General features: G+C 66.2%; 97 protein-coding genes, 4 tRNA genes and 3 pseudogenes (1 of these 104 running past the window's edge). 48 read left to right on the top strand and 56 right to left on the bottom strand.

All coding sequences use genetic code 11. The annotated features are described in order from the left end of the window. Positions 1-121, top strand: the 3' end of a protein-coding gene (locus WFQ67_RS08500; RefSeq protein ID WP_337056589.1) for an HPr family phosphocarrier protein. Its footprint begins 152 nt before the window's first position; only the last 121 of its 273 coding nucleotides appear in the window; its start codon lies beyond the left edge, outside the window; the stop codon is at positions 119-121. A gap of 95 nt (positions 122-216) precedes the next feature. Here WFQ67_RS08500 and WFQ67_RS08495 read toward each other — a convergent pair whose 3' ends face one another. The 6 genes from WFQ67_RS08495 to pmbA form a co-directional block, all read right to left on the bottom strand. After that, positions 217-1104: a ZIP family metal transporter gene (locus WFQ67_RS08495; RefSeq protein WP_213630427.1), complete on the bottom strand. Its 888-nt coding sequence runs from the start codon at positions 1102-1104 to the stop codon at positions 217-219. 65 nt (positions 1105-1169) lie between these two features. Next, positions 1170-1781, bottom strand: coding sequence for a superoxide dismutase (locus WFQ67_RS08490; RefSeq protein WP_213628557.1), 612 nt, complete (start codon positions 1779-1781; stop codon positions 1170-1172). 14 nt (positions 1782-1795) lie between these two features. Further along, positions 1796-2242, bottom strand: a complete 447-nt coding sequence (locus WFQ67_RS08485; protein WP_213628556.1) for a tetratricopeptide repeat protein — start codon at positions 2240-2242, stop codon at positions 1796-1798. Between the two features lie 53 nt (positions 2243-2295). Further along, on the bottom strand, positions 2296-3672 hold the full coding sequence (fumC, locus tag WFQ67_RS08480) for a class II fumarate hydratase FumC (protein ID WP_213628555.1): 1377 nt from the start codon (positions 3670-3672) through the stop codon (positions 2296-2298). After that, on the bottom strand, positions 3669-4061 hold the full coding sequence (locus WFQ67_RS08475; RefSeq protein WP_213628554.1) for a FagA protein: 393 nt from the start codon (positions 4059-4061) through the stop codon (positions 3669-3671). Before WFQ67_RS08475 ends, fumC begins: the two co-directional genes overlap by 4 nt. Positions 4062-4337: 276 nt before the next feature. Then, positions 4338-5684 (bottom strand): metalloprotease PmbA, encoded by a 1347-nt coding sequence (gene pmbA / locus WFQ67_RS08470; protein ID WP_263152898.1) that lies wholly within the window; start codon positions 5682-5684, stop codon positions 4338-4340. A 144-nt stretch (positions 5685-5828) separates the two neighbouring features. Here pmbA and yjgA point away from each other — a divergent pair, with 144 nt between their 5' ends. Beyond that, positions 5829-6350 (top strand): ribosome biogenesis factor YjgA, encoded by a 522-nt coding sequence (yjgA, locus tag WFQ67_RS08465; RefSeq protein ID WP_173173224.1) that lies wholly within the window; start codon positions 5829-5831, stop codon positions 6348-6350. Between the two features lie 58 nt (positions 6351-6408). Here the strand turns inward: yjgA and tldD are convergent, their stop codons facing one another. Genes tldD through mreB form a run of 8 tightly spaced genes read right to left on the bottom strand, consistent with a single transcriptional unit; the run spans position 6409 to position 17294 of the window. Next, the gene (gene tldD / locus WFQ67_RS08460) at positions 6409-7851 is read right to left on the bottom strand and encodes a metalloprotease TldD (RefSeq protein WP_111263652.1); all 1443 of its coding nucleotides are present in this window, start codon (positions 7849-7851) and stop codon (positions 6409-6411) included. Beyond that, positions 7848-8702 carry a carbon-nitrogen hydrolase family protein gene (locus WFQ67_RS08455; RefSeq protein ID WP_213628551.1) on the bottom strand — a complete coding sequence of 285 codons (855 nt, stop codon included), beginning with the start codon at positions 8700-8702 and terminating at the stop codon, positions 7848-7850. Before WFQ67_RS08455 ends, tldD begins: the two co-directional genes overlap by 4 nt. A gap of 55 nt (positions 8703-8757) precedes the next feature. Next, a complete protein-coding gene (locus WFQ67_RS08450) occupies positions 8758-12588 on the bottom strand; it encodes a YhdP family protein (protein ID WP_337056588.1) in 3831 nt (1276 codons plus the stop codon). A gap of 14 nt (positions 12589-12602) precedes the next feature. Continuing rightward, on the bottom strand, positions 12603-14060 hold the full coding sequence (gene rng / locus WFQ67_RS08445; RefSeq protein WP_337056587.1) for a ribonuclease G: 1458 nt from the start codon (positions 14058-14060) through the stop codon (positions 12603-12605). Between the two features lie 9 nt (positions 14061-14069). Next, positions 14070-14663, bottom strand: coding sequence for a Maf family protein (locus WFQ67_RS08440; protein WP_213628548.1), 594 nt, complete (start codon positions 14661-14663; stop codon positions 14070-14072). 49 nt (positions 14664-14712) lie between these two features. Beyond that, positions 14713-15201, bottom strand: a complete 489-nt coding sequence (gene mreD, locus WFQ67_RS08435) for a rod shape-determining protein MreD (protein WP_213628547.1) — start codon at positions 15199-15201, stop codon at positions 14713-14715. Then, on the bottom strand, positions 15201-16223 hold the full coding sequence (gene mreC, locus WFQ67_RS08430) for a rod shape-determining protein MreC (RefSeq protein ID WP_213630425.1): 1023 nt from the start codon (positions 16221-16223) through the stop codon (positions 15201-15203). Before mreC ends, mreD begins: the two co-directional genes overlap by 1 nt. Before the next feature lie 33 nt (positions 16224-16256). Beyond that, positions 16257-17294 carry a rod shape-determining protein MreB gene (gene mreB / locus WFQ67_RS08425; RefSeq protein WP_021217765.1) on the bottom strand — a complete coding sequence of 346 codons (1038 nt, stop codon included), beginning with the start codon at positions 17292-17294 and terminating at the stop codon, positions 16257-16259. A gap of 218 nt (positions 17295-17512) precedes the next feature. Here mreB and gatC point away from each other — a divergent pair, with 218 nt between their 5' ends. The 5 genes from gatC (at position 17513) to WFQ67_RS08400 (ending at position 21602) form a co-directional block, all read left to right on the top strand. Further along, positions 17513-17800, top strand: a complete 288-nt coding sequence (gatC, locus tag WFQ67_RS08420; protein ID WP_021217764.1) for an Asp-tRNA(Asn)/Glu-tRNA(Gln) amidotransferase subunit GatC — start codon at positions 17513-17515, stop codon at positions 17798-17800. A gap of 16 nt (positions 17801-17816) precedes the next feature. Continuing rightward, positions 17817-19268 carry an Asp-tRNA(Asn)/Glu-tRNA(Gln) amidotransferase subunit GatA gene (gatA, locus tag WFQ67_RS08415; protein ID WP_337056585.1) on the top strand — a complete coding sequence of 484 codons (1452 nt, stop codon included), beginning with the start codon at positions 17817-17819 and terminating at the stop codon, positions 19266-19268. An 11-nt stretch (positions 19269-19279) separates the two neighbouring features. Further along, entirely contained in the window at positions 19280-20725 is a 1446-nt protein-coding gene (gatB, locus tag WFQ67_RS08410; RefSeq protein WP_213628545.1) for an Asp-tRNA(Asn)/Glu-tRNA(Gln) amidotransferase subunit GatB, read from the top strand. An 87-nt stretch (positions 20726-20812) separates the two neighbouring features. After that, positions 20813-21196 (top strand): septal ring lytic transglycosylase RlpA family protein, encoded by a 384-nt coding sequence (locus WFQ67_RS08405; RefSeq protein WP_213628544.1) that lies wholly within the window; start codon positions 20813-20815, stop codon positions 21194-21196. 19 nt (positions 21197-21215) lie between these two features. Then, positions 21216-21602, top strand: a complete 387-nt coding sequence (locus WFQ67_RS08400) for a carboxymuconolactone decarboxylase family protein (RefSeq protein ID WP_263152887.1) — start codon at positions 21216-21218, stop codon at positions 21600-21602. A 265-nt stretch (positions 21603-21867) separates the two neighbouring features. Here WFQ67_RS08400 and WFQ67_RS08395 read toward each other — a convergent pair whose 3' ends face one another. The 9 genes from WFQ67_RS08395 to WFQ67_RS08355 form a co-directional block, all read right to left on the bottom strand. Next, positions 21868-22668, bottom strand: a complete 801-nt coding sequence (locus WFQ67_RS08395) for a YfaP family protein (RefSeq protein ID WP_213628542.1) — start codon at positions 22666-22668, stop codon at positions 21868-21870. Between the two features lie 4 nt (positions 22669-22672). Further along, positions 22673-24292, bottom strand: coding sequence for a DUF2300 domain-containing protein (locus tag WFQ67_RS08390; protein WP_337056626.1), 1620 nt, complete (start codon positions 24290-24292; stop codon positions 22673-22675). Between the two features lie 28 nt (positions 24293-24320). Beyond that, positions 24321-28889 carry an alpha-2-macroglobulin family protein gene (locus WFQ67_RS08385; RefSeq protein WP_337056584.1) on the bottom strand — a complete coding sequence of 1523 codons (4569 nt, stop codon included), beginning with the start codon at positions 28887-28889 and terminating at the stop codon, positions 24321-24323. Then, positions 28886-29563 (bottom strand): DUF1175 domain-containing protein, encoded by a 678-nt coding sequence (locus tag WFQ67_RS08380; RefSeq protein WP_213628540.1) that lies wholly within the window; start codon positions 29561-29563, stop codon positions 28886-28888. Before WFQ67_RS08380 ends, WFQ67_RS08385 begins: the two co-directional genes overlap by 4 nt. After that, positions 29533-31224, bottom strand: coding sequence for a DUF2138 domain-containing protein (locus WFQ67_RS08375; RefSeq protein ID WP_263152884.1), 1692 nt, complete (start codon positions 31222-31224; stop codon positions 29533-29535). The genes WFQ67_RS08380 and WFQ67_RS08375 overlap by 31 nt, the downstream gene beginning before the upstream one ends. Positions 31225-31259: 35 nt before the next feature. Next, entirely contained in the window at positions 31260-32051 is a 792-nt protein-coding gene (locus WFQ67_RS08370) for a YfaP family protein (RefSeq protein ID WP_213628538.1), read from the bottom strand. Between the two features lie 117 nt (positions 32052-32168). Next, positions 32169-33110 (bottom strand): AEC family transporter, encoded by a 942-nt coding sequence (locus WFQ67_RS08365; RefSeq protein ID WP_337056583.1) that lies wholly within the window; start codon positions 33108-33110, stop codon positions 32169-32171. Between the two features lie 351 nt (positions 33111-33461). Then, a complete protein-coding gene (locus tag WFQ67_RS08360; RefSeq protein WP_111263670.1) occupies positions 33462-34022 on the bottom strand; it encodes a response regulator transcription factor in 561 nt (186 codons plus the stop codon). 23 nt (positions 34023-34045) lie between these two features. Further along, on the bottom strand, positions 34046-35302 hold the full coding sequence (locus WFQ67_RS08355; RefSeq protein ID WP_111263671.1) for an ATP-binding protein: 1257 nt from the start codon (positions 35300-35302) through the stop codon (positions 34046-34048). Positions 35303-35539: 237 nt separating this feature from the next. Here WFQ67_RS08355 and WFQ67_RS08350 point away from each other — a divergent pair, with 237 nt between their 5' ends. From WFQ67_RS08350 to WFQ67_RS08305, 11 genes and pseudogenes are all read left to right on the top strand, one after another. After that, positions 35540-36253, top strand: a complete 714-nt coding sequence (locus WFQ67_RS08350; RefSeq protein ID WP_213628536.1) for an SIMPL domain-containing protein — start codon at positions 35540-35542, stop codon at positions 36251-36253. A gap of 215 nt (positions 36254-36468) precedes the next feature. Beyond that, entirely contained in the window at positions 36469-38070 is a 1602-nt protein-coding gene (locus WFQ67_RS08345) for an ABC transporter substrate-binding protein (protein WP_213628535.1), read from the top strand. Positions 38071-38123: 53 nt separating this feature from the next. Further along, a complete protein-coding gene (locus WFQ67_RS08340) occupies positions 38124-39716 on the top strand; it encodes an ABC transporter substrate-binding protein (protein WP_337056581.1) in 1593 nt (530 codons plus the stop codon). A 225-nt stretch (positions 39717-39941) separates the two neighbouring features. Beyond that, positions 39942-40685, top strand: a pseudogene (locus WFQ67_RS30355) (DUF6531 domain-containing protein); the annotation flags it as partial. Positions 40686-41015: 330 nt separating this feature from the next. Further along, positions 41016-41606, top strand: coding sequence for an RHS repeat domain-containing protein (locus WFQ67_RS08335; RefSeq protein ID WP_337056580.1), 591 nt, complete (start codon positions 41016-41018; stop codon positions 41604-41606). Positions 41607-41619: 13 nt separating this feature from the next. Next, a complete protein-coding gene (locus WFQ67_RS08330; RefSeq protein ID WP_442969579.1) occupies positions 41620-44553 on the top strand; it encodes an RHS repeat-associated core domain-containing protein in 2934 nt (977 codons plus the stop codon). An 8-nt stretch (positions 44554-44561) separates the two neighbouring features. After that, entirely contained in the window at positions 44562-44870 is a 309-nt protein-coding gene (locus WFQ67_RS08325; protein ID WP_213628531.1) for a hypothetical protein, read from the top strand. 283 nt (positions 44871-45153) lie between these two features. Beyond that, positions 45154-45762 carry a hypothetical protein gene (locus tag WFQ67_RS08320; protein WP_337056578.1) on the top strand — a complete coding sequence of 203 codons (609 nt, stop codon included), beginning with the start codon at positions 45154-45156 and terminating at the stop codon, positions 45760-45762. A 305-nt stretch (positions 45763-46067) separates the two neighbouring features. Continuing rightward, positions 46068-46266 (top strand): annotated as a pseudogene (locus WFQ67_RS30350) (RHS repeat-associated core domain-containing protein); the annotation flags it as partial. A gap of 291 nt (positions 46267-46557) precedes the next feature. After that, positions 46558-47034 carry a hypothetical protein gene (locus WFQ67_RS08310; protein ID WP_213628529.1) on the top strand — a complete coding sequence of 159 codons (477 nt, stop codon included), beginning with the start codon at positions 46558-46560 and terminating at the stop codon, positions 47032-47034. Positions 47035-47475: 441 nt separating this feature from the next. Then, complete coding sequence (locus WFQ67_RS08305; protein WP_173180033.1) at positions 47476-47733, top strand: hypothetical protein; 258 nt, start codon at positions 47476-47478, stop codon at positions 47731-47733. A 76-nt stretch (positions 47734-47809) separates the two neighbouring features. On the opposite strand, the gene WFQ67_RS08300 is transcribed toward WFQ67_RS08305, so the two are convergent. After that, positions 47810-49024: a M24 family metallopeptidase gene (locus WFQ67_RS08300; RefSeq protein ID WP_337056577.1), complete on the bottom strand. Its 1215-nt coding sequence runs from the start codon at positions 49022-49024 to the stop codon at positions 47810-47812. Between the two features lie 166 nt (positions 49025-49190). Here WFQ67_RS08300 and WFQ67_RS08295 point away from each other — a divergent pair, with 166 nt between their 5' ends. From WFQ67_RS08295 to WFQ67_RS08260, 8 genes are all read left to right on the top strand, one after another. Further along, positions 49191-49754 carry a helix-turn-helix domain-containing protein gene (locus WFQ67_RS08295; protein ID WP_337056576.1) on the top strand — a complete coding sequence of 188 codons (564 nt, stop codon included), beginning with the start codon at positions 49191-49193 and terminating at the stop codon, positions 49752-49754. Positions 49755-50031: 277 nt separating this feature from the next. Then, positions 50032-51633 (top strand): ABC transporter substrate-binding protein, encoded by a 1602-nt coding sequence (locus WFQ67_RS08290; RefSeq protein WP_337056575.1) that lies wholly within the window; start codon positions 50032-50034, stop codon positions 51631-51633. Positions 51634-51876: 243 nt separating this feature from the next. Then, entirely contained in the window at positions 51877-53322 is a 1446-nt protein-coding gene (locus WFQ67_RS08285) for an OprD family outer membrane porin (protein WP_244862984.1), read from the top strand. Between the two features lie 51 nt (positions 53323-53373). Beyond that, entirely contained in the window at positions 53374-54945 is a 1572-nt protein-coding gene (locus tag WFQ67_RS08280) for an ABC transporter substrate-binding protein (protein WP_244863053.1), read from the top strand. A 114-nt stretch (positions 54946-55059) separates the two neighbouring features. Next, complete coding sequence (locus WFQ67_RS08275; RefSeq protein WP_213628525.1) at positions 55060-56070, top strand: ABC transporter permease subunit; 1011 nt, start codon at positions 55060-55062, stop codon at positions 56068-56070. 9 nt (positions 56071-56079) lie between these two features. Beyond that, entirely contained in the window at positions 56080-56982 is a 903-nt protein-coding gene (locus WFQ67_RS08270; RefSeq protein ID WP_043244191.1) for an ABC transporter permease subunit, read from the top strand. Positions 56983-56992: 10 nt separating this feature from the next. Beyond that, positions 56993-57964, top strand: a complete 972-nt coding sequence (locus WFQ67_RS08265) for an ABC transporter ATP-binding protein (protein ID WP_213628524.1) — start codon at positions 56993-56995, stop codon at positions 57962-57964. Further along, positions 57964-58935, top strand: a complete 972-nt coding sequence (locus WFQ67_RS08260) for a peptide ABC transporter ATP-binding protein (RefSeq protein ID WP_213628523.1) — start codon at positions 57964-57966, stop codon at positions 58933-58935. Before WFQ67_RS08265 ends, WFQ67_RS08260 begins: the two co-directional genes overlap by 1 nt. A 100-nt stretch (positions 58936-59035) precedes the next feature. Here WFQ67_RS08260 and WFQ67_RS08255 read toward each other — a convergent pair whose 3' ends face one another. Further along, entirely contained in the window at positions 59036-59671 is a 636-nt protein-coding gene (locus WFQ67_RS08255) for a LysE family translocator (protein WP_213628522.1), read from the bottom strand. A gap of 131 nt (positions 59672-59802) precedes the next feature. Between WFQ67_RS08255 and WFQ67_RS08250 the strand changes: the two genes are divergently transcribed. Then, complete coding sequence (locus WFQ67_RS08250; protein WP_213628521.1) at positions 59803-60285, top strand: Lrp/AsnC family transcriptional regulator; 483 nt, start codon at positions 59803-59805, stop codon at positions 60283-60285. Between the two features lie 90 nt (positions 60286-60375). Here WFQ67_RS08250 and WFQ67_RS08245 read toward each other — a convergent pair whose 3' ends face one another. The 5 genes from WFQ67_RS08245 to WFQ67_RS08225 form a co-directional block, all read right to left on the bottom strand. After that, positions 60376-61302: a biotin-dependent carboxyltransferase family protein gene (locus tag WFQ67_RS08245; RefSeq protein WP_213628520.1), complete on the bottom strand. Its 927-nt coding sequence runs from the start codon at positions 61300-61302 to the stop codon at positions 60376-60378. Beyond that, positions 61299-61976: a 5-oxoprolinase subunit PxpB gene (gene pxpB, locus WFQ67_RS08240; RefSeq protein ID WP_213628519.1), complete on the bottom strand. Its 678-nt coding sequence runs from the start codon at positions 61974-61976 to the stop codon at positions 61299-61301. Before pxpB ends, WFQ67_RS08245 begins: the two co-directional genes overlap by 4 nt. Next, the gene (locus WFQ67_RS08235) at positions 61973-62719 is read right to left on the bottom strand and encodes a 5-oxoprolinase subunit PxpA (protein ID WP_173173278.1); all 747 of its coding nucleotides are present in this window, start codon (positions 62717-62719) and stop codon (positions 61973-61975) included. Before WFQ67_RS08235 ends, pxpB begins: the two co-directional genes overlap by 4 nt. A gap of 182 nt (positions 62720-62901) precedes the next feature. Beyond that, positions 62902-65517: a sulfite reductase flavoprotein subunit alpha gene (locus WFQ67_RS08230; protein ID WP_337056574.1), complete on the bottom strand. Its 2616-nt coding sequence runs from the start codon at positions 65515-65517 to the stop codon at positions 62902-62904. Positions 65518-65739: 222 nt separating this feature from the next. Next, positions 65740-66903, bottom strand: coding sequence for a type III PLP-dependent enzyme (locus WFQ67_RS08225; protein ID WP_213628517.1), 1164 nt, complete (start codon positions 66901-66903; stop codon positions 65740-65742). A gap of 562 nt (positions 66904-67465) precedes the next feature. Between WFQ67_RS08225 and WFQ67_RS08220 the strand changes: the two genes are divergently transcribed. Continuing rightward, positions 67466-69049, top strand: a complete 1584-nt coding sequence (locus tag WFQ67_RS08220; protein ID WP_213628516.1) for a peptide chain release factor 3 — start codon at positions 67466-67468, stop codon at positions 69047-69049. An 84-nt stretch (positions 69050-69133) separates the two neighbouring features. Beyond that, positions 69134-69922 carry a TatD family hydrolase gene (locus tag WFQ67_RS08215; protein ID WP_337056573.1) on the top strand — a complete coding sequence of 263 codons (789 nt, stop codon included), beginning with the start codon at positions 69134-69136 and terminating at the stop codon, positions 69920-69922. A gap of 724 nt (positions 69923-70646) precedes the next feature. Here WFQ67_RS08215 and WFQ67_RS30345 read toward each other — a convergent pair. From WFQ67_RS30345 to WFQ67_RS08195, 5 genes and pseudogenes are all read right to left on the bottom strand, one after another. Further along, complete coding sequence (locus WFQ67_RS30345) at positions 70647-71351, bottom strand: methyl-accepting chemotaxis protein (protein ID WP_420803756.1); 705 nt, start codon at positions 71349-71351, stop codon at positions 70647-70649. Positions 71352-71504: 153 nt separating this feature from the next. Further along, a pseudogene (locus WFQ67_RS30340) lies at positions 71505-71795 on the bottom strand (HAMP domain-containing protein); the annotation flags it as partial. A 1165-nt stretch (positions 71796-72960) separates the two neighbouring features. After that, a complete protein-coding gene (gene ampE / locus WFQ67_RS08205) occupies positions 72961-73797 on the bottom strand; it encodes a regulatory signaling modulator protein AmpE (RefSeq protein WP_111263632.1) in 837 nt (278 codons plus the stop codon). Further along, positions 73794-74357 carry a 1,6-anhydro-N-acetylmuramyl-L-alanine amidase AmpD gene (gene ampD, locus WFQ67_RS08200; RefSeq protein WP_263152782.1) on the bottom strand — a complete coding sequence of 188 codons (564 nt, stop codon included), beginning with the start codon at positions 74355-74357 and terminating at the stop codon, positions 73794-73796. Before ampD ends, ampE begins: the two co-directional genes overlap by 4 nt. Before the next feature lie 105 nt (positions 74358-74462). Then, positions 74463-76802 carry a DUF1631 domain-containing protein gene (locus WFQ67_RS08195; RefSeq protein WP_337056572.1) on the bottom strand — a complete coding sequence of 780 codons (2340 nt, stop codon included), beginning with the start codon at positions 76800-76802 and terminating at the stop codon, positions 74463-74465. 321 nt (positions 76803-77123) lie between these two features. On the opposite strand from WFQ67_RS08195, the gene nadC reads away from it, so the two are divergent. Beyond that, positions 77124-77972, top strand: coding sequence for a carboxylating nicotinate-nucleotide diphosphorylase (gene nadC, locus WFQ67_RS08190; protein WP_213628512.1), 849 nt, complete (start codon positions 77124-77126; stop codon positions 77970-77972). A 61-nt stretch (positions 77973-78033) separates the two neighbouring features. Here the strand turns inward: nadC and WFQ67_RS08185 are convergent. Both WFQ67_RS08185 and WFQ67_RS08180 read right to left on the bottom strand, forming a co-directional pair. Then, positions 78034-78109: transfer RNA gene (locus WFQ67_RS08185), tRNA-Thr, on the bottom strand. A gap of 39 nt (positions 78110-78148) precedes the next feature. Continuing rightward, positions 78149-79876: a PglL family O-oligosaccharyltransferase gene (locus WFQ67_RS08180; protein ID WP_337056571.1), complete on the bottom strand. Its 1728-nt coding sequence runs from the start codon at positions 79874-79876 to the stop codon at positions 78149-78151. A gap of 155 nt (positions 79877-80031) precedes the next feature. Here WFQ67_RS08180 and WFQ67_RS08175 point away from each other — a divergent pair, with 155 nt between their 5' ends. The 6 genes from WFQ67_RS08175 (at position 80032) to yacG (ending at position 85202) form a co-directional block, all read left to right on the top strand. Further along, entirely contained in the window at positions 80032-80478 is a 447-nt protein-coding gene (locus WFQ67_RS08175; RefSeq protein ID WP_337056570.1) for a pilin, read from the top strand. A gap of 118 nt (positions 80479-80596) precedes the next feature. Next, positions 80597-82300, top strand: a complete 1704-nt coding sequence (gene pilB, locus WFQ67_RS08170; protein ID WP_337056569.1) for a type IV-A pilus assembly ATPase PilB — start codon at positions 80597-80599, stop codon at positions 82298-82300. A gap of 3 nt (positions 82301-82303) precedes the next feature. After that, positions 82304-83524 carry a type II secretion system F family protein gene (locus WFQ67_RS08165; protein ID WP_184488625.1) on the top strand — a complete coding sequence of 407 codons (1221 nt, stop codon included), beginning with the start codon at positions 82304-82306 and terminating at the stop codon, positions 83522-83524. Then, on the top strand, positions 83525-84394 hold the full coding sequence (locus WFQ67_RS08160; protein ID WP_173173305.1) for a prepilin peptidase: 870 nt from the start codon (positions 83525-83527) through the stop codon (positions 84392-84394). Next, positions 84394-85005, top strand: coding sequence for a dephospho-CoA kinase (coaE, locus tag WFQ67_RS08155; protein WP_337056567.1), 612 nt, complete (start codon positions 84394-84396; stop codon positions 85003-85005). The genes WFQ67_RS08160 and coaE overlap by 1 nt, the downstream gene beginning before the upstream one ends. Continuing rightward, entirely contained in the window at positions 85002-85202 is a 201-nt protein-coding gene (gene yacG / locus WFQ67_RS08150; protein ID WP_111263622.1) for a DNA gyrase inhibitor YacG, read from the top strand. The genes coaE and yacG overlap by 4 nt, the downstream gene beginning before the upstream one ends. A gap of 3 nt (positions 85203-85205) precedes the next feature. On the opposite strand, the gene WFQ67_RS08145 is transcribed toward yacG, so the two are convergent. The 4 genes from WFQ67_RS08145 to WFQ67_RS08130 form a co-directional block, all read right to left on the bottom strand. Further along, positions 85206-85421 carry a hypothetical protein gene (locus WFQ67_RS08145; protein ID WP_213628504.1) on the bottom strand — a complete coding sequence of 72 codons (216 nt, stop codon included), beginning with the start codon at positions 85419-85421 and terminating at the stop codon, positions 85206-85208. A gap of 107 nt (positions 85422-85528) precedes the next feature. Beyond that, positions 85529-86215, bottom strand: coding sequence for an energy-coupling factor ABC transporter permease (locus tag WFQ67_RS08140; RefSeq protein WP_337056566.1), 687 nt, complete (start codon positions 86213-86215; stop codon positions 85529-85531). Next, entirely contained in the window at positions 86212-86679 is a 468-nt protein-coding gene (locus WFQ67_RS08135; protein WP_337056565.1) for an FAD/FMN-containing dehydrogenase, read from the bottom strand. Before WFQ67_RS08135 ends, WFQ67_RS08140 begins: the two co-directional genes overlap by 4 nt. Next, positions 86676-87101: a GNAT family N-acetyltransferase gene (locus WFQ67_RS08130; protein WP_337056564.1), complete on the bottom strand. Its 426-nt coding sequence runs from the start codon at positions 87099-87101 to the stop codon at positions 86676-86678. Before WFQ67_RS08130 ends, WFQ67_RS08135 begins: the two co-directional genes overlap by 4 nt. 111 nt (positions 87102-87212) lie before the next feature. Between WFQ67_RS08130 and WFQ67_RS08125 the strand changes: the two genes are divergently transcribed. The 10 genes from WFQ67_RS08125 to WFQ67_RS08080 all read left to right on the top strand — a co-directional run bounded on the left by WFQ67_RS08125 (position 87213) and on the right by WFQ67_RS08080 (position 94602). Beyond that, complete coding sequence (locus WFQ67_RS08125; RefSeq protein WP_173173316.1) at positions 87213-87839, top strand: DUF1780 domain-containing protein; 627 nt, start codon at positions 87213-87215, stop codon at positions 87837-87839. A gap of 86 nt (positions 87840-87925) precedes the next feature. Continuing rightward, positions 87926-88099 carry a DUF3094 domain-containing protein gene (locus tag WFQ67_RS08120; RefSeq protein WP_173173318.1) on the top strand — a complete coding sequence of 58 codons (174 nt, stop codon included), beginning with the start codon at positions 87926-87928 and terminating at the stop codon, positions 88097-88099. A gap of 63 nt (positions 88100-88162) precedes the next feature. Then, positions 88163-89464, top strand: a complete 1302-nt coding sequence (locus WFQ67_RS08115) for an NAD(P)/FAD-dependent oxidoreductase (protein ID WP_173173321.1) — start codon at positions 88163-88165, stop codon at positions 89462-89464. A gap of 309 nt (positions 89465-89773) precedes the next feature. After that, entirely contained in the window at positions 89774-90784 is a 1011-nt protein-coding gene (locus tag WFQ67_RS08110; protein WP_337056563.1) for a LysR family transcriptional regulator, read from the top strand. Continuing rightward, complete coding sequence (locus WFQ67_RS08105) at positions 90781-91524, top strand: 2OG-Fe(II) oxygenase (protein ID WP_337056562.1); 744 nt, start codon at positions 90781-90783, stop codon at positions 91522-91524. Before WFQ67_RS08110 ends, WFQ67_RS08105 begins: the two co-directional genes overlap by 4 nt. A 53-nt stretch (positions 91525-91577) precedes the next feature. Next, positions 91578-91814 (top strand): hypothetical protein, encoded by a 237-nt coding sequence (locus WFQ67_RS08100; RefSeq protein WP_337056561.1) that lies wholly within the window; start codon positions 91578-91580, stop codon positions 91812-91814. A gap of 10 nt (positions 91815-91824) precedes the next feature. After that, positions 91825-92370, top strand: a complete 546-nt coding sequence (locus tag WFQ67_RS08095; protein ID WP_173173328.1) for a methylated-DNA--[protein]-cysteine S-methyltransferase — start codon at positions 91825-91827, stop codon at positions 92368-92370. A gap of 175 nt (positions 92371-92545) precedes the next feature. Continuing rightward, positions 92546-93673, top strand: a complete 1128-nt coding sequence (gene ada, locus WFQ67_RS08090) for a bifunctional DNA-binding transcriptional regulator/O6-methylguanine-DNA methyltransferase Ada (RefSeq protein WP_111259778.1) — start codon at positions 92546-92548, stop codon at positions 93671-93673. Then, the gene (locus WFQ67_RS08085; protein ID WP_337056560.1) at positions 93670-94308 is read left to right on the top strand and encodes a 2OG-Fe(II) oxygenase; all 639 of its coding nucleotides are present in this window, start codon (positions 93670-93672) and stop codon (positions 94306-94308) included. Before ada ends, WFQ67_RS08085 begins: the two co-directional genes overlap by 4 nt. Positions 94309-94311: 3 nt before the next feature. Then, positions 94312-94602, top strand: a complete 291-nt coding sequence (locus tag WFQ67_RS08080; protein WP_213628495.1) for an Ada metal-binding domain-containing protein — start codon at positions 94312-94314, stop codon at positions 94600-94602. A gap of 242 nt (positions 94603-94844) precedes the next feature. On the opposite strand, the gene WFQ67_RS08075 is transcribed toward WFQ67_RS08080, so the two are convergent. From WFQ67_RS08075 to WFQ67_RS08010, 14 genes are all read right to left on the bottom strand, one after another. After that, positions 94845-96095, bottom strand: a complete 1251-nt coding sequence (locus WFQ67_RS08075) for an acyltransferase family protein (protein ID WP_213628494.1) — start codon at positions 96093-96095, stop codon at positions 94845-94847. 25 nt (positions 96096-96120) lie between these two features. Beyond that, a complete protein-coding gene (locus tag WFQ67_RS08070) occupies positions 96121-96867 on the bottom strand; it encodes an SDR family NAD(P)-dependent oxidoreductase (protein WP_213628493.1) in 747 nt (248 codons plus the stop codon). Positions 96868-96896: 29 nt separating this feature from the next. Further along, positions 96897-97667: an aldolase gene (locus WFQ67_RS08065; RefSeq protein WP_173173338.1), complete on the bottom strand. Its 771-nt coding sequence runs from the start codon at positions 97665-97667 to the stop codon at positions 96897-96899. Positions 97668-97724: 57 nt separating this feature from the next. Then, on the bottom strand, positions 97725-99443 hold the full coding sequence (locus WFQ67_RS08060) for a GMC family oxidoreductase (RefSeq protein ID WP_213628492.1): 1719 nt from the start codon (positions 99441-99443) through the stop codon (positions 97725-97727). 55 nt (positions 99444-99498) lie between these two features. Next, positions 99499-100263, bottom strand: coding sequence for an SDR family oxidoreductase (locus tag WFQ67_RS08055; RefSeq protein WP_173173342.1), 765 nt, complete (start codon positions 100261-100263; stop codon positions 99499-99501). A gap of 34 nt (positions 100264-100297) precedes the next feature. Next, positions 100298-101023 carry a cupin domain-containing protein gene (locus WFQ67_RS08050; RefSeq protein ID WP_111259770.1) on the bottom strand — a complete coding sequence of 242 codons (726 nt, stop codon included), beginning with the start codon at positions 101021-101023 and terminating at the stop codon, positions 100298-100300. A gap of 36 nt (positions 101024-101059) precedes the next feature. Beyond that, positions 101060-102790 carry an FAD-dependent monooxygenase gene (locus WFQ67_RS08045; RefSeq protein ID WP_213628489.1) on the bottom strand — a complete coding sequence of 577 codons (1731 nt, stop codon included), beginning with the start codon at positions 102788-102790 and terminating at the stop codon, positions 101060-101062. A gap of 22 nt (positions 102791-102812) precedes the next feature. Next, positions 102813-103526: a methyltransferase gene (locus WFQ67_RS08040; RefSeq protein WP_173173346.1), complete on the bottom strand. Its 714-nt coding sequence runs from the start codon at positions 103524-103526 to the stop codon at positions 102813-102815. Positions 103527-103560: 34 nt separating this feature from the next. Then, on the bottom strand, positions 103561-106002 hold the full coding sequence (locus tag WFQ67_RS08035; protein WP_213628488.1) for an AMP-binding protein: 2442 nt from the start codon (positions 106000-106002) through the stop codon (positions 103561-103563). Positions 106003-106057: 55 nt separating this feature from the next. Next, positions 106058-106855 (bottom strand): class I fructose-bisphosphate aldolase, encoded by a 798-nt coding sequence (locus WFQ67_RS08030; RefSeq protein ID WP_213628487.1) that lies wholly within the window; start codon positions 106853-106855, stop codon positions 106058-106060. 9 nt (positions 106856-106864) lie between these two features. Beyond that, on the bottom strand, positions 106865-108190 hold the full coding sequence (locus WFQ67_RS08025; protein WP_337056559.1) for a 3-dehydroquinate synthase II: 1326 nt from the start codon (positions 108188-108190) through the stop codon (positions 106865-106867). Between the two features lie 585 nt (positions 108191-108775). Then, a tRNA-Lys gene (locus tag WFQ67_RS08020) sits at positions 108776-108851 on the bottom strand. 12 nt (positions 108852-108863) lie between these two features. Continuing rightward, positions 108864-108940 (bottom strand) — tRNA-Pro (locus WFQ67_RS08015). A gap of 9 nt (positions 108941-108949) precedes the next feature. Beyond that, positions 108950-109025: transfer RNA gene (locus WFQ67_RS08010), tRNA-Asn, on the bottom strand. Between the two features lie 202 nt (positions 109026-109227). Here WFQ67_RS08010 and WFQ67_RS08005 point away from each other — a divergent pair. Beyond that, positions 109228-111531, top strand: a complete 2304-nt coding sequence (locus tag WFQ67_RS08005) for a DUF1631 domain-containing protein (RefSeq protein ID WP_337056558.1) — start codon at positions 109228-109230, stop codon at positions 111529-111531. Positions 111532-111540: 9 nt separating this feature from the next. Next, the gene (locus WFQ67_RS08000; protein WP_263152757.1) at positions 111541-111873 is read left to right on the top strand and encodes a PilZ domain-containing protein; all 333 of its coding nucleotides are present in this window, start codon (positions 111541-111543) and stop codon (positions 111871-111873) included. A 57-nt stretch (positions 111874-111930) separates the two neighbouring features. Here the strand turns inward: WFQ67_RS08000 and clpB are convergent, their stop codons facing one another. Further along, positions 111931-114495 (bottom strand): ATP-dependent chaperone ClpB, encoded by a 2565-nt coding sequence (gene clpB, locus WFQ67_RS07995; protein WP_337056557.1) that lies wholly within the window; start codon positions 114493-114495, stop codon positions 111931-111933. Between the last annotated feature and the right edge of the window lie 93 nt (positions 114496-114588).

Below are 114588 nucleotides of genomic sequence, written 5' to 3'. Positions count from 1 at the left end.
GATGATGCTCGCCGCAGGCAAGGGCACCTCCATCCACGTGCACACCGAAGGCGAGCAGGACGACGATGCGCTCAACGCGTTGATCGAACTGATCAACAATCGCTTCGACGAAGGCGAGTGAAGACAGGCCTCGCCCCAGCGGCGCCAGGCACGCAGAGCAAGCGGACACACCGCCGCGCGACGCCTCCCTGCGTCGCCGCGTGAAGCATCGGCCGATCAGGCCAACGCCGTATCCAGCATCATCATCAGACAGAAGCCCGCCGCCAGCCCCAGGCTCGCTGCGGTCTCATGTCCCTTGCGGTGGCACTCCGGAATGATTTCGTGGGTCACCGCGAACAGCATCGCTCCAGCCGCCAAGGCCAGGCCCCAGGGCAACAGCAACACCGACACCTGCACCAGCCAGGCGCAAAGCAACGCGAACAGCGGCTCGACCAACCCGGATGCCGCGCCGATCAGCATCGCCCTGCCCCGTGACATACCCGCCCCCGCCAATACCAGGGAAATGATCAGCCCCTCCGGCAGGTCCTGCAGCGCGATGCCCAATGCCAGGCTGTCCGCACCCGCCAGCCCGGCGCCCGCGGCCACCCCCACGGCCATGCCCTCGGGGATGTTGTGCAGGACGATGGCGATGACGAATAACAGGATGCGCGGCGCCAGCACCAGGCGATCGGTTCGCGTGTCGACCTCCAGCGGCCGCTCCGGCAACAGTCTGCCAAGGCCGAACAATGCGCTGGCTCCCAGCAACAGGCCGAGGCTCATCAGGAACCCCGCCGACCAGCGGGAGAAGCCCAGTTGCCCGGCAGCCTCGAGGCCTGGGATCAGCAACGAGAACACCGTCGCCGCCAGCATCACGCCGGCACCGAAACCCAGCAGGGCGTCGGAGGTACGCGCCGAGATGCTGCGCATGAACAGCACCGGCAAGGTCCCGACAGCGGTGCCCAACGCACACAGCGCGCCCGACTTCAGGGCATGCCAAAGATGGGGCTCCAGCGCACGCTCGGCCTCCAGCACCGCCTGCCAGGACAGCAGCACGCAACCGGCGAGCATCACACAGAGCCCCAGGACCTGGCGCAGGGAAAGCCCGCTCGGCAGCAGGGGCAGCATGGCGCCCCGGGCGGGCGTGTGCAGGTGCCCTTCGACGCCCAGGCCGTGCATGTCGGGTTCGGGCATCAGGCCATCGCCTCACGGTATCGACGATCGACTTCGGCCCAGTCGATGACGTTGTAGAACGCACCGATGTATTCGGGGCGTCGGTTCTGGTAGCGCAGGTAATAGGCGTGCTCCCAGACGTCCAGCCCGAGGATCGGTACGTGCCCCTTCATCAGCGGGCTGTCCTGGTTGCCACTGCTCTCCACCACCAGGCGCTTGTCCGGCGTCACGCTGAGCCAGGCCCAGCCACTGCCGAAACGCGTCAGCGCCGCCTTGGTGAAGGCTTCCTTGAAGGCGACGAACCCGCCCAGCTCGGCCTCGATGGCCGTCCGTACCGTGCCGTGGGGCTGGCCGCCGCCACTGGGTGACATCACGGTCCAGAACAACGAATGGTTGGCATGGCCGCCGCCGTTGTTGATCACCGCAGCGCGCAGCGGCTCGGGCACCTCGGCCAGGCGCCGCAGCAGCGACTCCACCGGCAGTTGCCCGAGGGGGTTGCCCTCCAGCGCGGCGTTGAGGTTGTTGATATAGGCCTGGTGGTGCTTGCCGTGATGGATCTCCATGGTCTGCGCGTCGATGTGCGGCTCCAGGGCGTCGTAGGCGTAGGGCAGCGTGGGCAGGCTGTAGGTCATGGTCGGGTCCTCATTCAGTGGTAGTAGCGGCTGCGGGCAAGGTGCGGCGTCTCCCGCGACGAGTGCCCAGGGGCGATGCCGAGCAGGCGATCGGTGCGGGGATAGGCGCCGTGCTCCTGGATGAACTGCAACAGGCTGCCGTAGGTGCAGCGGCTGTGGCGCAAGGCGACGTCGCGCAATGTCTCGGGCAGGCCTGGATCGCGCAGCACCTGCAACAGGCGCTCGTGGCAGGCGCAGAGGTTCTCGGCGGTCTCCTCCGGCTGCCCGAGCATCAGGTGCAGGTCGGCCAGGTTGTGGTGCGAGACCACGAACGCCGCCACCGCCTGGTCCGGGTCGGGCCAGCGCTCGAGGAGCATCTGCGCCTGGGCCAGGGCCTGCAGGTAGCGCTCGCGCGCCTCGATCCATTCACCGGCACGGAAGCAGTGGTTGCCTGCCTCGATGGTTCGTTTCCAGTACTCCATCGGCCACCTCCGGGTGGGCGAAGGGCGCCGCCTGCGCGGCACCCGGGTCGCGGCTAGAGGCCGCCCTCGGTGAGCTTCTCCGGGTCGAGCAGCTTTTCCAGTTCGGCACGGCCGAGGTCGGTGTTCTCCTGGGCCACGTCGATCACCGCCCTGCCCTCGCGGTACGCCTGCTTGGCGATCTCGGCGGCCTTGAGGTAGCCGATGATCGGGTTGAGCGCAGTGACCAGGATCGGGTTGCGCGACAGCGCCTCGTCCAGCTTCGGCTGATTGACGCGGAAGCTCGCCACCGCGCGGTCGGCCAGCAACCGGCTGCTGCTCGACAGCAGCTGGATGCTGTTCAGCAGGTTGTGAGCGATGACCGGCAGCATCACGTTCAGCTCGAAGTTGCCCGACTGCCCGGCGACCGTGATCGCCGCGTCATTGCCGATCACCTGGGCGGCGACCATGGCCGTGGCTTCGGGGATCACCGGGTTGACCTTGCCCGGCATGATCGAGGAGCCCGGCTGCAACGCCTCCAGCTCGATCTCGGCCAGGCCCGCCAGCGGACCGGAGTTCATCCAGCGCAGGTCGTTGGCGATCTTCATCAGCGTCACCGCCACGGTCTTCAACTGGCCGGACAGGGCCACCGCGGTGTCCTGGGAGCCGATCAGGGCGAAGAAGTTGCTGCCCGGGGTGAATTGCAGGCCGGTCAGCAGGTTCAGCTCGGAACAGAAGCGCTCGGCGAAGCGCGGGTGCGCATTGATCCCGGTGCCGACGGCGGTACCACCCTGTGCCAGTTGCTGCAGGCTCGGCATCAGCGCACGCAGGTGCTCGATGTTGCTTTGCACCTGCTGGGCCCAGCCATCGAGCACCTGGCTCATGCGCACCGGCATGGCGTCCATCAGGTGGGTGCGGCCGGTCTTCACGTAGGGGCGAACATCAAGGGACTTCTCGCAGAGCACCTTGAGCAGGTGACCGAGGGCGGGCAGCAGGCGCTCGCTCAACTCGATGGCCGCGCTGGCGTGGATGCTCGACGGGATGATGTCGTTGCTGCTCTGCCCGCAGTTGACGTGGTCGTTGGGGCTGACCTGCTCCGCCAGCAGGCGGCTGGCCAGGGTGGCGATCACCTCGTTGGCGTTCATGTTGGTACTGGTGCCCGAGCCGGTCTGGAACACATCCACCGGGAAGTGCGCCATGAAATCACCGGCCAGCAACTCCTGGCAGGCGCCGACGATGGCATCGCCCATCGCCGGGCCAATCTGCTCCAGGTCGACGTTGGCCCGCGCAGCAGCCGCCTTGGCGAGGATCAACGCGCGGATGAAGGCTGCCGGCATGCGCTGTCCGGAAACCGGGAAGTTGTTCACCGCCCGTTGGGTCTGGGCCCCGTAGAGCGCCTTGGCGGGGACCGCCAGCTCGCCCATGCTGTCGCGTTCGATTCGGGTGTCAGTCACGCTGTATGTCCTTCTTCCGGTTCGATGAAGCTCAAGGATGGCGCCAGGCGAAGGGTCGCCAGGCGCCGCTGCAGGCCGAGCAGGCGCTGGCGACGCGACGGGTCGCGGGCCAGCGGACGCAGGGCTTGCAGGGGTAGATAGGCGTGGTCGAGGCACAGGCAGCGCCAATGCCAGGGCAGGGCGCGGTCGGTCGCGCTGTCCAGCAGCAGCTGGAAACTGCCTTCGAAGATGCGCCAGGCCGGCAGGCCGTGATGCACCACCAGCTCGTGGCCATCGTCGAGGAAACGCATCAACTGGCGCGGGTCGTCCGGTGCCAGGGCACAGCGGATGCGCTGGCCGAGCCAGCGCCAATCGGAGCATGCCTGGGGTTCGTCGAGACGGGGCCGCACTGCGAATCCTCAAATAGCAAATATTCGTATTTGAGAATAATAAACATTATCGACAGTTGCAAAGTGAAAGTGCGTCGGAGGCGGCCCAGCCTCACGTCAGCGGACGCAACCTACGAGGTAACGGCTGGCAGATAGGCTGCAAAAACACCCAACAGCGCCAATCTCCGGGGCGCATGAAAGTCGTGTCGTCGGGTGTCAGGGAACCATCGGTGCGGGAAAATCACCCATAAAAAAACGCGCCACCAGGACGCGTTCTTCATGACGATGGCTGGGCGATCAGCTGCCCGCCACCGTCATGCGCTCGATCAGCACCGAGCCGGTGCGGATATTGCCGCGCACTTCGAGATCGCTACCCACCGCCAGGATCTGCCGGAACATGTCCTTCATGTTGCCGGCGATGGTGACTTCCTGGACCGGGAACTGGATCTCGCCGTTCTCCACCCAGTAGCCGGCCGCGCCACGGGAGTAGTCGCCGGTGACCATGTTCAGGCCGTGCCCCATCAGCTCGGTCACCAGCAGCCCGCGGTCCATGCGGCGCAGCAGCGCCTTCTGGTCCTCCTGCCCGTGGGTGACGAAGAGGTTGTGCACGCCTCCGGCGTTCGCGGTGCTGGGCAGGCCCAGCTTGCGGCCGGAATAGGTGCCGAGGATGTAGGAGACCAGTTCGCCCTTCTCCACGAACGGCTTGGCGTAGGTCGCCAGCCCGTCGTTGTCGAAGGAGGCGCTGGCCATGGCGCGCGGTATCAGCGGGCGTTCGTCGATGCTCAGCCACTCGGGGAACAGGCGTTGCCCCAGGGCGTCCTCGAGGAAGGATGACTTGCGGTAGAGATTGCCGCCGGAGATCGCCGACAGGAAGCTGCTGAACAGCCCGGTGGCCAACTCGGCCGCGAACAGCACCGGCACCTCGCATGTCGGCACCGGGCGGGCGCCCAGGCGGTTGACGGTGCGCTCGGCCGCACGACGACCAATGACCTGCGCATCGGTCAGCTGGGTGCCGATACGGTTCACGTCATACCAGTAGTCGCGCTGCATCTGCCCTTCGCCACCGGCGATCATCACGCAGCTCAGGCTGTGCCGGCTGCTGGCATAGCCGCCGATGAAGCCGTGGCTGTTGCCGTAGACGCGGCAGCCCTGGTGGGTGCTGAGGGTGGTGCCATCGGCATTGCTGATGCGGGGGTCGGCATCGAAGGCTGCCGCCTCGCACACCAGCGCCTGCTCCACCGCCTGCTCGGGGGTGATGGCCCAGGGGTGGTAGAGGTCCAGGTCCGGCAGGTCGCGGGCCATCAGGCCGCGATCGGCGAGGCCGGCGCACTCGTCCTCGGACGCGTGCCTGGCAATGGCCAGCGCAGCCGCCACCGTCTCGCGGATGGCGTCGTCGCCGGTGGCCGAGGTACTGGCCGAGCCCTTGCGCTGCCCCACGTACAGGGTGATGCCGAAGCCCTGGTCGCGGTTGAACTCGACGGTCTCCACCTCGCGCTGGCGCACCGTGGTCGACAATCCCTGCTCCACCGAAACCGCGACCTCGCAGGCCGTCGCACCCTGGCGACCGGCTTCGGCGAGGATGCGCTCGACCCGTGCCTGCAACTCGGGCAAGGCCTGCGGGCCGACCACTTCTACTTCACTCATAGCCACTCCAGTTCACAAAACCTTTCGACGGGGCGGGCGCACCCGGCGCACCGCCCCACGGACCGCATCATTGCGGCGCCAGCCGGGCCGGACAATCCCCGTCCGACTGGTTATCATGGCGGCGTTTCCCACTGGATCGCCCCCATGTCTGAATACCTCGACGACGACTTCTCCGGAGAGAAGAGCAAAACCCAGGTCAAGAAAGAGCTGCACGCCCTGCAGGACCTTGGTGAACGTCTGACCACGCTCAAACCCGATGTTCTCGCCAAGCTGCCGCTGACCGATGCGTTGCAGAAGGCCCTGCTGGACGCGCCGAAGCACAAGGCCCACATCGCACGCAAACGCCACCTGCAATACATCGGCAAGCTCATGCGCGAGCAGGACATCGAGGCCATCGTCACCCTCGTCGACCAACTCGACGCCTCCACCCGCCAGTACAACGAGCGCTTCCACAACCTGGAGCGCTGGCGCGATCGCCTCATCGGCGGTGACGACGACACCCTGGAATCCTTCGTCGTCGAATACCCGGAAACCGACCGCCAGCACCTGCGCAGCCTGATCCGTCATGCCCAGCACGAAGCGGCCCGTAACAAACCGCCGGCCGCCGCGCGCAAGGTCTTCAAATACATCCGCGATCTGGACGAAACCCAGCGCGGGCTGCGTTAAAGGCCGCTGGTAGCTCGAAGCCGGAAGCCACACGGCTTCGAGCGCCCAACGCCCCTCCTCAGGCTCCCGTCCCCCCCACCGTGATCGCATCGATCTTCAGCGTCGGCTGACCCACACCCACGGGCACCGATTGCCCGTCCTTGCCGCAGGTACCCACGCCGCTGTCCAGCGCCAGGTCGTTGCCGACCATGGAAACCCGGCTCATCGCCTCGGGGCCGTTGCCGATCAGGGTCGCGCCCTTGACCGGCGCAGTGATCTTGCCGTTCTCGATCAGGTAGGCCTCGCTGGTGGAGAACACGAACTTGCCGCTGGTGATGTCCACCTGGCCGCCGCCCAGGTTGGCGCAATAGATGCCGCGCTCCACCGACGCGATGATCTCCTCGGGGTCGCTCTCCCCCGCCAGCATGTAGGTGTTGGTCATGCGCGGCATCGGCAGGTGCGCATAGGACTCGCGACGGCCGTTGCCGGTGGGCGCCACGCCCATCAGGCGGGCATTGAGCTTGTCCTGCATGTAGCCCTTGAGCACGCCGTTCTCGATCAGCGTGGTGCATTGGGTCGGCGTGCCTTCGTCGTCCAGGCTCAGCGAGCCACGACGACCCGCCAGGGTGCCGTCGTCGACGATGGTGCAAAGGCTGGAGGCGACCTTCTCGCCGATCCGCCCGCTGTAGGCCGAGCTGCCCTTGCGGTTGAAATCGCCCTCCAGGCCGTGGCCCACCGCTTCGTGAAGCAGCACGCCGGACCAGCCCGCCCCCATCACCACCGGCAGGGTTCCAGCCGGCGCCGGGATGGCTTCGAGGTTGACCAGTGCCTGGCGCAGCGCCTCGCGGGCGTAGCCCATGGCGCGGTCCTCCTGGAGGAAATAGCGGTAGTCGGTACGCCCGCCACCGCCGTGGCCGCCACGCTCGCGACGACCGTTCTGCTCGACGATGACGCTGACGTTGAAGCGCACCAGCGGGCGCACGTCGGCACCCAGGCTGCCATCGCTGGCGGCGACCAGGATGTGCTCCCAGACACCCGCCAGGCTGACGGTGACCTGCTTGATGCGCGGGTCCAGCGCCCGGGTAGCGACGTCGATGCGCTTGAGCAGCTCGACCTTCTCCGCCCGGTCGATCACGTCCAGCGGGCTGTCGGGCGCGTAGAGCCGCGCCACGTCGGGGCTGGCGAAGGCCTGCACGCGGCCCTGCTGCCCGGCGCGGGCGATGGAGCGTGCGGCGCGGGCCGCCTGGCCCAGGGCGTCGGCGGTGATGGCGTTGCTGTAGGCGAAGCCGGTCTTCTCGCCGGACTGCGCGCGCACGCCCACGCCCTGGTCGAGATGGAAGCTGCCGTCCTTGACGATGCCGTCCTCCAGCACCCAGGACTCGGAGACCTGGCCATGGAAGTACAGGTCGGCAGCGTCGATGCCCGGGCCTGCGAGCTCGCCCAGCACGCCCGGCAGCTGCTCGATGGTGAGGCCGCCGGGTGCCAGCAGCTGGTCACTGACGGATAACAACAATTGGCTCATAACTTCTCCGTTCTCGCAGGCGCAGGTGCGGCCGGCGTCAAGAATCTTCTGTGTGCCGTCACCGGCATGCGCTGGCGCACCGCCAGCTGTTCCTCCGCATCACGGTTGGCCATCAGCACCGCTTCGCCGCTGGCCTGCTCGGCCAGCACGCGACCCCATGGGTCGACGATAGACGAATGCCCGAAGGTCTCGCGTGGCCCCGGATGAACGCCACCCTGCCCCGCCGCCAGCACATAGCACTGCGTCTCGATGGCGCGGGCCCTCACCAGCACCTGCCAGTGCGCCGCGCCGGTCACCGCCGTGAAGGCCGACGGCGCGGTGATCAGCTCGGCCCCGGCCTCGCGCAGCGCCCCGTACAGCTCGGGGAAGCGCAGGTCGTAGCAGACCGTCAGGCCCAGCCGCCCCACGGGGGTGTCGGCGACCACCACGCGATCACCGAAGGCGTAGTCGTCCGACTCGCGGTAGCGGCCTCGGGCATCGGCCACGTCGACATCGAACAGGTGGATCTTGTCGTAGCGCGCGACCCGCTCGCCCTGGTCGTCCACCAGCAGCGAACAGGCGTTGGGCTTGGCGTCCGGAGCATCGTCCGGCGGCAACGGCAGGGTCCCGGCGACCACCCATAACCTGAGGTCGCGGGCCGTCCGTTTCAACCAGGGCAGGATCGGCCCTTCGCCATGCGCCTCGGCGCGGCCGATCGCACCGTAGTCGCGGCGGCCCATGGCGACGAAGTTCTCGGGCAGCACGGCGAGGCGGGCACCGTTCCCGGCGGCAGACTCGAGCAGGCGACGAGCGGCTGCAAGATTGGCCAGGACATCGTCCTGGCTGACCATCTGGATCACCGCGAAACTCATGGCGTTCTCCACAGTGGATATCGCCGCATGCTACTCCAGCGCAGGGCCGACGGAATCAATTGGGCTTCTCGAACGGCTTGTCGAAGCTGATCTTCGGCTCCTTGAGCGGCCCCTTCACCTCGTACTGCACGCTGGCGAAGCGCGCGACCTTGTCGCCCAGCAGCTTGTCCACGACGAACAGCGCACCGCCGATGGCCGGGGCGCCGACGATCAGCGCGGCCAGCGGCAGGTTGTTGGTCACCGGCAGGGTCACCAGCAGCTTGGCGTCGATGGTGTCGTGGGCCATGTCCAGGGTGCCCTTGAGCTCGACCCCGCTGGAAGGCCCTTCGAGGACGATGGGCTGGCGGGTGACGAAGACGCCCTCGCTGCCCACCAGCAGGCCCTTGACCCGGTCATAGGCCAGGCCCTTGCCGAGCAGGTCGGAGAAGTCCAGGCGCAGGCGGCGGCCGATGGAATTGAAATTCAGCAGGCCGAACACACGCAGCGCCTGGGCGCTGCCCTCGACCTCGACGAACTGCCCCTTGCGCAGGCTGGCATCGAGGGTGCCGGAGAACCGCTTGAGGCTGACCCAGGCCGGCGAGCCGGGCCAGCGGCCATCGGCGTCCAGGCGGAAGCGCTCGCTGGTGGCGGTGGGCGCGTAGTTCCAGGCCAGCAGCACATCGGCCAGGTTCTTGCCCTCCAGGCGCCCCTTGTACCAGCTGGAGCTCGCCCCGGCGTTGCCCTCCCAGCCGGTGGAGCCGGTGATCTTGAGGCCCTTGAGGTTGAGGTCGAGATCGCTGAACAGGGTGCCCTGGGCCGTCGGCCGGGCCTTGAGCGACCAGGCCCCCAGCGGTTCGTCGCCGAACTGCACCTGGGCGATGCGTACATCGAGCGCCGGAACGGAATGGGGGTCGATGTCCTTGAGCGGGTCGGGGCTGGCCTCCGCCGCCTCGTCGTTCTCCGGCGGCTTGGGCAGGCGCACGCGGGCCATGTCGACGACGATGGGCGCCCCCTTGGCATCGGGCAGGTTGACGCTGCCCTGCAGCAGGTCGCTGTCCAGATCGACCTTCCACAGCGCATCGCCCCGCGCCAGGCCGATGCGGAAGTCCTCCAGGCTCATGCCCATGCCGCTGAAGTGGCCGATGCGCAGGTCGGCCCCCTGCAACAGGCCGACGGCATCACCTGCGTCCTTGGCGGCGTAGCGATCCCGCACCGCCTGCCAGGCCGCGAGGTCCAGCTCGTCCAGGGTGCCGCGCACCCGGATGCCGCGGTTCGACGGCATGCTCGCGCTGCCCGAGCCCAGCAGCAGTTCGCCGCGCGCCTGGGCCAAGTCCGTCGCCGGCGCGGCAACCGCGAGGTTGGCCCGACCGCCATAGTCGAACCAGTAGCGTCGCTCCGGGCCGTCCAGGGTCATGCGCCACTGGCTGTCACGTACTTCGTCGGCAGCCTTGCCGAAAGGCGCCGGCAGGTCGACGGATACGCCCTTTAGGCTGGAGGCGATGCGCAACTGGCTGTCCTTGCCATCCAGCAACAGGTCGAGCTGGTAGGGAACATCGCCGGCGACCGGCAGGGGCCGGGTCACGCCCAGCCAGGCCGAGACATCCTTGATCGCGGCACGGCCGCTGGCCTGGATGCGCGTGCGGCCCTTGCCATTGCGCCCTTCGGCGACCGCCTTGGCGGTGACTTCGCGACCGAAGGCCTTGCCGCGTATCTGCGGCGAGCTGAGACCGCTGGCGGTATCGAAGCGGAAGGCGCCGGCGAGGTCGGTGAGTTCGAGGCTCGGCTTGGCGAACTTCAAGCGCGATTCACGGGTCGCCAGCTCGACGATCACCCGGGGCTCGCCACCGGCCTTCTCCAGCGGGATGTCCAGGTCCAGGCTGCCGTCCAGGGTGCCATCGCCCTGCCAACCGGCCATCACCTCGGCGGCTGGCGTCGGCGCTTCCTGCATGATCTTCAGGCCATCGCCGAAGCTGCTGTCCAGCTTGGCCCGGACCCGCAGGCGCGGCACCTGGCCATGCTCGACGTGGGGCACATCGGCACGCGCATCGCTGATGCGGCTGTCGAGAATGCGCGCACTGGGCACCCGCACCCGCACGCCGCTGTCCTCGATGAACACATCGCCACGGGCCTCGCGCAGCGCCGGCCAGCCTGGCTGGTAGGCGAGCTCGGCATCGTGGACCTTGAAGAACAGGCTGATGGATCGCGATTCCGGCACCGAGTCGTGCTGCAGCGAGCCCTGGTACTGGAAGAACCCCTCGTCGACCGAGCCGCCCTTGATAGCGGTCTTCAGCCACTCGGCCAGGGCCGGGCTGAGGCCGCTGGAGAGGGTCGGCAGGTATTTCTCGGTGTAGCGCGCATCGCCGTCGTGCAAGCCGACACGCAGGTCCATGTAGTCCTCCTGGGCCGGGTCGCGCAGCAGGCGGATGAGGAAGTCGCCTGCGACCTTGCCTTCATCGCCGACCACCTGGAGGTAGGGGCTGATCAGGGTGAACGCCTGGTCATCCAGCTTCCAGGTCAGGCGCGCGTGCGCCTCGCGGTAGCGCCAGGGCTTGGGGAACAGGTGATCGAGGTGCAGGGCGAAATCATCGGAATCCATCCGCAGCTCGCCGCCGGCCAGGTCGCCGGTGATGCTGCCACTGACGTTCTCGGCCGCCGGCGCGCCATGCACGGCATTGAAGGTGATGCGCTCCAGGTTGGTGCTGAAGCCGATGCGCCGGGCACCCTCCACCTGGGGCCGGTAGACCGCCTGCAGATTGCGCAGCGCACCACGGGGCTTGAGCCCGCTGACCAGTTCCGCGGCCAGGTCCGGCAGCGGCACCAGGCCCTCCACCAGCGGCACCAGGGGATCGAGGTCGAGGCGGTCGGCGGCTAGCTTCCACTCGGCTTCGCCCTGCCCGTTGTCCTGCACCTGCTCCAGGCGGATGTGGGCGTTGCTGTAACGCTGCTCGCCGACGCTCACCGCCAGGGAATCCAGCAGCAGGCTCATGCCCTTGTCGCTGCGGTTGAAATAGGCGTCCACCGCCAGGTCCTGAACGGCCACGGGCTTGCGTTGCGCGTAGCTGCCGCGCAGTTCGCCGACATGCAGCCGGGCCACCGCGCCTTGCAGGGCGCCGCGCTTCCAGTCGACCCAGAGTTCGCCACCGCCCTTGAGCTGCTCGACACGCCAGTCGCGGGTCAGGCTCCTGGGCAACCAGCGTGCCCAGTCGCTCTGGGGCAGGCTGAGGTAGATCTCGGCCTCGCTGCCCAGCAGCGCGTCTGGGTCGATGCGGGTGCGCAGGCGCAGGCTCAGCGGCTGGCCGTCCGGCAGCGTCAGGCGGCCGTCCAGGCGCTGCCGGGCAGCGCTGCCGCTGAGGGTCGTCTGTACATAGGTGAAGGTGACCGGCTTCTGCTTCCAGGGCTCCAGGGTGACCTGGCTGTTGAGCAGGGACAGGCGCTGGACGTGCTTGAAGCCATCGAGCAGCTTGCGCGCATCGAACGGGGCCTGGTCGTCCCGGGCGGGCATGCCGGCCAGGGTCCACTTGCCGGCTTCGTCCTGTTGCACCTGCAACTGCAGACCCTCGACCTCGAGGCTGGCGATGCGCGCGGTGCGCGCCAGCAGGCTGCCGAGCAGGTCGGGCACCACGCGCACCTGGTCCAGGCGCAGGACTTCGTCACCTTCCCCGAGCGTGACGTCATGGGCGACCAGCACCGGCCCCATGCCCTGCCAGCGACCTTCGAGGCTGCCGATCAGCAGGGGTTCGCCAAGGGCCTGCCGGGCCTTCTCCTGGACTTCGCCCCGGTACTCGGCCACCAGCGGCACCAGTTGCCGGCCGAGGCTCACATAGAGGGCGGCGAGCACCAGGCCCAGCGCGCAGAGCGCCAGCAGGGTACGCAGGAGGGTGACGAGGGACAGGCCCTTGCGCGCCATATCAGTTCAAGCCCTCAGAGCAGCACGACATCGTATTGTTCCTGGGAATACATGCTCTCGACCTGGAACTTGATGGTGCGACCGATGAAGGCCTCGAGATCGGCGACGTTGCCCGACTCCTCGTCCAGCAGGCGGTCCACCACCTTCTGGTTCGCCAGCACCAGGTAGCCCTCGGCCTGGTAGGCGCGGGCCTCGCGGAGGATCTCGCGGAAGATCTCGTAGCAGATGGTCTCGGCGGTCTTCAGCATGCCGCGTCCCTGGCAGCTCGGGCAGGGTTCGCAGAGGTTCTGCATCAGGCTTTCACGGGTGCGCTTGCGGGTCATCTGCACCAGGCCGAGCTCGGTGATGCCGATGATATTGGTCTTGGCGTGGTCCCGCTCCAGTTGCTTCTCCAGCGTCCGCAGGACCTGGCGCTGGTGCTCCTCGTCCTCCATGTCGATGAAGTCGATGATGATGATGCCGCCCAGATTGCGCAGGCGCAGCTGGCGGGCGATCGCGGTGGCCGCCTCGAGGTTGGTCTTGAAGATGGTCTCTTCGAGCGTGCGATGGCCCACGAAGGCGCCGGTGTTCACGTCGATGGTGGTCATCGCCTCGGTGGGGTCGATGATCAGGTAGCCGCCGGACTTCAGCAGCACCTTGCGCTCCAGGGCCTTCTGGATCTCGTCCTCGACGCCGTAGAGATCGAAGATCGGGCGCTCGCCGGGGTAGTGCTCCAGGCGGTCGGCGATCTCGGGCATCAGCTCGTCGACGAACTGGGTGACCTTCTGGAAGGTCTCGCGGGAGTCGATGCGGATCTTCTCGATCCGCGGGTTCACCAGGTCGCGCAGGGTGCGCAGGGCCAGGCTCAGGTCCTCGTATATGACCGAAGGCGCCGGGGCGCTCTGCATCTGCGAGGAAATCTGCTCCCACAGGCGGCGCAGGTAGCGGATGTCGACGAGGATTTCCTCGGCCCGCGCGCCGTCGGCAGCGGTACGCAGGATGAAGCCACCGGTTTCCTCGATGCCTTCGGCAGCGACGCAATCGGCGACCACCTGCTTGAGGCGTTCGCGCTCGGACTCGTCCTCGATCTTCAGCGAGATGCCGACATGGGCCGTACGCGGCATGTACACCAGGTAGCGCGAGGGGATGGACAGCTGCGTGGTCAGGCGTGCGCCCTTGCTGCCGATGGGGTCCTTGGTCACCTGCACCACCAGGGCCTGGCCCTCGTGGACCAGGGCGGTGATGTTCTCCACCGCACTGCCTTCTCGGTTGGAAATCTCCGAGGCGTGGATGAAGGCCGCGCGGTCGAGGCCGATGTCGACGAAGGCCGCCTGCATGCCCGGCAGTACCCGCACCACCTTGCCCTTGTAGATGTTGCCGACGATGCCGCGGCGCTGGGTGCGCTCGACATGCACCTCCTGCAGCACACCGTTCTCCACCACCGCCACGCGCGACTCCATCGGCGTGATATTGATCAGAATCTCTTCGCTCATGCTGAGAACCTACCCGACCCGCTGCCAAACAGAAATGCCGAATTCGCCCAGCAAGTCCGCCGTTTCCAGCAACGGTAGACCCACAACGGCGGAATAACTCCCCTGGATGTTCTCGACGAACACCGCACCGAGCCCCTGGATTGCGTAGCCGCCCGCCTTGTCCAGCGGCTCACCGGTAGCCCAGTAGGCCTCGCGCTCCGCCTGGGGGATGACGCGGAAGCGTACCCGGCTGGTCACCAGGCGCGAGAGGCAAAGGCCGGATTCGGCCACCGCCACGGCGGTCAGCACCTCGTGCTCGCGCCCGGAGAGGTCCGCCAGCATGGCCAGGCCGTCGTCGCGATCCAGGGGTTTGCCGAGGATACGGCCATCGAGCACCACCGAGGTGTCGGCCCCCAGCACACAGGTGCCGGCTGCGGCATCACCGAGCGCAGCCAGGCCGGCGGCGGCCTTTTCACGGGCCAGGCGCTCGACATAGCGCTCGGCCGTCTCGCCGGGGCGTACGGACTCATCGATGGCAGCGGAAAGAACCTGGAAGGGAACGCCGATCTGGGCGAGCAGTTCGCGGCGGCGGGGCGAGCCGGATGCCAGGTGGAGCGTGGCCATGCTGGGACTTCTCCATGTCGAGAAGGCACGCGGCATGGCCGCGGCCCGGTCAGTTGACGTTGAGGCGGCGGCTCAAGCCGCGCAGGGCGGCGAAAACCCAGGGCCAGAGCAAGGCACTGACCAGAGCGGGCAAGAGGAACAACAGGGTCGGCGGACGGTTGCCGGTCAGGGCGTTGAGCCACAGCTGCACCAGCTGGGCCAGGCCGAAGACCACCATGAGTACCAGACTCTGCTGCCACATGGGGAACATGCGCAAGCGCTGGTGCAGGGCCAGTACGAGGAAGGTGATCAGCGCCAGGATCAACGCGTTCTGCCCCAGCAGGGTGCCGTAGAGCACGTCTTCGGCGATCCCCACCAGCCAGGCGGTTGTCATGCCCACGCGGTGCGGCAGGGCCAGGGTCCAGTAGGTGAGCAGAAGCGCGGGCCACAGCGGCCGCCCGACTTCCATGAAGGTCGGCATGGGCGCGACGCTGAGCAGCAGCGCCAGTACCAGGCTGAACCAGATCACCCAGCCATTGTTCGAGCGGGCGCTGACCATCAGCGGTTCTCCCGGTTGGCGGACGGCGTGGCCGGTGTCGAGGAAGCCGCGCCGGCAGGTGTTGGTGCTTGAGATGCAGGTGCCGCCTGCGTGGCGGCAGGCGCGGCCGAACCCGGGGTACCCGCAGCGGGCCGGCCGGCGGCCTCGCGATCGGCCGCTTCCTGGGCTTCGGCCGAGTCGTTGGCACGCTGTTCGGGGCTGCGTGTATCGGTGAACACCAGGAGCAGGTAGCGGCTGCGGTTCAGCGCGGCGGTGGGTACGGCGCGGACGATGGCGAAGGGCTGGCCGGAGTCGTGGATGACTTCCTTGACCGTCGCCACCGGATAGCCGGCGGGGAAGCGCTGGCCGAGGCCGGAGCTCACCAGCAGGTCACCTTCCTTGATGTCCGCGGTATCGGCCACATGGCGCAGTTCCAGGCGCTCCGGGTTGCCGGTGCCGCTGGCGATGGCGCGCAGGCCGTTGCGGTTGACCTGCACGGGAATGCTATGGGTGGTGTCGGTGAGCAGCAGGACGCGGGCGGTGTAGGGCATGACCTCCACCACCTGGCCCATCAGGCCGCGGGCGTCGAGCACCGGCTGGCCGAGGAAGACGCCGTCCTTCTCGCCCTTGTCCACCAGGATGCGGTGGGTGAAGGGGTTCGGGTCGACGCCAATCAGTTCGCCCACCAGCACCTTGTCGTCCACCAGGGCGGAGGAGTTGAGCAGCTCGCGCAGGCGCACGTTCTGCTCGGTCAGGGCCGCCAGCTTCTGCAGGCGACGCTGCATCAGCAGGCCTTCGGCCTTGAGTTTCTCGTTCTCGGCGATCAGGGTGCTGCGGCTGGTGAACTGGTCGCTGACGCCATCCCAGAGGCGCACCGGCAGATCGGCCAGCCAATAGAAGGGCGTCAGCACGAGGCCCATCTGGCTGCGTGCCGGTTTCAGGGTGTCGAAGCGGGCATCCACCACCATCAAGGCGGCAGAAAGCACGGCGAACACCAACAGGCGCACGCCGAGCGAAGGTCCCTTGGCGAATAGCGGTTTTATGACCCGCTCCTCTGGTGCAATGGCTCTCCGACCTTATTCGGTGGAGAGCAGGTCCATTGCGTGACGATCCATCATTTCCAGGGCACGACCACCGCCACGGGCCACGCAGGTCAGCGGGTCCTCGGCGACGATCACCGGCAGGCCGGTTTCCTGGGACAGGAGCTTGTCGAGATCGCGCAGCAGCGCGCCACCGCCGGTCAGCACCAGGCCACGCTCGGCGATGTCGGAAGCCAGCTCCGGCGGAGACTGCTCCAGGGCGCTCTTGACCGCCTGGACGATGGTCGCCAGGGATTCCTGCAGCGCTTCCAGAACCTCGTTGGAGTTCAGGGTGAAGCTGCGCGGTACGCCTTCGGCCAGGTTGCGGCCACGAACATCGATCTCGCGGACCTCGCCACCCGGGAAGGCGGTGCCGATTTCCTGCTTGATGCGCTCGGCGGTGGATTCGCCGATCAGGCTGCCGTAGTTGCGGCGCACGTAGGTGACGATGGACTCGTCGAAACGGTCGCCGCCCACGCGTACGGATTCGGCGTAGACCACGCCGTTGAGGGAGATCAGGGCGATCTCGGTGGTGCCGCCGCCGATGTCGACGACCATGGAGCCACGGGCCTCTTCGACCGGCAGGCCGGCACCGATGGCCGCGGCCATGGGTTCTTCGATCAGGAAGACTTCACGGGCGCCGGCGCCCAGGGCGGATTCGCGGATGGCGCGACGCTCGACCTGGGTGGACTTGCAGGGAACGCAGATCAGCACACGGGGACTGGGCTGCAGGAAGCTATTCTCGTGCACCTTGTTGATGAAGTACTGCAGCATCTTCTCGCAGACGCTGAAGTCGGCGATCACACCGTCCTTCATCGGGCGGATGGCGGAAATGTTGCCGGGGGTACGACCGAGCATGCGCTTGGCCTCGGTCCCAACAGCCACGACGCTTTTCTGGTTGCCGTGGTTACGGATGGCGACCACGGACGGCTCGTTCAGGACGATGCCGCGTTCGCGCACATAAATCAGGGTATTGGCAGTGCCCAGGTCGATCGACAGATCGCTGGAAAACATGCCACGCAGTTTCTTGAACATGGGAGAGGGACCCTAGGCAACGCGTGGGTAAAAAAGTGCGGCAAACTCTAACAACGACAGGGATTTTGGGCAAGGCGCCGATATGTTAAATTGCCGGTTTTTCCGGGCCTCTAGGCCCATCATCGCGGCCTTTGACCGCCCGTTCGCGGTGCCGTTCCCGGCGCCCTTCCCGCACGGTCCCGAGCACCGCGCTGACCGCACCTCAGCTGGAGAACCCGATGGCGCTTGAACGCTCCGACGTGGAAAAGATCGCCCATCTCGCCCGCCTGGGCCTGAACGACGGCGATATCCCGCGTACCACCGAGACCCTCAACAACATCCTCGGCCTGATCGACGCGATGCAGGCCGTGGATACCGACGGCATCGAGCCGTTGGCCCACCCCCTCGAAGCCACCCAGCGCCTGCGCGCTGACGAAGTGACCGAGGAGAACCACCGCGACGCCTACCAGGCCATCGCGCCGGCCGTCGAGAACGGCCTCTACCTCGTGCCTAAAGTCATCGACTAAGGAAAAGGGTTACAGCATGCATCAATTGACCCTGGCCGAGATCGCCCGCGCGCTGGCCGCCAAGGAATTTTCCTCCGAGGAACTGAGCGGCGCCCTGCTGGCGCGCATCCAGGCCCTCGACCCGCAACTCAACAGCTTCGTCACCGTCACCGCCGACCAGGCCCTGGAACAGGCCCGCGCCTCCGACGCCCGTCGTGCCGCCGGCGAGAACGGTGCCCTGCTCGGTGCGCCCATCGCCCACAAGGACCTGTTCTGCACCCAGGGCGTGCGCACCAGCTGCGGCTCGAAGATGCTCGACAACTTCACCGCGCCCTATGACGCCACCGTGGTCGAGAAGCTCAAGGCCGCCGGCACCGTCAGCCTCGGCAAGCTGAACATGGACGAGTTCGCCATGGGCTCCTCCAACGAATCCAGCCACTACGGCGCCGTGAAGAACCCCTGGGCGCTCGACCGCGTCCCCGGTGGCTCCTCGGGCGGCTCCGCCGCCGCCGTCGCCGCGCGCCTGGTGCCCGGCGCCACCGGCACCGACACCGGCGGCTCGATCCGCCAGCCCGCCGCCTTCACCAACCTCACCGGCATCAAGCCCACCTACGGCCGCGTCTCGCGCTGGGGCATGGTCGCCTACGCCTCCAGCCTCGACCAGGGCGGCCCGCTGGCCCGCACCGCCGAGGACTGCGCCCTGCTCCTGGGCGCCATGGCCGGCTTCGACCCGAAGGACAGCACCAGCGTCGACGCCCCGGTGGACGACTACCTCGCCGCCCTCGCCCAGCCCCTGGCCGGCCTGCGCATCGGCCTGCCGAAGGAATACTTCGGTGCCGGCCTCGACGCCCGCATCGGCGCAGCCGTCATGGCCGTGGTCGAGGAGCTGAAGAAGCTTGGCGCCACCGTCAAGGATGTCTCGCTGCCCAACATGCAGCACGCCATCCCCGCCTACTACGTGATCGCCCCGGCCGAGGCCAGCTCCAACCTCTCGCGCTTCGACGGCGTGCGCTTCGGCTACCGCTGCGAAGACCCCAGGGACCTGACCGACCTGTACAAGCGCTCCCGCGCCGAAGGCTTCGGCAGTGAAGTGAAGCGCCGCATCATGGTCGGCACCTACGCGCTCTCCGCCGGCTACTACGACGCCTACTACCTGAAGGCGCAGAAGATCCGCCGCCTGATCAAGAACGACTTCGTCCAGGCCTTCGAGGGCGTCGACCTGATCCTCGGCCCGACCACGCCGAACCCGGCCTGGAAGCTGGGCGAGAAGAACAACGACCCGGTCGCCCAGTACCTCGAGGACATCTACACCATCACCGCCAACCTCGCCGGCCTGCCGGGGCTGTCCATGCCCGCCGGCTTCGTCGACGGCCTGCCGGTGGGCGTGCAGCTGCTCGCGCCCTACTTCCAGGAAGGACGCCTGCTCAACGTGGCCCACCAGTACCAGCAGGTCACCGACTGGCACAAACAGGCCCCGGCCGGATTCTGAGGACGACACACATGCAATGGGAAACCGTGATCGGGCTGGAAATCCACGCACAGCTCAGCACCCAATCGAAGATCTTCTCCGCCAGCGCCACCACCTTCGGCGCCGAGCCCAACACCCAGGCCAGCCTGGTTGACCTGGGCATGCCCGGCGTACTGCCGGTGCTCAACGCCGAGGCCGTGCGCATGGCCGTGAAGTTCGGCCTGGCGATAGACGCCGAGATCGGCGAACGCAACGTCTTCGCCCGCAAGAACTACTTCTACCCGGACCTGCCCAAGGGCTACCAGACCAGCCAGATGGACCTGCCCATCGTCGGCAAGGGCCACCTGGACATCACCCTGGAAGACGGCACCACCCGCCGCATCGGCATCACCCGCGCGCACCTGGAAGAGGACGCCGGCAAGAGCCTGCACGAAGACTTCCACGGCATGACCGGCATCGACCTCAACCGTGCCGGCACCCCGCTGCTGGAGATCGTCTCCGAGCCGGAGATGCGCAGCGCCAAGGAAGCCGTCGCCTACGCCAAGGCGATCCACGCCCTGGTGCGCTACCTCGGCATCTGCGACGGCAACATGGCCGAAGGCTCGCTGCGCTGCGACTGCAACGTCTCGGTCCGCCCCAAGGGCCAGGCCGAGTTCGGCACCCGCCGCGAGATCAAGAACGTCAACTCGTTCAAGTTCATCGAGCGCGCCATCAACACCGAGATCGCCTGGCAGATCGACGAGCTGGAATCGGGCCGCAAGATCGTCCAGGAAACCGTGCTCTACGACGTGGCCGCCAACGAAACCCGCTCCATGCGCAGCAAGGAAGAGGCCAACGACTACCGCTACTTCCCCTGCCCCGACCTGCTGCCGGTGGTGATCGAGAAGAGCTTCCTCGACGAAGTCCGCGCCCAGTTGCCGGAGTTGCCGGTGCAGAAGCGCGAGCGCTTCGAGAGCCAGTTCGGCCTCTCCGCCTACGACGCCAGCGTGCTCTCCGCCAGCCGCGAGATGGCCGACTACTTCGAGGCCGTGCAGCGCACCTGCGGCGACGCCAAGCTGGCCGCCAACTGGGTGATGGGCGAGCTCTCCAGCCTGCTCAACAAGGATGGCCTGGAGATCGAGCAATCGCCGGTTTCCGCCGAGCACCTGGGCGTCATGATCCTGCGCCTGAAGGACGGCACGATCAACGGCAAGGCCGCGAAGACCGTGTTCGCCGCCCTGGCCGAAGGCGAAGGTTCGCCCGACGAGATCATCAAGGCCCGCGACCTGGTGCAGAACACCGACAGCGGCGCCGTCGAGAAGCTGCTCGACGAGGTGCTCGCCGCCAACGCCGAACAGGTCGAGCAGTACCGCGCCAGCGATGAAGCCAAGCGCGGCAAGATGTTCGGCTTCTTCGTCGGCCAGGCCATGAAGGCGGCCAAGGGCAAGGCCAACCCGGCCCAAGTGAACGAACTGCTGAAGAAGAAGCTCGAAGCCTGAGCCCGCTAGCCCAGTGGGCCCCGCACATGCGGGCCCACTGGGTAATGGCAGGGCAAAAGGACCGATTCGCCTCCATCAGGTGACGCCATGCAGCGACTGTTCTGCCTTCTCGCTTTCTCCGGCCTGTTGACCGGCTGCTCCTACCTTCCCTTCGAACGCGACAGCGAAACCCCGGGCGACTACCGCGCCGAGGGCCGCGCCTCCTTCTACGGCGCGCGCCACCATGGCCAGAAGACCGCCAGCGGCGAACGCTTCGACCAGAACGCCCTGACCGCCGCCCACCGCACCCTGCCCTTCGGCACCCGGGTCAAGGTCACCAACCTCGACAACGACCGCAGCGTGGTGGTCCGTATCAACGATCGCGGCCCCTATGCCCGCACGCGGATCATCGATGTCTCGAAGAAGGCCGCCGAAGCGCTGGGCATGATCCGCTCGGGCGTGGTGCCGGTGCGCGTCGAAAGCCTCAGATGAACCCAAGCAGGAAACCGCTATGAGCGAAGCACGCAAACCCGGCGTCCAGGTCCGCCGCGAAGTCATGGGCGACACCTTCGTCGACCGCGCCCTGGGCAATGCCACCGAATTCACCCAGCCGCTGCAGGACTTCGTCAACGAACACGCCTGGGGCGGCGTCTGGAACCGTGAAGGGCTGGACCGCCGCACCCGCAGCCTGATCACCCTCGCCGCCCTCACCGCCCTGAAATGCCCCCAGGAGCTCAAGGGCCACGTGCGCGGCGCGCTGAACAACGGCTGCACCGTGGAAGAGATCCGCGAAGCGCTGCTGCACTGCGCCGTCTATGCCGGCGTCCCCGCCGCCATCGACGCCTTCCGCGCCGCCCAGGAAGTCATCGACGCCTGGCAGGCCGACCAGAAGGCCTGATTTAGCGCCTATAGGTTGGCGCCGAGCGCAGCGAGACCCAACGATGCGCGGCTCGACGTCGCTGCGCGGGACAGTGGGAGCGAATTCATTCGCGAAGAGGGCCAACTCGGGCGGCGTTCCGCGAGCTACGCGCCATACCCGCCTCCGCCTGGTGGAGGTAAAAAGCGACCTCCACCCTACGCAACGATCATGTCCGAGCGATGCGGCATGTGTAGGGGCGACTTCAGTCGCCCAGCGGCGCACAGCGCCACCAAACACCTACCGATCAGGGATAGCTGAAGCTCTTCACCAGGGTCAGCTCCCCCGGCTGGCGCATGGGCACGAGGAAGCTCTGCTGCTTCTCGTTGGGCGTGCCCTCTTCGCTGATCACGGTGATCTGGCCGATGGTCAGCGCCTGCCCCGGCGAGCTGCTGCCGTCCTCGTCGCTGCGGTAGCCGCCGCCGTAGTAGTTCACGTAGACCAGGTACTGGCCCTTGAGCGGGGTCGGGGTGGCGATCATCTCCGGGCCGTAGCCGGTGGTCACGTCCACGTCCAGCGCCGCGCCGTTGGGCAGGGAGCGCTCGCCGTACCAGACATGGCCGCCGTCCGGGGTCACCAGGTGCAGGTCGAGGTCGGTGTTGTCGCTGTCCCAGGACAGCACCACGCGCAGGCGTGCCGATACCCCGCCGCGGCCGAGGCTGTAGAACTGCACGCGGCGCTTCTGCTGGCCGTCGGGGCTCTGCACCTCGACGCTGTTGCTGCCGGCCGGGAACACGAAGGGGCGGTCGAAGCCGCCGTCCTCGTTGATCTTCAGCGGCATGTCGATGCCGTTGACCACCAGCCGGCCCGGGCCTTGCGGCGCCTTCGACAGGCCGCTGATGGCGCCCTTGATCCGAGCGGTATCGGCCTGGTCCTCGGCGACGTTCACCGAGGACGCGGGGTAGTTGACCTGCTGCATGAAGTGCGCGCCGTCGCCGCTGCCCTCGCGCCAGCCGCCGCGAGGCGTGTCGATGCGCACCTCGGCACTGGCGGCCAGGGGGATCAGGCTGAGAAGCAGGGGGGCGAGGTATCCGGGGCGCAGGCGCATGGGGTCATTCCAGTAACAGGTGGCGGGCGAGGCGTTCGACATAGTCTTCGTCCTGGCCATTGGGGTGGGCCTCGAAGGCCAGGTGCAGGTATTCGTGGGTCAGGTCGAGGCGGTCCTGCAGGGAGAACAGGCCGCGCACGAAGATGCGCCGCCGCTCGCGGTCGACATGGGGCTTGCCGGAGGCCAGGCGGCACACGGCGAACTGCTGGATCTCGTCGTAGCCGGGCTCGCCGTCCAGGGTGGCGCGCCAGCCGCGACGCTGCGTGCGCAGCCACTCCTCGGCGTTGGGCAGCGCCTGGCAGGCGGCCACAGGCTTGTCCCAGCGGCTGAGGCTGGCACGGGGGAAGGCGCGGGCCAGGATGGCGTCATAGCGCAGGCCTTCGCCGGCCTGCTGCACCGCCTGCTGCCAGGCCAGGCGATCCGGGCCCGGCTTGTCGCTGTGGTAGGTGACCGGGCTGCCGGCCAGCACCAGGTCGGCGGTCCAGGCGACGATGGCGCGGGCCTCGGCCGTGGCCGGGCGCGGTGCGACGCGCTGGCTGGCGCTGCTGTCGTCGATGGTCAGGCAATCGCCGCGACGACCCGCGTTCTGCTGCAGGTAGCTGCGGATGGCCACGGCCAGGGCCTTGGCCGCTTCCGCCGGCTGCGCCGAGGCCTCGCGTTGCAGCACGCGGGCGACGTAGTCCTCGCGCTGCAGATGGGCGGTGAGCTGCAGGACATCGCCCTGGCGCTCGAGGAACAGCTCGCCATCGCTCTCGATGGGCAGGCGGTTGCCGTTGGCGAACTCCACCTCGTAGCGCCCGCGGAGCATGCCCGGTGCCACGGCGGCCGCTTGAGCTTCGTGGCGCACCTGGCGCACCGGGTAGCGGGTAAACAGGCCGACCTCGACGCAGGCACCGGTTTCCGCCGGCCAGGTCGTGGGCAGCGTCTGCCCGAGCACCTCGGCGTAGTCCTTGAGCACGCGCTGGCTGGTCCCCGGGCCACCGGCCCAGATCGGCGTGCCGTCGGCCAGCCAGCCGGCGAAACCACCCTGGCGCGCCTGGGCATCGCCATCGGCGAGCCAGCTCCAGGTCTTGGCGCGCAGGCGCCCGCCAAGGGCACCCAGCGCGGCGGAATCGGGCGCGGCCAGGGGCACGTCGAGCAGCACCTGGCGTGCCTGGGCCTGGGCCGGCAGGTGCGCCAGTTCGTCCAGCAGCTCGCTCACCGGCACCCGCGCCTGCGGCTGCAACTGGTCCAGTCGCTGCAACCAGCCGGCGCCCTGGCGCTCGCGCCAGTAGCGCGACCAGTCGGCGGGATCGAGGTGCAGGTCGGGGGAGGAGAAATACAGGCCGCAGGACTTCACCAGCGCCTGGTCCCGGTCGATGCGCTCGCCGGGGTTGCAGCAATAGACCTCGTCGCGGTCCTGGCCCTTGCACTGGTAGCCGGGGTCGGGACGCGCGTTATCCACGAGGTAGGCGTAGACGAACAGTTTCCACAGGCTGCCCAGGGGCGTCTGGCGCTCGGCGGGCAGGGCCCCGCGCGTGAGCACCCGGCTGCGGTCCAGCTGCAGCAGCTCGTTGCCCTGGGGCCCGCGCCAGGCGAGGCTCAAAGGCGCCTCGCCGGCGTGCAGCAGCGGGGCCGCCAGCATCAGCAGGGCCCCGGCCAGGTGTCGCGTCCTAGTCAACCTTGATCCGTCCGAGCGCCGGTTCGCTCTCCAGCGCCTGCTCCTGGGGAGCGTAGAGGCGCTGGTAGCGGGCCGGCGGCAACTCGAAGGAGCCTTTCTGCGAGAAGCGCACCAGGTGCTGCAGCACCACGCTACCCTGCAGGCTGTCCACCGGCACCGCGTAGAGCAGTTGGCCCGGCTCGTTGCGTGCACGCTCCAGGGTCTCGGCTTCCTCGCCACCCAGGCCGGAGATCTTGATGCCCCAGGTGGTGCGCTCGACATCGGCGCCCGGCGGCAGCGGCACTTCCAGCATGCCGTAGCGCAGCGCGCGCTCGCCCTTGCTGGTGAGCACGATGGTGTCCAGGTAGAGGTCGTCGCTGGAGATGTCCTCCGGCTTCACCTCCTCGGCGGTGAAGCTGAAGGGCTCCTCGCCGGGCACCAGGCGCATCAGGCTGCGGGAGATTTCCACGTCCAGCTTCGCCGGGGTGGCCTGGGCGCTGTTGAAGTCCAGGCGCACGTCCACCGGGTGCGGCAGGTCGGCCGGCAGTTCCAGTTCAACGGGCACGCCCTGGCCTTGCCACAGCCAGTAGCCTTCGCCGCTGGTGCCTTCGGCCGCGCGCCAGTCGCCCTGGGGCTTGAGCGCGATCGCTTCGTCGTCCTGGCCGAGGGAACGTTGCAGCCAGGTCAGCGCCAGGGCGCGTTCCAGGGTGGCCTGGCCAGGCGCCAGGCGCTTGAGCAGCGCGGCGGCGCGTTGGCGATCGGCACCGTTGACGTACAGGCCGACGGCCTCGGTGAAGGGTTGCTGGCTGGCGGCCAGGCGCTCGCGGGCGGCGGCGGCCTGGGCGGCCAGTGCGTCCGGCACCTTGGCCTGCACCTGGCGCGCCAGGCCGAGGGTGAGCACCCGCGCGGTGGCGAGGCCCAGGGCCGAATCCGGCGCGGCCATGACCAGGCTCTGGCTGCCGTCGTCCGACAGGGCCTGGTCGCTGCCCTCCCCGGCGGCCGCCAGGTCGGCCATCAGGCCTTCCATCAGGGTGTTGACCGGCAGCTGCATCTCGCGGGCGAAGCCGAGGATCAGCGCACGCTGCAGCAGCGGCGTGGTCGGCGCCTGGGCGGCATAGACGTCCAGCACGCGCTGCCAGTGCTCCGCCGGCAGCTGCACCTCCAGCGCGCGGCTGGCGTACCAGTCGGCGTAGTAGGCATAGGCGGTGAGGAAGGCATCGGCATCCGCCTCGTCACCCCACCAGGTGAAGGACGCCTCGGGGCCGGCCATCTGCACCAGGCGCAGGCGGCTGTTCTGCATGATCAGGCGCAGGCGGTCGCGCACGCGCGGCTCGCCCTGGGCCAGGGTCGGGTAGGCCAGGGCCAGCGGCAGCAGGCGACTGGCGGTCTGCTCGACGCCGCCGTAGGGGTAGCCGAGCAGGTCATCGAGCGCGCCCTTGAACAGGGAGCGGCCGCTGTCGTCGAGGCGCAGGCGGATGGCGCTGGCGTCGGCCGGCAGGCCCAGTTCGGTCTTGCCGGCGTAGGCGACGACGGTCTTCGCCTGGGCGCTCTGCCAGCCGCTGGCGGCCAGGTGCAGGGCGACGTCGAGGGCGTCGACGACCTGGCCGTCCTGAACCAGCTCGGCGTGGAAGTCGCCATTCACCAGGGCGGTCTCGGCCAGCGGCAGGTAGTTGATGCCCTTGGCCAGTTCCACCGGAGTGCGCTGTTCCTGGCCGTTGTAGCGGGTCACCAGTTCGGCCTTGGCACCGGTTTCCCCCTGGTTGAAGGCGAACAGGCCGAGGGCCGGCTTGTCACCGCCACGGTAGGTGGCCGGGCCGCTCCATTTCAGGTACAGCGGCTTCTCGGAACGCACGAACTGGCGCTTCTGGCCGACCTGGCCGTCGGCGTTGACGGCGCGGGCGGTGATGCGCCAGCGGGTCAGCGAGTCGGGCATGCGGAAGCTGAAGCGCGCCTTGCCGTCGGCATCGGTGACGAGGTCGGGCTGCCAGGCGGCGGTGTCGACTTCCTCGCGGCGCGGGCGCTCCAGCACCTTCACGCCACGGTCGCTGCGGTTGGCGCGGCCCGGGGCGCTCGGCGTGCCGGGCAGGGCCAGGTCGTAGGCGATGAAGGACAGGCTGGCGCTGGTGCGCACGTTGTTGCGGCGCGGGTGGTAGAAGAACTGGTCGATGCCCGGGGCGATCTCCGGCTGCAGCGCGTAGATCATCTCGTCCACCACGCTGACGGTGAGGCGCGAGGCGGTCGGCTTGCCGGCGTAGCGGGTGGTCAGCTCGACGGTGACCAGGTCGCCGGGGCGGGCGGTTTCCTTGTCGGCGACGATCTGGATGTCGATCTGCGGCGTCGCCACCTTGATGCCGGCGTTCTGGAAGCTGTAGTCGCCGCCACGGGTGTAGAGCGCAGAGAAGGTGATGTTCGGCGAGAAGGTCTCGCCCACCGGGATGCGCGCGCGGTACTGGGTATCGGACAGGCGCTCGATCTTCAGCCAGTCGCCGCCCTTGGACAGCAGCGCGGTGGCCTCGACCTTGTCGCGCTCCAGGGTCAGCAGCGCATCGCTCACCGGCTCCGGGAAGGTGATCAGGGCCAGGGCCTCGTCACCGGCCTGGTACTCGGCCTTGTCCAGCACGATCTCGATGGTGCCGGCCACGGCCTTGACGCCATCGCCGCTCACCGAGTGGCCGGTGGCGCCGAGGATCAGCCCGTGCTCGTCCTTGAGGGTGATGCTGTAGGTGCCGGGGCGCTCGAACTTGAGGTCGAAACCTTCATCCCCTTCACCCAGGCTGCCGCTGTGGCTGCTCTGGTCCTCCAGGAGTACCCAGTCGTAGCGCGCGGGCTTGAGCTCGGTCGGGCGCTCGCTGCGGTAGGTGAAGCGCACCGACTCGCCGGCGCTGCTGAAGCGCTGCGGGGCGGTCAGGGCGTAGCGGGCGGCGCCACGCTCGATGAGGATTTCCTTGCTGGTCTTGACCCGGTACGCGGCGCCATCGCTGGCGAACACGGTGAGCAGGTAGCGGCTGGGCTTCTCGGCCGCCGGCAGGTCGATCTCGGCACGGCCCTTGGCGTCGGTGGTCAGTTCGCTGGTGCTCAGCTCGATGGGGAACTGGCCGAGGTACTGCAGTTCGTTGTCGATCATCGACAGCTGCTGGGCGCGCAGGCTCAGTTGCAGTTTGGCGTTGGCCACCGGCTTGCCATCCGGGTAGAGCAGCACCAGGGCGCCCTTGACCGGCTCGCCGGTGCGGAAATCGGGCTTGGCCAGGTCCAGCGACACCTCGAAGTGCGGCTTGATGTACTCGGCGACGCGGAAGGCGCTGCTGTAGATCTGCTCGCGATAGGTGAAGCGCAGCTCGTAGCCGCCGGCCACGGCGTTCTGCGGCAGCTGGAAGCGGCTGGCGGTGCCGGACCTGGAGTCCAGGTTCAGGTCGAGGGTCTGCAGCTGGGTGCCGTTGGCATCGAGCACCGCGAGCTTGATCGGTGCGGCGCTTGGCGCCACCGAATCACGGGCGTTCTTGAACTCGCGGCCGACGATCTTCACCTCCACCCAGTCCCCCGGGCGGTACAGCGGCCGGTCGGTAAAGGCGTAGAGCTTGGTGTCGTAGATCTCGCTGTCGTAATAGAAGTTCTCGGAGACGAACACGCCGCCCTCGGCATCCTCGCCCAGCAGGTAGGAACGTTCCGGGCTGGCATGGCCGAGGCGCAGCAGGCCCTCGGCGTCGGTGCTGCCGCTGGTCATCACGCCCAGGCCGTCGGTCCACAGCACCTTGGCCCCGGCGACCGGGGTGCCCTGGTGCTTGTGCGCCGTCCATACCAGCAGCTCGCCGCCGGCGATCTTGCTCACGGCGACGGTGTTGGAGACGAACACCACGGTGGTGGCGCGGTACTTGCCGACGATGGCCTCGGCCAGGTACAGGCCCGGCTTGAGCTTGCCCAGCGGGATGTAGACGTTGCCCGGCTGGACGTTGGTGAACTGGCTCGAGGAGCCGGCCAGCTCGACGCCCTTCGGCGGCTCGATGGGCTTGGCTTCCCACAGCGGGTAGCGGAACTGCTCGACCAGGGGCAGGCCCTTCATGGGCGCGTACTGCACCTGCGGGGTGAATTCGGTGGGCTGGCGGATGGCGTCGCCCATCTTCAGCTCGGGCGCTTCCTCGGTGACCTGCTTGCGCGACTCGTAGGAGAAGGCGCGCTGCATCACCCGCCGCGACTTGCGGTACCAGTTGTCCCACAGGTAGCCGAGGGTGTTGGACAGGCCCTCGCCCTTGAAGTCGCCCTCGGCGACCACCCGGTGCAGGTTCTTCTGGCGCTTGAGGAAGTCCAGCGGGTTGTCGATGCGGTACACCCGCACGTCGACGCCGCCGTAGCCTTCCATGCGGTAGCGGCGGTAGTCGCGGCCCGGTGCCTCGAGGCGCACCTTGGCGACCTCGTCGGCGGCGAAGCTGCTGTCGGCCAGGAGGAAGAAGGATTCCCCCGAGAGCGGCGTGTAGCCGCTGGAGGGCACTTCGTCATCGGCCTGGCTGCTGCCGAAGGGCAACGCCAGGGCGAGCAGGGCCGTCGCCGACAGGGTGGCGGCGCGGCGCAGCAGGCGGGCGGCAGTCATCGGGAGAGGAAGTGCAGCCGATAGATGCCGATAAAGTTGGGGTTGGATTCGTCGGGGATCCATCGGGTGTCCTTCCATGTCATGAGTTGTTGCAGGCTCACGGAGCGCATGCCGTTATCGGTCGGCGTGGTGGTTCCGGTGTGGTACGCGATGTCGCGCCCCATCCAGATCATCAGGTGCTGCTCGTCGCCCTGGTCGAAGAAGATCAGGTCGCCGGGCCGCGCCTGGTTGAGGTCACGGCCGGCGAACCGGCTGTTGTACTGGATCAGCTTGATGGCATTCACATAGGGCCCGACCTTTCCGCCGCCCTGTTGCCAGGTCTGCGCCAGGCGGCGCTGGCCGTCGGTCAGGTCCAGCTCCGGCGGCAGGTAGCGGTTGGACAGGCCGTTGGCGCGCAGCCACTTGCCGTCGTGGGGCTTGAGCGCCTCGTTGGCGGCGAAGCGCACCAGGCCGGCACAGTCCTGCTGGTGCCAGCGCGGGCTCGGCCCCTGGCGCAGCTGCTCCTGGGCGATGCGCACGAACCAGGCGCGGAACACCTGGGACTGCTCGGCGTCCAGTGCGGGGACGTCCTCGGCGCGCACGGCCAGGCTCCACGCCATCAACAGCGCGGCAAGGCCCAGCGGCAGGCGAGCCAGTGCACGGGTCACAGCGGGCGCCACTCCAGCGGCAGCCATTGCCAGTCGGAACCGGTCTTGGTGCCCGCAGGCAGCGCCAGGGCGTACTTGCCATGGCCACCGAGGGCCCGCAGCTTGGGCAGCAGGTGGGTTTCGGCGGCGTTGCGGAACACCGGCTCGTAGTTGCTCGGCAGGCTGTCGAGGGTCTCGCGCTCGAGCAGCTTCGACAGGCCGTCGGGGGCCATGAAGGCCGGCACCAGGGCGTCCTTGGGCAGGGTCTCGGCCAGCGGCGGGAAGCGCTTGTCGAGGGTATCCAGGCCCTTGGTCACCAGCTTGTCGTCGAGGGAGAACAGCAGGGTGTCGCCATGGCGCGCCAGGCTCACGCGGAAGAAGCCGCTGGAGCCCAGGGCGTCCGGGTTGGCGTTCTCGCTGGCCGGGTACTGGCCGAAGTTGGAGCCGACATCGCGGGTCCAGCGACGGGTCTCGCCCTGGGTCTGGTCGTCCACCGGGAAGCGGCCACCCTCGACATAGGGCTCGTAGGCGCCGATCACCGAGCCGAACAGGCCCTCGATGGCGGTATCGAGCTCAGGCGTCACCTTCTCGCCCAGCTGGGTGACCAGCAGCGGCGAGTGCAGGCGCGATTCGGCGTACCAGCAGAGGCCGGCCGATCCGTTCAGGCGCTTCTCCAGCTCGGCGGCGACCTCCTTGCCGGCACCGACGCGGTCCAGCAGCTTGCCGGGTACGCCCGGTGCCACCGGCAGCGCCACGCAGGCACTGGCGCCCATGGGCATGGCCTTCCAGATGGGGGCGAAGTCGAAGGCCGGCTGGTCGTCGACGTCGTTGAGGGCGACGTAGCTGTGCCAGCCCTTGTCGTCCATCTCGAAGCGCAGCCCGGCGAAGGACGGGAAGAAGCGCTGATAGCCGAAGGCGACGTACTCGCCGCCCAGGGCGATGCGCTGCTGCTCGGTGCCGCGGGCATCCAGGCCGAAGCGCTCGGGGAAGGGGTTCTCGCCTTCCAGCAGGGATTCCACCGACTCGGTGGCGTCCTTGGCCAGTTGGCCGGCTTCATCCATCAGCATGCCGGGGCTGGACAGCACCAGCAGCTTGTCGCCGTGGCTGGCCAGCAGCACGGAGCGGTCGCCCAGGTAGCTCAGGCGGTAGAGCGGTACGGAGTCGCCGTCCACGCGCAGCTCGCCGGCCTGGCTCAGCTGGCTGTCGTCGAGGGCGACGTGGGCCAGGGGCTCCAGCACCCGCGCCAGGCCACCGCGCTCGATGGTCAGCAGCACATGCTTGAGCTTGCCATCGGCGCCGCGCCACAGGGCGACTTCGGCGGGCTGGTCGAGCAACTCGTCCAGCAGCGTGTCCTGCAGCTTGAGGTCACGCTCGTAGATGATCCGCCGCAGGCTGCCGGACAGGCCGAGGCGGTCGGCGTTGTCCTGGTAATAGAAGACGAAGTCCTCGGTGAGGGTGTCGCGCAGCAGCGGCACGGCGAGGATGTCCTTGGGCAGGCGGCTCAGCGAGACGCTCTCGATCAGCGCATCGGGGCGCTTCAGGTCGAGGCCCAGGGCGCTCTTCTCGGCCAGCTCGCGCGGCGGTTCCTTGGAGCACCCGCCCAGCAGGCCGAAGGCGGCCAGCGGCAGCAGCAGGCCGGCGGCAAGGGCGCGCGGGTGGCGTGCCAGGGCCGGGCGGCGGGCCGGTTCGGGTGTGGTGGTCTGGCTCATGTCGAATAACCCCAGTTCATCCAAGCGTCGGGACATCAGAAATTGAAGGATTTGACGAGCAGCAGCTCGCCGATGGCACGCAGCGGGACGAGGAAGGTCTCGCGTTTCTCATTCACGGTGTTCTCGTTGAACACCAGGCTGATCTGCGAGGTGATCACCTCGTTCTGGTTGCTGCCGGCGTCGAAGTTGTAGCCGCCTGCGCCCAGGTTGCCCCAGTAGTTGACGTACACCAGGTAGGTGCCGTGCAGCGGCGCGGTCATGGTGAACATCTCCGGCCCCGGGCCATCGACGCTGTCGGTGTCCAGGCCGCCGCCGTTGCTCATCACCGGATCCGCCCAGAAGGCGTGCTGGCCGTCGGGGGTGACGATGTGCAGGTCGAGCTCGGCCTTGGGGTCGTCCCAGCCGAGCACGACGCGCAGGCGGGCGGGCGTCCGATGGGAGTTGGCCTCGTAGAACTGCACGCGCTTGACCGACTTGCCGTCGCCGGACACCAGCTCGACGCCGTTGGAGCCGGCGCCGAAGGCATAGGGGCGGACGAAGCGGCCCTGGTCGTCGGTGTAGAGCGGCAGCGGGTTGCCATTGACCACCAGGCGATGCGGCTGGCGTACGTGGCCGAGGTTGGCCAGGCGGCCTTCGATCAGGGTGCGGTTGCGCTGGCCGCCTCGGTCGATGGGCGGCGTGGGGTAGGCGACGGCGGGGTTCTCGCTGCGGTCCAGCAGCCCGGCGTAGCGCCAGCCGGCGGTCGGCCCCTCCAGCGTCGCGGCCGGTTCGGCGGCCTGGGCCATGGAGGCCAGGAACGTCAGGCAGAGCAGGAGGGGGGCGCGCATGTTTAATCCTTTAATGGCGCAAAGGCGCTGATGCTAGAGCCTCATGGGGGAGCGCGCAATCCGGGGCGTCGAGGAGTCGGAAGTCCCTCACAATTTGAAACATCTCGCCCCGGAAAGCTAGATCAGCCCCATCAGTTGCAACGTCAGCAGGCCGACGTTGGTGGTGAGCACCGCCGCGAGGGTGGTGATGACGATGATCGCCGCCGCCAGCTCGTGGTTGCCGTTCACCGCGCGCGCCATGACGAAACTGGCCGCCGCCGTGGGGCTGGCGAAATAGAGGAAGAGGATCGCCAGCTCGGCATTGCGGAAGCCGCAGGCCCAGGCGCCGACCGTGGCCACCAGGGGCAGCCAGACCATCTTCATCAGGCTGGCGCTCATCGCCATCGGCCCGCTCGCGCGCAGGGAGGCCAGGGACAGGGTGCCGCCGATGCAGATCAGCGCCAGGGGCAGGGTCATCTGCGCGAAGTACTCGCCGGATGTGACCATCCAGGCCGGCAACGGCAGTTGCAGGGAGGCCACCGGGATGGCCGCCAGTACGCCGATGATCAGCGGATTGCCGAGGATGCTCTTGAACAGGCTCCAGGGGTCGGTCTTGGCGTTGGGCGCGTAGAGGGCCAGCACCACCGAGGACAGGGTGTTGTAGCAGAGGATCACCACGCCCCCGAGCACCCCGCCCACCGAGAGCCCGTAGTCGCCGTACATGCTGGTGGCCAGGGCCAGGCCGATGATGCCGTTGTTGCCACGGAAGGCACCCTGGGTATAGACGCCGCGGTCAGCCTTCGGCACCCGCCAGGTCGCCCAGAGCCAGGCCAGGCCGAAGCACACCAGCGTGGCCAGGATGAAGTAGCCGATCAGCCGCGGCTGCAACGCGGTGCGCAGGTCGGCCTGGACGATGGCGAGGAACAGCATGGTCGGCATGGTGCCGCGGAAGACCAGCGAGGAGGCGGTGTCGATGAAGGGGGCGTCGATCCAGCGCAGGCGCCGCAGCAGCACACCGAGGAAAAGCATGGAAAAGACCGGCGCGGTGATGCCGATGATTTGCTGGACGACGGCGAACATGGAGGGGCCTGGCGCGGGGGATAGTTAGGCGGCTAAGGATAGCCAAGTCGGGGCGGGAAGTGGCTTTCGTGAAGCTTTCAGGGCAGAGAAGAGCCAGCCCTTGGCGTCAGGGGAAGGCCCGATCGCGAATGAATTCGCTCCAACAAAGACCAGCCGAGCCCGCATACGGGCATGATCGCTGCGTAGGGTGGAGGTCGCTTCTTACCTCCACCAGGCGGGGCCAGGGTCGGCACAGGGGTGTGCCTGGGGCTCCGGCATCGATGATTTAGCGAGCAAAGGAAAAGCGGTGGGCTGAAGCCCACCCTACACACACCCGACAAGGCGCCGAGGTTTTTTTCGGCGCCATCGGCGTCAGCGACGCACCGGGCGCTTCTGCAGCTTGCGCTGCAAGGTGCGGCGGTGCATGCCCAGGGCACGGGCGGTGGCGGAGATGTTGCCGTCGTGCTCGGCCAGCACACGCTGGATGTGCTCCCACTGCAGGCGGTCCACCGACATCGGGTTTTCCGGCACCAGGGTGTCCAGGTCGGCATGCTGGGACAGCAGCGCGGTCAGCACGTCGTCGGCATCGGCCGGCTTGCACAGGTAGTTGGTGGCGCCGCGCTTGATGGCTTCCACGGCGGTGGCGATGCTCGAATAGCCGGTGAGGATCACCACGCGCATCTCCGGGTCCAGCTCCAGCAGCTTGGGCAGCAGCACCAGGCCGGAGTCGCCCTCCATCTTCAGGTCGAGCACGGCGTAGTCGGGCAGGTCGTCCCTGGCCAGGACCAGGCCTTCCTCGGCCGAGCCGGCGACCGAGACCCGCAGGCCACGGCGACTCATGGCACGGGCCATGACACGGGTGAAGGTGGCGTCGTCGTCCACCAGCAGCAGGTGGGGCTGTTCTTCGCCTTCGATCAGGGGTTCATCGCTCATTTGGACTCCTCGCGGATTCAAGCTCAGACAACGCCGTAACCACGGGGCAGGCGCAACTCGGTGAGGGTACCGCCATCTTCATGGTTGTACAGCTTCACGGTTCCGCCGGCACGGGTGACGCTGGCCTGGCTGAGGAACAGGCCGAGGCCGAAGCCCTTGCCCTTGGTGGTGAAGAAGGGCCGGCCGAGCTGTTCGGCGATGGCCAGGGGCACGCCGGCGCCATGGTCGCGGATGCTCAGCACCATCCACTGGTGGTCCCAGTTGATACGGATGTCGAGCTTGTCCGGGCAGGCGTCGGCGGCATTGTTCAACAGGTTCAGCAGGGCCTGGGTCAGGTCGGCCGGCGGCATGAGCCGGGGCGGCTGGCCGATGCCCAGGCACTGGTAGCGATAGGTGGCCTCGGGGCGCATCAGGTGCCAGCGGTTGAGGGTGACCTCCATCCACTCCACCACCGATTGCTCCACCACCGCCTGGCGTCGATCCGCCTCGGCGGCGCGCACCAGTTGCTGCAGGGTGTCCTTGCACAGGCGCACCTGCTCCTGCAGCAGGGCCAGGTCATCCTGCAGGGACGGCTTGTCGCCGTATTCCTGGCGCAGCTCCTTGAGCAGCACGCTCATGGTCGCGAGCGGCGTGCCCAGCTCGTGGGCGGCACCGGCGGCCTGGGTGGCCACGGCCAGCAGCTGCTGGTCGCGCATGCCCTCTTCCCGGCGCACGGACTGCAGCTGGTCCTGCCGACGCAGCTCCTCGGTCATCCGCGCGGCGAAGAAGGTGATCAGCGCGGCAGCCAGGGCGAAGCTCAGCCACATGCCGTAGATCAGCAGGGTCTCGCGCTGGGCCACCGGCATCTCCAGCGGGTGGAACCACACCAGCAGCAGGGTGTAGGCGGCCAGGGCCATGCCCGCCAGCACCAGGGTGTAGAGCCAGGGCAAGGTGGCGGCGGCGATGGTCAGCGGCACCAGGTAGTAGGAAACGAAGGGGTTGGTCGAGCCGCCCGAGTAATAGAGCAGCACACTGTGGATGACCAGGTCGCAGGCCAGCTGCACCGAGTACTCCAGCTCGGTGACCGGCCAGGGCCCGCGCAGGCGCAGGGCGGTGCTCAGGCACAGGATGACCGATACACCGAGGGTGACCGACAGCTCCAGCCAGGGCAGCTGCAGCAGCTGTGCCTTGTAGGCGAGCCCCACCGAACCGGCCTGGGCGGCCAGCACGAGGATGCGGATGAAGGTCAGGCGCAGCAGGTTCTGCCGGCTGGCGGACAAGAGGGGCAAGGGTTCGAGCATGGGCACTCCAAGGCGTCGGCGGAGTATAACCAAGGCGTCACGCGCTCCGCTGATATGCGTCAACTCGCCGCATCGTCGCATGCCTTCCGTCGGCCGACGACGGGGCCCCGTTCCACTGGCCCTGCCCGGAACGCAAAAAAATGTTCCGGGTCTTAACCCCGATCGCAGCGGACCTGCGTCTAACCCCGTGACTGCTGCACAATCCGTGCACCCCACTGCCTCTCACAAGGAGCCGTTATGCAAGCCATCACCCGCCTCGCCGCTGCCATCACCCTCTGCGCCGCGACCTTCGGCAGCCTCTCCGCCCAGGCCGAGGAAGCCCGCTACAACCAGGTGGCGCTGCGCGCCGAGGTCAGCCAGGAAGTGGCCCACGACCTGATGCACGTGACCCTCTACAGCGAATCCCAGAGCGCCGACCCGGCCAAGCTCGCCGCCGAAATCACCCGCACCATCAACGCCGCGGTGGAAAAGGCGCGGGGCACCAAGGGGGTATCGGTGAGCCTGGGCAGCCGCAACAGCTACCCGGTCTACGACGACAAGGGCCAGAAGATCACCGGCTGGCGCGAGCGTGCCGAACTGCGCCTGGAAAGCCCCGACTTCGCCACCCTGTCCCAGCTCAGCGCCGACCTGATGGGCACCCTGAAGATGGGCGGCATGGACTTCAGCATCGCCGACCCGACCCGCAAGAAGAACGAGGACGCGCTGATCAAGCAGGCCGTGGACGCCTTCAAGGCCCGCGCCCAGCTGGCCACGGAAGCCCTCGGCGGCAGCGGCTACAAGCTGGTCAGCCTCAACCTCAACAGCGCCGGCTTCCAGCCGCAGCCGGTGATGATGCGCGCCATGGCCGCCAAGTCGTCGATGTACGACAGCGCCCCGGCACCGGAGGTCGAGGCCGGCACCAGCCGGGTGACCGTCAACGCCGACGGCGTCATCGAGGTGCAGATGCCCTGATTCCGGGCGGGAGCCGCGCTGCAACGGCGCGGCTCCCTTTCATTACCGCGCCCCCTCATTTGCATATTTGCGACACCGCCTTACACCTTCGTCACAGCTTCTACACTCTCCCCTGCCCTCGGCTTGCCTCAGGCATGTGCCGTGCATAGGTTCTTGCAAGGTCCCTCACGAAGGGGCCCCTCACGATGACAACCACAACAAGACATGAGGTCAAAATGCGTAAAAACGCCGTCATCCAAGCGCTGCTCGCCGCCGGCCTGATCGCCGCCGCACCGCTCGCCAGCGCCGCCAGCAACCTGGTCTTCTGTTCCGAAGGCAGCCCCGCTGGCTTCGACCCCGGCCAGTACACCACCGGCACCGACTTCGACGCGGGGGCCGAAGCGGTCTTCAACCGCCTCACCCAGTTCGAGCGCGGCGGCACAGCGGTCGAACCCGGCCTGGCGGAGAAGTGGGACATCTCCGACGACGGCCTGACCTACACCTTCCACCTGCGCCCGGGCGTGAAGTTCCACAGCACCGACTACTTCAAGCCGACCCGCGAATTCAACGCCGACGACGTGCTCTTCACCTTCCAGCGCATGCTCGACAAGGACCACCCCTTCCGCAAGGCGTACCCCACCGAGTTCCCCTACTTCACCGACATGGGCATGGACGCCAACATCGCCAAGCTGGAGAAGCTCGACGCGCACACCGTGCGCTTCACCCTCAACACCGTGGACGCGGCCTTCATCCAGAACATGGCCATGAGCTTCGCCTCCATCCACTCGGCCGAATACGCCGACCAGCTGCTCAAGGCCGGCAAGGCCGCCGACCTCAACCAGAAGCCCATCGGCACCGGCCCCTTCGTCTTCAGCCGCTACCAGAAGGACGCGCAGATCCGCTACAAGGGCAACAAGGACTACTGGAAGCCCGAGGACGTGAAGATCGACAACCTGATCTTCGCCATCAACTCCGACGCCTCGGTGCGCTACCAGAAGCTCAAGGCCGGCGAATGCCAGATCACCGCCTACCCGCGCCCGGCCGACCTCGACGCCATGCGCAAGGACCCCAAGCTCGACGTCCCGCAGCAGGCCGGCTTCAACGTCGGCTACATCGCCTACAACATCGAGCACAAGCCCTTCGACAAGCTCGAAGTGCGCCAGGCGCTGGACATGGCGGTGAACAAGCCGGCCATCATCAAGGCCGTCTACCAGGGTTCCGGCCAGCTCGCCACCAACGGCATGCCGCCGACCCAGTGGTCCTACGACGACAGCATCAAGGACCCCGCCTACGACCCCGAGAAGGCCAAGGCCCTGCTCAAGGCCGCCGGCGTCGCCGAAGGCACCGAGATCACCCTCTGGGCCATGCCCGTGCAGCGCCCCTACAACCCCAACGCCAAGCTGATGGCCGAGATGCTCCAGGCCGACTGGGCCAAGATCGGCATCAAGGCCAAGATCGTTTCCTACGAATGGGGCGAGTACAACAAGCGCGCCAAGGCCGGCGAGCACGACGCCCTGCTGATCGGCTGGACCGGCGACAACGGTGACCCGGACAACTGGCTCGGCGTGCTCTACGGCTGCGATGCCATCGGCGGCAACAACTACTCGCGCTGGTGCGACAAGGACTACGACAAGCTGATCAAGGAGGGCAAGGCGGTCACCGACAAGGACAAGCGCACCGCCCTCTATAAAGAGGCCCAGCAGATCCTCAAGCGTGAAGTGCCGATCACCCCGATCGCCCACTCCACCGTCAACCAGCCCATGAGCAAGACGGTGAAGGACTTCCGCATCAGCCCCTTCGGCCTCAACTCCTTCTATGGCGTGAGCGTCGAGAAGTAAGCCGTATCGGCGGGGCCGCCCGGCCCCGCCCCTCCACCCCGAAGGGAAGCACCATGCGCCGATGCCTGTCGTCCCTCGCCCTGCTCCTGCCGCTTGCCTGCAACGCCGCCAGCTCCCTGGTGGTCTGCACCGAAGCCAGCCCCGAAGGCTTCGACATCGTCCAGTTCACCGCCGCCACCACGGGCGATGCCGCCGCCGAGACGATCTTCGACCGCCTGGTGCAGTTCGCCCCCGGCAGCACCCGCCTGCAACCGGGCCTCGCCGAACGCTGGGACATCAGCCCGGACGGCCTCACCTACGACTTCCAGCTGCGCCGCGGCGTGAAGTTCCACACCACGCCCTGGTTCACCCCCGGCCGCGAGTTCAACGCCGACGACGTGCTCTGGAGCTTCCAGCGCCAGCTCGACCCCAAGCATCCCTGGCACGAACTCTCGCCACGGGGCTTCCCCTACGCCGAATCCATGGCCTTCGCCCAGTTGATCGAGCGCATCGAGAAGCTCGACGAGCACCGCGTGCGCTTCGTCCTGCGCCACCCCGAGGCGCCCTTCCTCGCCGACCTGGCCATGGGCTTCACCTCCATCTACTCCGCCGAATACGCCGCCAAGCTGCTGGCCGCCGGCACGCCCGACGCGCTCAACAGCCAGCCGGTGGGCACCGGCCCCTTCGTCTTCCAGCGCTACGCCAAGGACGCCCAGGTGCGCTTCCTCGCCAACCCCGACTACTGGAACGGCAAGCCGCCCAGCGACCGCCTGCTGCTGGCCATCACCCCCGACCCCAACGTGCGCATCCAGCAACTGCGCGCCGGCGCCTGCCAGGTGGCCCTCTACCCCAAGCCCACCGACGTGCCCGCCCTGCGCGGCGCGCCCGGCATGAAGCTGGTGGAACAGGATGCGCTGATGGTCGCCTACGTCGCCCTCAACACCCGCCACCCGCCGCTGGACGACGTGCGCGTGCGCCAGGCGATCAACCTCGCCTTCGACAGGAAATCCTACATCCGCGCCCAGTACGGCGAAGGCGCGGCCAGCGCCGCGGTCAACCCCTACCCCGCCACCCTGCTGGGCTACAACAGCGACCTCGATCCCTGGCCCCACGACCCCGAGCGCGCCCGCCAGCTGCTGGCCGAGGCCGGGCACGCAAGCGGGCTCAAGCTGTCGATCTGGACCCGCCCCGGTGGCGGCCCCACCAACCCCAACCCCGGCATCGGCGCGCAGATGCTCCAGGCCGACCTGGCCGCCATCGGCATCCAGGCGGACATCCGCGTCTTCGAATGGGGCGAGCTGATCAAGCGCGCCAAGAACGGCGAGCACGACCTTGTGTTCATGGGCTGGGTGGGCGACAACGGCGACCCGGACAACTTCCTCACCCCCAACCTCTCCTGCGCCGCCGCACAATCAGGCGAGAACCAGGCCGGCTGGTGCGATGGAAAGTTCGACGAACTGATCCGCCAGGCCCGCGCGGAAAACGACCGGGAGACACGCGCCCAGCTCTACCGCCAGGCCCTGGCGATCTTCCACGAACAAGCCCCCTGGATCCCCCTCGCCCACCCCAAGCTATTCAACGTCCTCACCCCCGAGGTGGAAGGCTTCCGCATGAGTCCGTTGGGGTCGAACAACTTCGCGACGACGCGGTTGAAGGCGAAGCCGTGACATCTGGCAACCCCAATACCCATAGGGCTGGAAGGTTAGGAAGAGCTGCGTCCAGCTCCTCACACAGAGGCAGCACTACCTTCGAGTTCCGACGAAGCTGAACACTGCATATTGTTATGTGTAGGCTTTCAAAATTCCCGCTAGCAAATCCCCTGGACAGCCACTTAAGGAACACTCAGGTCTTCATTTCTTTGTGCCTGCACGCTATGGTCCGCACCATTTGAAATGCTTAAGGAGCAAGCAGTGTTCTGGACAAGGATTAAAGCGCAAGGGCCCCGACTACCACGTGGCGGCGCATTAGGAACAAATAACGAAAAAGAACAACGTTCTTCCACCGCACTCACTCAACGGCAGCAGTCCCTAGACAAAATAACAGTCCTAAAGTCTCGTTTTATTGCCAGATTGATTCCAACCATAGTAATACCCCTAGGCATTCAATCTAGCAACACACTTGCTGCAGACTATCACTGGAAACTCTATCAATACCCGAGCCCTTCGTTTCCGTCGGCCTCCGAGGCATGTAAATATTATGAAGATGGCAACGTCTATCATAAATTCCATAGCTTTGGTCTTGAGTCGGAGTCCATCGCAATGTGTTACTCGTTGGTATTCACTCCTCCAATGTTTTTCTCTTATGCCCGCGTTTGGCGTGACGGCAATGGCTGCACGGCACCCAAAATCTATGACGAGGCAATAGGTGGGTGCGTAAACCCAAGCAATACAGTGCTCCCCTCAAAAGACTTGGGAGCCCCTGAATACAGCACAAATATCTGCACTACTGATACAGTCTCGATAAATTTTGCCCTGGGCAATACTTACCAGACCGAAATCGATCATCAGCCAACCGCAGCTGCTCAACCAGTTTTTTATCGAACCTACAACAGCGTGGATGGCATCTGGAGACACAACTACTCCACAAAGCTAACCTTTCAGAACAGCACTATTATTTTAACCAAAGCCGACGGCAAAAAATCTCACTTCACATTGAGCGGGACCATAGCCACCCCTGAGCAGTCGGAACGGGGCTCACTAACCCGAACCGACAATGAATGGCTATATATCGACCCACACAATAAGCAATTCACCTTTGACACGTCAGGCCGTCTAACACACCAACTAGACACAACTGGAGCAGAGGTGACCCTCACGTATGAGCAGCTCTATACCACAGCCACAGACAATCAAAGCAATCAATTGCAATTCAGCAGCAAGCACAGCACCGACGATCACGCCACACAACCAACTGAGATTATATCTGGCCACATAAAAATCACTCTCGATTACGACATCAATGGACAATTGAACAAAGCAACTTGGAATAACGATGGATTAGAAAAAATACGCAGATATCATTACGAAGACCATCGCAATACAAAGCTACTCACCGGCATCACCGACGAGCGCGGTATCCGCTACGCCACCTGGGCCTATGACGACCAGGGCCGCGCTATCTCCAGCGAGCACGCTGGCGGCGCTGAACGCACCCTGGTGAGCTACAACGCCGACGGCTCTTCCACTGTTACCAACGCCCTCGGCAAGCGCACCACCTACCGCTTCCAGACCATCCTGGGCATCCGCCGCATCACCGCCATCGAAGGCGAGCCATCGGCCAACTGCCCCAACAGCAATTCCACCTTCACCTACGACGACCGTGGCCTGGTGAAGACCCGTACCGACAACAAGGGCAACGTCACCACCTTCGACTACAACGAGCGTGGCCTCGAAGTGTCCCGCACCGAAGCCTACGGCACGCCCCAGGCCCGCACCATCACCACCACCTGGCACCCGACCCTGTTCCTGCCGGCCACCGTGACCGAACCCGACCGCATCACCACCTATAGCTACGACGACCAAGGACGCCAACTCAGCCAGAGCGTCAGCCCGCGCTGATCTGCACAAGGACTTGCCCATGACCCCCCTGCACCACCGCTTGAGCGTCCTCACGCTCGCCCTGGCCGGCACCCTCGCCGCCGCCAGCCTCCAGGCCGCCCCGCGCAACTGGAGCTACACCTACACCGCCAGCGGCCAGATCGAAACCGCCGATGGCCCGCGCACCGATGTCCAGGACATCACCCGCTACGCCTACGACGCACAGGGCCACCTCACCACCGTCACCAACGCCCTCGGCCACATCACCCAGCTGTCCAGCTTCGACAGCTACGGCAACCCGCAAACCGTCATCGACCCTAACGGCGTCACCACCGCCCTCACCTACACCCCGCAGGGCTGGCTCGCCTCGGTCAGCGTCGGCGGCGGCACCACCGCCTTCGAGCACGACGCCATCGGGCAGATCACCAAGGTCACCCGCGGTGACGGCAGCTGGCTCGCCTACACCTGGGACGATGCCCGGCGCCTGACCAAGATCACCAACAACCTCGGCGAGCAGGTCGAGTTCGACCTCGACGCCATGGGCAACCGCACCGCCCAGCGCATCAAGGACGCCTCCAACAACCTCACCCAGCAACAACAGTGGGTGTACGACGAGCTCGGCCGCCTGCTGCGCTCGGTCGGCGCCGGCGGCCAGACCCACAGCCAGCAGTACGACCTCAACGACAACCCCACTACCGACACCAACCCGCGCCAGTTCAGCCACACAAAGGCCTATGACGCCCTCGACCGCCTGGTCTCCAGCACCGACCCGCTGAGCAAGGTCACCCGCCTCGGCTACGACGCCCAGGACAACCTCACCCAGGTCGTCGACCCGCGCGGCGTTACCACCCGCTACGAATACGATGGCCTCGGCAACCTCACCCAACTCATCAGCCCCGACACCGGCACCACCACCTACGCGCACGACGCCGCCGGCAACGTCATCCGCAAGACCGATGCCCGCGGCATCGTCACCACCTACAGCTACGATGCCCTCGACCGCCTCACCGGCCGCCAGTACCCCGCCACCCCCGCGCTCAACGTCCAGTACCACTACGACATGACCGCCAACGGCAACAAAGGGGTGGGCCGCCTCACTGCGGTGCAGGACGCCAGCGGCGTGCTCGGCTACAAGTACGACGAGCGCGGCAACCTCATCGAGCAGCTGCGCTCCGTCGCTGTGCTCGGTGTCGACCAGTACGACACCCTCGGCTACGCCTACGACGCCGCCAACAACCTCATCCGCATCGACTACCCGGCCGGCTTCAGCATCCACTACAGCCGCAACGCCGCCGGCCAGGTCAGCCAGGTCGGTTTCGCGGTGGGCAGCGCACCCCCCACCAGCCTCGCCAGCAACATCGGCTACGCCCCCTTCGGGCCGCTCAAGAGCCTCACCTGGAACAACGGCATCGTTCTCAGCCGCACCTACGACCAGGACTACCAGCTCATCGCCCAGCAGGTCGGCAACTGGCAGAGCAGCTACAGCCACGACGCCAACGGCAACATCACCGCCCACGCCCACAGCCTGTTCGGCAGCCTCGACTACCAGTACGACGCCCTCGATCGCCTGACTGAGGAAAAGGCCGCCGCCAGCCGCAAGGCCTACGCCTACGACGCCACCGGCAACCGCAGCTCGCGCACCACCTACGCCACCAGCAACGGCACCGAAGCGCAGACCGCCAAGCAGACCCTGCACTACGCCCCCGACAGCAACCGCCTCGCCCAGCGCAGCACCAGCTACGCCGTCGAATCCGATGCCGCCGGCAACTACACCCGCTACAGTCAGAGCCGCCGCTACACCTACGACGACCAGGGCCGCCTCAACGCCGTCACCGACGAAGCCGGCACGCCCATCGCCACCTACGCCTACAACGCCCTCGGCCAGCGCGTGCTCAAAGATGTGCAGCAAGGCAGCGCCCACACGCCCTACACCTACCTCTACGGCCCCGACGGCCAGGTGCTCGGGCAGGTGCGCTACACCAGCAGCGGCAAGAAGAGCAAAGCCAGCTACTACGTGTGGCTCGACAGCCTGCCCATCGCCCAGATCGACCTGAACTACGACGCCGCCGGTACCACCATCGCCAGCACCACCCTCACCTACCTGCACAGCGACCACCTCAACACCCCGCGCCTGGCCACCAACCAGGGCGGCAACCTGGTGTGGAGCTGGCAAAGCGATGCCTTTGGTGTAGGGCAGCCCAACACCTATGGCGGCAATATCGATGTGATCCTGCGCTTCCCCGGCCAAGTCGCCGATGCGCACAGTGCGCTCTACTACAACTACTTCAGGGACTACGATCCGGAGACTGGGCGGTATGTGGAGAGTGATCCGATTGGGCTTAATGGCGGATTAAATACATATCTATATGTAAATGGTGACCCTCTGAGCCTAATAGACTCTGAAGGTCGTCGTGGAATACGCCCGAGTCGTCGCGGCTCCATGGCACCACCACCCGGTCAAGCTCTGGTTAATCTCCAGGTTAACTCATTAAGCTCTCAGATCCGGAGATACGACCCATCCTTCCAATACCAGACTGTAAGATCGGGAAACTCTCGATACAACCAAAGTGACATACAGAACCTGCAGCAGTATCTGAGCAACGCAAGGAATGCCGGTTACTGCGGCGTTGGAGCCTCATCAGGAAATTATGGCTCCTACTCTCCAAACTATATTGTCACTCCAGGTGGGACAGCGTATCCAGTACCACAAGGCGCAGTAGGTCCTCGACCAGTAATCAACCAAAGCGGAAACATTACTGGATCAGCCTTTATCGGAGGAAGTGGTGGAAACAACAGACAGGTAACCACCATGAGAATAATGAATGCCACTCAACCCAAGGGTAATAGCCCTGGTTACCCAGACGGGTACATACGATATACAAACTCCTCTAGCCCGCGCCCACAAGGAGTTGACCCTACAACGGGGAAAACCTTACCCAATACTGCCGGCCACTACCCAATCGACTAGGAGTACCGATGAAATCCTACTTAACAGCGCTAGTGGATAAAATTGTAGCGGATGCATACACCGACAATGAAGTCACTGGAATTACATTCAATGACACGTCCAAACTATCCGTATTCAACAAACACCAGTTTCTATCAGCCCACCCAAAACAGATAATTGGTGACAAGATTAAATCAGTCGCAGAAAACGAAGAGAAAATCAGCATAGAATTCCAAAGCGGGGCGTCCATAGAAATACATCTAGACAGCCAATCCTGGATAGGGCCTGAAGCCATTGAGTTAGTTCTACCTAACGGTCAAATTATTATCTGGAACTAACCATTGGGGCCCCATTACTCTGCGATGCAACTGCGCTGCGCCCAAAGGCGTAGCGCTTCCACGCCAAATGACAAGCTGCAATACCGCTGAAAGAATGCCCCATACTAAATTGCTCGCATTATATCCAGTACAATACGAGCGGACCTACAGAGAAAGTTTGGTGAATGAAAAACACAAACCAAACGGCACAACAACTTAATGGCTACCCCCCTTACCGCTCCATTCCGTCTTCAAACCCTGCCAAACCAGATTACTCTCAGCCTGTAGCATGAAGGGACTTCAAATGAACATTAAAATCTTTACAATCCCTATAACACTAATCTTGGCATCGTGCACCAGCCAAAACCAAGCCACCCAAGCCACCCAAGCCACCCAAGCCACCCAAGCATATGCACCAAGCTGCCCTGCTTCCACCAAGGGCAACGACATTAATACCGTAGTACTTTTGCTTGAATGTAATCGGAAGCAAGAAGCAAAATTAGTTGCTAGACGCGCATCTCTTCAAGGAAATATAGAGTTAAATAAAATATTCCTTCAGCTCCTAGAGAATGACAATGAAATTGACTACGGGCTTACTAGCGCGTTGAAATCCGCGGAGAGTGGCGATCCCACAGCAACCATCGCAACCATTCATATAGCAGAAAAATATCAATTAAATTCGCTAAACGAGACACTATTTGAACTAGTGAAAAAATCCTCCACCACAGAGCATCCTTACCCGGTACTGAGCGAGTACTCAAAATTCATATCAAATCAGAAAACCCCATCTAAAACCGATCTAGATCGATATGAAAAATTACTGTCTAGCGCTCAAGAAAGACTGGCTAGAGAAGAGTTCAGAGAACTCAAGTCCTTGAGCCAATCCATAAAAAACAGAGTGCAATATCAATAACTGCAATCGTGCTCTCGACATATATACTCCGGCCACGACCAACTCCGTGACCGGTATTAATATGTCGTAGCTAACGAATGGAGATACGCTGCAGAGGCAGGGTTAGAAACAACATTTTTCAATGTCTCGGTCCAAGTGCAGCGTTCAGAACAACCCTGTTCTAAGGCAGATGGCACGCGATGGCTTTCGCGGTCTGCCGCCCTTTCCTCGAGGATAATTAGCTAGAAGCACTGACCAAGACCATGCAAGTCGCTCACGTGATTCTTGCCAGTTGATCGAGATAGTGGCGTTACCGCACATATGACGGCAATATCGATGTGATCCTGCGCTTTCCGGGCCAAGTCGCCGATGCGCACAGTGCGCTCTACTACAACTACTTCAGGGATTATGATCCGGAGACGGGTCGGTACGTAGAGAGTGATCCGATTGGGTTGAAGGGTGGGTTGAATACTTATGGGTATGTCAATGCCAACCCCTTGATCTTTATTGATGAGTTTGGCCTTCAGCAAACTACAGTCGACAAAGCAATTACGCAGGCCATCAGTCGCGGTGATGTGGCAGAGCTGCAAACAATAATGGAGGCAACAGCCAGCCCCGCCCAAAATGCGATAATCAGACGAGCACTAACTCCAGCAAGAGACTTGATTAGAGGCAAAACAAGGCAATCAGCATCATACGCAAGCGAGCTTGAGGGCCACTCTTATGCCGAGATATGCAAATTGGCAAAGGGCAGTGGAGAAATCGCGAACAAGGCGAAGAAAATGAAAAAGCTAATTGAGCAGCAGGAGCGACTTCATGACAAATTATGACCCTTCCGACGCCTTTAAAAAAATCTCCAGACTAATGAAAGAGAAGTCATTCAACCTAGTCATTGAGGAATACAAAAAACTAAAAAACGAGCAGCTCACCCCTAGCTTACTAATAATGAAATCAACAGCAATACAGCTAGCAGAGGACTCACAAGGCTATACTTTAGATGATGCAAAAGAAGCTCTATTTTCGGCCCTAGCACTTGATCCAGAAAACCCTGAAACGCTCATGGAACTTGGGTATTTTTGCTACGCCGTAGAAGACAATACGCAAAATTCCATCACTTTCTTTGATGACGCTGCCAAGAAATCACGAAAAATATTGTTGAACTCCATAATTGGAGGAATAAATGCGAGACTCGAATTAGGCCTGAAATCCGAAGCAAAAGGAGTCATGCACATGTACACAAACTTTGAAGACGACATGAAAATTCAAGAATTGCTAGCCTCTCTCAACAGCTAAAAGCTCAGTGCCGTTTGCTTCATGAGAAGAAATGGCCGCGCGTAGTCCAATTGAATAGATACCGACTATCTCCCCTTGCCCTCCCGCCCCCTCCTCCCTATCCTGCCCCGGCCACGGTCAATCCCGTGGCCGGGTTTGACAGCCCGAAACTAACGGGCGCGAATGCGCCACGACGTGCATGCGAGAAACAGCGAATGTTTTTTGCAGGCATCGGCACGCATGCAGCTTTCATAGCTGCTCTGCTCTATGGCAGATCGCGCGGGGAGACCTTCGCGGTCTGCCGGTTCCCGTTAGCCGGTCTGTCAACCCCGCGCGGTCTGCCACCCTTCGATTGACAGCGAATTGGTGCCAGCTCCTGACCCCATAACGGAGAACCACCATGCACGAAGCTTATGTACCTCTTGCTCACCCCCTCCACGTATCCACAAAGGAGGCCTCGGCATGAATAGCGCCCCTCTGATCGATTACAAAGAGCAACGCATCCAGCAGTTGGTCGACCACCTCGACACGCGACTGCACACCACCCAGGTGATGGCGGAGTTGCTCCTGGATTTCGCAGCCTTGCGCGATGGCGCCGACTACTCCTACCTCAGCCGATACCGGGAAGGGGCCTTGATGGACGCGATGGTCCATCTGTCGCGCAACAACTATGAAGACTTCTGCAAACTGGCAGAGCTGGCGCAGTTGCCAGGTAAGTAGCCAATACCCTGACCACCAAACAACCAATAGCGAGAAGAACAGAAGCCTGCCCTACCGGGCAGGCTTCTTGATTGGCTCACCCCAACCCAAACGGGTCGTCAATGGAGTGGCTCGGCTGGGTGAACCAGCGTGGGCCGTCTTCGGCCATGTAGAAGTGGTCTTCCAGGCGGATGCCGAATTCACCGGGCACGCAGATCATCGGTTCGTTGGAGAAGCACATCCCCGGCTCCAGCGGCGTGGCGTCGCCGCGTACCAGGTAGGGGCCTTCGTGGATGTCCAGGCCGATGCCGTGGCCGGTGCGGTGCGGCAGGCCGGGGAGCTGGTAGTCCGGGCCCAGGCCGTTGGCTTCCAGGGAGCGGCGGGCGGCGGCGTCCACCGATTCACAGGAGGCCCCGAGGCGGGCGGCTTCGAAGGCCTTCAGCTGCGCGGCCTTTTCGAAGTTCCAGAAGGTGCGCTGGCGTTCGCTCGGGGTGCCGAAGACGTAGCTGCGGGTGATGTCGGAGATGTAGCCGTGGAGCTTGCAGCCGGTGTCGACCAGCACCATGTCGCCGTCCTTGAGCACCTGCGGCTCGCGCACGCCGTGAGGGAAGGCGCTGGCGGGGCCGAACAGCACGATGCAGAAGTAGGAACCCGTGGCACCGACGCGACGGTGCGCCTGGTGGATGAACTCCTCGACCTCGGTGGTGCTGATGCCGGCGCGCAGGATGCTGGCGGCGGCCTTGTGCACTTCCAGGGTCATGTCCTTGGCCCGTTTCATCAGGGCGATCTCGGCGGCGGACTTGCGCTGGCGGCAGTGGCCGGTCACCCGGGCGCCGTCGATGAAGTCGTAGCCGCTGCCCTCGCGGCGGATGCCGTCGAACATGAAGAACGGCAGGCTCGGGCACAGCGCCACCCGGGCATCGGTCGCCAGGCTCAGACCGGCGAGCATGTCCAGCAGCAGGCGATAGGGGTTCTCGTGTTCCTGCCAGGTGCGGATCGTGCCCGGGACAACCTGGAAGTCGCGCACCGTGCCTTCCTCGAACGCCGGGGCGATGTATTGCAGTTCGCCGCTGGCGGGCAGCAGCGCGCCCACCAGGCGTTCGCTTGGGTGCCACTGCACGCCGGTGAAATAGCGCAGATTGCTGCCTGCGTTGAGGTACAGGGCGGCGATGCCCTCTTCCTGCATGAAGGCCTGGGCGCGATCAATCCGGGCCCTGTATTCAGCCAGCCCGATGGGGCCGCTGCCGGCGGTCATGTCACGCAATCCGGCGAGCGCCTGCTCCGGCGTACTGCCGCCTACACCCCTGGTCATCACTGGAACCTCTTCATTGTCCGACAATTGCGGCGAAATTTAAGTGAGACTTAAATAGAGGTCAAAGCAAATTTTCAGTCCCACTTAAAATCAGCCCGCAGCCAGCGACGCTTTCACGCGGGCCCCGTCCCGTTATACTGGCCGCCTTCCAACAAGAGCCCTCGCCATGTCCGTAGATCGCATCGGAGAACGTTTGCGCCGTTACAGACGCGCCGCCAAGAAGACCCTGAGCGAAGTCGCGAGCGAGTCCGGCCTCACCGCCAGCTTCCTCTCCCAGGCGGAGCGCAATCTCACCGGCGTGTCGATCTCCTCGCTGGCGAACATCGCCAAATCCCTCAACGTCCCGCTCAACGTCCTGTTCGACCAGCCGCCGCAGCCGCAACCCGATTCGCACCAGGGCGAGCGCGTGCGCTACACCATCGAGGGCCAGCCGCTGGCCTACGAGCGCCTGTCCACCTCGTTCCCCGGCAACCTGCTCAACGCGGTGAAGATGAACATGCCGGTGGGCTACCAGTCGGAACTCATCGCCCACGAGGGCTCGGAGTTCGCCTACGTGCTTTCCGGGCAGATCATCTACACGATCGAGGGTCGGCAATATCCCCTGAGCGCCGGCGATTCGGTGCACTTCGATGCAGGCAAGACCCATTGCCTGGCCAATGCCGGCAGCGAGATGGCCGAGGTCCTGACCATCACCACCATGCCGCTGTTCGACGATCACAGCGCCTCCTGAGGCCCTGTCCCGCCCCCTCTCCAGCGTGAATGCGCAGTCCCGCGACGCACCAATGTTAGTCGCGCTTAATTTCTATTGACCGGAATTTCAGCATGACTTAATTTCGGCCTCGGCTGATTGCCGGGGATGGACCCATGGCAACGCCGCTTACCGCTGCAAAGGGCCGGCGCACCCGACCAGGGAACCGGAATGCAGCGGGGTGTACCGATCCATGTGCTCGGTCCAAAAGGCCGCAACGCACGTGACGCCCTCAGAAAAAGAACAAATTGAGGTTTGCATGCGCAAGAACACCCCCATCCAGGCCCTGCTCGCCGCAGGCCTGCTTCTCGGTTCCCCATTCGTTTCCGCCGCCAGCAACCTGGTGTTCTGCTCAGAGGGCAGCCCGGCGGGCTTCGACCCCGGCCAGTACACCACCGGCACCGATTTCGACGCGGCTTCCGAAACCCTGTTCAACCGCCTGGTGCAGTTCGAACGTGGCAGCACCCAGGCCGTCCCCGCCCTCGCCGAGAAGTGGGACATCTCCCCGGACAACCTGAGCTACACCTTCCACCTGCGCCAGGGCGTGAAGTTCCACACCACCGACTACTTCAAGCCCACCCGCGAATTCGACGCCGACGACGTGCTCTTCACTTTCCAGCGCATGATCGACAAGGAGCACCCGTTCCGTAAGGCGTACCCCAGCGAGTTCCCCTACTTCACCGACATGGGCCTGGACAAGAACATCGCCAAGGTCGAGAAGGTCGACGCGCACACCGTGCGCTTCACCCTCAACACCGTGGACGCGGCCTTCATCCAGAACCTGGCGATGCCCTTCGCCGTGGTGCATTCGGCCGAATACGCCGACCAGCTGCTCAAGGCCGGCAAGGCCGCCGAGCTGAACCAGAAGCCCATCGGCACCGGCCCCTTCGTGTTCAAGCGCTACCAGAAGGACGCGCAGATCCGCTTCGCCGGCAACAAGGACTACTGGCAGCCGGACGAGGTCAAGATCGACAACCTGATCTTCTCCATCAACACCGACGCCTCCGTCCGCGCGCAGAAGCTCAAGGCCGACGAGTGCCAGATCACCCTCAACCCGCGCCCCGCCGACCTCGAGTCGCTGAAGCAGAACGCCAAGCTGCAGGTGCCGTCGAACCCCGGCTTCAACCTCGGCTACATCGCCTACAACGTCACCCACGCCCCCTTCGACAAGGTGGAGGTGCGCCAGGCGCTGGACATGGCGGTGAACAAGCCCGCCATCATCGACGCCGTCTACCAGGGCGCCGGCCAGCTCGCGGTCAACGCCATGCCGCCGACCCAGTGGTCCTACGACGAGACCATCAAGGGCAGCGAGTACAACCCCGAGAAGGCCCGCGAGCTGCTCAAGGCCGCCGGCGTCAAGGAAGGCACCGAGATCACCCTCTGGGCCATGCCCGTGCAGCGCCCCTACAACCCCAACGCGCGGCTGATGGCCGAGATGCTCCAGGCCGACTGGGCCAAGGTCGGCATCAAAGCGCGCATCGTCAGCTACGAATGGGGCGAGTACATCAAGCGTGCCCACGCCGGCGAGCACGACGCCATGCTGATCGGCTGGACCGGCGACAACGGGGACCCGGACAACTGGCTCGGCACCCTCTACGGTTGCGACTCGATCAACGGCAACAACTTCTCCAAGTGGTGCGACCAGGACTACGACAAGCTGGTCAAGCAGGCCAAGAACGTCACCGACCAGGCCCAGCGCACCGAGCTGTACAAGCAGGCCCAGCAACTGCTGCGACGTGAAGTGCCGATCACCCCGATCGCCCATTCCACCGTCTACCAGCCCATGAGCAAGAGCGTGCAGGGCTTCAAGATCAGCCCCTTCTCCACCAACTCCTTCTACGGCGTGGCCAATGCGCCCTAGCCGTACCTGACGAGCCCGGCGGGCCCCACGCCCGCCGGCTTTCGCGGCCCCTTCCGGGCCACCCCGTGAACCCATCTCCATCCGACGCCAGATCGGAGGAGGCCCCTTTCATACCTGCCCCAACGAGTTCGCAAGGATGCAGCGCTTGCGCGCGTCGGCACCGGCTTGCCCGGCGTCGGCGGCAGTCCGCATGAGCGTTCCTTGTTTCGATGAAGAAGCGATAACAAAAAAGGAGCACACGTGATGAAATCCACCCCCTTCCAACGAGCAACCCTGGGACTGGCGCTGATGGCTGCCAGCGCGCACCTCTTCGCCGCCGAAGAGGAAAAGGTCCCGCCGGTGCCCGAGAACCCCAGCTACGCCGCCCAGGTGCAGAACATCCCGTCGGTGGAGAAACCGGTGAAGGGCCAGGCCGGCGCCACCGGCTTCCTCGAAGGCCAGAGCCTGACCCTGACCACCCGCAACTTCGCCGCCCGCGAGCAGATGAAGGACGGCTTCGGCTTCACCATCCCCAAGGATGACGGCCCGCAGCGCACCCACAGCCGCCGCGCCTGGGTGCAGGGCACCCAGCTGAAATACAGCTCCGGCTACACCGAAGGCACCATCGGCTTCGGCCTGGACGTCGCCGCCTTCAATGCCATCAACCTGGAACGCGGCAAGGGCCGCATCGGCGGTGGCGGCAACCGCACCCTGGCCGACAGCAACGGCCACGGCCAGGAGGAGTGGTCCAAGCTCGGCGTCGCCAACGTGCGCCTGCGCGCCTCCAATACCGAGTTCAAGGCCGGCCGCTTCCTGGTGGACACCCCGGTGCTCAGCTACATCGACAACCGCGCCCTGCCTTCCAGCTTCACCGGCTACGCGGTGACCAGCGAGGAATTCGATGGCCTCGCCCTGCAGGCCGGCAGCTTCCGCCGCGCGAGCCCGCGTACCGGCGCCGGTGACGAAGCCTTCACCACCGAATATGGCACCCGCGAGGTCACGGGCGACCACATGCATTACCTCGGCGGCAACTACAAGCCGCTGGATAACCTCGAGGTCGCCGTCTACGCCGGCCGCTTCGAGGATGTCTGGGACCAGTACTACCTGAGCGTGGCCCACGACCTGGGCGACCGCGAGACCCTGTCGCTGCGCACCGCCTTCAACGGCTACCGCACCCGCGACACCGGCGACCGCAAGGCCGGCTACATCGACAACGACACCTTCAGCCTGGCCTTCACCCTGGCCCACCAGGCCCACGCGCTGACCCTGGCCTGGCAGCAGGTCGACGGCAACGAGTACTTCGACTACATCCACGAGACGGCCGCCATCTACCTGGCCAACTCCCTGCTGTCGGACTACAACAGCCCGAACGAGAAGTCCGCGCAGATCCGCTACGAGACCGACTGGAGCTACTTCGGCGTCCCCGGCCTCTCCACCACCGCCTGGTACGCCAAGGGCTGGGACATCGACGGCACCCACTACGACGGCGACCGCAACGGCGCCTTCGGCAACTACGCCGAAGTGCGCGCGATGGACGACGAGCACCACCGTGAATACGGCCTGATGGCGGCCTACAAGGTGCAGAGCGGGAGCATCAAGGACAGCACCTTCAAGGTCACCTACATGTCCCACAAGGCGAGCAAGCAGCAGATCGACGGCAGCGTGAACGAGCTGCGTATCGTCAGCACCTTCCCCTTCGACCTGCTCTGACACGGATGCGGCGCCGGCCCCGCGCCGGCGCCTGGAGGATTCGACATGAAGATGCGTTACCTGCCCCTGCTGGCCGCCCTCGCCGCCAGCGCCCAGGCCCAGAACCTCGTGGTGTGCACCGAAGCCGCGCCCGAGGGCTTCGATATCGTGCAGTACACCGGCGCGGTGACCGCCGACGCCACCGCCGAGACCGTGTTCAACCGCCTGCTCGCCTTCAAGCCCGGCACCACCGAGCTGGTCCCGGGCCTGGCCACCAGCTGGGAGATCAGCGACGACGGCCTGGTCTACACCTTCCGCCTGCGCCCGGACGTGAAGTTCCACGCCACCGACTGGTTCACCCCGAGCCGGCCCTTCAATGCCGACGACGTGGTCTGGACCTTCCAGCGCGCCCTCGACCCCAAGCACCCCTGGCACGAGTCGGCGCAGCGCGGCTACGCCTACTTCGACGCCATGGGCATGCGTGAGCTGATCAAGTCCGTGGAGAAGGTCGACGCGCTCACCGTGCGCTTCACCCTCACCCACCCGGAGGCGCCCTTCCTGGCGGACATGGCCATGCCCTTCGCCTCCATCTACTCGGCCGAGTACGGCGACCAGTTGCTGGCCGCCGGCAAGACCAACCAGCTCAACCAGCTGCCGATCGGCACCGGCCCCTTCGTCTTCAGCCGTTACGCCAAGGACGCCCAGGTGCGCTACAAGGCCAACCCGGACTACTTCCGCGGCAAGCCCGAGATCGACAACCTGGTGTTCGCCATCACCCTCGACCCCAACGTGCGCCTGCAGAAGGCGCGGGCCGGCGAGTGCCAGGTGGCGCTCTATCCGAAACCCGAGGACGTCGCCGGCGTACGCACGGACAGCCGCCTGGCGGTGGACGAGATCGACGCCCTGCTGACCACCTACGTGGCCATCAACACCCAGCACAAGCCGCTGGACGACACCCGCGTGCGCCAGGCCATCAACCTCGCCATCGACAAGCAGGCGATGATCCGCGCGGTGTTCGGCGAGGGTAACGCCAGCGTGGCGGTCAACCCCTTCCCGCCGACCCTGCTGGGCTACAACCACGCGATCGAGGATTGGCCGCACGACCCGGAGAAGGCCCGCGCGCTGCTCGCCGAAGCCGGGGTGAAGGACCTGAAGATCACCCTCTTCATCCGCAACGGCACCTCGCCTACCATCCCCAACCCCGCGCTGGCGGCACAGATGATGCAAGCGGATCTGGCCAAGGCCGGCATCCAGATGACCATCCGTTCGCTGGAATGGGGCGAGCTGCTCAAGCGCTCCAAGGGCGGCGAGCACGACATGGTGCTGCTGGGCTGGGCCGGCGACAACGGCGACCCGGACAACTTCCTCAGCCCCAACCTGTCGTGCGCGGCAGCCAAGTCGGGGGAAAACCAGGCGCGCTGGTGCGACCAGGCGTTCGAAACGCTGATGCAGAAGGCCCGCACAGTCAGCGAGCCGGCGGAACGGGCGAAGCTCTATGAACAGGCCCTGGAGGTTTTCCACCGTGAATCCCCATGGATTCCCCTGGCACACCCTAAGCTGTTCAATGTGCGCCGGAGCAATATCGAGGGCTACGTGATCAGCCCTCTGTCCAACAACAACTTCGCCACCACCCGGGTGAAGTAACGGCGGTCTCGCGGCGGTCCAACCCATCGCCGCGAGACGCCCGACAACAAGAACAGCGCCCGCCCACCGTTACCCACGGAAGCGGGCGTGATACCTGAGGAGTCAACCCCCGAGATGCTCAGTTTCATCGCCCGCCGACTGGGGCTTCTGATCCCCACCTTCTTCGGCATCACCCTGCTCACCTTCGCGCTGATCCGCCTGATACCCGGCGACCCGGTCGAGGTGATGATGGGCGAACGCCGGGTCGACCCCGAAATGCATGCCCAGGCGATGACCCGCCTCGGCCTCGACAAGCCCCTGCGCGAGCAGTACCTGGACTACATCGGCAAGCTCGCCAAGGGCGACCTGGGCGAATCCCTGCGCACCCGCGAAAGCGTCTGGCACGAGTTCCTCACGCTGTTCCCCGCGACCCTGGAACTGGCCCTGGCCGCCCTGCTGTTCGCCGGCACCCTGGGCCTGCTGGCCGGGGTGATCGCCGCGCTCAAGCGCGGCTCGCTGTTCGACCACGGGGTGATGGGCATCTCGCTCGCGGGCTACTCCATGCCGATCTTCTGGTGGGGCCTGCTGCTGATCATGTTCTTCTCGGTCTGGCTGGGCTGGACGCCGGTCTCCGGGCGCATCGACCTGCTCTACGACATCGAGCCGGTCACCGGCTTCATGCTCATCGACACCCTGCTCTCCGACGAGGAAGGCGCCTTCCTCGACGCCCTGCGCCACCTGATCCTGCCAGCCATCGTGCTGGGCACCATCCCGCTGGCGGTGATCGCCCGCATGACCCGCTCGGCCATGCTCGAAGTGCTGCGCGAGGACTACGTGCGCACCGCCCGCGCCAAGGGCCTGTCGCCGGCCCGCGTGGTGTTCGTCCACGGCCTGCGCAACGCGCTGATCCCGGTGCTCACCGTGTTCGGCCTGCAGGTCGGCACGCTGCTGGCCGGTGCCGTGCTCACCGAAACCATCTTCTCCTGGCCGGGCATCGGCAAATGGCTGATCGAGTCGATCGGCGCCCGCGACTACCCGGTGGTGCAGAACGGCATCCTGCTGATCGCCTGCCTGGTGATCCTGGTGAACTTCGTCGTGGACGTGCTCTACGGCTTCGCCAACCCACGCATCCGCCACCAGCGCTGAGGACCCGACATGACCATCGCTCAGAACACGGTCGAACCGGCCATCCTCTACCCCTCGCCGATGAAGGAATTCTGGCGGGCCTTCTCCCACAACAAGGGCGCCGTCGGCGGCCTCGCCTTCATGATCCTCATCGTGATCTGCGCGCTGTTCGCGCCCTGGATCGCGCCCTATGACCCCAGCGAGCAGTTCCGCGACGCCCTGCTCACCCCGCCGGCCTGGCTCGAAGGCGGCCAATGGCAGTTCGTGCTCGGCACCGACGAGCTGGGGCGCGACCTGCTCTCGCGCCTGATCCACGGCGCCCGCCTGTCGCTGCTGATCGGCCTCGCCTCGGTGGTGATGTCGCTGCTGCCCGGCATCCTCCTCGGCCTGATCGCCGGCTTCGCCCCGCTGCTGGGCATGCTGATCATGCGCCTGATGGACATCATGCTGGCGCTGCCCTCGCTGCTGCTGGCGGTGGCCATCGTCGCCATCCTCGGCCCAGGGCTGATCAACACCGTGATCGCCATCGCCATCGTCTCGCTGCCCTCCTACGTGCGCCTGACCCGCGCCGCGGTGATGGTCGAGCGCAACCGCGACTACGTGACCGCCTCGCGCCTCGCCGGTGCGGGCATCTTCCGCCTGATGTTCATCACCGTGCTGCCCAACTGCATGGCGCCGCTGATCGTCCAGGCGACCCTGAGCTTCTCCTCCGCCATCCTCGATGCCGCGGCCCTCGGCTTCCTCGGCCTCGGCGTGCAACCGCCGACACCGGAATGGGGAACCATGCTGGCCTCCGCCCGCGACTACATCGAGCGCGCCTGGTGGGTGGTCTCGCTGCCCGGCCTGACCATCCTGCTCAGCGTGCTGGCGATCAACCTGATGGGCGACGGCCTGCGCGACGCGCTGGACCCGAAACTCAAGAATGCCGTCTGAGGAGCCCACCATGAGCCTTCTGGATATCAAGAACCTCGGCGTGCGCTTCGGCGACGCCAACGCGGTACCGGTGGTCGACGGCCTCGACCTTTCCGTGAACAAGGGCGAGGTGCTGGCCATCGTCGGCGAGTCCGGCTCCGGCAAGTCGGTGACCATGATGGCGCTGATGGGCCTGATCGACGCCCCCGGCAGGGTCACCGCCGACAGCATGCAGTTCGACGGCACCGACATGCTGCGCCTGAAGGGCAAGCAGCGCCGGCACATCGTCGGCAAGGACCTGGCCATGGTCTTCCAGGACCCCATGACCGCCCTCAACCCCAGCTACACCGTGGGCTTCCAGATCGAGGAAGTGCTGCGCCAGCACCTCGGCCTCAAGGGCCGGGCCGCCCGCCAGCGTGCGCTCGAACTGCTCGAACGGGTGGAGATCCCCGGCGCCGCCAGCCGCCTCGACGCCTACCCGCACCAGCTGTCGGGGGGCATGAGCCAGCGCGTGGCCATCGCCATGGCCATCGCCGCCGAACCCAAGCTGCTGATCGCCGACGAACCCACCACCGCCCTCGACGTCACCATCCAGGCGCAGATCATGGACCTGCTGCTGGACCTGCAGCGCGACCACGACATGGCCCTGGTGCTGATCACCCACGACCTGGCGGTGGTCGCCGAGACCGCCGACCGCGTCTGCGTGATGTACGCCGGGCAGGCGGTGGAGATCGGCGAGGTGCCGCGCCTGTTCGACGCGCCCACCCACCCCTACACCGAAGCGCTGCTCAAGGCGATTCCCGAGCACAGCCAGGGCCAGCGCCGCCTGGCCACCCTGCCCGGCATCGTCCCCGGCCGCTACGACCGGCCCCATGGCTGCCTGCTGTCGCCACGCTGCCCCTACGCCCAGGCCAGCTGCCGCGAACGCCGCCCCGCCCTGGACCCGCACGACCACGGCGCGGTGCGCTGCTTCTTCCCCCTGAATCTCGACGAGGTGGCCTGATGAGCGCCGTCCTGACCGCCCGTGACCTGACCCGTCACTACGACATCTCCCGCGGCCTGTTCAAGGGCAGTGCCACGGTGCGCGCCCTCAACGGCGTGTCCTTCGAACTGCAGGCCGGCAAGACCCTCGCCGTGGTCGGCGAGTCCGGCTGCGGCAAATCCACCCTGGCCCGCGCCCTGACCCTGATCGAGATCCCCAGCTCCGGCTCCCTGCAGATCGCCGGGCAGGAAGTCACCCGCGCCAACGGCGCCCAGCGCCGGCAGATGCGCCGTGACGTGCAGATGGTGTTCCAGAACCCCTACGCATCGCTCAACCCACGGCAGAAGATCGGCGACCAGTTGGCCGAGCCGCTGCTGATCAACACCCAGCTGTCCCGCGCCGAACGCCGCGAGCAGGTGCAGGCGATGATGCAGCAGGTGGGCCTGCGCCCCGAGCACTACCAGCGCTACCCGCACATGTTCTCCGGCGGCCAGCGCCAGCGCATCGCCCTGGCCCGCGCCATGATGCTCAACCCCAAGGTACTGGTGGCGGACGAACCCACCTCGGCGCTGGACGTCTCCATCCAGGCCCAGGTGCTCAACCTGTTCATGGACCTGCAGGAGCGCTTCAACACCGGCTACGTGTTCATTTCCCACAACCTCTCGGTGGTGCAGCACGTGGCGGACGATGTGCTGGTGATGTACCTCGGCCGCCCGGCGGAGATCGGCCCGGCGGAGCTGATCTACAGCCGCCCGCTGCACCCTTACACCCAGGCGCTGCTCTCGGCCACGCCGACCATCCACCCCGACCCGGCCAAGCCCAAGATCAAGATCGTCGGCGAACTGCCCAACCCGCTCGACCCGCCCAGCGGCTGCGCCTTCCACAAGCGCTGCCCCTACGCCACCGAGCGCTGCAAGGTGGAAGTCCCCGAGCTGCGCCCGCTGGACGCCCGCCAGGTGGCCTGCCACCACGCCGAGACCATCGCCCCGTAAACGCCCGCGAACCCCATCGCCACGATGGGGTTCGTTTCCTCCCATAGGGGCGACTTCAGTCGCCATGCAGCCCGCAGGGCTGCCCTTCTCTCCCTCTGCCCTACATCTCCCGCAACAGCGCCAACCTCACCCCGAAGCCCACCAGCACGCCGCCGAACAACCACTGCTGGATGCGCTGGGCCAGCGGCCGTTGCCCCAGCCAACGCCCGATGCCGGCGCCGGCCAGCGCATAGCAGGCGTCGAAGGCCAGGCCCACGCCCACCAGCACCGCGCCCAGCAGGGCGAACTGGGTGAACAGCGGCCCCGCTCCCGGGTCGACGAATTGCGGCAGCAGCACCGAACAGAACAGCAGCGCCTTGGGGTTGAGCAGGTTGGTCAACAGCCCACGGCGGATCGCCGGCCACCAGGCGCCGCCCAGGGCAACCCCCTCCCCGCCGCTGCCAGCCACCAGCTGCGAGGCCGGCGTCTGCAAGATGCGCACGCCGATCCACAGCAGGTACGCCGCGCCAGCCAGGCGCACCAGGTCGAAGGTCCAGGGCGCGGTGCGGAACAGCACCGCCAGGCCCAGCCCCGCCAGCGCCACATGGCAGGCACGCGCCACCGCCAGTCCCAGCGTCGTGGCCAGCGCCAGGGCGCGGCCCTGGCGGGCACCGGTCTGCAGCAGCAGGATCATGTCCGGCCCCGGCAGGAGGTAGGCCACCGCCAATGCCATCAGGAATACGCCGATGTCCGCCATCACCTTCTCCTCCACGTCTGCGAGAGGAAAATTCTATGCCCGAAGGCCAGGGCAGGTGCTTGCGTATTCCGCCACGAAGTGGATGCTGTTTGGCACGAACCAACACTTATCCACAGAGCGACCATCCATTTATGCCAAATCTCAAGCTGGACGCTTTCGACCACAAGATCCTCGCCGCCCTCCAGCGCGATGGCCGCCTGAGCAACGTGCAACTGGCCGAGGAGATCGGCCTGTCGCCCTCGCCCTGCTTGCGCCGGGTGCGCCTGCTGGAGGAAGCCGGAGTGATACGCGGCTACCAGGCCGACCTGGATCGCTACGAAGTGGGGTTGGGCCTGACGGTGTTCGTCGGCATCAAGGTCGAGCGCCACAGCCCCGACCGCGCCGATGCCTTCCGTGAAGCGGTGGTGCTGCTGCCCGAGGTGATCTCGGTGCACCTGGTGTCCGGCGAGGCGGACTTCCTGCTCCAGGTGGTGGTGCCCGACCTGCGCGCCTACGAGCTGTTCCTCACCCAGCACCTGATCACGCTGCCCGGCGTCAGCGACATCCGCAGCAACTTCGCCATCCAGACGGTCAAGGCGCCCGGGCCGCTGCCCCTGAACCACCTGCCGAAGTGATCTCATCCAGTGGATGCCCCGTCCGCGGCAATGACGCCCGGGGCGCAAGCGGGTTTCACCCAGCGTGCAGGTCGAGTGAAACCCGACGCCCTACGAACCCGCTCCGAAGAAGCGGCGGAACGCGCGCACCTCGGGCTGTACCGCCGAGATATCCACAGCCTGGAAACGCAGCGTCTGGCGCGCCGCGCATTGGGCCAGGCGGTCGCAGTCCCGTGGGTGCAGCCAGCCGAGGATGGGGTAGCCGCCCATGGTCTGGTGGTCGGCCTGGAGAATGATCGGCTGGCCGTCGGGCGGGACCTGCAGGGTGCCGCGCACGACGCCCAGGGACCACTGGCGTTTCGGCGGGTGGATCGCCTCGCCCTGCAGGCGCGCACCCATGCGATCCGACTGCGGGCTGAGCTGCCAGGGCCGCTCGAGGAAGGCGCGAACCTGACCGGGGTCGAACTGCGCGGCATCGCCGCCGAGCATCACCCGCAGCGGCCGCTCGGCGCGGTAGTCCGGCTGCCAGGGCCAGGGCACGCTGGCGCCACGCTCGAAGCGGCCACCCCCGCCCGGCAGCAGGTCGCCATCGGCCAGCTTCGCGCCCCGCCCATCCAGCCCGCCGAGGCCTTCACGCACCTGGCAGGCGACGCTGCCCAGCACCGGCTCGACACGGAAGCCACCGGCGATGGCGAGGTAGGCCCGCTGGCCGCTGCGGGCGAACCCCAGCTTCAACCGCTGCCCGGCGCGCAGCGCGAAGCGTGACCAGTTGGGCCGCACCTCGCCATCCAGGGTGATCGGCAGGTCCGCGCCGCACAGTGCCACCCAGGTGTCGCCGAGGCTCTCCAGTTCGACGCCGCCCAGGGCGATCTCGATCAGCAGCGTGCCCGCCGCGTTGCCCAGCAAGCGGTTGGCCCAGGCGGCGGCGTGGCGATCCATCGGCCCGGCCGGCGACACGCCCAGGTGTTGCCAGCCCTGCCGGCCGCCGTCCTGCAGCAGGCTCAGCGGCCCGGCCTTCAGCAGGCGCAGGCCGTTCATGGCTCGCCCCGCTCGCGGCGATAGGTGGGTTCGTCGATGGGCACGAAGCGCACAGAGTCCCCCAGCGCGAGCGGGCACGGGGGCTCGCTCGCCGGATCGAACAGCGGTCGGGGGCAGAGGCCCAGCAGGTGCCAGCCGCCGGGGGAGGCCTGTGGATAAATCGCCGTCTGCCGCTCGGCGATGGCCAGGCTGCCCGCCGGCACCCGCGTGCGCGGGCTGCTGCGACGCGGCAGGGCAAGGCGCGTATCGAGCTCGCCCAGGTAGGCGAACCCCGGGGCGAAGCCGATGGCGCCGACGCGGTACAGCGTGGCGCTGTGCAACTCGATCACCTCGGCGGTGCTCAGCCCGCAGGCACGCGCCACCGAGGCCAGGTCCTCGCCGCCATACCAGACGGGCATTTCGTGCATGCGCCCGTCCCGCACGGGCACCGCATCCGGTTGCCATTGCTGCAGCAGCGGTTCCAGGTCGGCGGCCAGTTGCGCGGGATCGGTGCGCAGCAGGTCGTAGTGCAGCAGCAGGGTGGTCCAGCCCGGCACCAGGTCGCGGAGCTGGGAGCCGAGGCGCTGGCGGATGGATTCGGCGAGCTGCGCGATGCGAAGCGGCAGGCGCGCATCCGGCTCGTCGGCCAGCACCAGCAGCAGCGCCTCGGCGCCGACCGGCTCGATGCGGATCACAAGGCGTCCAGATGGGCTCGAAGGCGTCGCAGCACCGCCAGGGATTCGGGGTTGTCGCCGTGCACGCAGAGGCTGTCGGCCACCAGTTGCAGGGGCTTGCCGTCGATGTCGGCGAAAGCCTCGCCCCGGGCGATGGCCACCGCCTGGGCGATGATGCGCTCGGGGTCATGGTGCACGGCACCCTCCAGCCGGCGCGGCGCCAGCTGGCCATCGGACAGGTAGGCGCGATCGGCGAAGGCCTCGAACATCAGCGGCACGTCGGCGGCGTCGGCCAGCCGCAGCTCGCGTCGATTGTCGGCCAGGGCCAGCACCATCAGCGGCAGGCCCTTGCGGTAGCTGGCGCAGGCGTCGAGCACGGCTTCCAGCAGGGCGTCGTTGCGCACCAGGTCGTTGTACAGCGCGCCGTGGGGCTTGACGTAGGCGACCTGGGTGCCGGAGGCGCGGCAGAACGCATCCAGCGCGCCGATCTGGTAGAGCACCAGGGCACGCACCTCGTCGGGCGGCAGCTCCATGCGCCGGCGGCCGAAACCGACCAGGTCCGGGTAGGCCGGATGGGCGCCGATGGTCACGTCGTGGTCCACGGCCAGCTCGACGGTGCGCAGCATGGTCATGGGATCGGAGGCGTGGAAACCGCAGGCCAGGTTGGCCTGGTCCACCAGGGGCATGGCGTGCTCGTCGTCGCCCAGGGTCCAGGCGCCGAAGCTTTCACCCATGTCGCAGTTCAGCAGGATTCGATTTTTCATCGCCTGATTATGGCGACAGCGGGCGGGCTGCGCGAGATGGGGTTGAGGTGCAGTGGGTCCCCGCGTTCACGGGGATGAGGAATGGGACAAGGACGTGCCGCCCCGGTGCCGAGGCTTCAGTCCGTAGCCCGGGCTTCAGCCCGGGAAGCACACCCGGGTCTGAAGCACGGCCCATGAACCGATCAGTACACGTCGCGGCGGTAGCGCCCTTCGGCGGCGAGGCGGTCCAGGCCCTCGTCACCCAAGAGCTCGCGCAGGACGCGATCGACGCCGTCGGCCATGCCCTGCAGGCTGCCGCAGATATAGAACACCGCGCCCGCCTCGACCCAGGCACGGACTTCGGCACCGGCCTCGCGCAGGCGGTCCTGCACATAGACCTTGTGCGCCTGGTCGCGGGAGAAGGCCAGGTCGAGCCGTTCCAGCTCACCGCTGGCCAGCCAGCCTTCGATCTCGTCGCGGCAGTAGTAGTCGTGGGCCTGGTTGCGCTCGCCGAACAGCAGCCAGTTGCGGCCGTTGCCGGCGGCGATGTTGGCCTTGAGCAGCGCCCGCAGGCCGGCGAGGCCGGTGCCGTTGCCGATGAAGATGGCCGGTCGCTCGCCCTCCAGGCGGTGGAAGCGGGCGTTGCGACGCAGGCGCAGCGGCAGGCTGGCGCCGATCGGCAGGTGATGGGTGAGCCAGCCGGAGGCGATGCCCAGGGTGCCATCGGCATGCTGCTCCTGGCGCACGATCAGCTCCAGGGCACCGTCGCTCTCCAGGGAGGCGATGGAGTACTGGCGCACCGAGAGCACGATCAGCGCATCCAGCAGCGCCTGCGGGTGCAGGCCCACCAGGTGCTCGAAGGAGTCCGGCAGCAGGCGCGCGCCCAGGGCCTGGCGCAGGGACTGGGCGGTGCCGTCCACGGTCACCGGGGCATCACCGTCCAGGCCGTGCTGGTCGAGCCAGCACTGGATGCGCGAGTCGGCCTGGCGCGGAAGGATCTCCACCAGGTCGCCAGCCTGCCAGCGGATCTGGCTGCCCGCCGGGGCGCCCAGGCGCAGCAGCCAGGTGGACTCGCCCTGGCTGCCGGGGTTGAGGTGCTCGCGCGCGTCCAGGGTCCAGGTTTCGAAAGGCTGCTCGGTCCACACCGGCACCACGCTGGAGCCGGCCAGCGTGGCCAGGCGTTGCTGCCAGTCCTGCAGCGCATCGCGGTCGCCGTTGTCCACTTCCACCGTATCGAACAGCGGGCTCGCGCCCTGGCCCTGGAGCCAGGCCTGCAAGCGCTGGGCGAAGCCGCAGAAGTGCTGGTACTGGCGATCGCCCAGGGCGAGCACGGCAAAGCGCAGCTCGGCCAGTTGCGAGGCCTGGCCCAGCACCTTGCGTTCGAAACCGCGAGCGGTATCGGGGGCCTCGCCGTCGCCGAAGGTGCTGACCACGAACAGGGCATTGCGCGCCTCGGCCAGTTGCCCGGCATCCAGCTCGCCCAGTTGCTGCACGCGCACCGGGAAGCCGGCGGCCTGCAACTGGCCGGCGCTCTGCCAGGCGAGCTGCTCGGCGAAACCGCTCTGGCTGGCGAAGCCGATCAGCCAAGGCTCGCCTTCACCGCCCTGGCCGAGGCCGCCGCGTGCGGCCCTGATCGCGCGCTTCTTGCGCCGACGGTCGAGGTAGAGCAGCCAGCCGGTGATGAAGAACAGCGGCATGGCGAGGCTCGCCAGCATCATCAGGATGCGCCCGGGCAAGCCGAAGTACTCGCCCACGTGCAGGGCGTAGATGCTGGTGAGCAGTTGCGCCTTGAAGCTCTTCTCGGCGTAGCGCTCGACGCGGGCGACCTTGCCGGTGGCCGGGTCGAGGGTGATCTGGTTGAGCGCGCGCGGGTGGCTGGCGTCCTTGAGCAGGTAGAACACCGTGGCGGGCTGGCCGCCCACCGGCGGCAGGCGCAGGTTGTAGGCGCTGAGGCCGGGGCCGGCGGCCTCGCGGATGCTGGCCCAGACGGCATCGTAGTCCACCACCAGCGGTGGGCCGGAAGGTGCTTGCGGCATCCCCGGGCGGCCCCCTTCGCGGCGCTCGCCACGGCCCTCGCCACGGCGCTCGCCGGGCTTGGCCTGCTGCTCGACGGGCGCATCGGCCAGCAGGCGCTGCAGCCCGGCGCGGTACCACTCGTAGGACCAGAACAGGCCGGTCAGCGCCGCCAGGAGGTAGAGCGCCAGGCACCAGGTGCCGGCCACGGCGTGCAGGTCCCAGTTGAAGCTGCGGCCCTTGCGCGCCCAGTCCAGGGTCAGCCAGGCACGCCAGCTGCCGGCCTGGCGCGGCCAGCGCAGATAAAGGCCGGAGAGGCAGAAGAAGATCAGCGCCAGGGTGCTGGCAGCGGTGATCTGCTTGCCGGTCTCGCCCATGGCGAGGAAGCGGTGCAGTTGCAGCATCAGGCCGAAGAACGGCTGGCCGACCGGGTCATCGAGCAGCTTGCCGTTGTAGGGGTCGAACCAGCGCATAGGGCCACGGCGTTCACCGGGCGGCGGCATGAAGAACACCCGGGCCGGCCCGCCGGACTGGGTTTCCACCCAGAGGCCGGAGACCTGCTCGCCCGCGCTGGCTTCGATCCGGCGTACCAGTTCGGCGGGCGGCAGCACGCCGTCGGCGCTGACCTCCAGACGCAGGGTGTCGGCATTGAGCCATTCGAGGATTTCGTCCTGGAAGCTGTAGGCGGCGCCGGTGACGCCCATGAGGGACAACACCAGGCCGGCACTGATGCCGAGGAGCCAGTGCAGCTGGAACAGGACTTTCTTGAACACGGTGACCCCTTGTGGAAAACGGGCAGCCGCCATCAGCCGGTCGGACGGAGGCCAAGGATTCTCATATGGGATGCGATTCTATTTGAGAATAAATTTCATAAACAGAGTGTTCGACGCGTTTTTACCTTCTATTTACCTTCGCCCGGCAGCCCGCCCATGCCGCGACGGCACGCACGCCACGGCACCCGATGCCGGCCAGGCGCCACGCGGGCAAAAAAAAGCCTGCCGGAGGCAGGCTTTCCTTCGGGGCGGCGCTTACAGGTAGAAGGCCTTCAGCGGCGGGAAGCCGTTGAATTCCACCGCGCTGTAGCTGGTGGTGTAGGCACCGGTGGAGAGCCAGTAGAGGCGGTCGCCGCTGGCCAGGTTCAAGGGCAGGCCGTACTTGTAGTTCTCGTACATGATGTCGGCGCTGTCGCAGGTCGGGCCGGCGATGACCACTTCTTCCATCTCGCCCTTCTTCTCGGTCCAGATGGGGAACTTGATGGACTCGTCCATGGTTTCGATCAGACCGGAGAACTTGCCCACGTCGGTGTAGACCCAGCGCTCCACGGCGGTGCGCGACTTGCGTGCCACCAGCACCACTTCGCTGACCAGGATGCCGGCGTTGGCGATCAGCGAGCGGCCCGGCTCGAGGATGATTTCCGGCAGCTCGTCGCCGAAGTCTTCCTTGAGGAAGCGGGTGATCTCCTCGGCGTAGGTCTCCAGGGCGTTGGTGCGCTGGATGTAGTTGGCCGGGAAGCCGCCGCCCATGTTGATCATCTTCAGGGTGATGCCGTCTTCTTCCTTGAGGCGCTCGAAGATCACCTTGACCTTGGCGATGGCGGCGTCCCACACGTCGATGTCGCGCTGCTGGCTGCCCACGTGGAAGGACAGGCCGTAGGGCTCCAGGCCCAGCTGCTTGGCGAGGATCAGCAGGTCCAGGGCCATGTCGGGGTTGCAGCCGAACTTGCGCGACAGGGGCCAGTCGGCGGAGGTGGAACCCTCGGTGAGGATGCGCACGTAGATCTTCGAACCCGGCGCGGCCTTGGCGATGTTGCGCAGGTCCGCCTCGGAGTCGGTGGCGAACAGGCGCACGCCCTTCTCGTAGAAATAGCGGATGTCCTTGGCTTTCTTGATGGTGTTGCCGTAGCTGATGCGCTCCGGGCCGACGCCGGTCTTCATCACCTTGTCCAGCTCGTAGATGGAGGCAATGTCGAAGTTGGAGCCCTTGTCGCGCAGCAGCTCGGTGATCTCGGTGGCCGGGTTGGCCTTGACCGCGTAGTAGATCTTGGCGAAGGGGAAGCAGCCGACCAGTTGGTCATAGGCATCGGCGATGGTCTGCTTGTCGATGACCACGAAGGGGGTGTCGTGCTGATCGGCGAATGCCTTCATGCGCTGGAAAGTGGCGGGTGCGAAATAGTCTTCGACCTTGATCGACATACTGGGCTCCATTGGGCAAAAACCACAAAAGTTGCAAGGGATGGGCTTGGTGCGAAAAGCCTGAACGTCTAATCCGTTTCCCCACTTTGGTTCGCCTACTTCCCAAGGCATGTCGCCGAGGATCTACAGCCTTGCGGCTGCCAACCTCTCGTCGTCAGTACTTGAGCCGGATGGATCGTTTCCAGCATGGACGTTCGGGCGCGAACTTTAGGACCATGGGAAGCGCAGATCAATCAAAAAATGCCGCTTTATCGCATCCCTTTGTCGCGTTACCTGTTGACTGTTCGGCATTCAAAACAAACCGTCATGGAATGCTGCACAAAACCGCTGCCGGCGGCCTTCGCAGCGCATCGGGGCGTGCTCGGGTCAGGCGATCATCGCCCTCTTTTCTGACAGACCGATGATGCCCGCGAGGGTTCAGGCGCATCGCCCCGAGGGGTGCCGAAAAGGCCGGGCGCGCCGCCTGCGACATGCGGACTGATCCACCGGGCGTTTCCCGCTATAATTCCGCGCTTTTCGGGCCGCGCATGGCCCGCAACCGTTTCCAGCCAGGCACATATCCATGACCATCCAGGCCGCCGAAGTCGCCAAACGCCGCACCTTCGCCATCATTTCCCACCCCGACGCCGGTAAGACCACCATCACCGAGAAGCTCCTGCTGATGGGCAAGGCGATCGCGGTCGCCGGTACGGTGAAGTCGCGCAAGTCCGACCGCCACGCGACCTCCGACTGGATGGAGATGGAGAAGCAGCGCGGCATCTCCATCACCACCTCGGTGATGCAGTTCCCCTACCGCGAGCACATGATCAACCTGCTCGACACCCCCGGCCACGAAGACTTCTCCGAAGACACCTACCGCACCCTGACCGCGGTGGACTCGGCGCTGATGGTCCTCGACGGCGGCAAGGGCGTGGAGCCGCGCACCATCGCCCTGATGGACGTGTGCCGCCTGCGCGACACGCCCATCGTCAGCTTCATCAACAAGCTGGACCGCGACATCCGCGATCCCATCGAGCTGCTCGACGAGATCGAGGCTGTGCTGAAGATCAAGGCCGCGCCCATCACCTGGCCGATCGGCTGCTACAAGGACTTCAAGGGCGTCTACCACCTGGCCGCCGACAAGATCATCGTCTACACCCCGGGCCACGGCCACGAGCGCACCGAGATCAAGGTGATCGAGAAGCTCGACTCGGACGAGGCCCGCGCGCACCTGGGCGATCTCTATGACGACTTCGTCGAGCAACTCGAGCTGGTACAGGGTGCCTGCCACGAGTTCGATGAAGAGGAATTCCACCAGGGCCGCATGACCCCGGTGTTCTTCGGCACCGCGCTGGGCAACTTCGGCGTCGACCAGGTGCTCGACGCCGTGGTCGACTGGGCCCCGCGCCCGCTTTCGCGCGCCGCCCACGAGCGCGTGGTGGAGCCGACCGAGGAGAAATTCTCCGGCTTCGTGTTCAAGATCCAGGCGAACATGGACCCCAAGCACCGCGACCGCATCGCCTTCATGCGCATCTGCTCGGGCAAGTACGAGAAGGGCATGAAGATGCGCCACGTGCGCCTGGGCAAGGACGTGAAGATCGCCGACGCGCTGACCTTCTTCTCCAGCGAGCGCGAGCAGCTCGATGAGGCCTTCGCCGGCGACATCATCGGCCTGCACAACCACGGCACCATCCAGATCGGCGACACCTTCACCGAAGGCGAGGCGCTGGGGTTCACCGGCATTCCGCACTTCGCCCCCGAGCTGTTCCGCCGCGTGCGCCTGAAGGACCCGCTGAAGTCCAAGCAGCTGCGCCAGGGCCTGCAGGAACTGGCCGAGGAAGGCGCCACCCAGGTGTTCTTCCCCGAGCGCAACAACGACATCATCCTCGGCGCGGTCGGCGTGCTGCAGTTCGACGTCGTCGCCAGCCGCCTGAAGGAGGAGTACAAGGTCGAGTGCGCCTACGAGGCGATCAACGTGTGGTCGGCACGCTGGATCGAGTGCAAGGACGAGAAGAAGCTCAAGGAGTTCAAGGACAAGGCCATGGAGAACCTCTCCGTGGACGGCGGCGGCCACCTCACCTACCTGGCCCCGACCCGCGTCAACCTGGCCCTGATGGAAGAGCGCTGGCCGGACATCAAGTTCCGCGCCACCCGCGAACACCACTGACCGCGCGCGCCGATCGAGGCGCCGCTTGCCGGCGGCGCCTCTGGGCTAGGCTGAACCCCATCCCCTGATGCGACCGCCGCCCCGATGCTGATCGACACCCATACCCACCTGGACTTTCCCGAGTTCGACGCCGACCGCGCCGAGGTGCTCGACCGCGCCCGTGCGCTGGGCGTGAAGCGCCAGGTGCTGATGGGCGTCACGCGGGGCAATTGGCAGCGTATCTGGGAGCTGGCCGACACCCAGGACGACCTCCACGTCGCCTTCGGCCTGCACCCCATCTACCTGGGCGAACACCAGCCGGCCCACCTGGATGAGCTGCGCACGATGCTCCTGGCTCACGCCGGGCACCCCAAGCTCTGCGCGGTGGGCGAGATCGGCCTGGACTACTACCTCGAAGACCTCGATCGCGACGCCCAGCAGGCGCTGTTCGAGGCGCAGCTCGCCATCGCGGCCGACGCACAGCTGCCGGTGCTGCTGCACGTGCGCAGGAGCCACGCGGCGGTGATCGCCACCCTCAAGCGCTTCCGCCTGCAGCGGGCCGGCATCGTCCACGCCTTCGCCGGCAGCGTCGAGGAAGCGCGCGAGTACCTGAAGCTGGGCTTCCGCCTGGGCCTCGGTGGCGCCCCCACCTGGCCCCAGGCCAACCGCTTGCGCAAGGTGGTGCCGCAGTTGCCGCTGGAGGCCATCGTGCTGGAGACCGATGCCCCGGACATGGCGCCATCCATGCACCCGCAGCAACGCAACAGCCCCGAGTACCTGCCGGATATCTGCGCCAATCTCGCCGAGCTGCTGGGCATATCCCCGGACGCGCTCGCCGCCGCCAGCAGCCGCAACGCCTGCGAGCTGTTCGGCTGGGAGCCTCTCCCGGGCTGAAGCCGGCTAGGCCGAATGCCGCAGCCTGCGTAGAAGCGAACTCATTGGCTCTGTCTGCGTTAAGTGTTGCTAGAAGGTTTCGAGCCCAGCTGATTGCCGAGCTTTGCTGGTGCTTCTGGTTTCGCCCACCCGGGCGAGTCTCTTTCTTCAGTCGTCGGGATGCCGCCCACAAAAAAGAAACCAAAGAGGCTTGCCCCATCATCCGGCCCCGGCTTCGCCGGGGTTCCCTCACTCCATCGTCGTTACTCGCTACGCTCGCCCTTCGGGCCGCACTGAAGTGCGTTCGCCACAAGTGGCGTCTGGGGGCCGGCGCGATGGGCCAACCATGGCCTGGCGCGCCTCTCGGGGCATCCATGCCGCTCGTCCCCCGACGCAACGATTGCGTTCGGCCTCCTGGAGGGGCGCTTCTGCTGCTCCAACGTCTTCGCCGGAATCTTCATCGATGTGCGCATCACGCTTTGGGGGGCGGAGTGGCTTCCGTAGGGTGGCGTAGAGCGAAGCGAAACCCACGCGGTGGGCGTGGCAGGGAGTCATAAATGCTCGGAAAGCACCGGTCTTGAGGCTTCGCATCAAGCTCACTACAGCTAACGCAGACAGAGCCAATTTATTCGCGACAGGTACGCCACGGACTTATCCACAGCAGGGTTCGTGGGGATGGCGGTGTGTGGTGAAGCTCCACCCGCCTCGTCACCCCCGCGAACGCGGGGGCCACTGAGGGGAAGGATCAGACGCGGAACGCGCCGATCAGTTGCTTGAGCTGCGCAACCTGCTCGGAAAGCTGGCGGCTGGCCTGCTCGGTCTGGCTGGCGCCCTGGGCGGTGCGCTCGCCAGCGCTGTTGATCTCGACGATGTTCTGGTCGATGTCGTGGGCCACGGCGGTCTGCTGCTCGGCAGCGGCGGCGATCTGCTGGTTCTGGTCGACGATCATGCCCACCGCCCCCAGGATGTTCTCCAGCGCCTGCTGCACGCGGCCGGACTGGTTGACGGTGCCATCGGCCATCTGGTGGCTGGTGTTCATCGCCTTGACCGCCGCGCCGACGCCGCCCTGGAGCTTGGCGATCATCTGCTCGATCTCTTCGGTGGACTGCTGGGTGCGCTTGGCCAGGGTACGGACCTCGTCGGCCACCACGGCGAAGCCGCGACCCTGCTCACCGGCACGGGCGGCCTCGATGGCGGCGTTGAGCGCCAGCAGGTTGGTCTGCTCGGCGATGCCCTTGATCACCTCCAGCACACGGCTGATGGACGCACTGTCGGAGGCAAGCTGGTTGATCACGTTCACCGACTGCTCGATCTCCTGGGCCAGGCGCTCGATGCTGCCCAGCTGGGACTCCACCAGGGCGCGGCCACTGACGGTCTCCTCGTTCACGCTGTGCGCGCTGTTCACCGCGGCCGCGGCGCTGCGGGCGACCTCCTGGGCGGTGGCGGACATCTCGTTCATCGCCGTTGCCACCTGCTCGATCTGGCTGCGCTGGCCGGCGACGGCCTGGTTGCTCTCCTCCGAGACGTCCTGCACGCGTCCCGCCTGGCGCTCGACCTCGACGACGGTCTGGCCGACCAGCTCGATCAGGTCGTGGATCTTCGCCACCGTGCCGTTGAAAACCTGGCCCAGCTCGCCCAGCTCGTCGCGGCTCTGGGCGCGGAAGTTGACCGTCATGTCGCCGGCGGCGACCTGGTCCATGACCCGGCCGAGGCTCTTGAGGGTGGTACGGGTGGAGACGTAGAAACCGCTGTAGAGGTAGACGATGGCGAGGAACACCACCACCAGGGCGACCACCAGCAGCACGGTCTGGGCGCGCTTCTCGCCGAGGCGCTTTTCCAGCTCGGTCTTGAGCAGGCCGAGGGCGGCGTCGTTGAGCTGGTAGGTCTTGTCCATCTGCGCGGTGACCTGGTCGTAGAACTGCGCCCAGGGGGTGTCGAGGGTGTCGGCCATGATCACCTGGTCCTCGAACAGCGTAGCGCTCTGCTTGAGGGTTTCACGGCTGGCGGTAGCGAGCTCGCCCAGTGCAGCCTGGGCCCGGGGGTTGCCGTTGAGCGCGTCCTGGATCTTCAGCCCGTATTCGGAACCGATCTTCTCCAGCTCCAGCAACAGGTCGTCCAGCTTGGTGCTGGCGGCGGAATTGAGGAACCCCTGGCCCAGGGAGTAGGCACCGATGGCCCGCCCCTTGCTGATGGCGGCAGTGACGCTCGAGGTGACGCCGGTGACCAGCTCGGCGACCTGGCGTACGTCGCGCTGGCTGTCCTGGCTGAGGCCGGCCTGGCTGGCGACCAGCTTGATGAACACCTGGGCGTTGCCCAGCTGCTTCTCGATCATGGCGCTCTTGCTCTGCAGGGACGTCTCTTTCCCGGCCGCCTGCAGGCCCTTGAGCATCTCTTCGCGCTTGTTGTTGAACTCGGCGACCTGTTCCGGATCGGTGGTCACGGGTGCGAGTTTCTCGAGGGCGTCGGCCAGGTCCTTCTCCAGCTTGCCGATGCGCGTATCGAGATCGCCGGCCTGCCCGGACTGGCCGATCAGCGAATTGATCAGCACCAGGTCGTTGAGGTTTTCCAGGTTGCGCCGGATGCCCTGGCTGGCGCCCAGCAGGTCCAGGCTTTCCAGCTCGGAACGGGTGCTGACGAATTCCTGGTAGGACTCGCGCACCAGGTAGAAGTTGGTGACCAGCATCGGCAGGAAGAACAACACGCTGATCAGACTGAATTTCATGCCGAAGCTGAGGCGATTCATCAGCGCGATGGCCGGATACAACACGGTCTTCACAAGACGTCTCCTGTTTCCTAATTATTCTTATGGGTCGCCTCGGGGGCGGCCAAGGATCGCATCTGGCAGTGCGGCCGTCCCAGATCGTCCGACCTGTGGGTGACAGATAAGGACTAACGATGCCGAGCAATAAACGTGATGCATGTCACGAAATACCCGGCAAGGTGCAGGAACTGTGTACCTGATATCGGCGGAACGTTCTGTAACTTAAGGTTAAGAAGTCTCGAAGCGCGACCCGGCTGGCGCGGGCCGGACCGACGGCATAGCGCCGCCGGCCGCACGGTCAGAACAGCAGGGTCCAGAGGGCGAAGCCGGCGTACCAGAGCACCGCGGCCCGGACCAGCAGGTGCCAGAGCGCATCCAGGCTGGCCACGCCCGCCTCGCCGGCCGTGTCGTCCGGCAGCTCTCCGGCGGCGCGCCCGGCGATGACCACGAAGCGCTCGGCGGCGATGTCCCAGTTCAGCAACTCATGCAGCAGCACGCGGCTGACCGCGACGAAATTGCCCACCAGCGAGAAGCTCGCGGCCAGCACCCGCACCGGCACCCAATCGAAGGCATGGCGCATCTGCGCGGCGCGCTCGCGCAGGGCGGGCTCCTCGGCGTGCTCGGCGGCCAGGGCCAGCAGGCGATAGGCCAGGGCCGCGACCGGGCCCAGCAGGAAGTACCAGAAGATCACCGCGAAGAAGCTCTGGTAGGCCTGCCAGACGAGATGCCCCTGGACCCGCAGCAGCAGGTCATCGCCCTCCTCCACCTCGAGGCCCAGGTCACGCTCGGCGACGTGGTAGGCGCCCTGGACGTCACCCCGGCGCCAGGCATCGCGGAAGGAGCCGAGGTCCGCCTGGACGTCGCCGCGCCCGAGGGCGTAGATCACCACCAGCAGGTGCAAGGGCAAAGCCAGCCAACCGTAGGCGAGCGGTTGCAGGGCCATCAGCAGGAGGGCCAGGACCACCAACGGCAGCACCACCAGCAGGCCGAGGATCGCCCAGGGGCGGCCGGCCAGGCGCGGGTTGCCGGAAAGGCGGGCCAGCTGGCGCAGCCAGGGCCCGTCCTGCTGGATGCGCTGGCGCAGGCTGGAGAACTTCTCCACCCAGAGCACCAGCAGGAGAACCAGGAAACTCATGCGTCTACCTCCTTGTCGTGCAGGCTGGCGCGAAAGCGCGCCCAATCGAATGCGGGCCCGGGATCGGTCTTGCGCCCGGGAGCGATGTCGCTGTGCCCCCGGACACGTTCCGGGGTGATGCCGGGATAGGCGCGCAGCAGGCCGCGCGCGAGCTGGCCGAGCACGGTGTACTGGGCCTCGGAATAGGGCTGGTCGTCGGTGCCCTCCAGCTCGATGCCGAGTGAAAAGTCGTTGCAGTTCTCACGGCCCTCGAAGAAGGATTTGCCGGCGTGCCAGGCACGCTCCAGGCAGGAGACGAACTGCGTGACGGCGCCGTCGCGCTCGATGAGGAAGTGCGCCGACACCTGCATGGCGGCGATGTCGGCGAAATAGGGATGCTCGGCGGCGTCCAGCCGGTTCTGGAAGAACTGCTGGACCTTGCCGGTGCCGAACTGGCCGGGCGGCAGGCTGATGTTGTGGATGACCAAGAGGGAGATCTCCCCCTCCGGGCGGGCATTGAAGTTCGGCGAGGGACAGTGGCGGGCGCCTTGGCACCAACCTGTCGCGGGGTCCGGCTGCATGGTGGGCTCCTTGGTTGGCGGACACTCTAGAGCAGGCGAAGCCCAGGGCCAAGGCCCTGAAACGACGACGCCCGGCAAGCCGGGCGTCGTGGGTGGAGCGAGGGCTCAGGCGCCCTTGAGTCGACGCAGGTTGCCGATGACCGACTCCAGCGCGCGATCGAACAGCAGGGCGTCGTCCAGCAGGCGGATGGCCTGGCGACGGAACTCGACGGCCAGCCCCATGCGGGTCTTCTCCAGCACCTTCATGCCGGTGCGGTTGACGAAGATGTACTTGCCGGTGGGCTTGATGATCGCCGCCAGCTTGCAGCGCACCTTGTGCTCCTCGTCTTCCTGGAACTCGACCCAACTGCCGACACGCAGGTTGTCGACCTGGGCCAGGGCCTCGTCGTCATCCGGCAGGGCGGCTTCGGGCTCGGGCGCACGGGTCTCGCCCGGCGCGAGCAGGACGATCTCCTCGACCACCTCGACCATCGCCGGCGCTTCGGCGGGCATGCCCACCTCCAGGTCGGCGGGCAGGTCGAGCAGGGGCATCTCGATTTCCGCGATGGCGCCCGGCTCCTGGCCTTCCTCGGCGTCCACCACCGGAGCCGGTACCGGCTCGGGTTCGACGCGCTTGAAGCGCTGGAAGGCCTGCACGTGCAGGGTTTCCAGCTGGCTGAAGAATTCGCTGGTGGAGAACGGGTCGAAGGCGGCGCTGGTCAGCCCCTCGCGCAGCGCCTTGAGCAGGCCGGGGACCAGCTCCAGCAAGCGCATGCGCGCCTCGGGCGCTTCGTGGGACTCCACGCTCCAGATCAGGTCGTCCATGGTCGACAGGGTGGCCTGCCATTCCTCGGAGCCGACGCCGTGCTTGAGGCAGGTCAGCAGCATGACCTTGCTCCAGGCTTCCTGCAGCAGGCGCACCACCACTTCGGGCAGGGTGCGGCCCAAGAGGCGATCGTTCAGGGCCTGCTCGACCTGCTGGCGTGCCAACTCGGCCTTGGCGCGACCTTCCTCGGCATCACGGGTGCGCTGTTCCAGCAGATCGCTGCGACGGCGTTCGTCACCGGTGTAGGCGAGAAAATCGGAAAGCAGGTCGGAGAAGATGGTCGGGTCATCGACGAAATCGTTCAGCAGGCGCAGCACGACCTGCTCGATGCGCTGGTACAGGGCATCGCGCTGGACGTCGTCCTGCTCGCTCCAGCCCATGGCGGCCGAGGCGATCTCGTTGAGCAGCCGGCGCGCCGGGTGGCTGCCGCGGCTGAAGAAGGTCTTGTCCAGCACCGCGACCTTGAGCATCGGAATCTGCAGGCGGCCGATCAGGGCCTTGAGCGAATCCGGCAGGGAGCGGTCATCGAGGATGAACTCGAAGAGCATCGACACCAGGTTGATGACGTCGTCGTCCACCTGGCCCACGACACGGGACTTGCCACTCTTGGCGCTGGCGCGGGTGAGCAGGTTGTCGAGCTGGAAGCGCAGGTCGACATCACTTGCGTTCTGCGCAGGCAGGTGCTGCTGCAGGTGCGAGAGCAGGCGCATCAGGTCGTTGCTGGTGATGGGCACCGCATCGGCCGGTACCTCCCGACGGCCCATGCCGATCCCGGCGCCAGTGCCGGAACCGCGGACCTGGGACAGCAGCTCCTGAAGGGCACCGAAGACTTCCTGCACGCCTTCGTCCATATAGGCGCCTTCACCGGCAACCTGGCCACCTTCGGCGGCCTGGGCGGAGCGGGCGGCACCCGGGGTGCGCCCCTGGGGACGACGGGCCGGCGGCGCGGACTTGAGCTCGGGAAGCACACCGGCGGTGATCAGCGCCTGGTTGGATTCGGCGTAGAGCTGGTCGAGGTCGCTGAGGACGTACTTCTCGAACAGCTTGAAGATGATCAGCTTGACCTTGATCTCCACACCCAGGCTGCGGCAGGCATCGAGGAAGGCTTCGCACAGTGCGCGCGGGCCGAGCGGGTTGCTCTTGTCCTCGATCTTCTTGGTGACCAGGGTGTTGAGGCGGGTGGTCAGGTGGCCCAGGGCGATGCCGTCACGGCTCATTACCTTGGCGACCATGGCGTCGAGGGCGACGGACTCTTCCAGCTCGTCGTTCTGCACCAGGCTCAGGCTTTCGAAAGACACCGCATCCAGCACCGGCGGCTTGCCGATCTCGTACTGGTTGAGGTTGGAGAAGGTCTCGAACACTTTCTGCAGGAAGCCGCGCTCGATGCTCTTGCGCTTCAGGCGCAAGTCGCGCATCGCCTCGAAGAAGGCGTTCTGCTCGGCGTTACTGGTCGCACGGTCGGCCATCTGGAAGAGGGTGTCGTCCGCGTTGTCGAACAGCGCCTGCAGCGCTTGCTTCAGCTGTTGTGCAGCCTTGTCGCGCACCTGGATAAGTGCCACGGGCAGCCTTCCTACCGGCGAAGTTGGCGATAGCTCGGAGGCGCCCTTGTTCAGGGGCACCACGTTCGCGTCGGTCTGCATAGCGAATCTCCCGCAACCAGCGCCCGAACTAGTGGGCTTCGCTGGTTGCACAGCTATAAACGGGGAGTTATCCCTAACGTCAAGCTTCTGGCGTCAAATAGAGAAAGTCAGAATCATTATAGGGATACTCACGTCGCAACCAAGGGGAGATTTCCTCCAGACATGAAATACGTCACAGATGTCCCTGCCCTTTGTAGGCCGGCCTCTGTCAGACCTACCCATCCCCTGAATATCTAGCAGAAAGCCCACGACAGTTGCCACCAACGCTGTACCAGCGGTCGCCTGCCTCTATAATCGCGCCATTCTGCAGCGGAGCATCCCATGCCCAACCTCAAACTCGCCGACCTGAACGCGGAAATCGAAGCCAACGTGCGCCGCGCCCTGACCGAGGACGTCGGCAGCGGCGACATCACCGCCCAACTGATCCCCGAGGAGCGCCTGGCCCACGCCACCATCATCACCCGCGAAGCGGCGGTCATTGCTGGGACCGCGTGGGTCGATGCGGTGTTCCGTCAGATCGACCCACGGGTGGCGGTGCACTGGCAGGTGGCCGATGGCGACAAGGTGCAGCCGAACCAGCCGCTGTTCCACCTCGAAGGCCCCGCCCGCGCCCTGCTCAGCGGCGAGCGCAGCGCGCTGAACTTCCTCCAGTGCCTCTCCGGCGTCGCCACCCGCGTCGCCCACTACGTGGAACTGGTGCAAGGCACCCAGGTGAAGCTGCTGGACACTCGCAAGACCCTCCCCGGCCTGCGCCTGGCGCAGAAGTACGCCGTCACCTGCGGCGGCGGCCATAACCACCGCATCGGCCTGTACGACGCCTTCCTCATCAAGGAAAACCACATCGCCGCCTGCGGCGGCATCGCCGAAGCCATCACCGCCGCCCACCGCATCGCCCCCGGCAAGCCGGTGGAGATCGAAGTGGAAAGCCTCGACGAACTGAACCAGGCCCTGGCCGCCGGCGCCGACATCGTCATGCTCGACGAACTCAGCCTCGACGACATGCGCACTGCCGTCACCCTCACCGCCGGCCGCGCCAAGCTCGAAGCCTCCGGCGGCATCAACGACACCACCCTGCGCACCATTGCCGAGACCGGCGTCGACTACATCTCCATCGGCACCCTGACCAAGGACGTCAGGGCGGTGGACCTGTCGATGCGCCTTAGCATCTGACCCTTTCCTTTATATAGCGCCCAACAAAAAGCCCCGCCGAAGCGGGGCTTTTTGTCTGAGCTGGTGCCGGAGACAGGAATCGAACCTGCGACCTTCGCGTTACGAGTGCGCTGCTCTACCTACTGAGCTACACCGGCGGCGGGGCGAAAATTAGCACTCCACCTCGTGGAAGGCAATCACTGCTCCATTGCATTGGATAGAGCGGAGAAATCAACATCAGGGAATGCGCGCTCAACCTCTTCAAGCTGTGACAAGAAATTCCTCACAGTCTCATCGCCATAGTAGATCCGCATATCCTCAATAGTCTTGAAACTCTCGGCCGTACGTCCAGTTGCGAACTGCAAAACCGCAAGCCGCGCCAGAACACTGTCAAACGGGAAGTGGCGCCGGAGTTTCTCAAGCACGGGTAATTCCTGCTGAGCCGTTTTGGGAGAAACCTCGAAATTGGCGATATAAACCAAATAGCCATAAGGCTCCATCAGAGGATCCCTAATGAGCGAATCGACAAAGACATACTGACTTGGATCAGTGGGTGCCCGAACCAAGTATTGGTTCAAAGACCAGTAAAACCGTTCAACAAGAGGCGCATATACGATGGATGTTGCACAAAACACGAAAACTAGAATGGCCGAGAACACCTTCCCCAACGTCAAATCCACATGAACTCTTTCCCCACCCAACGCCCCCAAAACAAGTAAATTCAAGACGAAGAAATGCATGAGCCAGTAAGGAAACTCAAAAAAACTATACACACTAAAAATCAACAGTATCGATGCTGGAAGCACACGCCGCATATCCGCAGCCGCACGCCACCACCCCCGCACACCCAATGCGAAGACAAGCAAAAGCCACAGCCCGCCAAATACACCCAACTCAGCAAGAAACTGCAGTAATAAATTATGGGAGTGTGTAAAGAAGCCAGCCGGAGAGAGAACACCTAATTCGATGTGCTTCGCAAAAGCTGCCTCCCCATAATTACCAATACCCACCCCCCAAAATGGATGATCGCAGAACACCTGCCAGGCGATAGCCCATTCCCTGAGGCGCCCAGAACTGTCCCCTCCCTTGCCACCAAATGCCGCCAGCCTCTCATCAACGACAACATTTGCCGCTCCACCACCCAACAACTGACTCAGCAAGCTACCAAAAGGCTGCAGTAGAACCAATGCTGCCAAGCCAAGCAAAACCACAAGCAAGAACCGACTGGCATTGAGTCGCCTGAACTGCAGCGACAAAAGCAGAGCCAGTACAAACCAGGCAACGACTACCGAGCGAGTCCATGTCAAGACAATACAAACTATAAAAATTGCGACGGATGATATAACCCCAAACCTCCCCAGCTTGCCACGCTGAAACAACCAGGCAGCCGACAAGACACCGACAAGGCATACAAAAGCAAAGTAATTGCTATGCCCGATAAGCCCCATCATCCGCTCGGATCGGTACATGGGAATAAAAACCGTAACATCTTGCCAGAGCAGATCGAAGTGACGCAGCAACCCAACCACCGCACACACCAGGGCCGAATAAAGCAGCACCATTGCCAAGACGTCGGAAACACCATGATCGTCCCAGTCCACCTGCTCACCGATCAGTAGCGCCAAGGTCCCAACGAACCAGAAAAGAATATAGAACAGTTTAAAAGCAGCGAATGAGGCACTTTGTGTCAGGGCCGAAGCAATAAACATCACCCCTAAAAGAAGCCAAAGGCCGGACCATACGGAAAACTTCAGATTTACCCTTCGCCACATTAACCATGCCGAACAGGCGAATACACCCAAGGTGACCAATAGCTCCTCAATATAATTGGGGAAGGGGTAGAGGTGTAGAGGTATACAGAAAGCCAGGCCAACGGCAACCACCGCTAGTGCAAAGATTGGGCGAGCGCTTGAGTTCAGGTGCATTCTTAGGGACTCATTGACATTTTTTGTCAGTACGGCAGCTGGGCCAGCATGCCAGCACCTGCAAAAAATGCAGTCCTAGCAATCTGGCAAGGGAATTGCTTAGAAGAATGTCAGCTGCGAGTGCAGCCGTAAACACCACATTTGGAGATCCACGAATGAAAGCACAGAAAGGCTTCACCCTGATCGAACTGATGATCGTTGTTGCGATCATCGGCATCCTCGCTGCCATCGCCATTCCGGCCTACCAGAACTACATTGCGCGCTCTGAAGCAGCCAGTGGCCTGGCCGCTCTTGCTCCGCTCAAGACTGCAGTTGAAGATGCCTATGCCCGTGGTGCCTCTACCACTGACTTCACCCTCGCCATGCTGGGCAGCTCCGCTACTGCAAGCCCCCTGGGCTCCATCAGCTTCCCCGCCAGCTTCGCCGCTAACGGTGCTGGTTCTCTGCAGTTCAACTTTGGCACTGGCGGCGTTTCCGGCCCCCGCACCTCCAACCAGGCGCTCCGCCTGACCCGCACTGCTAGTGGTGTTTGGACCTGCACCAGCAGCGCTGGCCTTGCCACCGAACTGCGCCCGCGCAACTGCTCGGCCGACACCCCGTAATCTAAAGTACACATTTGGAAAGAAGGCGCCTCGGCGCCTTCTTTTTTTATCTACTAGCTATTCCCTACTAGTGTTGCCTACGCTATGGGCTCCCGACACGATTACAAAGCGAACTGCCATGAATGACTCGCCTACCCTCTCAGGTCTTGCACGCCAGTTGGTCCTCGCTGAACTACTGGATGAGAAGAGTGCGCAGAACGCTCAGCAACAAGCACAGCGGAACAGGCTTTCGCTGGTTACCTATGTGGTCCAGAACAAGCTGGTTAAAAGCAGAGCCATTGCAGAGCTGTCAGCAGAGCAGTTTGGCGTCGCCTTCTTCGACCTCAGCGCCATAGACAAGGAGGGGCAGCCAAAAGACCTGGTAAGTGAAAAGCTGCTCCGCCAGCATCGAGTGATACCGCTCTGGCGTAGAGGTAACAAGCTATTCGTTGGAGTTTCAGACCCTACCAATCACCAGGCCGTGACTGATATCCAGTTCAGCACAGGCCTCACTACAGAGGCGATTCTGGTCGAGGATGACAAGCTGGGCGATGCCATCGAGAAATTCTTCGATAGTGCCAGCTCTGGCATGGAGGACCTCGGTGACGTCGATCTGGACGGCGTTGATATAGAGGCGGTCGACGACGATAGACAAGACAGCGGTGCAGGTGAGAGCGCCGATGACGCTCCCGTCGTACGCTTCGTCAATAAAATGCTGCTGGACGCCATCAAGGGCGGCTCCTCCGACTTGCACTTCGAACCCTACGAGCGCTCGTACCGCGTAAGGCTGCGGACCGATGGCATCCTTCATGAAGTGGCACGCCCACCGATCCAACTGGCCAGCCGCATTTCCGCGCGCCTGAAGGTCATGGCAGCCTTGGATATTTCCGAACGTCGCAAGCCCCAGGACGGCCGGATCAAGATGAAAATTTCCAAAACCAAGGCCATCGACTTCCGCGTCAACACGCTGCCCACTCTCTGGGGCGAAAAGATCGTGATGCGGATTCTTGATCCATCCAGCGCCCAGATGGGTATCGATGCCCTTGGTTATGAGGAAGTGCAAAAAGAACTCTATCTGAACGCCCTGAAACAGCCCCAGGGCATGATTCTGGTGACTGGTCCTACGGGTTCGGGCAAGACGGTTTCGCTCTACACCGGCCTCAATATTCTCAACACCGTCGATATCAATATCTCCACAGCTGAAGATCCTGTGGAAATTAACCTGGAAGGTATCAACCAGGTCAACGTCAACCCACGTCAGGGTATGGATTTCGCCCAAGCCCTCCGGGCTTTCCTGCGCCAAGACCCGGACGTGATCATGGTCGGCGAAATTCGTGACTTGGAAACTGCCGAAATCGCCATCAAGGCGGCACAGACCGGTCACATGGTGATGTCCACACTGCATACCAATAGCGCTGCGGAAACCCTTACGCGCTTACGTAATATGGGCGTACCGGCCTTTAACATTGCCACATCGGTCAACCTGATCATCGCCCAGCGTCTCGCCCGTAAACTATGCAGCAGTTGCAAAAAAGAGGTTGAAGTCCCACACGAAACCTTGCTCAAAGAAGGCTTCCCCGAGGAAAAAATCGGCACCTTCAAGATCTTCGGCCCGGCCGGCTGCGAAAATTGCAAAGGCGGCTACAAAGGTAGGGTCGGTATTTATGAAGTGGTTAAAAACACGCCGGCCTTGCAGCGCATTATCATGGAGGAAGGTAACTCCATCGATATCGCCGCGCAGATGCGTAAAGATGGCTTCAACGATCTGCGCAACTCGGGCCTGCTGAAAGCCATGCAAGGCGTAACCAGCCTCGAGGAAGTCAACCGCGTGACCAAGGACTAATCCATGGCGGAAAAAGCACAAAAATCGAGTGTCTTCAAATGGGAAGGCACCGACAAGAAAGGTACCAAGGTCACTGGTGAAATCAGCGGCATAAACCCGGCGCTGGTGAAAGCACAGCTCCGCAAGCAGGGTATCAACCCGCTCAAAGTACGAAAAAAGGCGGCATCCCTTTTCAGCGCTGGCAAGAAGATCAAGCCGTTGGATATCGCCCTGTTCACCCGGCAGATGGCCACGATGATGAAGGCCGGCGTTCCGCTCCTGCAAAGCTTCGACATCATCGGTGAAGGCTTCGAAAACCCGAACATGCGCAAGCTGGTGGACGAGGTGAAGCAAGAAGTCGCTGCGGGTAACAGCTTCGCCAACTCCCTGCGAAAGAAACCGATGTATTTCGATGAGCTTTATTGCAACCTGGTGGATTCCGGTGAGCAATCCGGTGCACTGGAAACACTTCTGGATCGAGTCGCGACCTATAAAGAAAAGACCGAACAGCTAAAAGCCAAGATCAAGAAAGCCATGACCTACCCGATCGCGGTCTTGGTCGTTGCGGTCATCGTTTCAGCCATCTTGCTGATCAAGGTAGTGCCGCAGTTCAAGGACGTTTTCAAAGGCTTTGGCGCAGAACTGCCGGCCTTCACCCAAATGGTGGTGAACCTCTCTGAAGCCCTTCAGACTTGGTGGTTCGTCATACTGATTGCGACGTTCGGGACCATATTCGGCATTGGCCAGTTCTACAAACGCTCACAGAAGTTCCGTGATGCCGTAGATAGAGGTGTCCTCAAGATGCCAATTGTCGGCGACATCGTCTACAAGTCATCAGTCGCACGCTATGCACGCACGCTTTCAACGACTTTCGCGGCAGGTGTTCCTTTGGTGGATGCGCTCGACTCCGTATCCGGCGCCACCGGTAACGTCGTATTCAAGAATGCAGTCGGCAAGATCAAACAGGACGTTTCCACCGGCATGCAGTTGAACTTCTCCATGCGCACCACGGGCGTATTCCCTTCTATGGCGATCCAGATGACAGCCATTGGTGAAGAGTCAGGCGCGCTCGACAGCATGTTGGACAAGGTCGCTTCGTTCTATGAAGAAGAAGTCGACAATGCCGTCGATAACCTGACCACCCTGATGGAGCCCATGATCATGGCCGTTCTCGGCGTACTGGTCGGCGGCCTGATCATCGCGATGTACCTGCCTATCTTCCAGCTCGGCTCGGTAGTGGGATAAGTGACCGTCATCGACTTCCTGGCCGGCAACTTGCCGGCCTTTGTTTTCTGCATCTTCCTCCTCGGCCTTCTCGTCGGCAGTTTCCTCAACGTCGTCATCTACCGCCTGCCGGTGATGATGTTCCGTGACTGGAAGGCGCAAGCACGGGAGGCGTTGGAGCTTCCGGCGGAGCCCCAGGGCGAGACCTTCAACCTGATCCTGCCGAACTCGCGCTGCCCGCATTGCCAGCATGAGATCCAGGCCTGGGAGAACATCCCGGTGGTCAGCTGGCTGGCCCTGGGTGGCAAGTGCTCCTCGTGCAAGGCGCCGATCAAGAAACGCTACCCGCTAGTAGAGCTGGCGTGCGGCCTGTTGTCGGCCTATGTCGCCTGGCATTTCGGCTTCACCTGGCAGGCCGGGGCTTTCCTGGTGCTGACCTGGGGCCTGCTGGCGATGAGCATGATCGACGTCGACCACCAGTTGCTGCCGGACTCCCTGGTGCTGCCGCTGCTATGGCTCGGGCTGATCCTCAACAACCAGGGCATGTTCGCCACGCCCAGCGATGCGCTCTGGGGTGCGGTGGGCGGCTATCTCAGCCTGTGGTCGGTGTACTGGGTGTTCAAGCTGGTGACCGGCAAGGAAGGCATGGGCTACGGCGACTTCAAGCTGCTGGCGATGATCGGCGCCTGGGGTGGCTGGCAGGTGCTGCCGCTGACCATCCTGCTGTCGTCCCTGGTGGGGGCGATCCTGGGGATCATCATCCTCAAGCTGCGCGACGCGGACAGCAGCACGCCCATCCCCTTCGGCCCCTACCTGGCCATTGCCGGCTGGATTGCATTGCTCTGGGGTGATCAAATAACCGGGACCTATCTCCACTTCGCCGGTTTCTGATGAACAAACCCTGGATCCTTGGCCTTACGGGCGGCATCGGCAGCGGCAAGAGTGCTGTCGCCTCCCATTTCGGCAACCTCGGCGTGCATTTGGTGGACGCCGACCATGCGGCGCGTTGGGTGGTCGAGCCGGGCCGCCCCGCCCTCACGCAGATCGCCGAGCACTTCGGTAGCGACGTTCTCCAGGCCGATGGCCAGCTCGATCGCGCAGCGATGCGCCAGCGCATCTTCGAACACCCGGAAGAACGCCGCTGGCTGGAAAACCTGTTGCACCCACTGATAGGCGAGGAGATCGTCCGCGACCTCGCCAGCGCCCAGTCGCCCTACGCCATCCTCGTCTCGCCGTTGCTGATCGAGTCCGGCCAGCACCGCATGACCCAGCGCGTGCTGGTGGTCGACGCACCGGAAGCGGTGCAGATCCAGCGCACCATGGCCCGGGACCAGGTGTCCGAAGAACAGGTCGGCGCCATCCTCAAGGCCCAGGCCAGCCGCGAAAAACGCCTGGAAGCGGCGGATGACGTCCTAGTCAACGACCGTGACCTGAAATGGCTGCAGCGCGAAGTCGAACGCCTGCACGCCTTCTACCTGACCCTGCGCGGAGGCCAAGCATGAGCCAACCCATGACCGTCGAATGCCCCACCTGTGGCGCCCCCGTCGAGTGGGGCCCGCAGAGCCCCAGCCGCCCCTTCTGCTCCGAGCGCTGCAAGCTGATCGACCTGGGCGCCTGGGCCGCCGAGGAACATGCGATCCCCGGCGACATCCAGGAAGACGATCTCTTCTCCAGCGACCTGCCCGAGCGCGGTCACTGAGCCTCACGGGCGCATGAAGGCGTAGTCGCGGTCGTCATCGAGGTTGTCGGCCAGGAAACACAGCTCCTGGGCCAGGTCCTCGATCGGCCGCACCGCCTTGCTGCGCTCCACCACTTCGCTGAGCAGCGCTCGCAGCGCCAACGCCTCGTCCATCCCCGCCGCGCCGGCCACCGCCAGCTCCCGATCCAGCATCTCGCGCGCCCATTTGTGCATGGCCATCTCCCGCTCCTCGTCTGTGAAGGCGCCATGATCGGCGTGCGGAGGGCTGTGGATAATTGATCGGGATCAAGCCGCCAGGCGTCATGCCCCTGGTGAATTCCCGGCCATCACTTCGGCTCGTCGTCCTTCCAGGGCGCCTGCAGGTAGCGCGAGCGGTTGAAGGTCTCCAGCCAGTCCGGATAGAACACCACCAGCGCCGTCACCGCCGTGCCGTTGATGAAGGCCTCGGGGAACATCACAAGCCAGAGGTAGCCGACGAAGTCCTCCAGCCAAGGCGGCATCGGGAAGATGCCATCCAGCCAGAGCACGCCCAACCCCACCAGCGTGCACAGCAGCGCCGCCAGTGCGGCGGGGAAGAAGCCGCAGCAGAAGATGTAGACGAACAGGTTGCGCGGCTGGAAGCGCTCCACCCAGATGGCGCAGCACTCGGTCACCAGCACCGGCAGCAGCACCAGCAGCGCACCGTTGATGCCGAGCGCGGCGAAGTCCTGGCGCCCCAGCGCCAGCAAGGCGAGCTGCGCCACAACGCCGCCCAGCACCGCCAGCGGCCAGTCCAGCAGCAGCGTAACCGCCGTCATGCCGATGAAGTGGTAGGACACGCCCGAATCGAAATCCCGCCGCACCATCCACAGCAGGAACAACGCCAGCACCGTGCCGAACAGCAGGTGCTGCCGCCGCGTATCGCTGAACAGCTCGACCCACGGAGCCCGCCAGACCGCCCAGGCGATGGCCGGCAGGTAGATCGCCCAGCCCAGGCCCAGGCTGGTGGTGGAGAGCAGCTGGGACGCGATCACTCTGCGGAGGACTCGAGAACGGCACGCAGCGCCGCGGCATCGGTGAAGGTCAGGTTTTCACGCACTACGCCATCTTCCAGGCGCAACAGCAGCACGCTGCCCGCCTCGGCCGGATAACGGGGCGCCACGCGGGACTCACGGTCCAGCATCACCCGGTAGTTGTAGTCACGCATCGCCGGCACCGCGAAGAGCTTGGCGATCACCGCCGGCATGCGGCTCACATCGGCGAGGAACACCGCCTTGCGTGCCTCCAGGTAGCCCTTGGGCTGCCCCTCCAACGCCGCCTTGACCAGCTTCGCGCCGTCCATGTCGCGGGCCACCAGCAACAGCCGCAGCCCGTCGTCGAGGGTGTAAGGCTGGTCGTACTGGTCCAGCAGCGTCCAGGGCGCGAGCCGTGAACCCTCTTCCTGCGCCTGGGCAAGCCCCATCCACGCCATCAGCACCACCACGAAAACCGCTCTCATTCACTCGCTCCCCTTGTGGAAAAAACCTGGATATCCCCACGCTCGCCCCAGCCTTCCTGCGCCTGCCAGAAGGCCAGCGCCTGCGGCGCATCGCGCAAGACGAAGACATGGGACTTGCCGATGCCCTGCTCGGCCAGCCGCGCCAGCACCTCCTCGAGCATCCGCCGCGCCAACCCGCGCCCGCGAAAGGCCTCCTCGACCACCAGGTGCTGCAGGTAGCCGCGGCGGCCATCGTGCCCCGCCATCAGGCAGGCGACCACCTCGTCGCCGGCCTCCACCAGCAGGCTCAACCCCGGGTTTCGCGCGAGATAGCCACAGAACGGCGCGTACTCGTCCTCCGGACGCAGGCGGATACCCGGCGTCCGGCTCCAGAGGGCCAGCAATCGGGAATGGTCGGCGGGGGTGACGGTGCGCGGTTGCATGGCAGGCTCCAGAACAGGCTCCCGAGTCTATACCAAGGCCCGCCGCACGGCCCGTGCCCGTATGCCGCGTCGGGCTACCACAGCGAGGCGCGGCGAGGCTAAGCTCCGCTCATGGACGAATCCGACTACCTGCGCCTGCTGACCCGCCAGGCGGAACAGGCCAACGACTTCCTCTCCAACGCCCGCAAGTGGGAACGCGAGCGCTGGGTCTGCCAGCGCCTGCTGCAGGCCCTCAACGTGCCCCATCGGCTGGAGGACTTCGGCACCGGCAGCGAGCCGCCGGACGTGCTGTTCCGCGACGCCGCCTTCGAGGTGTTCTTCGTCCTCGACGAGGGCCGTCGGCTGAACGATGAATGGCGTGCCGAGCTGGAGCGCCGGCGCAGCGCCTTCTCCCTCGCCCAACTGGTGCGCCGCGAAGCCCGGCCCAAGCGCATCGCCACCGCCGAGCTGCAGGGCCGACTCGCCCCGACGCTGCGCAAGAAGGCCCACAACTACACCGAGCGCGGCCTCGACCCGGGCGAGCTGGACCTGGTCGCCTTCGTCAACCTCAAGCGCTCGGTGCCCGATTTCAACAGCCCCTTCCCGCCGCCCACGGAATTCCTCCGCCAGGGCTGGCGCTCGCTCTCCATCGTCGGCTCCACTTATGCCCGCGTGCTCTTCGCCCATCCGGATGCCCCGGAATTTCTGCGCGCCAACCTGGGTCGAACAGTGATATTCGATGCCGGGATCGGCCTGTGACGCAGCAGTCGAATTATTCGCGCCGTCGATTGAGCCCTGTCGAAACACGCAGCTAGAATGAGCCCATTCCCCCGTCGAGGCTTCCCATGACCAGCCGCCTGACACCCGAAGACCAGCAGAAGGTCGACCAGTACCTGAATCTCCCCCAGCACCAGGTGGAACGCGAGCCGTTCAAGCCCTGGCGCCTGCTGGCGATCCTGCTGGTGATGGTGATCGGCCTGGGCCTGCTGAGCCGCCTACTCGCGCGACTGGTGCTATGAGCCGCCTCCTGCGCTCGCCCGGCGCGACACATAAGAATTCCTATAGCCTTGTGAGATATCCCCATGTCCCATCGTATCGTGATCGTCGGCGGCGGCGCCGGCGGCCTGGAGCTCGCCACCCGTCTGGGTAGAACCCTGGGCAGAAAAGGCCAGGCCAAGGTCATCCTGGCCGACGCCAACCTGACGCACATCTGGAAACCCCTGCTGCACGAAGTGGCCGCCGGCTCCTTGAACTCCACGGAGAACGAGCTGAACTACGTCGCCCAGGGCAAGTGGAACCACTTCGAGTTCCAGCTCGGCCGCATGAGCGGGCTGGACCGTGAGCGCAAGGCCATCCAGCTGGCCGCCACCCTCGACGAGGACGGCCGCGAACTGGTACCCGCCCGTGAAGTGGCCTACGACACCCTGGTGATCGCCGTCGGCAGCACCACCAACGACTTCGGCACCGAAGGCGCGTCGCGTCACTGCATCTTCCTCGACACCCGCGAGCAGGCCGAGCGCTTCCACCGCCAATTGCTCAGCCACTACCTGCGCGCCCACGCCCGTGAAGGCAACAGCGACCAGATCAGCGTCGCCATCGTCGGCGCCGGCGCCACGGGCGTCGAGCTGGCCGCCGAGCTGCACCACGCCGCCCGCGAGCTGGCCGCCTACGGCCTGGACAGCATCCAGCCGGAGAACATGCGCATCACCCTGATCGAGGCCGGCCCGCGCGTGCTGCCGGCGCTGCCCGAGCGCATCAGCGCGCCGGTGCACAAGACCCTGGAGCGACTGGGCGTCACCGTGATGACCGGCGCCGCGGTCAGCGAAGTCACCGCCGAAGGCCTGCGCACCGCCCAGGGCGAGGAGATCCCCGCCAGCCTCAAGGTCTGGGCCGCCGGCATCCGCGCGCCCGCGTTCCTCAAGGAGCTCGACGGCCTGGAGAGCAACCGCATCAACCAGCTCGTGGTCAAGCCCAGCCTGCAGACCACCCGCGACGAGAACATCTTCGCCTTCGGCGACTGCGCCGCCTGCCCCCTGGGCGACGGCAGCGACCGCAACGTCCCGCCCCGTGCCCAGGCCGCCCACCAGCAGGCCTCCCTGCTGGTGAAGTCACTGAAGCTGCGCATCGCCGGCCAGCAGGAGCTGCCCGAGTACCGCTACAAGGACTACGGCTCGCTGATCTCGCTCTCCAGCTTCAGCGCCGTCGGCAACCTCATGGGCAACCTGATGGGCAGCGTCAAGCTCGAAGGATGGCTGGCGCGCATGTTCTACATCTCGCTCTACCGCATGCACCAGATGGCGCTCTACGGCAGTTTCCGCACCCTGCTGCTGATGCTCAGCGACCGCATCGGCCGCAGCACCGACCCCCGCCTCAAGCTCCACTGATCCACCGGCCGGCATCCCCGCGATGCCGGCCTCCCCGCCGCTCGTCCCCCTCGCGCACCGCTGTGCGCCACAGCCGTCCGTCGCCCTCTTCCATCCTGCAGATTCGACCGCAAGAAACGGAGTGCGGGACGCTCTCTTCACGCCGATATTGAGCCCCGCAACGCGTCTGGCCAGGGCGTTTGCGCCATCGAATCGGCGCTCCCCGGGCCACTCGCGCACCAGGACCACTACGCAGTAAGGGCTGGAGGAACGCAGCAACCCGGGCACGGCCCGGAACCAGGGTCGATGACAGACAGGAGAGAGTCACATATGGAACTACGTCATCTTCGCTATTTCCTCGCGGTGGCCGAGGAGCTGAATTTCACCCGCGCCGCCGCGCGCCTGCACATCGAGCAATCGCCCCTGTCCCGGGCCATCAAGGAACTCGAGTCGGACCTCAACACCCTGCTCTTCGAGCGCAACCCGCGGGGCGTGCAGCTGACCTGGGCGGGCACCGTCTTCCTGGAGAACACCAAGCGCATCTTCGCCGCCCTGGAGCAGGCGCGGATGGACATGCGCGGCGTCGCCATGGGCTTTCGCGGCACGCTGCGGGTCGCGGTCTCCGACGGCATCGCCCCGCAGAAGCTCGCCGACCTGCTGGCGCGCTGCCGGCAGGAAGAGCCGGAGACGGAGATTCGCCTGTTCGAAGTGAGCCACGCCCAGCAGGTCAAGGGCATGCTCGACCACAGCTACGACGTCGGCTTCGCGCGAACCGACAACGCCGTCGACGGCCTCTGCATCCGGCCGATCTGGAGCGATCCGCTGGTCGCCGCCCTGCCCGCCCGCCACCCGCTGCTGTCGCATCGCAAGATCCCGCTCAAGGAACTGGCGCGCCACCCGCTGATCCTCAGCCACCCCGAGGTGCACGAGGGCCAGCACCAGCAGATCAGCCGCATGCTCAAGGCCAACCTGAGCGAAGCCGAAGAAGCCTCGCTGAACATCGTCGAGCAGTACATCTCCCGCGAGACCATGCAGGCCCTGGTCTCGGCCGGCTACGGCGTCGCCCTGATCTGCGGCACCGAGCAGAGCTACCTGCCCGGCAGCGAGATCGTCACCCGCGCCCTGTCCGTGCCCGACTCGGTGCTGACCACCTACCTGCTGCGCCCGGACAGCGAGCCATCACCGCACCTCTCGCGCTTTCTCGAGCGCATCGAGCAGGTGTGCAACCAGCAGGAAGAAGCGGAAACCTGCCTGTTCTCCGAAATCCACCCGATCGCCCCCGTCTCGCGCCTGGCGCGCGTGGGCCTGTCCTTCAGCGCCGGGGACTTCTCCACGCCATGAACCCGCCCGCCACCCTCGAACGGGCCGTGCCCGATCCAACGCTGGAGCGCATCGGACAGCTCGACTGGCCGGCCCTCGAGGCCGAGCTGGACGCCAATGGCAGCGCCCTGATACCGCACCTGCTGGACGATGCCGCCTGCGCCCGACTCGCCTCGCTCTACAGCCAGGACACAGGATTCCGCTCGCGCATCGTCATGGAGCGCCAGGGCTTCGGCCGCGGCGAGTACAAGTACTTCGCCTACCCGTTGCCCGCGCTGCTCGGGCGCCTGCGCCACCGCCTCTACCCGCCGCTGGCGGCCATCGCCAATCGCTGGAACCAGCACCTGGGCCTCGACGCACGCTACCCCGAGCGCCTCGACGCCTTCCTCGCCCGCTGCCACCGGGCCGGCCAGCGCCGCCCCACGCCCCTGCTGCTGCAGTACGGGCCGGGCTGCTACAACCGCCTGCACCAGGACCTCTATGGCGAGCACGTCTTCCCGCTGCAGCTGGCGATCCTGCTGTCGGCACCCGAGCAAGACTTCAGCGGCGGCGAGTTCGTCCTCACCGAGAACATCGCCGGCCAGCAGCGGGCGGAGGTCGTGCCCCTGGGCAAGGGCGATGCCGTGCTCTTCCCGGTGGACCTGCGCCCGGTGCCCGGCAAGCGCGGCGGCTTCCGCCGCGCGGCGATGCGCCACGGCGTCAGCCTGATCAGGAGCGGCGAGCGCCGCACCCTGGGGCTGATCTTCCATGACGCCAGTTGAGGGCAGCGGATGAACGCCCCCCTCCTCCCCGCCTCCCGGCAGGCGGGCTGAACATGCCCATTCGCCTACAGGACATCGGCCCTGCCGCCCTCCTCGAGCCCGGCACGGCAGCCACCGGCCCGAGCGAGGACGACCCGGCCGCGCGCCTGCGGGTGATCAGTGCCTTCCAGGCACTGGTGGATGCCAGGCAGGCCCGCTGGCACACGGATGATTCGGGCCGAACCGAGCTGCACCTGGACAGCGGGGAAATCTTCCTGCTCCGTCCCCACAACGTCACTCGACTGCGATAAGGAGATTGCCATGACATTGATGATGAGCCGCCTGAGTTCGCCCCTGCGCGAACTGCTGCTGGTGACCGACGAACAGCAACGCATCCGCGCCCTGGGCTTCGGCGACTACAAGCGCCAGCTCACGCGCTCCTTGAAGGATCGCCCGAGCGCCAAGGACCTCCCCGAGATCCCGGCGCCCAAGGCGATAGCCACCGCCCTGCGCCGCTATTTCGAAGGCGATTGCGATGCGCTCGACGAATTGGTCGTGGAGCCCAACGGCACGCCCTTCCAACTCCAGGTCTGGGCGGCGCTGCGGCAGATTCCCGCCGGCGCCACCCGCAGCTATGGCCAACTGGCCCGCGACCTGGGCCTGGAGGACCCACGTGCCGCCATCGACATAGGCGTGGCCAACGCCGCCAACCCCATCGCCATCGTCATCCCCTGCCACCGCGTGATCGCCGCCAACGGCGAGCTGCGCGGCTACGCCTGGGGCCTGGAGCGCAAGCGCTGGCTGCTGGAGCACGAGAAGGCCCTGCGCCCCGTCGTGGCCGAGCCGCGAACCGCCGCGCTGTTCTGACGCAACGCCCGGCACGGGAGGCGGAAGGCGTCCATCCTTCCTGATCCCGGTGCCCCCGCGCCCGCATCGGAACGCCCAGGCGGCGCCACGGAGAATTCGAACGCAAGAACCGGAGTTCTTGCGTTCGGGTTCGGTTTTAACCTGCAATAGTCAACGGTCTTTCTGGATAACCACCATGAGCAGGAACCTGCAAGAAACCGCTCTCTACATCACGGACGATCAACGCTGGGCAGCCGTCAGGGCCCGCGACAGCGCCGCCGACGACCAGTTCGTCTACGCGGTGAAGACCACCGGCGTCTACTGCCGCCCCAGCTCCTCGACCCGTCTGCCCAACCGCAAGAACGTCGAGTTCTTCGACACCCCGGCCGCCGCCGAAGCCGCCGGCTATCGTGCCAGCCGCAGCCTGGCGGGAGACCGCACCAGCACTGCCGCCCGCCGCGCCGCGCTGATCGCCGAGGCCTGCCGCACCATCGAGGCAGCCGACTCGCCGCTCAACCTCAACCAGTTGGCGGCGCGCTCGGGCATGAGCCCCTCGCACTTCCACCGGGTGTTCAAGACCGAGACCGGGCTGACCCCGAAGGCCTACGTCTCGGCCTACCGCGCCCGCCGCCTGCGCCGCGAGCTCAGCGATGTCGGCACCTCGGTGACCGACGCCATCTACGGCGCCGGCTTCAACTCCAACAGCCGCTTCTACGAAACCTCCGACCAGTTGCTCGGCATGCGCGCCAGCGAATACCGCGATGGCGGCGCCGGCGCCTCGATCCACTTCGCCGTGGCCCAGTGCTCGCTGGGCGCCATCCTCGTTGCGCAGAGCCAGCGCGGGGTCTGCGCCATCCTCCTGGGCGACGACCCCGACGCCTTGGTACGCGACCTGCAGGACCAGTTCCCCAAGGCCCAGCTGGTCGGCGGCGACGCGGACTTCGAGCGCCTGGTGGCCCAGGTCGTCGGCTTCATCGAAGCGCCTTCGCTCGGCCTCAACCTGCCCCTGGACGTCCGCGGCACCGCCTTCCAGGAGCGGGTGTGGCAGGCCCTGCGGGACATCCCGCCAGGCACCACCGTCAGCTACACCGACATCGCCGAACGCATCGGTGCGCCCAAGGCGGTACGCGCGGTGGCCCAGGCCTGCGGTGCCAACCACATCGCCGTGGCCATCCCCTGCCACCGCGTGGTGCGACGCAACGGCGACCTCTCCGGCTACCGCTGGGGCATCGAGCGCAAGCGCGAGCTGTTGCAACGCGAAGCCAAGCCGGCAGCCGCCCCCAGCGTGCCGCCCCGTGCCAAGCAGGCCGTGGCGCAGCCATGAGCCTGGACTGGCCGTCGCTGATCCGCTGCCTGGATGAAGACGGCTACGCCCTGCTGCCCGGCCTGCTGGATGCGGGCACGGTGCAGCAGTGGCGCCAGCAGGCGAAGGGCATGGGCACCCGCCTCGCCCCCCTCGAACCCGGCTGCGGCGAGTGGCTCGCCACGGCCGGGGCCCTGCCCGGCGAACTCGGCGAACTCGGCGACGGGCTCTACTCCACGCTGGCCCGACTGGCCAATCGCTGGAGCGAGGAACTGGACGAGCCCGGGCGCTACCCGACCGGGCCGGCCGGCGCCATCGATGCACGGCTCTGCCATCTCGGCACGGGCGAGTACCTGGCGTTGCGACAAGGCGACGGCACCGCTGCCCTGCCCCTGCGCCTGGCCATTCTCCTGGCCTGCCCCCGGAGCGACTTCACCGGCGGCGAATTCGTCGTCACCGAGCAGCGCCCGCGCATGCAATCGCGCGCCACCGTGCTGCCCCTGCGCCAGGGCGATGCCGTGCTGTTCAGCGACGGTCGCCGCCCGGTGCGCAACAGCCTCGGCCAACGCTACGGCGCCGGCCTCAAGCACGGCACCAGCCGTGTGCGCAGCGGCCAGCGCCTGAGCCTGGAGCTGGGCTTCCCGGCCGGGCGCTGAGCCATGCCGGCGAAGACCTGGACCCTGCTCGGCGCCGACGGCCGCCCCTGCCCCAGCGACCGCCCCGGCACCCTCGGCGGCCACCGCCGCAACAAGCTCTACGGCCGCCTCGACTGCCGCAGCGCCCTGCAGGCCCTCGCCCGTGGCGGCTACCAGGCGCAGCGGGTGTTCTTCCTCGACGAGGCCACGGCGCTCGCCGCCGGCTACCGGCCCTGCGCCGTGTGCATGCCGGAGCGGTACAGGATGTGGAAGGCGGGGGAACTGGATGTTCAGGTGAAGCTTGATCGCGAATGAACTCGCTCCCACAAGAACGGCGGCGCTGCACGCCGCTGGGCGACTGAAGTCGCCCCCACAAAGGTCCTCCGAGCCCCGCGTGGAGGTGACCGCTGTGTAGGGTGGAGGTCGCTCTTCACCTCCACCAGGCGGGGTCGAACAGGGCACGCCGTCATGCCCGAAGCGTTGCATCGAAACCCGCCCCCGCACGGTGGATGGAGGAAGCGTCATCCACGCTACCCAACCCGACGCCGCACCGGCACCTAAGGGGCCGGCGTGGGCGCCAGGGCTTGCGGGGCGGCCTCGGCTGGCACGCGCGCGCGCCCGGCGATGCGCTTGCCGAAGGCGATCATCGGCTTCTCCACCGTGCGGTGGATCAGTTCGGTGGCGCCGAACACCAGCACCAGCATCAGCACCGTGTACTGCGGCCACAGCGCATCGGTGATGGCGATGCCCTCGCTGCGGGTGTAGCGGAACATCAGCTCCAGGGTCAGGTAGAACATCGGGATGTGCACCAGGTACAGCGTGTAGGAGCGCTTGCCGAGGTAGTCCAGCGCCCACTGCAGCGGCTGGGGGAAGACGATCAGGTTGCCCTCGCAGGCCGCCATGAACACCAGCACCAGCGACAAGGCGCAGACCACCGGGATCGCCAGCGTGTTGCCGAAACCGATGGCGGTGACGCTGCCCAGCACCAGCGCCAGCAGCACCACCACCCAAGCCCCGGCGTAGCGGTACTGGCCGGCGCGCACGCGGATCGCCTCGAACCAGCTCTGGGTGGTGGCCAGGTACAGCAGGCAGCCATAGAGCAAGCCGTCGCAGCGGGTCTGGGTGAAGAAGAACACCTTCATCGGGTCGGAGAGGCTGAAAGGCCGCAGCACCAGGCTCACCAGCAGCAGCCCGCCCACCAGTGCCATCACCCGCGCCCGGGTGCTCTTGAGCACCAGCAGGAACAGTGGGTAGAACAGGTAGAACTGCTCCTCCACCGACAGGCTCCAGTAGGGCGCCAGCGGCACGCCTTCGGCGATCTTGTTGTCCGGCAGCCAGAAGTTGAAGGTGTAGGTGAAGATGCCCAGCGCCGCCTGGGCGTTGTACACCGGCGAGGCGAAGTACTGCCCCTGGTTGAGGAACAGGCTGCAGGCCATCACCAGCGCCACCACCACCCAGGCCACCGGCAGGATGCGAAACACCCGGCGCACGTAGAAGGCCTTGATGCAGGCCGCCCGCTGCACGCCGCTGCGCAACCCGTCCAGTTGCTCCAGCAGGGTGCGCGAAATGATGTAGCCGGAGATCACGAAGAACAGATCGACCCCCGCCCAGGCGTTGCCGAACAGGTCGAGCACCGACTCGGGCTTGGGGTAATGCATGGTGAAGGTCCAGGGGTAGAACACCTGGTACAGGTGGACGTAGAAGGTCAGCAGCACGGCGATGGCACGCAGCCGGTCGAGTTCGAGGTTCCTCGACGCACCGGCGTGGGCCGCAGGCGCGCCGGCAGGCAGTTCGGTCTTCATGTTCATGGTGTCTACCCCTGGCGGCCCGTGGTTACAGCTTGGTGCCGCCGTCGACGCTGAGGATGTCCCCGGTGATCCAGCGCGAGGCGTCGGAGGCCAGGAACAGCGCCGCATCGGCGATGTCCTCCGGCTGCGCCACGCGCTGCAGCGCCTGGATGCCGAGCACGAAGTCGCGCCCCTCGTCGCTGCGCACGAAGCTGGACATCTCGGTGTCCACCACCCCCGGGGCCAGGCCGTTGACGCGGATGCCACGCCCGCCGAGCGCCTGGGCGAAGTGCAGCACCAGGGTGTCCAGCGCGCCCTTGGTGGCGGCGTAGGCGGGGATATCGCCGACCGCCGAACGCGCGCCCAGGGACGAGATCATCACCAGGCTGCTGCCCTCGCCCAGCAACGGCAGCAGTTGCTGGACCAGGAAGAACGGCGCACGCACGTTGACCGCGAACAGGCGATCGAAGTCCTCGATGCGCGTGTCCTCCAGCTTCGCCGTCTGGGCGATGCCGGCGCTGGCCACCAGCACATCCAGGCGACGCACGCGCTCGCCCACTTCGGCGGCGAGGATGCGCGGCCCTTCGGCGCTGGCGAGGTCGGCCACCAGCACGTCGGCGCGGCCACCCCGGTCGCGGATCTCGGTGACCACGCCGTGGGCCTCGTCGAGGCCACGGTTGCAGTGCACCAGCACATAGGCGCCGGCGGCGCCGAGGGCCAGGGCCGTGGCCTTGCCGATGCCACGGGAGGCGCCGGTGACCAGGGCGTTCTTGGAAAGCAGGGAGTGCTGCATGGCGATACCTCGCAGGAAAGGGTGATGGGTCAGAACGGCAGCTCGCGCAGGGCGCGGCGGGCGAAATAGTCGAAGGTGGCGCGGCTGCGCGTGGGCTGGAGGATCCAGTCGTGGGCCTCGCGGGCCAGCGCCGGGTCGATGTCGCGGATCTCCCCCGCCGCCTCGGCCAGCAGCTGCATGCGCGCCGTGCGCTCCACCTGCACGGCGAGCACGCAGGCTTCCTCGACGCTGCGCGCGGCGATCACCAGGCCATGGTGGGCGAGCAGCGCGGCACGCCGGTGCTCCAGCACCGAGGCGATCAGCTCGCCCTCCTCGTTGCCCACCGGCACGCCCGGCCAGCGCGCGAGGAAGGACACTTCGTCGTAGAGCATGCAGCTGTCCATGTGCGCCACCTTCAGCGGGCGTTCCAGCAGCGACAGCGCGCTGGCGTGCATGGGGTGGGTGTGGACGATGCAGTTGACGTCGGCTCGCGCGCGGTAGATCCAGGAATGGAAGCGATTGGCCGGGTTGGCCATGCCGTCGCCGGCCATCACCACCAGGTCCTCGTCCACCTCCAGCAGGTTGGCCGGGGTGATCTCGTCGAAGCCCAGCCCCAGGCGCTGGGTCAGGTAGCGGCCCGGGGTCTCGGTGCGCGCGGTGATCTGCCCGGCGAGGCCGGAATCATGCCCGTGGGTGAAGAGGATGCGGCAGGTCAGCGCGACCTTCTCGCGCAATGGCCGCTCCGTCGCCACCAGGTGGGTCTTCATGGCGTCGACGCTCTGGTCGATCAACTCGGCCTTCTCGGCCAGCAGGGTCTTCATGGCGGTGCCTCGGATTCGTTGGGAAAAGGCCCGCGCCGGTCAGGCGCGGGCAGCGGCTCAGGCCATTGCGGGGTGATGGTGCGAGCGGCGCTCCTCCACCAGCACCCGCGCGGCGAGCTGGGCGACGCTGAGCACCGAGGCGTGGATGTTCACCGCCGGCATCTCGGGGATCACCGAGGCGTCCACCACCCGCAGCCCGTCCACGCCCCAGACCCTGAAGCGCGAATCCACCACGCTGCTGGCCGGGTCGCGGCCGGCGGAGCAGGTGCCGGTGTAGTGCAGGCCGGGGCCGGCGTTGCGGGCGATGAAGGCGAGCTTCTCGGCGTAGGTGCGCAGTGGGTCCGCCGGGTAGAGGCCGCCGTTGAACCCGGCCAGCGCCCGGCTCGCGCCCAGGGCCAGGCCGCGCTCGAGGGCGAAGACCATGTTGTCGCGGTCGATGCGCTCGCCGAGGTAGCCCGGGTCCAGCAGCATGCTCTGGCGCGGGTCCGTGCCGGCCAGGCGCGCGCAGCCACGGCTGCGCGGCTTGGCGAGGAAGGGGATCAGGGTGTAGGAGCCGCCGGCCGGCGCCTGCAGCGGGCCGAAGGGGTACTGCATGCCGGCCACCTGAACGTCCGGGGCGAGGTGCGCCGGGCCATTGCTGTAGTACGACATGGTCGACACGCCGTTGGACAGCTGCGGCGGCACGAACACCCGGGAGCGGTACTGCAGGCTCAGCAGCAGGTGGTCCTGCAGGTTGCGCCCCACCGCCGGCAGGTGCTGGCGCACCGGGATGCCCTGGGCGCGCAGCTCGTCCAGCGGGCCGATGCCGGAGAGCATCAGCAGCTTGGGCGACTCGCAGGTGCCGGCGCAGAGGATGGTCTCGCGGCTGGCACGGATCTGCACCAGGGCGTTGTCCACCAGCACGCGCACACCCTGGCAGCGGTTGCCCTGGATGATCAGGTTGGTGATCAGCGCGTCGGACAGCACGCTGAGGTTGCGCCGCGCCAGGGCCGGCACCAGGAAGGCCTGGGCCGGACCGACGCGGTAGCCGTCGGCGGTGGCGTTGACCTCGGTGACCCCGGCGCCGTTGAGCGGGCGGCCGGCGTTCAGCTCGATGGTGCGCAGGCCGGTATCGGCACTGGCGCCGAGGTAGGCGGCGGTGAGCGGGTGCGGGTCGGCGTAGCGGCCGACGCGGATGCGCGAGGGGCCCTGGCCGGGGCTGCCGACCGGGCGCGCCATGTCGTCGTAGGCGCGGTGCAGCGCCTCGACGCTCCAGGGGCCGCCGACGTGGCGCTGCCACTGGGCCAGGTCGCGGGGGTCGCCGCGCAGCCAGATCATCGCGTTGATGCTGCCGGAGCCACCCACCACCTTGCCGGCGGCCAGCGCCTGCTGGCGGCTGTCGAGCTGCGCCTGCGGCGTGCTCTGCCGGGCCCAGTCGGTGTCGCTGCCGATGTTCTGCAGCCACAGCGCCACTTCGCGGATCTTCGGCTGGTCGATGCGGTGGCTCCCGGCCTCGATCAGCAGCACCGAGGCGCCGGTGGCGGACAGGCGGTCGGCCAGCAGGCAACCGGAGGAGCCGGCACCGACGATCACGTAGTCGTAGTCCTGGCGGTGGGACGGGCGGCCACCCGGCTCGCCGGCCAGCGTGGCGGCGGGCAGCAGGCCCAGGCTCGCGGCACCGGCGCCAGCCCCCAGGGCCAGCAGGCGGGAGAGGAAATCGCGTCGGCCGGAGGCGCCGAAGCCGGCTGCGCCTTCAACGAGCGGATCGAGCGACGGGAAAGGGTTGCGGTTCTTCATGTTCGTTCCTGAACGGGTCGGCTTCCTGGAGCGGGGGCGCGAGGCCCCCGCCGATTCACGTGCGGGTGATGGTCACGCCGCCTTCCACGAACAGGGTCGTACCGGTGACGAAGCTTGAGGCATCGGAGGCCAGGTACAGCGCCGACTGGGCGATCTCCTCCGGGCGCGCCATGCGCTTGAGCGCGTGGATGCTCTCGACGAAGGCCTTCTGCTCCGCGGTGGAGGCGGCGGCGCGGCCCATCTCGGTGTCGGTGCCGCCCGGCAGCAGCACGTTGACGCGCAGGCCCTGGGCGCCGTATTCGGCCGCCAGGGTGCGGGTCAGCCCGACCAGGCCGGCCTTGCTCGCCGCATAGGCGGCCATGCCGGGGAAGCCGACGCTGTGGCCGACGAAGGAGGAGGTGAAGATCAGCGAGCCGCCGGGGCGCTTGAGCAGCTCGGGGATCTGGTGGCGCGCGCAGAGGAAGGCGCTGGTCAGGTTGGTGTCGATCGTGTCGTGCCAGCCCTCGACGCTGATATCGGTCACCGCACCCAGCGCGCCCATGGAGCCGGCGTTGTTGAAGGCGATGTCGAGGCCGCCGAAGCGGCTCACCGCCAGGGCCACGGCTTCACGCACGCAGCGCTCGTCCTTGACGTCGCCGGCCAGGGCCACGGCCACGCCGCCGGCGGCGGTGATCTCGTCCACCAGCCGCTCCAGGGCCTCGCCCCGGCGTGCCACGGCCACCACCTTGGCGCCCTCCTTCGCGAAGAGCTTCGCGGCCTCGAAGCCGATGCCGGAGCTGGCCCCGGTCACGATCGCGGTCTTGTTCGCCAGAATACTCATGTGTCACCTCGTTCCTTGTTGGGTTGTCGCGTCTTCACGCCTGCTTGGCGGATTCGAACAGCCTGATCAGGCCGTCCAGGTTCTTGCCGAAGGGCGCCTCGCCCTCCTCCACCTTCTCGGCGTATTGCCAGAAATCGGTGCTGAACATCATTCCGTAGTCGCGCGCCTCGCTGACCGCCTTGAGCTGCACGATCGGGTTGTTGCGCGCGCCTCGGACGCCCGGGAGGATCGGCCGGGCGATGGATTCGAAGTAGTCCTTCAAGGTCACTTCGGGGGTGTCGGGGGTCCACACCAGCCACATCATCACGGTCTTGTCGGAGATGTTGAGGAAGCCGTGGATGTGGTTGCGCCGGCCGAAGACCATGGCGCCCTTCTTCATGGGGATCATGCGGATGGTGTCGCGCCCGGAGACGTCCGGCGGGTTGTCCATGTCGGTGTAGGTGCGCGTGCCCATGAGCATCACCACGCCGCCGTCGGGGGCGTAGAACCACTCGTCCGTGCGGGTGTGCACGTGCAGCGGCGGGCCCGAGCCCGGGGGGATCTCCACCTTGGCCATCAGGTAGCGGCCACGGGTGGTCTCGCCGGTCTTGACGAAGCGGATCGAGGCACCCTCCGGCTCACCGTTGACCACCTGCGGATCGGGGTCGTCCTCGATCAGGGCGAAGGCCGCTGCGTTCTCCGCGGCGTCCTCGGCGTAGTCGGATTGCAGGTCCTGCTCCAGCACCGCGCCGACTTCGAAGCCGGCTTCCAGTGAACTCATACATCCTCCTTGCGGGTCGTCGACCCGGTCGTTGATCTAGCCAACCGCACCCAGGACGCCAACCAGCGCCTGGCCTTCCTTCGGGTGCACGGCGCAGCCGTGCCCCACCAGCCTTTCCAGTACCGCGCCGGCGTCTTCCGGCACGTCGTCGCCACGCCAGCCGATGTGCTGGTCAGGGCGCACCAGCAACAAGGCGACCCGGTAGCAGTCACGCGCGCTGGCCGGCAGCTCCACCACCGTCAACGGGATGCCCCGGGCCGCGGCGGCCTCGCGCAGGCGCTCCACCGAGGGTGCATCGGGCCCGACCCGGAGCAGGGTGAACCCCGCCCCGAGCAGGTCGAAGACTGAACGCCGCGTGCCGTCGCCGGCGGGCAGCCACAGGTGCGGCAGGCGCCCGCCGGGCACGGTGCTGGGCCGGTAGTGCAGGGGGTCGTCCGCCGGCGGCTGGCCCTGCTGCCAGACGATGGGCGAGCCGTCGTAGCGCGCGCCCAGCTCGACGCCGATGGAGGTGAACTGCCCCCGGAAACCGCGCAGCGACACGCCGAGCTGCGCGCGCGCCCGGTCGCCCTCGGTGCCCCGGGCCTCGACGGCGGCGGGCACCTCCACCTTGCCCACGCGCTGGGTGAGCTGGCGCGCGGCTTCGGTGTTGCGCAGGGTGACCGGGCGCCGCTCCAGCTCGTAGGACGCCAGCAGCCCTTCCCCGGCCCAGCCCTGGACGGCGGCGGCCAGCTTCCAGGCGAGGTTGGCGGCGCCGTCGATGCCGGTGTTCATGCCGAAGCCGCCGGTGGGCGAGAACAGGTGCGTGGCATCGCCGGCGAGGAACACGCGGCGGTCGGAGAAGCGCTCGGCCACCAGGGCCAGGCCGCCATGCCACACGGCATGGGCCAGCACCTCGACCTCGACCTCGGCACCGACGCCCTGGCGGATGGCGGCGATCACCCGGTCGTCCTGGGGCATCTCGTCGTGGGAGCGTGCCTGGGTCATGAGCAGGAACTCGTCCTCGCCATCCAGGCTGATCAGCAGCATGCGCGCGTCGGGCGCCACCACGTTGTACATCCAGGCCTTGCGGTCGGGGAGGATGTCGCGGTGCAGCGCAGGTACACGCACGTGGCTGGAGAACATGCGCCCGCTGAGGAAGCCGCCGCTGGAGCCGTCCGGCCCCAGGTAGCCGATGCCGAGGGTGCGGCGGACGAAACTCTGCCCGCCGTCGCACCCCACCAGGTAGTCGGCGCGCCAGTGCTCCAGGGCTTCGCCGCTGGCGCTCTCCACGGCCATCAGGCGCACGCCGTCGGCGTCCTGCTCGAAGCCGCTGACCCGCCAGCCGAAACGCAGCTGGATGTTGGGCCGGGTGCGGATGTGTTCGAGGAGGAAGCGCTCGACGTACATCTGGTTGGCCCGCAGCAGCGGCTCGGGCACCTGGTCGGTGTCCTCGGCGGCGCGGGCCGCCGCCATGCGCTCGCGCTCGGAGGGCATGTCCAGGCGCGCCAGCTCCCAGGCGTTGAGGCGGGTGAAGTAGGCGACATCGCGCGGGTGGTCCTCGGGCAGGCCGAGGCGGCGGATGGCCTCCGCCAGGCCCAGGCGCCGGTAGTGCTCCATGGTGCGCGAGTTATGGGTGTTGCCCTTGGGGTGCCAGCGGGTGTTGCGCTCGCTGTTGAACAGCACCACGGGCACGCCGTGGTGGTCCAGGAACAGCGCGAGCATCATCCCCACGGGGCCGCCGCCGACGATGGCCACGGCGGCGTGCTGGGTCTTCTGGCCTGTGCTCACGATGAGGCTCCGTCGCTGCCGGTCAGGCGCCTGCGGGTGCGTGCGCACCCGGCAGGAGCTGGAGGATGTCGTAGCGCGGTGCGCCCGCGCCCTGGCCGGTCACCGAGGCGACCCGGCGCGAGCCGTAGCCGTGCTCGGCGAGCATCGCCTCCAGTGCACCGCCATCGCCCTGGCTGCTGAAGCCCATGAGCAGCATGCCGCCGTCGGCCAGATGCTCGGGGGCCTCGTCGAGGAAGCGCTTGTGGGCGGCGTAACCCGGGTCGCAGAAGGCGAGCATGATGGCCTTGTCGAAGACGTGTTCGGCCTCGACGAAGACGAAGTTGGAGTTCCAGAAGATGACGTCGAAACGCTCGCCCGGCTCCAGTACCTCGAACAGGTCGCCCTGGCGGATCGACATCTTCCCGGTCACGCCATGGCGCGCGGCATTGGCACGGGTGTTGCGCACGGCCGCCTCGCTGATGTCGCTGGCCACCACTTCGCGGCAGCCTTCAAGGGCGGCGGTGACGGCGGTGACGCCGGCGCCGCAGCCGATCTCCAGCAGGCGCCCGCCCCGGGGGTAGGGCAGGTGGCGGGTGAAGATGCCGGTGGACTGGAAGTGGGTCGGCGGGAATACGCCGTCATGCACCGCGAAACTGCGGCCCATGCATTCGTACTCCGTCTGCCCGTCGGCTTCGGCGGCGGCGAGGCGCTGGCGGACCGACGCCAGTGCGCCGGTCTCGTAGGTTGCTTGGGTCATGCTGGGATTCCTTGTGTGGTGGCCGGCCTGCAGCTCAGAGCCCGTGTCCGGCGGTGGCGAGCTGGCGATGGGCGGGGCGCAGCAGGTGCTGCACCTGCTGCCCGCCTTCCCCGGCCAGCAGGGCCTGGGCGACGCTGCGCAGGTGGCGCTTGAGCACCTTGCCGGTGGCGCCGACGGGCAGGAACGCCAGGTCGCTGACCACGGCGACGGCGATGAAGCCTTCCGCCACCAGTGCGCCACGCGACGCTGCGGCCTCGTGCAGGGTGCGCAGCACCCGGGCGGCGATGGCCGATGCGTCGGTCGCGCCGCGCTCCGGCAGGACCAGGGCGAGCAGGCCGACGCCACCGCTGCGGGCCGGGTCGACACCGACCACGGTGACGTCGCATACGCCGTCCACCTGCTGCGCCGCTTCTTCCAGCTGGAGGGTGTGCAGGGCACCGGCGGGCGAGTCGATGACATCCACCGCGCGGTCGATCTGGTAGAACTCGCCGTCCTTGCAGAACGCGATATCGCCGGTGAGGAAGTAGCCACCGCGCCAGGCGTCGACGGTCTTCTGCGGCTGCTTCCAGTAGCCGGAGGTGACGGTGGGCGAGCGCACGGCGAGCAGGCCGACCTCGCCCGGCTGCACCTCGTCGCCGCTGAGCGGGTCGAGCACCTTGGCCACGGCGATGTCCACCGGGCGGCCAATGCAGCGCTGGGCGGCGATGGCACCGAGGCTCGATTCGCTGCGGAACAGCGCCATGCCCAGTTCTGAGCTGCCGAAGGCGTCGATGAAGCGCGACTGCGGCGCGCCTTCGAGGATCCGGCGGATGTGGCTCTGGTGCGAGGCATCGCCCATGGCGAACCAGCGGCGCACGGTGGGGAACTCGTCATGGGCGATGCCGCCCTCGACCAGCAGCACGTAGCTGCGCGGGAACGCGGCGACCGTGGTGGGTGCGAAACGCTGGATGGCGTCGCGCAGCGCCTGGCCCTGCTGGGTGCCGAGGACGAAGGTGGGAATGCCGTGGAGGATGGCGGTTTCCAGGTGGCTGATGGCCGCCGAGTGGGATTGTGGCAGGGCGCTGAGGAAGCGCTCGTCCGGGCCCTCGGCGAAGCGTCCGATGCGGGCGCGCTTGCCCATGAAGAACTGCCGGTGTTCGAAGCGCACCGCCTTGGGCAGGCCGGTGGTGCCAGAGGTGTGGCTGAGCATCACCAGGGTGGAGTCCTCCGGCTCCAGCGGCCACCAGGCGGGCATGCGCGGCGCCGCATCGAGGGCTGCGCGGGTGACGTCGAGCACCGGGCGGCCGGCGTCGCGCCACTGGCGGGCGAAGTCGCTGGCGACCAGGGTGGCGGTGTCGGTCACGAGGCGCTCGAAGCCGTTCTCGTCCATGTAGGCGATGCCGAACTCCGCTGGCATCGCCGGGTTCATCAGCGAGATCGCCGCGCCCAGGCTGGTCAGCGCCAGGTAGTGCAGCAGCGGGGAGAGGCCATCCTCGACCGTGACCGCGACGACGTCGCCGGGCTTCACGCCCTGCTCCAGGTACCAGGCGGCCAGGGCCATGCGGTGGTGCTGCAGGTCGTTGAGCGCGAGGGCGCTGATCGGTGTGCCGCGCAGCAGGGTCAGCGGCTTGTCGAGGAACAGGAAGGGCTCGTCGGGCGTGGTGCTCAGTGCCAGGCAGCGGTCGAGGAAGTTGCCGCTGCCGAGGGAGGCATCGGCGCGCAGCGTCTGCAGGGCCTCGGCGCTCATCAGGGTGCTGGCGGCGCCGAGGGGCTGGGCGCTGGGGCCCTGGGCCAGTTCGGTGAGCATGGCCATGCGCAGGTGCACCATCTCCTCGCCGATGGCGACGACACGGGCGCGCAGGTAGGGGCGCTCGACGAGCATGCGGTCGATGATCTCGCGCATGACGATGGCGTGGTCCTCGTCCTCCTCGATGTGCAGCACGAAGAAGTGCTCGGCCTCACGCGGGGCGTTGTGGCTGCGCAGGGCGTCGAGCACCGGCCCGTAGATCAGCGGGACTATGGCTTCGGCACCGAGGCACAGGGCAGCCAGGCCGTCGATCGGGTCGCTGCTGCGGCAGTGGCGGAACATGCCGTCGATGAGCTGGCGGGTGCCGGGCAGCAGGGGGCGGCTGCGCGGCGGGGCCGACATCAGGTCCATGGAGCGGCGGTACAGCTCGGCGTGGGAGATGTCGACGCTGTCGCCACCGGACAGCTCCTCGGTGAGGTTGCAGGACAGCGACTTGAACTCGCCCTGGTCGGCGATGCTGCCCATCAGCGCGCAGAGGTAGCGGGTGAAGTACTGCGAGTAGTAGTGGTGCTGGATGAGGAAGTGGCGCAACTGGTCGAGGCTGACCGCGCCGTTGCGGCAGGCCACGAGGAAGGGGTTGGCGTTGAGCCGGCTCAGCAGCCCTTCGGGGAAGAGGTCCTTCCACAGCGGCGAGAGCACGTATTCGTTGCGGGCACCGGTGGGCGCCGCGTTGTCGTCGAGGTAATCCATTGACCTGTCACCCTGGGTTGACCGCTTGTGGCGGTCGCGTGGAGTTGAGTTCCGTTCACACGGCGCGACTGAGGTATTCCGTCTCGCCCTTGATGCAGTCCGCCAGGCGCCTCAGCAGTTCGAGGGGGCGCGGGTGCTGGAAGACGTTGCGCCCGACGCACAGGCCGGCGGCGCCGCTGGCGAGGATGGAGCGGGTCAGCCCCAGCAGGCGTTCGTCTTCGGTGCGCTCGCCACCGGCGAAGAAGATGCGGATGTCGCGGCAGTGGGTCTCCACCAGTTCGGTGCAGTCGCTGGCGGATTCGGGCATGGCCAGTTTCACCGCGTCCGATCCGAGCTCGGCCACCACCCGCACCAGGTGGCTGAGGCGCTTCTGCCGATCCGCGGCGGAAAGGCCCCGCGCCTTGTCGTAGAGCATGGTGAGGATGGGGAAGCCGGCGCCGTGGGCAGCGTCGGTCATGGCGCCGAGCAGGGCGACGTTGTGCTGGAAGTTGTCCTCGGTGAAGTTGATCTGGATCGACACCGCGTCGGCGCCGAGTTCCAGCGCCGTGTCGATGCTCGACACCATGATCTTGGTGTCGGGCTCGGGGGCGATGCTGGCCATGCCGTTGAGGTGCAGGATCACCCCGGTGGAGGGGTGCAGCATGTCGCGCAGGATCAGCCGCTCGATCAGGCCCTTGTGGCCGATGACCGCGCTGATGTGGTCGCTGGCGATCCATTTCTCGAAATCGGCGGTCTGGGTCATGCCGGCGATGGGCCCGAGGGTCAGGCCGTGGTCGATGGGCACGATCAATCCGCGCCGCGAGGACGGGAACAGCAGGCGCCGCTCCCTCAGTACTCTGCTGACGTAGCTCATGGCGCGCCCCTATTTCTCGATGATGGATTCGTTGATCTTGATGCCGACGTGGCGGCCGGGCTCGGTGACGTAGCCGAGGACCTTGTCGCCGGGCTTGAGCTCGGAGATGTTCAGCGGCTTGGCGGAGTCGGAGAAGATGCGCACGTGCCAGTCGTCCTGCATAAGGACGTTGACCCGCTCCTTGCCGGGGAACTCGACCTCGATCAGGCGCAGCGGGCGCTGCTCGATCTTCATCCGGCCCACGGCGGCGCGGCGCACGCGGCCCTTGGAGTTGACGATCATGATCGGCGAGCCGGCCTTCAGCTCGCTCATGTAGTCGGTGCGGTTATCGGTGTTGAACACGTAGGAGTGCACGGCGCCGGCGTTGACGCGGAACGGGCGCAGCTCCATGTAGGGCAGGAAGTAGACCTCGGGGCAGCACAGCACGCCGCCCTGGGAGGTGCTGCCGACCAGCATGCCCTCGTCGGGCTCGAACAGGGTGGAGGCGTCGATGCAGGCGCGGTAGCCCATGCCCACCGGGCGGCTTTCGATCACGGTGCCGACCTGGATGTCGAGGTTGGCGTAGCTCTGCGCCTGGGACATGCGGGCGAGGAACTCGCTCATCACGCCGTGATCGCGCGGGGAGAAGATCACCCCTTCGGCGCCGTATTCCATCACCCCGTAGGAGACGATGGCGTCGTCGACGTCGGTCGGCGCCTTGATCTCCTTCATCAGCACGGTGGAGGTGGATTGCAGCGAGGCGATGACCAGCTCCAGGGGGATGTTGGTCGGGTCGCGGAAGAGGATCCACAGGTAGTTGAAGCGCAACCCCTGGTCGATGGAGGCCAGCAGGCTGTCGCGGTCGTCGACGTAGCTGGTGAAGCAGGTGAGCAGGCCGTCGCGTCCCAGGTCGGCCAGGACGTCGGCGTCGTTGTAGGCGACGGAGCGGTTGCGGGCGGCGGCGCCCTTCTTGAATTCCTCGAACTGCGGGCTTTCGCGGAAGGCCTTGATCTCGGCCGCGTTGCGCAGGCGCAGCACTGCATGCATGCGCGAGGGGACGGCGGGGAGCAGCTCGGCGAGGTTGTCCATATAAAGGACGATGCCGGTGTAGAGGGAGTTGATGACACGGACGAAGATGCCGTCGTCGGGGCGGCGCTTGGCCAGTTGGGCGCTGTCGAACCAGACCAGCTGGCTGTCGTTGGCGGTGCGCTTGTTCTCGCCGTTGCTTCTGATGTTGGCGAGACGCACCGACGTTCGCTTGGATACCGTTTCGGGGGTCTCGAAGGCCTGGTCGGCGGCGTCCTCGCGGATCACCGGGACCTCCTTGCCTTTCACCCCTGCGCTTGCGTTGCTCATGTTCTCTCCAGGCTGCGAGCCATTCCATTCAGGTTGGTCATGTAGAGGCATCCAGAAACCCGCGACGCAAGGCACCTGCATCGCACAACCAGGGTCGGGAGGTCCTCTCCCGCTGGAACCCTTCTCGTGCACCCGGCGCGGTAGTGCGTCTGGGTAACCGTGCGGAAAGCCGGCGGGGACGAACGGTTCGTAACCGCCTGCTTTTGCGTGGAGCGGAGTCTTTCCCAGGGGCAGTGGCGAGGAAAGACCATGTGGGCGATGGGGTATTCGCGGAGGGGGATGGGGCGCAGGCAGACGCAGGAGGTCCGTCCGCAGACCCGGCCTGGACGGGCGGAAAACCGGGAAACGGAGTGCGGGACGGGCGGGCAGCCAGTCCCGTGGGGTCGAACACCAGACCCAAAAAGAATGCACGGAACTGCGACATCACGCCGCAGTAGCGAGCGAGGCGCACGACCTCGGGACCCATGAGGTCTGGAGCCAGTGCGCACAGGTAGAAATGGGGGAGCGAAAACGAAAAAACCCACCGCTATGGGTGGGCTTCTCGTGGAAGCGGGTGGCCTGCTGGCTACCGCGCATTCCTGAATATGGTGGGTCGTGTAGGATTCGAACCTACGACCAATTGGTTAAAAGCCAACTGCTCTACCGACTGAGCTAACGACCCATATGTAAGGAGTGGTCGGGGTAGAGAGATTCGAACTCCCGACATCCTGCTCCCAAAGCAGGCGCGCTACCGGACTGCGCTATACCCCGTTTGGAAGTTGGCTCCGCGACCTGGACTCGAACCAGGGACCCAATGATTAACAGTCATTTGCTCTACCGACTGAGCTATCGCGGAACTTCAAGCTTTCCAATCTCATCCGCTGCAAACCGTGGTTCGCTGCATCTGAGGCGCGCCATTTTACGTTTCCAGAACGAGCTGTCAACCCCTGAAAAGCGAATTTATACAATGCTTTGCAGTTGCCGGGCCGGCTGCTATATCTGCCTTTCCCAGATCACTTACAGGACCCGCCGGCCGAACGGCCCCGGCAGGACAGTCCATGAGCACCCAGGACACCCCTCCTCCACCCCGCCCTCCAGCCACTCTCGCCAGCCGTGGCATCCAGCCGCGCTTCGGCGAACTGGTGCAGAGCTGCCGCAAGCTGGTGATGAATCGCCTGGCGGAACACCTGACCGGCGTTTTCGCCCAGGTCGACGACACCCTGTTCGAATGTGCCGAGAAGGCCGAGAACAACCAGGTCCAGACGCTGTTCTTCGACAACATGCGTGACGTGCGCAAGCAGCGGCCGCAGATCGAGCGCGCCTACCACCAGCGGATCGCCCAGAGGTTCGCCGAGTTCCTCGACGGCACCTTCAAGCCCGAGGCAGCTGCCGAACTGGACGCCGAGCACCTGGAGCTGGTGCAGAACGAGGTCTACGAAGAAAGCCTGCTGGTCACCAACATGGTCAGCCGGGTCAAGGCCCGCTGCGCGCAGTCGCTGTTCGCCCTCGACCAGCGCCTGGGCCTGCTCAACAACGGCAAGAAGCTCGGCGAGGACAGCAACCCCTTCGGCCCGCAGGCGATCGCCCAGGCGTTCCGCGACGCCCTGGAGCCCACGCCTTTCCCGCTGCGGATCAAGACCATCCTCTACATGCTCTTCGACCAGCATGTGATGCAGAGCCTGGACACGCTTTATGACGCGCTCAACAAGCGCCTCATAGAAGCGGGCGTGCTGCCCAACCTCAAGTACAGCGCCCAACGCGCCCAGGGCATCACCCGCGGCGCGCCCGTGGACGGCCAGAGCGCGGCCACCCGCAACAGCCAGAGCGCACCGACCGCGCCGCTGCCGCCCCCGCCGGCCGACCTCGGTGCACCGCCCCCCCTGGACCCGGGCGCCCTGTTCAGTGGCCTGGCCGTACTGCTGGAGGAGCACCGCCAGCGCAACCTCGATACGCCGCTGCTCGGCGGCACCCCCAGCATCGCCAGTTACGCGCCACGGGGTGCCACGCGCACCTACAGCGCGGCGGAATTGCTGGAAGCGCTCAACCGCCTGCAGCAGCAGTCGGCCCACGAACTCGCCTCGCGCCTGCAGCAGCCGCAGCGGGTAGACGGACTCAAGGCCGACCTGCAACAGCAACTGGAAACCCACAGCAGCCTCCCGGGGCAGCAGAAGCTCTCGGACCAGGAAGCGGATGTCATCGACCTGGTGGGCATGCTCTTCGACTTCATCCTCGACGACGACAACCTGCCGGACAGCTGCAAGACCGCCCTTTCCCACCTGCACACGCCCTACCTGAAGGTGGCGCTGCAGGACAAGGCGCTGTTCACCCAGCACCACCACCCCGCCCGACGCCTGCTCAACACCATGGCCCAGGCCGGCGTGCTCTATGGCGGCGAAGGCGAGGCGCGCGGGCTGCTGGCGAAGATGCAGTGGGTGGTCGAGCGGATCATCCACGGCTTCATCGGCGACCTGCAGCTGTTCGACAGCCTGCTGGAGGAGTTCAACGAATACGTCGCCACCCTGCGCCACAAGGTGGAGCTGCGCGAGCGCCGCGCGGTGGAAGCGGCCAAGGGTCGCGACAAGCTGCTCAGCGCGCGCCAGCAGGCGGTCGACGCCATCGCCCGGGTGCTGGCCGGGCGCGAGCCGCCGAGCATCATCCGCAACTTCCTCGAACAGACCTGGAGCGACGTGCTGGTCTTCGTCCTCCTGCGCCACGGCGACCGTGGCGCGGAATGGCAGCGTTCGCGGGAAGTGGCCGAGCAACTGGCCTGGAGCGGCACGCCGCTGGATGCCAAGGGCCGCGACCGCCTGCAGGGCCTGCGCGTGGCGCTGCTGGAGGACCTGCGCAAGGGCCTGGAGCTGCTCGGTGGCTACCACGAGGACGGCATCCGCCGCCTGCTGCAGGACCTGGTGGCCTGCCAGCACGCCGTGCAGGGCCAGCAGCCGCAACTTGCGGCCCAGATCAACCCGGACCTGCCCAAGAGCCCGCTCAGCGAGATGCTCGGCGAGGACGCAGGCCTGCTGGCCCCGGCTCGCCCGTCGGGTCTTTCGACGCGCGCGCAGGCGCTGGTCAGGGAGTTGGAGAGCCTGGAGTTCAACACCTGGTTCGAATTCGTCGAGGAGGGCCAGGGGCGCAAGCTCAAGCTCTCCTGGTACAGCCCGACCACGCGCAACTACATGTTCGTCGACCACAGCGGCCAGCGCGTCGCCATCAAGCCCATCACGCTGCTGGCCAGCGAGATGGAACAGGGGCTGGCCCGCATCATCGCCCCGGAACACAACGCACCGCTGGTGGACCGTGCGCTGGGCGCCATCTACCGCGTCCTGCAGCGCTTCACCGGCCGCAGTGCCGAGCCGAGCTAAGGAGTCCCCATGGAAGACCGCCGACATCACAGCCGCCACGCCACGGAGCTCCAGCTGGAGGTCTATGACCTCAATTCCGCCCAGCGCCTGGGCCGGGTGGTGGACCTTTCCGCGGACGGTTTCATGCTGTTCAGCGAATCGCCGCTGGCCAGCGACTCGGTATGGGAATGCCGCATCGTCTCGGTCACGCCGGTGGAAGGGGTCACCGAGGTGCGCCTGGGCGCCGACTGCCTGTGGAGCCGCCCCGGTGCCGATGGGCAGCACAGCTGGGCCGGCTTCCACATCATCGACCTGGCTGAAGACCAGGCGGCCGCCCTGGAGGTTCTGCTGCGGCACATCTGATTCCCGCTCCCATGAAAAAGCCCCGCGATGCGGGGCTTTTCCTTACCGGCTCCAGGGTCAGTCGAAGACGATCTCCTCGCCCTCCACCTTGGCGTGGATGGCGATGCCCGGTGCGAACCTGCCGGCCAGGATCAGCTGCGCCAGGGGGTTCTCGATCCAGCGCTGGATGGCGCGCTTGAGCGGGCGGGCACCATAGACCGGGTCGTAGCCAACGGCGATCAGCTTGTCCATCGCCTCGCTGGACAGTTCCAGGTTCAGCTCCCGCTCGGCCAGGCGCTTGCGCAGGCGTTGCAGCTGGATCTCGGCGATGCCGGCGATCTGCTCACGGGCCAGCGGCTCGAACACCACCACCTCGTCGATGCGGTTGATGAACTCGGGACGGAAGTGGTTGCTCACCGCATCCATCACCGCCGCGCGCTGGGCCTCGCGATCCCCCACCAGTTCCTGGATCTGTGCGGAGCCGAGGTTGGAGGTCATCACCACCACGGTATTGCGGAAGTCCACGGTACGTCCGTGGCTGTCGGTGAGGCGACCGTCTTCCAACACTTGCAGGAGGATGTTGAAGACGTCCGGATGGGCCTTCTCCACTTCGTCCAGCAGCACCACCGAATAGGGCTTGCGACGCACGGCCTCGGTCAGGTAGCCGCCCTCCTCATAGCCGACGTAGCCGGGCGGCGCGCCGATAAGCCGGGCCACGGAGTGCTTCTCCATGAACTCGGACATGTCGATGCGCACCAGCGCTTCCTCGGTGTCGAAGAGGAACTCGGCCAGGGCCTTGCACAGCTCGGTCTTGCCGACGCCGGTCGGGCCGAGGAAGAGGAAGGAGCCGCTGGGCCGGTTCGGATCGGACAGCCCCGCACGCGAGCGGCGCACGGCATTGGATACGGCGACGACCGCCTCGTCCTGGCCGATCAGGCGCTGGTGCAGCACGGATTCCATCTTCAGCAGCTTCTCGCGCTCGCCTTCGAGCATCTTCGACACGGGGATGCCGGTCCACTTGGAGACGACCTCGGCGATCTCCTCGTCGGTGACCTTGTTGCGCAGCAACTGGTTCTCGGTCTTGCCGTGCTGGTCGACCATCTGCAGGCTGCGCTCGAGGTCGGGGATGATGCCGTACTGCAATTCGGCCATGCGCTGCAGGTCCCCCTTGCGACGGGCGGCCTCCATGTCCAGACGGGCCTGTTCGATCTTCTGCTGGATCTGCGCCGAGCCCTGCACCTCGGCCTTCTCGGACTTCCAGATCTCCTCCAGGTCGGCGTACTCGCGCTCCAGGCGGGCGATATCGTCCTTGAGCTTTTCGAGGCGCTTGAGGGCGGCGTCGTCGTCCTCCTTCTTCAGGGCCTCCTGCTCGATCTTCAGCTGGATCAGGCGGCGCTCCAGGCGGTCCAGCGCTTCGGGCTTGGAGTCGATCTCCATGCGGATGCGGCTGGCGGCCTCGTCGATCAGGTCGATGGCCTTGTCCGGGAGCTGGCGGTCGGTGATGTAGCGGTGCGACAGCTTGGCGGCGGCGACGATGGCGCCGTCGGTAATGGTCACGCCGTGGTGCACCTCGTAGCGCTCCTTGAGGCCACGGAGGATGGCGATGGTGTCCTCCTCGCTGGGCTCGTCCACCAGGACCTTCTGGAAGCGGCGCTCGAGGGCCGCGTCCTTCTCGATGTACTGGCGGTATTCGTCCAGGGTGGTGGCACCGACGCAGTGCAGTTCACCACGGGACAGCGCGGGCTTGAGCATGTTGCCGGCGTCCATCGCGCCCTCGGCCTTGCCGGCGCCGACCATGGTGTGCAGCTCGTCGATGAACAGGATGATGCGGCCTTCCTGCTTGGACAGCTCGTTGAGCACCGCCTTGAGGCGCTCCTCGAACTCGCCGCGGAACTTGGCGCCGGCGATCAGCGCGCCCATGTCCAGGGACAGCAGGCGCTTGTCCTTGAGACCATCGGGCACTTCGCCGTTGACGATGCGCTGGGCCAGGCCCTCGGCGATGGCGGTCTTGCCGACGCCGGGCTCGCCGATCAGCACGGGGTTGTTCTTGGTGCGGCGCTGCAGGACCTGGATGGTGCGACGGATCTCGTCGTCACGGCCGATCACCGGATCGAGCTTGCCATCCTCGGCGCGCTTGGTCAGGTCGACGGTGTACTTGTCCAGCGCCTGGCGGGATTCCTCGACATTGGGGTCGTTGACCGCCTGGCCGCCGCGCAGGTTGGCGATGGCGTTCTCCAGCGCCTTGCGGGTCACGCCCTGGCCGAGCAACAGCTTGCCGAGCCGGGTGTTCTCGTCCATGGCGGCGAGCAGCACCAGCTCGCTGGAGATGAACTGGTCGCCTTTCTGCTGGGACAGGCGGTCGGCCTGGTTGAGCAGGCGCGCCAGGTCCTGGGACAGGTTCACGTCGCCGGTGGGGTTCTGAATCTTCGGCAACCCGTCCAGCTCCTTGGTCAGGGCGCTTCGCAGGGCAGCGATGTCGAAGCCCACCTGCATGAGCAGGGGCTTGATGGAGCCGCCCTGCTGGTCGAGCAGGGCGAGTATCAGGTGAAAAGGTTCGATGGCCGGGTGGTCGTGGCCCACGGCCTGTGACTGGGCGTCGGAGAGCGCCAGTTGCAGCTTGCTGGTCAAACGGTCGATTCGCATGAGGGCAGTCCTTCCTTTAAAGAGCGGGCTGGAGCGATGAAGGCCCCGAATACGAGAAGCCCGCCGAGATGCAGTCTAGATAAGGACGATTCT

The organism is Pseudomonas sp. USHLN015 (assembly GCF_037153275.1).
GTDB classification, from domain to species: Bacteria; Pseudomonadota; Gammaproteobacteria; order Pseudomonadales; family Pseudomonadaceae; genus Metapseudomonas; species Metapseudomonas tohonis.
The sequence above is the reverse complement of the archived record's forward strand: the minus strand, read 5'-3'. Positions and strand labels throughout refer to the sequence as shown.

Excerpts from the sequence above, each read along its gene's own strand:
- WFQ67_RS08495 (WP_213630427.1), bottom strand. The coding sequence starts at position 1,104 with ATGCTGCCCCTGCTGCCGAGCGGGCTTTCCCTGCGCCAGGTCCTGGGG.
- WFQ67_RS08490 (WP_213628557.1), bottom strand. The coding sequence starts at position 1,781 with ATGACCTACAGCCTGCCCACGCTGCCCTACGCCTACGACGCCCTGGAG.
- WFQ67_RS08485 (WP_213628556.1), bottom strand. The coding sequence starts at position 2,242 with ATGGAGTACTGGAAACGAACCATCGAGGCAGGCAACCACTGCTTCCGT.
- pmbA (WP_263152898.1), bottom strand. The coding sequence starts at position 5,684 with ATGAGTGAAGTAGAAGTGGTCGGCCCGCAGGCCTTGCCCGAGTTGCAG.
- yjgA (WP_173173224.1), top strand. The coding sequence starts at position 5,829 with ATGTCTGAATACCTCGACGACGACTTCTCCGGAGAGAAGAGCAAAACC.
- tldD (WP_111263652.1), bottom strand. The coding sequence starts at position 7,851 with ATGAGCCAATTGTTGTTATCCGTCAGTGACCAGCTGCTGGCACCCGGC.
- WFQ67_RS08455 (WP_213628551.1), bottom strand. The coding sequence starts at position 8,702 with ATGAGTTTCGCGGTGATCCAGATGGTCAGCCAGGACGATGTCCTGGCC.
- WFQ67_RS08450 (WP_337056588.1), bottom strand. The coding sequence starts at position 12,588 with ATGGCGCGCAAGGGCCTGTCCCTCGTCACCCTCCTGCGTACCCTGCTG.
- rng (WP_337056587.1), bottom strand. The coding sequence starts at position 14,060 with ATGAGCGAAGAGATTCTGATCAATATCACGCCGATGGAGTCGCGCGTG.
- WFQ67_RS08440 (WP_213628548.1), bottom strand. The coding sequence starts at position 14,663 with ATGGCCACGCTCCACCTGGCATCCGGCTCGCCCCGCCGCCGCGAACTG.
- mreD (WP_213628547.1), bottom strand. The coding sequence starts at position 15,201 with ATGGTCAGCGCCCGCTCGAACAATGGCTGGGTGATCTGGTTCAGCCTG.
- mreB (WP_021217765.1), bottom strand. The coding sequence starts at position 17,294 with ATGTTCAAGAAACTGCGTGGCATGTTTTCCAGCGATCTGTCGATCGAC.
- gatC (WP_021217764.1), top strand. The coding sequence starts at position 17,513 with ATGGCGCTTGAACGCTCCGACGTGGAAAAGATCGCCCATCTCGCCCGC.
- gatA (WP_337056585.1), top strand. The coding sequence starts at position 17,817 with ATGCATCAATTGACCCTGGCCGAGATCGCCCGCGCGCTGGCCGCCAAG.
- gatB (WP_213628545.1), top strand. The coding sequence starts at position 19,280 with ATGCAATGGGAAACCGTGATCGGGCTGGAAATCCACGCACAGCTCAGC.
- WFQ67_RS08405 (WP_213628544.1), top strand. The coding sequence starts at position 20,813 with ATGCAGCGACTGTTCTGCCTTCTCGCTTTCTCCGGCCTGTTGACCGGC.
- WFQ67_RS08400 (WP_263152887.1), top strand. The coding sequence starts at position 21,216 with ATGAGCGAAGCACGCAAACCCGGCGTCCAGGTCCGCCGCGAAGTCATG.
- WFQ67_RS08395 (WP_213628542.1), bottom strand. The coding sequence starts at position 22,668 with ATGCGCCTGCGCCCCGGATACCTCGCCCCCCTGCTTCTCAGCCTGATC.
- WFQ67_RS08390 (WP_337056626.1), bottom strand. The coding sequence starts at position 24,292 with ATGCTGGCGGCCCCGCTGCTGCACGCCGGCGAGGCGCCTTTGAGCCTC.
- WFQ67_RS08385 (WP_337056584.1), bottom strand. The coding sequence starts at position 28,889 with ATGACTGCCGCCCGCCTGCTGCGCCGCGCCGCCACCCTGTCGGCGACG.
- WFQ67_RS08380 (WP_213628540.1), bottom strand. The coding sequence starts at position 29,563 with ATGGCTGCCGCTGGAGTGGCGCCCGCTGTGACCCGTGCACTGGCTCGC.
- WFQ67_RS08375 (WP_263152884.1), bottom strand. The coding sequence starts at position 31,224 with ATGAGCCAGACCACCACACCCGAACCGGCCCGCCGCCCGGCCCTGGCA.
- WFQ67_RS08370 (WP_213628538.1), bottom strand. The coding sequence starts at position 32,051 with ATGCGCGCCCCCCTCCTGCTCTGCCTGACGTTCCTGGCCTCCATGGCC.
- WFQ67_RS08365 (WP_337056583.1), bottom strand. The coding sequence starts at position 33,110 with ATGTTCGCCGTCGTCCAGCAAATCATCGGCATCACCGCGCCGGTCTTT.
- WFQ67_RS08360 (WP_111263670.1), bottom strand. The coding sequence starts at position 34,022 with ATGAGCGATGAACCCCTGATCGAAGGCGAAGAACAGCCCCACCTGCTG.
- WFQ67_RS08355 (WP_111263671.1), bottom strand. The coding sequence starts at position 35,302 with ATGCTCGAACCCTTGCCCCTCTTGTCCGCCAGCCGGCAGAACCTGCTG.
- WFQ67_RS08350 (WP_213628536.1), top strand. The coding sequence starts at position 35,540 with ATGCAAGCCATCACCCGCCTCGCCGCTGCCATCACCCTCTGCGCCGCG.
- WFQ67_RS08345 (WP_213628535.1), top strand. The coding sequence starts at position 36,469 with ATGCGTAAAAACGCCGTCATCCAAGCGCTGCTCGCCGCCGGCCTGATC.
- WFQ67_RS08340 (WP_337056581.1), top strand. The coding sequence starts at position 38,124 with ATGCGCCGATGCCTGTCGTCCCTCGCCCTGCTCCTGCCGCTTGCCTGC.
- WFQ67_RS08325 (WP_213628531.1), top strand. The coding sequence starts at position 44,562 with ATGAAATCCTACTTAACAGCGCTAGTGGATAAAATTGTAGCGGATGCA.
- WFQ67_RS08320 (WP_337056578.1), top strand. The coding sequence starts at position 45,154 with ATGAACATTAAAATCTTTACAATCCCTATAACACTAATCTTGGCATCG.
- WFQ67_RS08310 (WP_213628529.1), top strand. The coding sequence starts at position 46,558 with ATGACAAATTATGACCCTTCCGACGCCTTTAAAAAAATCTCCAGACTA.
- WFQ67_RS08305 (WP_173180033.1), top strand. The coding sequence starts at position 47,476 with ATGAATAGCGCCCCTCTGATCGATTACAAAGAGCAACGCATCCAGCAG.
- WFQ67_RS08300 (WP_337056577.1), bottom strand. The coding sequence starts at position 49,024 with ATGACCAGGGGTGTAGGCGGCAGTACGCCGGAGCAGGCGCTCGCCGGA.
- WFQ67_RS08295 (WP_337056576.1), top strand. The coding sequence starts at position 49,191 with ATGTCCGTAGATCGCATCGGAGAACGTTTGCGCCGTTACAGACGCGCC.
- WFQ67_RS08290 (WP_337056575.1), top strand. The coding sequence starts at position 50,032 with ATGCGCAAGAACACCCCCATCCAGGCCCTGCTCGCCGCAGGCCTGCTT.
- WFQ67_RS08285 (WP_244862984.1), top strand. The coding sequence starts at position 51,877 with ATGAAATCCACCCCCTTCCAACGAGCAACCCTGGGACTGGCGCTGATG.
- WFQ67_RS08280 (WP_244863053.1), top strand. The coding sequence starts at position 53,374 with ATGCGTTACCTGCCCCTGCTGGCCGCCCTCGCCGCCAGCGCCCAGGCC.
- WFQ67_RS08275 (WP_213628525.1), top strand. The coding sequence starts at position 55,060 with ATGCTCAGTTTCATCGCCCGCCGACTGGGGCTTCTGATCCCCACCTTC.
- WFQ67_RS08270 (WP_043244191.1), top strand. The coding sequence starts at position 56,080 with ATGACCATCGCTCAGAACACGGTCGAACCGGCCATCCTCTACCCCTCG.
- WFQ67_RS08265 (WP_213628524.1), top strand. The coding sequence starts at position 56,993 with ATGAGCCTTCTGGATATCAAGAACCTCGGCGTGCGCTTCGGCGACGCC.
- WFQ67_RS08260 (WP_213628523.1), top strand. The coding sequence starts at position 57,964 with ATGAGCGCCGTCCTGACCGCCCGTGACCTGACCCGTCACTACGACATC.
- WFQ67_RS08255 (WP_213628522.1), bottom strand. The coding sequence starts at position 59,671 with ATGGCGGACATCGGCGTATTCCTGATGGCATTGGCGGTGGCCTACCTC.
- WFQ67_RS08250 (WP_213628521.1), top strand. The coding sequence starts at position 59,803 with ATGCCAAATCTCAAGCTGGACGCTTTCGACCACAAGATCCTCGCCGCC.
- WFQ67_RS08245 (WP_213628520.1), bottom strand. The coding sequence starts at position 61,302 with ATGAACGGCCTGCGCCTGCTGAAGGCCGGGCCGCTGAGCCTGCTGCAG.
- WFQ67_RS08235 (WP_173173278.1), bottom strand. The coding sequence starts at position 62,719 with ATGAAAAATCGAATCCTGCTGAACTGCGACATGGGTGAAAGCTTCGGC.
- WFQ67_RS08230 (WP_337056574.1), bottom strand. The coding sequence starts at position 65,517 with ATGGCGGCTGCCCGTTTTCCACAAGGGGTCACCGTGTTCAAGAAAGTC.
- WFQ67_RS08225 (WP_213628517.1), bottom strand. The coding sequence starts at position 66,903 with ATGTCGATCAAGGTCGAAGACTATTTCGCACCCGCCACTTTCCAGCGC.
- WFQ67_RS08220 (WP_213628516.1), top strand. The coding sequence starts at position 67,466 with ATGACCATCCAGGCCGCCGAAGTCGCCAAACGCCGCACCTTCGCCATC.
- WFQ67_RS08215 (WP_337056573.1), top strand. The coding sequence starts at position 69,134 with ATGCTGATCGACACCCATACCCACCTGGACTTTCCCGAGTTCGACGCC.
- WFQ67_RS30345 (WP_420803756.1), bottom strand. The coding sequence starts at position 71,351 with ATGTCCGCCACCGCCCAGGAGGTCGCCCGCAGCGCCGCGGCCGCGGTG.
- ampE (WP_111263632.1), bottom strand. The coding sequence starts at position 73,797 with ATGAGTTTCCTGGTTCTCCTGCTGGTGCTCTGGGTGGAGAAGTTCTCC.
- ampD (WP_263152782.1), bottom strand. The coding sequence starts at position 74,357 with ATGCAGCCGGACCCCGCGACAGGTTGGTGCCAAGGCGCCCGCCACTGT.
- WFQ67_RS08195 (WP_337056572.1), bottom strand. The coding sequence starts at position 76,802 with ATGCAGACCGACGCGAACGTGGTGCCCCTGAACAAGGGCGCCTCCGAG.
- nadC (WP_213628512.1), top strand. The coding sequence starts at position 77,124 with ATGCCCAACCTCAAACTCGCCGACCTGAACGCGGAAATCGAAGCCAAC.
- WFQ67_RS08180 (WP_337056571.1), bottom strand. The coding sequence starts at position 79,876 with ATGCACCTGAACTCAAGCGCTCGCCCAATCTTTGCACTAGCGGTGGTT.
- WFQ67_RS08175 (WP_337056570.1), top strand. The coding sequence starts at position 80,032 with ATGAAAGCACAGAAAGGCTTCACCCTGATCGAACTGATGATCGTTGTT.
- pilB (WP_337056569.1), top strand. The coding sequence starts at position 80,597 with ATGAATGACTCGCCTACCCTCTCAGGTCTTGCACGCCAGTTGGTCCTC.
- WFQ67_RS08165 (WP_184488625.1), top strand. The coding sequence starts at position 82,304 with ATGGCGGAAAAAGCACAAAAATCGAGTGTCTTCAAATGGGAAGGCACC.
- coaE (WP_337056567.1), top strand. The coding sequence starts at position 84,394 with ATGAACAAACCCTGGATCCTTGGCCTTACGGGCGGCATCGGCAGCGGC.
- yacG (WP_111263622.1), top strand. The coding sequence starts at position 85,002 with ATGAGCCAACCCATGACCGTCGAATGCCCCACCTGTGGCGCCCCCGTC.
- WFQ67_RS08145 (WP_213628504.1), bottom strand. The coding sequence starts at position 85,421 with ATGGCCATGCACAAATGGGCGCGCGAGATGCTGGATCGGGAGCTGGCG.
- WFQ67_RS08135 (WP_337056565.1), bottom strand. The coding sequence starts at position 86,679 with ATGAGAGCGGTTTTCGTGGTGGTGCTGATGGCGTGGATGGGGCTTGCC.
- WFQ67_RS08130 (WP_337056564.1), bottom strand. The coding sequence starts at position 87,101 with ATGCAACCGCGCACCGTCACCCCCGCCGACCATTCCCGATTGCTGGCC.
- WFQ67_RS08125 (WP_173173316.1), top strand. The coding sequence starts at position 87,213 with ATGGACGAATCCGACTACCTGCGCCTGCTGACCCGCCAGGCGGAACAG.
- WFQ67_RS08120 (WP_173173318.1), top strand. The coding sequence starts at position 87,926 with ATGACCAGCCGCCTGACACCCGAAGACCAGCAGAAGGTCGACCAGTAC.
- WFQ67_RS08115 (WP_173173321.1), top strand. The coding sequence starts at position 88,163 with ATGTCCCATCGTATCGTGATCGTCGGCGGCGGCGCCGGCGGCCTGGAG.
- WFQ67_RS08110 (WP_337056563.1), top strand. The coding sequence starts at position 89,774 with ATGGAACTACGTCATCTTCGCTATTTCCTCGCGGTGGCCGAGGAGCTG.
- WFQ67_RS08105 (WP_337056562.1), top strand. The coding sequence starts at position 90,781 with ATGAACCCGCCCGCCACCCTCGAACGGGCCGTGCCCGATCCAACGCTG.
- WFQ67_RS08100 (WP_337056561.1), top strand. The coding sequence starts at position 91,578 with ATGCCCATTCGCCTACAGGACATCGGCCCTGCCGCCCTCCTCGAGCCC.
- WFQ67_RS08095 (WP_173173328.1), top strand. The coding sequence starts at position 91,825 with ATGACATTGATGATGAGCCGCCTGAGTTCGCCCCTGCGCGAACTGCTG.
- ada (WP_111259778.1), top strand. The coding sequence starts at position 92,546 with ATGAGCAGGAACCTGCAAGAAACCGCTCTCTACATCACGGACGATCAA.
- WFQ67_RS08085 (WP_337056560.1), top strand. The coding sequence starts at position 93,670 with ATGAGCCTGGACTGGCCGTCGCTGATCCGCTGCCTGGATGAAGACGGC.
- WFQ67_RS08080 (WP_213628495.1), top strand. The coding sequence starts at position 94,312 with ATGCCGGCGAAGACCTGGACCCTGCTCGGCGCCGACGGCCGCCCCTGC.
- WFQ67_RS08075 (WP_213628494.1), bottom strand. The coding sequence starts at position 96,095 with ATGAACATGAAGACCGAACTGCCTGCCGGCGCGCCTGCGGCCCACGCC.
- WFQ67_RS08070 (WP_213628493.1), bottom strand. The coding sequence starts at position 96,867 with ATGCAGCACTCCCTGCTTTCCAAGAACGCCCTGGTCACCGGCGCCTCC.
- WFQ67_RS08065 (WP_173173338.1), bottom strand. The coding sequence starts at position 97,667 with ATGAAGACCCTGCTGGCCGAGAAGGCCGAGTTGATCGACCAGAGCGTC.
- WFQ67_RS08060 (WP_213628492.1), bottom strand. The coding sequence starts at position 99,443 with ATGAAGAACCGCAACCCTTTCCCGTCGCTCGATCCGCTCGTTGAAGGC.
- WFQ67_RS08055 (WP_173173342.1), bottom strand. The coding sequence starts at position 100,263 with ATGAGTATTCTGGCGAACAAGACCGCGATCGTGACCGGGGCCAGCTCC.
- WFQ67_RS08050 (WP_111259770.1), bottom strand. The coding sequence starts at position 101,023 with ATGAGTTCACTGGAAGCCGGCTTCGAAGTCGGCGCGGTGCTGGAGCAG.
- WFQ67_RS08040 (WP_173173346.1), bottom strand. The coding sequence starts at position 103,526 with ATGACCCAAGCAACCTACGAGACCGGCGCACTGGCGTCGGTCCGCCAG.
- WFQ67_RS08035 (WP_213628488.1), bottom strand. The coding sequence starts at position 106,002 with ATGGATTACCTCGACGACAACGCGGCGCCCACCGGTGCCCGCAACGAA.
- WFQ67_RS08030 (WP_213628487.1), bottom strand. The coding sequence starts at position 106,855 with ATGAGCTACGTCAGCAGAGTACTGAGGGAGCGGCGCCTGCTGTTCCCG.
- WFQ67_RS08025 (WP_337056559.1), bottom strand. The coding sequence starts at position 108,190 with ATGAGCAACGCAAGCGCAGGGGTGAAAGGCAAGGAGGTCCCGGTGATC.
- WFQ67_RS08005 (WP_337056558.1), top strand. The coding sequence starts at position 109,228 with ATGAGCACCCAGGACACCCCTCCTCCACCCCGCCCTCCAGCCACTCTC.
- WFQ67_RS08000 (WP_263152757.1), top strand. The coding sequence starts at position 111,541 with ATGGAAGACCGCCGACATCACAGCCGCCACGCCACGGAGCTCCAGCTG.
- clpB (WP_337056557.1), bottom strand. The coding sequence starts at position 114,495 with ATGCGAATCGACCGTTTGACCAGCAAGCTGCAACTGGCGCTCTCCGAC.